Origin of the sequence: Kocuria salsicia, from assembly GCF_039532055.1 — a bacterium.
GTDB lineage: Bacteria > Actinomycetota > Actinomycetes > Actinomycetales > Micrococcaceae > Kocuria > Kocuria salsicia.
This window is the reverse complement of the sequence record NZ_BAAARF010000012.1, coordinates 1-115,343: the sequence shown is the minus strand read 5'-3', so window position 1 is coordinate 115,343 and position 115,343 is coordinate 1. Positions and strand designations below refer to the sequence as shown.

Sequence of the window (115,343 nt, the reverse complement as noted above, 5' to 3'; positions counted from 1 at the left end):
ATGCAGTACTTCGACCAGGCCTCCGGCGAGCGCTACACCCCGTACGTGATCGAGCCGTCCTTCGGGCTGACCCGCTCCATGATGGCGTTCCTGGTGGACGCCTACCTCGAGGACGAGGCGCCGAACACCAAGGGCGGCGTGGACACCCGCACCGTGCTGCGCCTGGACCCGCGCCTGGCGCCGGTGAAGGCCGCGGTGCTGCCGCTGTCCAAGAAGGAGGATCTGCGCCCCGCCGCCCAGAACCTGGACGCCGAGCTGCGCCGCCGCTGGAACATCGACTACGACGACGCGGGGGCGATCGGGCGCCGCTACCGCCGCCAGGACGAGATCGGCACGCCGTTCTGCATCACCGTGGACTTCGACACCCTCGAGGACCAGGCGGTGACCATCCGCTCGCGTGATGAGATGACCCAGGAGCGCGTGGGCCTGGACCGCGTGCAGCAGTACCTGGCCGAGCGCCTGGAGAAGTAGGAACCGCATGAGCATCGACTACCGCCCCTGGCGCGAGGACGACGACCTGCGCCTGCTCGAGCTGTGGCCGGACGCCGAGTCCGCACCGGTCCAGGCGTTCCGCGCCCGGCTGGGTGCGCAGGACCAGAGCGGGTTCTCCGTCACGCTCGTGGCCACCGACGACGGCGTCCCGGTCGCGGCCGGGGTCTGCTACGCCTCCGCGTGGCACCCGCAGCGGCTGTGGCTGTCCGTCGAGGTGGCCCCGGACCACCGGCGCGAGGGCATCGGCCGGGAACTGGTGTCCCGGTTGCGGGCCGCTGCCGCCGCCGGCGGGGTGGACGTCAGCGCCCTGCGCACCCGGGTGGCACCCGAGTCCACGGGGGAGGGCTTCGCCCGCTCACTGGGCTTCACGGGCGCCATGCGCTCGCGGGTGGTCCGCGTGGACGCCGGTGCCCTGCCGCTGCCCACGCTGGACAGCACCCCGGAAGGCGCGGCCACCGAGTCCGTGGAAGACCTGGCCACGGGCTCCGTGGAGCTCACACGCGCCGTCGAGGCGTTCTACCGAGCGGTCCACGAGTGGGACCCGGTGGGGGATGTGAGCATCGGCGCCGTCAACAAGCAGTTCCTCTCGGACACCGCCGGGGCCTACGGGGCCGTTGTGCTGCGCCGCGGCATCTCGCCGGAGGATGAGCGGGGCCAGATCGCGGCCTTCGCCGTGAGCTACCGCCCGTTCGACCCGGCCAACCCGCACGACGAGCCGCAGCCCAACGAGATCGCGGATGTGCTGCTCGGGTACGTGCCCGGCGCCGCCGGTGCCACGGAGGCGCAGACGGGTGCCGCGCTGGAGAAGCTGCTTGCGCTGCTCGTGAGCGACTACCCGGTGGAGGTCGAGGTGGACGACGCCATGGGCCCACTCGTGGCCGTGGTGGACAACCTCCTGGACGCCGGGGTGGCCCGCGTGATCACGGAGACGGAGACACTTGTCCTCGACTGAGGACCGGCCCCAGCCGATCCGTTGAACGTTGCAGCCCTCCCGTCGTGTTCGTGCTCGCCACGATCGGCTGCGCGGCCGCACCGTCCATCCCGGTCCTGGTGGCCGCACGGGCAGTGCTGGGACTCGCGGTGGGTGCCTCGTCCGTCGTCGTCCCGGTGTTTCTCGCGGAGCTTGCCCCCGTCCACCTGCGCGGGCGACTGGTGGCCCAGAACGAGCTGATGCTCGTGGGTGGGCAGGCGCTCGCGTTCGTGTTCAACGCGGGGCTGGCGACGGCCTTCGGCCACGTTGCGCACGTGTGGCGCTACATGCTCGTGCTCGCCACCGTTCCCGCCCTGGCGCTGTGGATCGGGATGACCGTGGTCCTGGAGTCCCCGCGCTGGCTGGCCGGACAGGGGCGGGCCGAGGAGGCGCGCCGGGCGCTGCACCGGATCCGAGAAGACGCCTACAGTCCACGGGAGGCCGAGCAGGTCCTGGAGCTCGCCGCGCGGGACGGAGACCGGGATCGTGACCGGCCACGCGCCGGGCTGCTGGACCTGGTGCGCATCCCGTGGATCCGCAGGGTCTTCGTGCTGGGTTTGTCCATGGCCGTGATCAACGAGATCTCCGGCATCAACGCCGTCCAGCACTACGGGGTGAGCGTGCTCCAGGACTCCGGATTCGGAGGCAACGGTGCGTTCTACGCGAACATCGTCCCCCGGCCTCGTGGGGGTCGCGGCAGTGGCGCTGTCCATGGTGCTGCTGCGGCGCGTGGGCATGGGCGTGTGCGCGTGGCTGCTGTGGATGATGACCTTCGTGGTGGGGCTGACGCTCCCGCCGCTCACGAACGCCCTGGGCGTGGGGTGGACGGTGCTGGTTTTCGTGGCACTGCAGCTCGTGGCCCTGGTGTGGGTGCACCGGGTGGTTCCGGAGACCAGGGACCGGAGTCTGGAAGAACTCGGACAGCACTTTCGCGCGGTGTGGGCGTGTAGTGGACAATGGGGTCTCGCGCACCCCACCCGGGCCGTACCCTGCCCGGCAGTGGGCTGCCCGCTGAGACGGCACGGTGCGCCACCGCCGTCCGTCCCCGTCCGCCCGCACCAGGAGGAACCCGTCCGTGTCCTGTGAACTCAGCGTCGCCACCGTCCCGGAGGAGGGCGACTGCCCGCAGTGGGTGGCCCAGCCGGACGTCGCACGGCGGGCCCGGGCGCTGGGGGAACACTTCGAACAGGCCTTCGGACGCCCCCCGGTGGGCGTGTGGGCGGCACCGGGGCGGGCGAACCTCATGGGCGAGTACACCGACTTCTCCGGCGGCACGTGCCTGCCCTTCGCCCACCAGTACGTCACTCTCACAGCCGCGGCTCCGCGCACGGACGGGCTGCTGCGCGCGCGCTCGCTGCAGGACGCAGACGAGTCCGTGGCGGACGAGCGGCTGCGCGAGGTGCGCGTGGCGGACGTGGCCCCCGGCTCCGTCGGCGGCTGGTTCGGCTATGCGGCCGGCGTGGCGTGGGGCATGGACCGCGTGGCCACAGGCCGTTCGGCCCACCCCGTCGCGGTTCCCGAGCTCGCACTGGCCCCCGGCTTCGGGGCGGACCTCATGGTGGACTCCACCGTGCCGATCGGTGCTGGCCTTGCGTCCTCCGCGGCGCTCGAGTGCTCCGTGGCCCTCGCCCTGTTCTCGCTGAGCACGGGCAACGACGATCCGGACGAGGCCCCGCGCCGCGCCCTGGCCCGCGCGTGCATGGACGCGGAGAACTACATCGTGGGCGCCAACACGGGCGGTCTGGACCAGACGGCGTCCCTGCGCTCGCATGCGGGGGAGACACTGGCGCTGGACTGCCGGGACTTCGACGTGGCGAGCCTGCCCGCGGAGCCCGCCGCCGCCGGACTCACCTGGCTCGCGGTGGACACCCGCGCACCCCACCGGCTCGCGGACGGGCAGTACAGCTCCCGCCGCGCCGAGTGCGAGGCGGCCGCCGCGGTCCTCGGCGTGGGCCGGCTGCGGGACGCGCTGCCGGAGCACCCCTCGGAGGACGACGCCGCCGCGGCGCTCGCCCGCTTCGACGCCGTCCTCGCGGACGGTGCGCCCCTGGACGGCGACCCCGAGGGCGTGCGGCTGCGGCTGCGGCACTCGCTCACCGAGATGGTCCGCTCCGTGCGGATTGCGGACGAGCTCGCGACGCCGGACGCGGACTGGTCGCTCGTGGGCCGCCTGCTCGTGGCCGGCCACGAGTCCATGCGACTGGACTGCCAGGTCTCCGTCCCGGAGCTCGACGCCGCCGTGGCCGCGTGCGTCGACGCCGGCGCCCTGGGTGCCAAGGTGGTGGGCGGTGGCTTCGGCGGCTCCGTGCTGGCACTCGCCCCGGTGCACGCCGTTGACTCCCTGGCGCGCTCCGTGTGCTCCACCTTTGCCGAGCGCGGTTTCCGCGATCCTCTTTTTCTGACCCTGCAGCCGTCCCCTGCCGGCCGCCGGATCCTCTGAGCACACAGCCCCTGCCCGGCAGACTCGCTCTGCCACCCGCCCGGATTCTCCACCGCCCGTGTTCTTCACCCGTCCCCTCCGACCGTCTCAGACCGGGAGCCCCCAGTGTTCGCAGCACAGACCTCCGCCCGTCGCCTCAAACGGGGCACCGCCGCCGTGCAGCGCGGGGACGTCCCCGGAGCCCGGGAGGCGTTCTCGGACGCGCTGCGGACCGCGCGCCTGGGCGAGGCGTGGTGCCAGGCCGGCGACGCGGCCTCGTCGTTGGGAGACCTGGAGCGCGACGCCGGGAACCTCGCGGCCGCCGAGCACCACTACCGGATCGGGGCGGTGCAGTACCGCCGTGCGCCGCGCAGCGCTCGCACCGTGGGCGGGCGGGTGCGCTGCCTGGAGGAACTTGGGGACGTGCTGCTCGCGCAGGCCCGTCCGTGGGACGCGTACCGCGTGTTTCAGGAGGGGGCCGACGCCGCGGGGGTGGTGGATCCCGCGCGGCCCGCCGGGGAGGCAGACGGCCCGGTGTTCGTCACGCGCGAGGACCTGCGCTGGACCTCCCACCTGGCCACGGCGGCACAGGCGGCGGGACGGCGTCGGCTGGCCGCGGAGCACTACGAGACCGTGCTTGCGGGCTGCGAGCGGCGCCGGGACGTGGCCGGGCAGATTCTGTGCTGGCAGGGCCTGGCGCACCTGGCCGCTGCGGACATGGCCTGGCCCGAGGCGGCGCACGCGCTCACGAGCGCGTCCTCGCTGTACTCCTCGCTGCCGGATCCGGAGGTCCACACGGACGAGTGGGTGGCGTGCCTGCGGGAGCTCGGGCGGGTGTGCAAGATGTTGGGTCGCCGCGACGAGCAGATCCGGGTGTTCAAGCTGGCGGTGCGCATCGAGCAGATCGGGGCCGGGGTCGCACCCGGGAGTGAGACAATGGCGGGCGATGAACACCGAGACCACTGAGACCACGGACCGTGAACCGGCCGTGCTGAACCTGAAGCCGCTGCACCTGGGACCCCTGACCGTGGACGTCCCCGTGGTGCTGGCACCCATGGCCGGGGTGACCAACAAGTCCTTCCGAAAGCTGTGCCGCGAGTACGGTGGGGGGCTGTACGTGACCGAGATGGTCACCGCACGTGCCCTGGTGGAGCGCAGGCCGGAGTCCCTGCGGATCATCCACCACGACCCGGACGAGACCCCGCGCTCCATCCAGATCTACGGGGTGGACGCCGTGAACGTGGGCAAGGCCGTGCGGATGGTTGCGCAGGAGGACCGCGCGGACCACATCGACCTCAACTTCGGCTGCCCCGTCCCCAAGGTCACCAAGCGCGGTGGCGGCTCCGCCCTGCCGTGGAAGACGGACCTTTTCCGGGCCATTGTGGGCACTGCCGTGCGCGAGGCCTCCGCGGCGGACATCCCCGTGACCGTAAAGATGCGCATCGGCATCGACGACGAGCACCAGACCTACCTGGACGCCGGACGCATGGCCCGCGACGAGGGCGTGGCTGCCGTCGCGCTGCACGGACGCACGATGGAGCAGCACTACTCGGGCACCGCGAACTGGGACGCCATCGCCCGCCTGCGCGAGGCACTGCCGGACATTCCCGTGCTCGGCAACGGGGACATCTTCTCCGCGGAGGACGCGGTGCGGATGGTCGAGCACACGGGGGTGGACGGCGTCGTCGTAGGGCGTGGCTGCCAGGGGCGGCCGTGGCTCTTTGGGGACCTGCAGGCCGCGTTCGAGGGCAGCCCCCGCCGCTACCGGCCGGGCGTGCGGAAGGTCGCGGACACCGTGTACCGCCACGCGGAGCTGCTCACCGAGGAGTTCGGGGACGAGGCCAAGGGCTGCCGCGAGATCCGCAAGCACGTGTCCTGGTACTTCAAGGGCTATCCGGTGGGAGGGGAGCTTCGCGCGAAGATGGCGCAGGTGCCCACCCTCGCCGCGCTGCGCGAGCTGCTGGACCAGCTGGACCTGGACCAGCCCTACCCGGGGGCGGACGTCGAGGGGCCCCGCGGCCGTGCTGGCTCGCCCAAGAAGCCGCACCTGCCGGACGGCTGGCTGGACTCGCGCATCCTGGGCGACGCCGAGCGCCTGGGCCTGTCGGCCGCCGAGCTCGACGTCTCGGGAGGCTGAGCACCGTGCACACCCCGGACCGTCTGGGCATCCTGGCCCCCGGTTACGAGCCCTCGGACGTCGAGCGCTTCGTCACCGAGGACCACCACAACCGGCACCGCAGCCACTTCGAGCGGGACCGCGCCCGCGTGCTCCACAGCTCCGCGCTGCGCCGGCTCGCCGCGAAGACGCAGGTGGTGGCGCCGCAGAGCGACGACTTCGTGCGCAACAGGCTGACCCACTCCCTGGAGGTCGCGCAGATCGGGCGCGAACTGGGCAAGGCGCTGGGCTGCGACCCGGACGTCGTCGACGCCGCGTGCCTGTCCCACGACCTCGGGCACCCGCCCTTCGGGCACAACGGCGAGACGGTGCTCGCGCAGCTGACACGGGAGATCGGCGGTTTCGAGGGCAACGCGCAGACGCTGCGGCTGCTCGTTCGGCTGGAGCCCAAGATCATGACTCCCACAGGGGAGCCCGCGGGACTGAACCTCACGCGGGCCACGCTGGACGCCACGTGCAAGTACCCGTGGTCCGCCACGGATGCCCCGCCTCGCGCGGACGGGCGGCCCAACCGGAAGTTCGGCGCGTACGAGGACGACCTCCCCGTGTTCGAGTGGTTCCGCGAGGGCGCGGTGGAGGGCCGCAAGTGTCTGGAGGCTCAAGTCATGGACCTCGCGGACGACATCTCCTACAGCGTGCACGACGTCGAGGACGCCGTGGCCGCCCATGCCCTGCAGCTCGAGGCGCTCGCGGATCAGCATCAGCGCGCCCGGGTGGTCGAGTGCGCGCGCAGCTGGTACGTGCCCACCGCCACAGGATCCGAGCTCGATGCCGCGCTCGCCCGTTTGGAGGCCACCTCCGCCTGGGTGCCGCGCATGGACGGCACCCGCGGGGACCTCGCCCGGCTGAAGAACATGACGAGCCAGCTGATCGGGCGCTTCGCGATGTCCGCGGTGGAGGCCACGCGGGAGGTCGCGGGAGATGAGCCACTGACCCGCTACCGGGCGTCCCTCGTGGTGCCGTGGGAGACGGAGCTGGAGATCGCCGTTCTCAAGGGGATCGCCACCGCGTTCGTGATGACCGTGCGGGACGCGATGCCTCTCTACGACAACCAGCACGAGATCCTCACCATCCTGGTGGGGGCCCTCATGGAGACCGACGGGCGGTTCCTCGCGCCCGACTTCGCGGCGGACTGGCGCGCGCTGAGCGACGGCCCGGGGGTGGAGGCCGCGCGGCTGCGGCTCGTCGTGGACCAGATCGCGTGTCTCACGGACCACTCCGCCGTGGCGCTGCACGACAGGATTCGCGGCACCAACTGGCGCACGGGGGACAAGCCGCTCTGGTGAGGGCAGGGCGCTGGGTGCGGGCCCGACCGTGCGGCGCCTGTCGCGGTGCGTCCTGAGGCCGGTGCGGGAGCAGGACGGGGACCGGAATCGTTCCGCGCTCGCGGGGATTCCGTTCAACGGAACCAGTGATGTGGACCATACGCACCTGAGATTAGGATCACGGTGTTCTTCGCTCACTGCCCCCTCACCCCACCGGAAGTGAATCCCGTGCGTTCCGTGCCTCCCACAGCCTCCCGCGGCGTCGTCCTGAGATCTCCGGCCTGGGTCGCACCCCTGTGCTGGGTCGCGGTGCTGCTCGACGGCTTCGACGCCGTGGTCCTCGGTGCCGTGATGCCCAGCCTCCTGGCCGATCCGGAGTGGTCAATGACGACCGGTCAGGGCACCGTGGTGGCCACCGCCGGGTTGTTCGGAATGATGCTGGGTGCGCTCGGCATGGGGTACCTCACGGACCGCTGGGGCCGGCGCAAGCTGCTCATAGGAGCGGTGATCGTGTTCTCGGTGCTCACCTTTGCCGCGGCCTTCGCGCCCACGATCCTCGCCTTCGGCGTACTGCGTTTCCTGGCCGGCCTCGGCCTCGGGGGCTGCCTGCCCACGGGCATCTCCATGGTCACGGAGTTCTCCCGTCCCGGTCGTGGATCCAACGCCACGACCGTGATGATGACCGGCTACCACGTGGGTGCCGTGCTCACGGCGGCGCTCGCCATCTGGGTGCTGGGGCACCTCTCGTGGCACGCCATGTTCGTCGTCGGCGCGCTGCCAGCGCTGGTCCTCGTGCCGCTCATGCTCGTCTTCCTGCCCGAGTCGCCGTCGTACCTCGCCTCACAGGGCCGTTACCAGGACGCCCGCCGGGTCGCAGACCACTACGGCATCCACCTGGAGCTGCCCACCGCCCACGGTGCGGGGGCCGTCCACAGCGACCCCCCGGTGTCGTCCTCCGTGCAGGCACAGCAGGCCGAGAAGAAGGGCGCCGCACTGCTGCTCTCCGGCACCTACGCCCGCAACTCGGTGGTCATCTGGATCGCATCCTTCATGGGCCTGCTGCTGGTGTACGGGTTGAACACGTGGCTGCCGCAGATCATGCGAGCGGCGGACTACGACCTCGGCAACTCCCTCGGTTTCCTGGTGATCCTCAACGTGGGTGCCGTGGTGGGGCTGTGGATCGGCGGCCGCGTGGCGGACCGGATCACGCCGCGCGTGGCGAGCATCCTGTGGTTCGCAGCCTCCGCCGTGCTGCTCGCCGCGCTGGTCATCAGGCTGCCGCTGGCCGGGATCTACGTGATGGTCTTCCTCACCGGCTGCTTCGTGTTCTCCTCGCAGGTCCTCGTCTACGCGTTCACCGCGGCCAACCACCCGCCGCAGGTCCGGGCGACGGCGCTCGGGATGTCTGCCGGGGTGGGGCGGCTGGGAGCCATCAGCGGACCCATCCTCGGAGGCTCGCTGCTGGGCGCCGGGCTGGCCTACCCGTGGGGGTTCTTCGCCTTCGCGGCGGTGGGCGCCCTCGGCGGGGTGGCAATGCTCGGGTCGAAGACCGTGGGGGCGCCGGACCGGGTCACACCGGATCGCGGCGCACCGGACCGGGGAGCGCCGCGCGCGGACGACGTGCCGGCATCCGATTCCTGAGAGGGCCCGCGCGGGTGGCCTCGCCGCCGCTGACGGCCCCGGCCTTCGCAGGCGGGGCGCGCAAGGGTGACCGGCAGGGGGTGGGCGTCGTCGTCCTCACCGGAGACGACGCTCGGATCGCGGCCCTGACGCCCCGTGCGGGGCGGTCTGCACATGCCGCGGGCGCGGTGCTCGGCCGGTTTGACGGGGTGCCTAAACTGGCCCAGTGGCCGGACTGATCAAGCGCGAAGACATCGACGAGGTACGGGCGCGCACGGACATCCGCGAGGTCGTCGAGCAGTACGTGACGCTCAAGCCCGCGGGCATCGGATCGTACAAGGGGCTGTGCCCGTTCCACGACGAGCGCTCGCCGTCTTTCCACGTCCGCCCGCAGATGGGCACGTACCACTGCTTCGGCTGCGACGAGTCCGGGGACGTGATCGCGTTCCTCATGGAGATGGACCACACCCCCTTCACGGAGACCGTGGAGCGGCTGGCCGCGCGCATTGGCTACGAGCTGCACTACGAGCAGGGTGGGGCGCCCAACCGCGAGGAAGTCGGCCGTCGCCAGCGCCTGCTGGACGCCCACAAGGTGGCCGCCGAGTTCTTCCAGCGCAACCTCTACACACGCCAGGCCGCCGCGGCCCAGAAGTTCCTGGGGGAGCGGGGCTTCGACCAGGAGGCCGCCCGCACGTACGGCGTGGGCTACGCGCCGCAGGGCTGGTCCCACCTGCTGCAGCACCTGCGCAACCACGGCTTCACGGACCAGGAGCTCAAGCTCACCGGCATGTTCTCCGAGGGCAACCGCGGGCTCTACGACCGTTTCCGCGGCCGGCTGATCTGGCCCATCCGCGCGGTGGCCGGGGAGGTCATCGGCTTCGGCGCGCGCAAGCTCTACGAGGACGACCAGGGGCCCAAGTACCTCAACACCCCGGAGACGCAGCTCTACAAGAAGTCCCAGGTGCTCTACGGCATCGACCTGGCCAAACGGCCCATCGCCAAGTCCAAGCAGGTGGTGGTGGTGGAGGGCTACACGGACGTCATGGCCTGCCACCTGGCCGGGGTCACCACGGCGGTCGCCACGTGCGGGACGGCGTTCGGGGCGGAGCACATCAAGATCGTGCGCCGCTTCCTCTCGGACGACTCCGCGGGTGGCGAGGTGGTCTTCACGTTCGACGGCGACGCCGCCGGGCAGAAGGCCGCGCTGCGCGCGTTCCAGGAGGACCAGCGGTTCGTGGCCCAGACCTACGTGGCTGTGGAGCCGAACGGCATGGACCCGTGCGACCTGCGCCTGGCGCGCGGGGACGTGGCCGTCCGCGACCTCGTTGACACCCGCACCCCGCTGTTCGAGTTTGCGCTGAGGGCCACCATCAAGGAGTACGACGTCAACAGCCTCGAGGGGCGACTGCGTGCCATGCGCGCGTGCGCACCCATCGTCGCGCAGATCCGCGATCCCTCCCTCCGCCCGGCGTACGCGCGGGAGCTCTCGGGCTGGCTCGGCATCGAGACGGACGAGGTGATGCGGGCAGTGGCCGCGGCGTCGGCGCAGCGCAGTGGTCCCGGCAATGACGGCGCCCGCTCCGGGCAGCGCGGCCAGGAACCCAGCCGCCTCGCCGGTGCCTCCCCGCAGGACGGCCGCGCACGGCCGGGCGACGTGGCACCCGGTTCCGGGTCCGACGACGATCAGGGTTCGCGGCCCGTGGAGCTGCCGGATCCCCGGGAGCCGGTGTCCCGCATGGAGCGGGAGGCACTGGAAGTGGTGCTGCAAGTCCCGGACCTCGTGCCCACGACCTACTGGGGGCACTTCGAGTCCGCGGGCATGACGTACCGCGTGCACCAGGTCATGCACGACGCCCTTGTCACTGCCCGCTCGGAGATCGGCGAGCAGGTCCAGGGCGGAAGGGTCTGGCTGGAAGCCGTCCGCAGCCACCTGCCCGATCAGCTGCACGGCTACCTGGCACAGCTGTCGGTCACACCGTTGCCGGCGGCCACGGAGCAGCAGATGCGTAACTACGCCGTGGGGGTGCTCACCTCGCTCGTGGAGATGCACATCAACCGGGAGAAGTCGGACAAGCTCGCGCACCTCAACCGGCTCAACGCCCAGCGCGAGCCGGACCTCTACCAGCAGCTCAACCGTGAGCTGCTGGAACTGGAGCTGCAGCGCCGCAGTCTTATGGGGGTGTGAGCCTCGGCATCTCGGCATCTCGGCAGCGGCGGGGAGGGGCGCTGCCCTGAGGCCCGGGCACTCAGGCAAGTTGAGGATGCCCGCCACGGGAGGTAGAGTATCGTCTCGTCGCGCGGAAACGTGCACGTTCCCCCGTAGCTCAATTGGCAGAGCATTCGACTGTTAATCGAAGGGTTACTGGTTCGAGTCCAGTCGGGGGAGCCACCGCGGAGGCCTCCTCCCCGGAAGGGGAGGGGGCCTTTTTCGTGCCCTCTTCCGCCCGGACCGGTTCGGCCGTGCCAGATCCCCTGTGGCCTCGTGGCCCTGTGACGGAGCGGTGGTGTGCGTCCGCCCTCCCGCGTCTAGGGTGTGAGTGCGCGACCGCGGGAGGTTCCGGTCATATGCAACGGATCCTGCGCCGTCACACCACCCCTGATCTCCTGGCCCAAGGACTTCCGCGATGACCGACTTCGAGTCAACCTCTTCACCACAGGCCGCCGCCTCCGGATGCGGCGCCACCGCCGTGCAGCAGAGCCCGGAACCACAGTCCCCAGCGCCGCAGGCACCGGCCCCCGCTCCCACGCCGCGGCAGATGTGGCACGACCCCTACGGCCGGTCCGCCATCCGGGCGCTGCAGACGCTGATCCTGGCAGTGGCGATCGGGCTGGTCGTGTGGCTGGCCGCAACGCTGAAGATCGTGGTGCTGCCGCTGCTCCTGGCCGTCATCATCGCGTCGGCCATGCACCCGATCATGCGGTTCCTCCGTAGGCGGGCCGGTTTCAACCGCATCTGGTCGGCGATCACCGGTCTGCTGGGCATCCTGGTGGGACTGGGCGCCGTGCTGTTCGGCATCGCGCTGACGGTGCGCAACGAGTGGTCCGACCTCGCGCAGAAGACCCAGGAGGGCGTGAACAAGCTGGTGGAGATCCTCACCGGCTGGGGCATCCCGCTGGACAGCACCCACCTGAACGAGTACTTCACCCAGGCCACCGAGTTCCTCAAGAACAGTGGTGCAGAGTCCAGCGCACTGTCCGGTGTCTCCGTGGTCACGGAGATCCTCACCGGTGCGCTGCTGATGATTGTGATGCTGTTCTTCTTCCTGCTGGACGGAGAACGCATGGCCGGTTTCCTGGTGGGGTTCCTGCCGGAGCGGCTGAGGGAGCGGGCCAACCAGGCCGGGCGCGCCTCCGTGCACGTGCTGGGCAGGTACATCCGGGGCACCGTGGTCATCGCGGCTTTCGCAGCTGTGTGCGACCTGATCACGATGCTCGTCATGCGGGTGCCGCTGGCCTTCCCCCTGGCTGCCCTGATCTTCCTGGGCGCCTTCATCCCCATCGTCGGAGCCCTGGTCACCGGGCTGGCGGCCGCACTGGTGGCGCTGGTGGCGGCCGGGCCGGTCGCCTCGATCGTGCTGGTCGTCGTGGTGATCCTCGTGAACCAGGTCGAGCACCACATCCTCCAGCCCAAGGTCATGGGCACCGCACTGGGCCTGCACGGCATCGTGATCATCGCGGCCCTGGCCATCGGCGCACACGAGGGCGGGGTGGCCGGCGCGCTGCTGGCGGTTCCCCTCACAGCGGTGGTCTGGGCCAGCTTCAAGACCTTCCGGGACATGCGCGACGGCGCCCCGGGCAAGTTGCCCGCAGAGGATGACGAGGCGGCACCGGCCGTGCGGGCCTGACCCAGCACCGTCGTCCCTCCCACCGCATGGCCGCGCGCCGGGGCGCGCGATCACCCCACTCATCTCACCTGGTGAACCGCTTGCCTGTGAAGATGCCCGGAATTTCCCCACCCCCTAGTGTTGAGACCCGCATCACAGGTAGTGGAGGAGGATCACCGTGACGGAACAGACCCCGGCCGAAGGAGTGGGTATCGTGCCCCCGCAGGTCAGCGGCACGCCCGGCGGGCAGGGCGCCGAGCGGCTGAGGCGCGTCAAGCAGGGCATCCGTGAGGCCGCGGAGCAGGTGCGCGACGACGTCGTGGACCTGAGCCACGCGGTGCACGCGGACCCGGAGATCGCCTTCGAAGAGACTCGCACTGCCGCGAAGCTCACCACGGTCCTTGAACGGCACGGTTTCAGTGTGGAGACCGGGGTGGCGAACCTGGACACAGCGTTCGTGGCGTCCTACGGGACGGGACCGTTCGTCGTCGGCATCTGCGCGGAGATGGACGCGCTGCCCGGCGTGGGGCACGCGTGCGGACACAACATCATTGCCGCCTCAGGCGTGCTGGCGGGGATCAGCCTGGCCCCGGTCGCGGACGAGCTGGACCTCACCGTGAAGGTCTTCGGCACCCCCGCCGAGGAGTACGGCGGCGGCAAGGTCCTCATGCTGAACCAAGGGGTCTTCGACGGCGTCCACGCGGCCATGATGCTGCACCCCGGGCGAGGAGGAGAACGCGGACCACGTGACGCGAGCTGTCGTGGACCTGGAGATCGAGTACACGGGCAAGCCCGCCCACTCCGCCGAGGCGCCACACCAGGGCGTCAACGCGGGGGACGCCGCCACCGTGGCGCAGGTGGCCATCGGGCTGCTGCGCCAGCACCTGCAGCCCGGTGAGCTGGTGCACGGCATCGTGCGCAGTGCAGGGGACGCCCCCAATGTGGTCCCGCACCGCGCGCGCCTTGCCTACGACGCCCGCGCGGACACCCTCGCCGAGCTCGAGGGCCCCGGCGGCGCCAAGGAACGACTGCTGCGCTGCTTCGAGGCCGGTGCCCTGGCCACCGGCTGCACGCTGGAGGTCCACGACGACTGGCCCGCGTTCTCCGAGTTCCCCAACGACGACCCCATGGTCGCCGCGTACCGGGCCAACGCCGAGTCCCTCGGCCGGGCGTTCACGGATGCGCCCATGAGCCGACGACGCCGCCTGGCCGGCTCCACGGACATGGCCAACGTCTCGCTGCGGATCCCCGCGATCCACCCCACCATCCTGGTGGAGGCCGGGGGTGCCACGTGCCACGAACCCGAGTTCGAGCGCTACTGCGCGCTGCCCGCGGCAGATACCGCGATGTGGGAGGGCGGTCTGAGCCTGGCCTGGACCGCCGCGGACATGGCCGCGGACCCCGCCCAGCGCGAACGCCTGGCCCGTACCGCGGAGGAGCTGGCGTCCCGTGACTGATCCCCACACCCACGGCAGCACCCCGGGCCCCGCGGCGTCGTCGCCCGGCGGTGCGGCCCCGGAGAGCAACCGGAGCCTCGCTGACCGGGCGCGGGAGTCCACGCCCACAGCGGCGCAGACCATCGTGCCGCGCCGCCAGAGCATCCCCGCCGGGCGCAGGGCGCTGTGGTGGGCGGTGTGCCTGTTCCCGTTCCTGGCCGCCTTCGTCCTGCAGTGGCTGTCCCCGCTGAACGGACCCCACCTGATCCTGGGCATCCCCGTGATCATGTGGTGGACCTGCATCCCGTGCAGCCTGCTGATCTGCCTGTTCCTGTGCATCGTGGAGTTCACGCGCACGGACCAGGACCGCGAGGAGGTCCTGGACCTGCTGGCCTCCCGGGTGGGGGACGAGCGCCGCGCGGCCGCCCGCGCCGACTCCGGCACCAGGGACCCGCTGGCCGCGACCGGCACGCACCCCGCACCCAGCGGCCCCGAAGAGACCCCGTGAGCACCATTGTCGTCGTCACTCTGGGAGGCATCCTCCTCATCGCGGCGCTGGGCTTCATGGGCCGGCGCAGCCCGGACCGGGACCTCGCCGAGTGGACCGTGGGCGGGCACAACTTCGGCACCACCACCACGTGGCTGCTCCAGGCCGGGGAGGTCTTCACCACCTTCACGTTCCTGGGCACCGCGGGCCTGGTGGTCTCCGGCGGAGCGGCGTCCTTCTACTCCATGCCTTACGTGCCCCTGGGCTACATCGCCATGCACTTCATCGGCCCCAAGATCTGGCGCCTGGCCCGAGCCCGCGGGCACCTCACCCAGGCGGACTTCCTCCAGGACGTCTACAACTCCCGGTTCCTGGGCATCCTGGTGGCCGTGGCCGGCGTCGTGTTCCTGCTGCCGTACCTGCAGCTGCAGATCACCGGGCTGGGACTGATCGTGGAGCTCGTGACCGGCAACGGCTCCCTGGGCAACTGGTCCATGGTGATCGCCTTCGTGCTGGTGGTGGCCTTCGTCCTGTGGTCCGGGCTGCGCGGGGTGGCCACCACCGCGTACTTCAAGGACGTGCTGATGATCCTCATGCTGTTCGTGGTGTGCGTATCCGTGCCGATCCACTACACGGGCGGTTTCACGAACGTGTTCCACACTGTGCAGGAGCAGATGCCGCAGATGCTCTCGGTGCACGGCACGGGGGAGTACGGCATTCCGTGGTACGTGTCCAACATGGCCATCAGCGCCATCGGGTGCGCCTTCATCACCATGCCCAACGACTGGCCGCCTGTGCTCTCCGCCCGCAGCTCCACCGTGCTGCGTCGCAACTACCTGTTCCTGCCGTTCTACAACACGCTGATCGTGATGCCCCTGGTGGTGGGCTACGTGGCTCTGGTGGTCCTGGGCACCGGCGCGGACCCGGACAGCTCCCTGCTGACGCTGGCCTCCGGGGTGTTCCCGGGGTGGCTGATGGGTGTGCTGGCGGTGGCTGGCATCGCCACCGCCATGGTGCCCTCCGCGTCCCTGCTGATCGCCACCGGCACCCTGGTGTCCCGCAACCTGATCCGCGCCCGCACGGAGAAGGCGCAGTTCGCCACGACGCAGGTCACGGTGGTGGTCGCCACCGCCGCGGCTCTCGGACTGGCCGTGGCCATGCCGGACCTGCTGGCCAACCTGCTCCTGCTCACGTTCTCCGGCATGGACCAGCTGGCCCCGGCCATCGCGGCGGCCCTGCTGCTGCGGCGCCGGATCGCGGCGTCGTCCATCCTGGCCGGTGCGCTGACGGGACTCGCGCTGGTGATCGGCTACACGTTCTGGTGGCACCTTCCGTGGGCCATCAGCGAGGGCATCATCGGGCTGGCCGCCAACATCGCTGTGGTCGCCCTGTGCGAGGCGTTCCGCCGCGTGCGCACCGGGCAGCGGGCCCCCGTGGGCTCCGAAGAGGAGCGGGAGCTGCTGCGCGCCTGAGTTCTGGAAGCGGCGGCCTGCGAGCCGCCCCTCCGAACGGTGCAACCGCACTGGGCGGAGGGGCGCTCTCCTCCACCACCGCTGCGAGGCCTGCCACGCCCCCGAGCACTCGAGCCCGCGCAGTGCCCTACTAAAGTGAGCGGTGCTGCGCTCGTGCAGTTCCACGACGACAGGTGGGTGATTCGGCTCCATGACCCTCGCGTCCCGTCGCCTCAGTCTGGTGGTGGCGCTGCTGTACTTGACGTGGCTCGCAGCCCCGCTGCTGAACCCGCAGCTGCATCCGTGGACGTCCTACGCCTCGGAGTACGTCGTGGCGGACCACCCCGCGGGCACGATGCCGCGCACCACGGACGGGATCTTCGGGATGCTGCTGATCATGATGGCCGTTCTGTCCCACTCTCGGGCCCGCACACCACGGCGCGGGCTGCCAGACGGCCTCGGTGCACCGAAGGCCGCCCCGACCCCGCGGCGTCGTGGGCGCTTCGCTGTCCGGGATCGACGTGCTGATCACCAGGATCCCCACCGAGGGGATCACGCAGCGGGCGTCGATGGTGGTGATCGTCGTGTGGCTCGTTGCCGTGTCCGGTCTTCCCGTGGTCGAACGGGTGCGGACGTCGCTCGAAACGACCCCGGCATGGGCACCCCCACGGGAGCGCTGTGGCGGGAGCACCTGCGGGAGCTCGTCGTCATGGGCGAGCCGACCCGCGTGCTGGACATCGGCTCCGGACCCGTTGTTGCGTGCTGCTCGGGCGTGGCCTCCGTGCTGTGGGACTGGGCCCCCGTGGTCGAGCTGCTGCGAGGGGAGCACCGTGTGATCGTGCTGGACCGCCCCGGATACGCGCCGGGCCAGCAGGTCTCCGAGACACTCCCGACCCTCGATACCGAGGCGGCCCGACTGCTCGCGGTCCTCACCGCGCTGGGAGCCACTGGCCTGGTGACGGCAGTGGGCCACTCCTTCGGCGCGGCGGTCGTGGAGGCGGCGGCCCGCCTCCATCCCGGCAGGCTGGGGTCCCTGGTGTTCCTGGACGGCTCTGTCCCCGAGGCCGAGGGCGCGGACTGGGCGCACGACGGGGCCCGCGCCGCTGGCCGCTTCCGTCACGGCACCCACCCCGCGGTTCGATCCACGTCCGTGCGGGTGCTCTGGCAACTGGTGGGGCCCGCCGTCTCGGTGGCGCTAGTCCCAGGACGGCGGGGCGTGGCGCGGGCGATGGGCGGACTGCGCGCCGAGGGCTCCTCCTCGAACATCCTGCTGGCCTCGCTGCGCGACCTCGCGGGCTACGTGGCCTGCATGAACCGGCTCCACGAACTGCGCGGTCGCATGCCCCTGGAATCCGGGGTGCCCCTCACGGTCGTGGCCGCCAACGGCCGCGTACCCCGCCCGGGGCTCAGCCGGTGGGCTCGCCACGTCCTGGCCCAGGCCGCCCGGCTTGCGCAGGAGACCTCCGTGCGCCGCGTGGTGGTGTCCCGCAGCGGCCACTTCGTGATGCTTGACCAGCCCCGTCGCACCGCCGAGCTGATCGCCGAGGCCGCTCGCTGACCCCCGGGCCACCCGCGGACACCGCTCGGTACGTCTGGGCAGCTCTCACCAGCGGGGCCTGAGCGACGGCGGGATCGCCTTGCGGATTTGGCCCCTGCGGGGGGCCGCAGCCCTGGGGCTCGTGCCGTTCACGGCGTCATCGAACGTCCTGGGCGGTCACGGCACGGCGGCGCGAGCTCAATGCTCATGGGCTGGCGGTGGGGGACCTGTGGGGCCGTCCAGCAGCGGTCCAGCGAAGATCGTTGCGTTCTCATGGTCTACCCCGACACCGGCCACCGCTACGCCGGGGTGGTCCGCTCAGTGTTCGAACACGTGCGGCCCGTCACCGACTACACGCCGCACCGCCTGGTCTCCCGGGGGCAGGCCCAGCGGCTGCCCTGGTACTGCGTTCACTGGGGCGGCTCGGTGCCCGGTCAGGGTCTCAGATGACGTGCTCCTCCCGGGCGCGGCTGACCGCTGCGGTGCGGTTGTCCACGCCGAGCTTGTCGTAGATGTGCACCAGGTGCGTCTTCACAGTGGCCTCGGAGATGAAAAGGGACTTCGCCAGCGCCCGGTTGGACGCGCCCGTGGCGAGCCCGCGGAGGATGTCGATCTCGCGCGCGCTCAGGGTGGCCCCCGGCGCGCGCACGCGGCTCACCAGGTGGGCGGTCACTGACGGCGAAAGCACCGGACGCCCCGCCGCGGCGTCGTGCACCGCCTGCCCGATGGTCGCGGGCTGGGCGTCCTTGAGCAGGTAGCCGGTGGCGCCGGCCTCGAGGGCAGCGACGACGTCCGCCTGGGTGTCGTACGTGGTCAGGATCAGCACGGGCGGTCCACCGGACGCGACGATCCGCCGGGTGGCCTCCAGCCCGCCCATGCCCTGCCCCATCTGCAGGTCCATGACCACCACGTCCACCCCGTGCGCCGGGCGCGCGAGCACGTCCAGCGCGCCGCGCCCGTCCTGCGCCTCCGCACACACGGTGATGTCCCCGAGGGACTCGAGCACGGCGCGCAACCCGGCGCGCACCACGGGGTGGTCGTCCACCAGCAGCACCTGGGTGGTCATGAGGGACTCCTGTCTCCGGGGGTGTGGTGGGGCGGTGCGGGCAACGACGACGCCGCGTCCGCGAGCGGCAGCCGCACGTTCACCACGGTGCCGCCGTGCGGTTCGGACTCCACCGTCAGCTCGGCGCCCAGCTCCTCCGTGCGGCGTCGGAGGTGGGAGAGGCCGTAGGAGTCGTCGCGCCCCCGGCGAGCCGCTGCGCGGGGGTCGAAGCCCACGCCGTCGTCCACGACGTCCAGGGTCACGGCGTCCTCCCACCCCGCGAGCGTGACCACCGCGCGGGAGGCGTGCGCGTGGGAGGTCACGTTCGCCAGGGTGGACTGTGCCGCACGGATGAACAGGGTCCGCTGGGGACCCGTGAGCTCGGGGAGCTCGCCCTGCACCGAGAACTCGCACGTGAGCCCGGTGCCCGCGGCACGCGCGCCCTCCTCGGTGCGGTGGCAGACCTCCGAGAGCGCACCGGGCAGGGACTCGTCCAGGGCGGGGGAGGCGAGGTCCCGCACGAACCGGCGGGCCTCGGCGAGGTTCGCGGCCGCGGTTCCCTCGATGGTGGCCAGGCGAGCGGCAGCGACATCCTGCTGGCCGTCCGCGAGGGACTGCTGGCCCGCACGGGAGACCAGCACGATGGACGTGAGCCCCTGGGCGAGCGTGTCGTGGATCTCCCGGGACAGTCGCTCCCGCTCGGCCATGGTGCCTGCCGCGCGCTCCTGGCGTGCGAGCTCCTCGCGTGTGGACTCGAGCTGACGGATGACCCGCACGTGGCGCTGGGCGTCCCGGTAGAGGGCGCGGTAGCCGTAGCTCACGAGCAGCGCGACCACGGCACCGATCGCCGGGCCGATCACCATGGGTGCGGTGAAGGACCCGCTGGGCGTGTGGAGGTACTGCGAAACCCCCACCACACCCACGAGCAGCGCCACGCACACCAGGGCCACCGGGGGGCTCAGCAGCACCGGGTAGAGGAAGAAGAGGGGGAAGACCACCCAGGAGAAGTCCGCGCTCTGCAGCGCGAGCAGCGCCCACAGCAGGGTGACGACGAACAGCCACGCCGGTGCCAGGCGCATGGTGGCGCGGTCCGCGCGGCCGCGCGCCACGCGGTTCTCCGCAATGGTTCCCGCCAGGTAGAACGCGGCGAGCACCAGCGCACCGCACAGCAGCGTCACCAGCGGGGCCGTGTGGCCCCGTGGCCAGCTCAGCAGCGCGCGCACGAGCGCGAGCGCGAGCAGCCCGGCGAAGCTCACGTGCAGCGTGACCCGCATGGTGCGCAGCAGCACGGGGGTGGACAGCTCGTGGCGCACGGTGTGCCTCCCTCGACGGTGCTCTGCGGACGGCGACGGGTGCCGGACGGGCAGCCGAGGTCCGTGGTCATGGTATGCACGGGCCACCCGGTGGACATCAACCGAACGGTTGATCCGCGGTTCAACCGCTCGCGCCCCGACCTTCAACCGGGGTGGCGATCCCCGCGTGCCGCCGCCGCCGGAGACTGGAGGCAGTTGTCCACCACACCTTCGTCACGGGAGCCACCCCATGTTCTTGTCCCTGAGGGACATCACCTTCGCCAAGGGCCGCTTCGCGCTGCTCGCCACGGTCGTGGCGCTCATCACCCTGCTGCTGGTCCTGCTGACCGGTCTGACCAACGGACTCGGTCACCAGAACACGTCAGCGCTCGAGCGCCTGGCTGCCCAGCACCTCGTGCTGAGCGCGCCCCCGGGGGATTCCGGCACGTCCTCGTTCACCACGTCGCAGATCACGGACGGCGAGCTGCAGAGGTGGCGCGACGGCGTGGGCAAGGACAGCGTGGAGCGCCTGGGGATCACCCAGGCCAGCGCCCGCAGCGGTGCCGAGACCCAGGACGCGAGCACCACGACGTCGCGCGCGGGCACCACCGCGGCCGCCGCCATCGCCCTGGAGCCGAGCTCGAAGCTCGCCCCGGACCTGAAGGCGTCCTCCGGCCAGACCCATCCGGACGAGGGCCAGGTGGTGCTGAGCAGCACTCTGGCCGACGACATGCACGTCTCCGTGGGGGACACCGTCTCCATGGGCGGCAAGGCCCTGAAGACCACCGGCGTGGTCGAGGACGAGTACTACAGCCACGTTCCGGTGGTGTGGATGAGCATGGCCGACTTCCCGGCGGTGGCCCACACCACGAGTGACGAGCAGGCCACTGCGCTGGCCCTGACCACGCAGGACTACCCGCAGGAGCTGCCTGGTGACACCGACACCGTGGCCATGAGCACCAAGGAGGCGTTCGCAGCACTTCCCGCCTATGAGTCCGAGCGCGGTTCGCTGCTGATGATGCAGGGCTTCCTGTACGGGATTTCTGCACTGGTCGTGGTCTCCTTCCTGACCGTGTGGACCATTCAGCGCACCCGTGACATCGCGGTGCTGCGCGCCCTGGGTGCCGACCGTGGCTACGTGGTGCGGGACTCGATCGTGCAGGCGGCCGTGGTCCTGACGCTGGGCGTGCTCGTGGGCGGCGCACTCGGACTGCTGGGCGGGCTGCTCGCGGGATCCGCCGTGCCGTTCCAGCTGAGCCTGGCCAGCGTGGGACTGCCCGTGCTGGGTGTGCTCGTCCTGGGCCTGCTCGGCTCCCTGCTCGCGGTGCGCCGCGTTTCCACCGTCGACCCGATGATTGCCCTGGGAGGTAACTGACCATGCACGCTTCCGACACCAAGCCCCGCCACCGCGCCGATGCCCACGGCCCCGCCGAGTTCGTGGGCCAGCACGACCACCGGCCCGAGCACCTCGCCGGCGACGAGCTCGAGTCCCGTCATGGGGGCCCCTGCGGCACCCGCCACGCGGATGCCGACGCCGCCGCGCTGGATGTGCGCGACGTGTGCCTCGAGTACCCGGACGGCACTGCGCGCACCGTCACCGCCCTGGACCACGTGCACCTGACGCTGCACCGCGGCACGATGACGGCGCTGATCGGGCCCTCGGGCTCCGGCAAGTCCTCGCTGCTCGCCGTGGCGGCCGCCCTGATCCGCCCGACCTCCGGAACCGTCACCGTGGCGGGGGAGTCCCTCACGAGGCTGCCCGAGAAGGAGCTCGCGAGGATCCGCCGAGGGCACACCGGCATGGTCTTCCAGCAGCCCAACTTGCTGGCGGCCCTGACGTCGCGCGAGCAGCTCGTGCTCGCCGCCCACATCGCAGGGGCCCGCGGCAAGGAGCTGAAGACCGCCGGTAAGCGCGCGGACGAGTTGCTCGAGCAGGTGGGCCTGACGGACTGTGGGGACCGCCGCCCCCACCAGCTCTCCGGCGGGCAGCGCCAGCGCGTGAACATTGCCCGGGCGCTCATGAACGACCCCCAGCTGCTGCTCGTGGACGAGCCCACCGCGGCACTGGACCAGGAGCGCTCACGCAGCATCATGGAGCTGCTCGCCAGCCTCACCCACGAGTTCTCCCTCGCATCCCTCGTGGTCACCCACGACACCGAGTTCGTGCCGCTCGCCGACGAGTGCGTGACCATGGAGGACGGCCGCCTGCGGTGACCGCACGGGGCCCGTGTGCCGGGCTCCGGCGGGGCCGGAGGCCTCCCGGGCGGATGGTAGTTTGATACCAGATCGTTCCATCACCACCACCACGCACTCACCGGAGGCGGCATGAGCCATGCAGTGGGCCCCAACAGCGGCCACTCACCCACCACAGGAACCCGCACCACCAAGAGGCCGGGGGCGGCGCCCATCACGGACGTCGTCAAGGTCTTCGTGCGCCTGCTCCCCAAGCAGCTCAAGGACGAGGCCCAGCTGGCCGTCCTCGAGCTCAAGGACAAGGGCATCAAGGTGGGTGTGGGCGCTGCGTTCGTCGTCGTCGGCCTGCTCTTCCTGGGTCTCGCGGTGATCGCCTTGGTCGGCGCGGCGATTGCCGGGCTCTCCCACGTGATGCCCGCGTGGCTCGCGGCCCTGCTGCTCGCCGTCGTGTTCATCGTGGTCCTCGCCGTCCTGGCTCTGATCGGTGTCTCCAAGATCAAGAACGCCATGCCGCTCGTGCCGGAGAAGACGATCTTCGGGCTGCGCTACGACCTCGGCGTCCTCAAGGAGGGCTCCGCGTACAACGAGGGCCGCGTCCAGCGCGAGATCAACGAGGCCGAGCAGAAGAAGCAGCGCGAGAAGGAGGAGGCCGCGAACGATCCGAACCGCGTCAAGCCGGTCAAGCCCACCGAGGAGCAGTTGCGCTCCCGACTGAAGCTGCGCCGCGAGCACCTCAAAAGCCTGCGCGACGACGCCCAGAACCGCGCGGACTCCGTGCAGGCCGCCACCAAGGGCTTCGTCAACCGCACCTCGCGCACCGTGAAGGCCACCCAGGCCTCCGTGAAGAGCATGTTCGCCTCCAAGGGCGGCACGCAGGGCGTGCGCGCGGAGGGCTCCACCTCTGCGGCGGACGTGCTCAGCGAACGCTGGCAGCCGCTGGCCGTCGCCGCTGCGGCAGGAACCGCGTTCCTCGTGTTCCTGCGGAAGCTACTGCGCAAGTAGTTCGAGCAGCCCACGGGCGGCTCTGTCGAGCTGTTTCCCGAGGCACCGGGCCGGGTCCTCTTCGGAGGGCCCGGCCCGCGGCATCTCCGGAGTCCGGCGGGATGAGGTGCGGAGCGCGGTGGCAGCGGTGCCCCTACGATGAGTCCGTGGACCAGCAGAAGACGGGACGATGAGCCAGTGGATCGCGGTGGCGCTGGCGATCGCCTCCGCCGTGTGCCTCGCGGTGGGCACTCAGACGCAGTCGGCGGCCGTCAGGGGCGAGACCTCCGGGGCCCTGAGACCCCGCAATCTGGGGGCCCTGCTGCGCAACGGCCGCTGGCTGCTCGGCACGGGCCTGCTGGGGCTGGGGATGGCGCTGAACGTCTCCGCGCTGACGCTGGCCACCGTGACCGTGGTGCAGCCCATCGGTGTGGTCGCGCTGGCGATCACGACACTGCTGCACGCGCGCCACCAGCACCTCACGATCAACCGCCGAACCTGGCTCGCCGTGGTGCTGTGCACGGTCGGCGGCGCCGGATTCGTCGCGTGCGCCGTCTCGGCCACGGACCCGTCACGCAGGCCGGGCGCGGCCGCGGAGAACACCGTGGTGCTCATGCTGCTCGGTCTCGTGGTGCTGCTCGGCATCGCGGAGGTGGTGTTTCGCCGTCGCCGGATCAGCATGTTCTACGTGCTCGGCGCCGGGGTGCTCTACGGGTTCGTGGCGGTGCTCGTGCGCCTGAGCATGACCGCTCTCACAGCGGGCGGGCTCGGGGCGTCCAACTGGCTGGCCGTGCTGATGCTGCTGGTCACGGCCGTTCTGGGCGGCTGGATGGTGCAGTGCGCCTACTCGAGCGGGCCTCCGGACCTCGTGATCGCCGGGCTCACCGTGGTGGACCCCATGGTGGGGGTGGCCCTGGGGCTGCTCGTCCTCGATGAGGCCGGAGAGGGGCTCACCGGGTGGCTCGCCGCGGGCATGGGGCTTGCAGGTGTCGTTGCTATAGTCGGCGTGGTCCTGCTCTCCCGGTTCCACCCAGAGGTCATCCAGCGCCGAGCGGCCGCACGCGCCCGCTCGAGGACGCAGGATGGCGGCACCGGCCAGCAGGCGGCGTCGTCCCGGAAGGTCGCGCGCCCCGACCGATGACTCACGTACGGAACACAAGGCATTGAAGATTCTGATCACCGCAGAGACCTATCCGCCCGACGTCAACGGTTCCGCCCAGTTCGCCCGCCGTCTGGCGCACGGCATGCTCGATCGCGGTCACGAGGTCCACGTGATGGCACCCATGCCCACCAGCGGGGCGTCCCGGACCATGGACGACAGCGGCGTGACGGAGCACCGCATCCGCTCCCACCACGCGTTCACCCACCCGTACTTCCGGCTGTGCTTCCCCTGGGAGGTGGCCCGCGAGATCACCCGCCTGTTCGACGAGCTGCAGCCGGACGTGGTCCACATCCAGTGCCACTACATCCTGGGGCGGCTGGTCGCCAGGGAGGCGTCCCGCCGCGGGATCCGGCTGATCGGCACCAACCACTTCATCCCCGAGAACATCGAACCGTTCCTGCCGTTCCCCGAGTGGTTCATCAAGGGGTACCGCAAGGTCTCCTGGTGGGACCTCGCGAAGATCTACGACCGGTGCGACGTCATCACCGCGCCCACTCCGCTCGCCGTGCGGACCATGGTGGACAACGGCGTGGCGGACCGTGCGGTGGCTGTCTCCAACGGGATCGAGGCAGGGCACTACGAGGCCCGTGAGGGGGAGGACGTCGGACACCAGGACCATCCCGTGGTGCTGTTCTGCGGGCGGCTCGCGGTGGAGAAGAACGTCAACGAGCTGATCGAGGCCATCGCCCTGATCCCGCGGGAGAAGAACGTGCACGCGGAGATCGTGGGGGAGGGGGAGCAGCGGGACGGGCTCATTGCCCTCGCGCACGAGAAGGGGGTTGCGGATCGAGTGCACTTCCTGGGGTTCCTCACGGACGAGGAGCTGCGCCGTGCGTATCTGCGTGCGGACGTCTTCTGCCAGCCGGGCACCGCGGAGCTGCAGTCCCTCGTGACGCTCGAGGCCATGAGCGCCTCGAAGCCCGTGGTGCTCGCCAACGCCCGTGCGCTGCCGCACCTGGCTGACGAGGGCCGCAACGGCTACCTGTTCTCGCCGGGCGACTCCGGAGACCTGGCGCGCAAGCTGCAGCTGGTGCTCGACGCCACGCAGGAGCAGCGGCGGGCCATGGGGGAGCACAGCCACCACATGGTGTCCCAGCACTCCTTCACCCGCACGCTGGACCGATTCGAGTCCCTCTACAGCGGTGCCTCCCGCTGAGCAGCCACGGTTCGTTGCACCGGGGACGACGACGTCGCACGGGCACCGCACCCGAGCCCGGCCCCGTGGCGCACCACCGGAGGTCACGGTGGGGTACCGTGGTGCGGCGGCCTTCGGGTCGTCACGAGGGGCGGTAGCTCAGCTGGTCAGAGCAGAGGACTCATAATCCTTGGGTCGTGGGTTCAAGCCCCACCCGCCCTACGCGCACCGCCCTCCCGCCAGGTATCTCGCCCGGCGGGAGGGCGATTTCTTTGACCCCGTCCGAGCGGCGTCTCCGCCCGGTTGGCGAAGACGCCAGCCGCTTCCCGCAGGATCCATTTCCCGCAGGACCCGTCCCCACCCCTCCGGCTCGAACTGGCCGGACCTATTCCTCCCGCTCACTGCCGCTGCGGCACGGGCAGCAGGACCGAGGGTCGCAGATCGACGACGAACTGCAACGGATTGACGTACTCCCGGTCCTCTCGCACGCCCCAGTGGACGGCCGTACCTCCGGGACCGTGACCGGGCTCCGCCACCTTCCCGATCACCTGACCCCTGGTCACCCGGTCGCCACCGCCCACCGTGGCCAGGACGGGCTCGAATGAGGACTTGTGGCCGTCCCCGTGGTCGATCGTGAGCACCTCCCGGTCCACCACCACACCCGTGAAGCTCACCGTCCCCGCCTGCGGGGCGTGCACCTCCGTGCCCGGTGGAGCGTGCAGATCCACACCGCGGTGGCCCGGCAACCACTTCTTCGCCGGGGCTTCGAAGTGCCGTTCCACGGCGGGACGCGGGGACACGGGCCACGCCCAGCCCGCAGGTGCCGCCGCGGCGGGGGAGAGCGCCCCGGGGTGCACGAGAACCAGGAGCAGCAGCAGCGCCAGCGCCGTGGCACCCGGCAGCCCCGGTGCGCGAGGCTGCGGCACGGGCGCTCCGGAGGAAGGGACAGGAGGATCTGAGGGAGTCATGCCGCCAGGCTGGCGCCGCGGCGTCGTCGTGCGGCGACGTACCGCGGGATGTGGAGCGGGCACACCGCGCGATGCGCTAGACTGGACGGTGCAGTTGCCCTGCCATCGGTTCCTCATGCCCGCTCGCGGGTGGGAACAACGGCGGGCAGCTGACTTCGCGCGCGAGGGAACCCACCACGAACACGCTTCGTGCGGGTGCGTGCCCCTCGGTCCGAGACCCCCGTTCCACGGGAACTCGGTACGGGGCACGTGCGAGCACCTTCTGAGAAGGAGTGGCCCGCCGCATCGCGCCAGGGACCGGCACCGCCGGTCGAGAACCGTCAACCCATGACGGCCCCCGGGCCGTCAGATACTCACAGGAGACGACATGCCCGTCGTAACCATGCGCCAGATGCTCGACAACGGCGTCCACTTCGGCCACCAGACCCGTCGCTGGAACCCGAAGATGAAGCGCTTCATCTTCACCGAGCGCAACGGCATCTACATCATCGACCTGCAGCAGTCGCTGGGCTTCATCGACAAGGCCTACGAGGCCGTCAAGTCGACCGTCGCCCACGGCGGCACCATCCTCTTCGTCGGCACCAAGAAGCAGGCGCAGGAAGCGATCGCCGAGCAGGCGACCCGCGTGGGCATGCCCTACGTGAACCACCGCTGGCTCGGTGGCATGCTCACCAACTTCCAGACGGTCTCCAAGCGGATCGACCGCATGAAGGAACTGGAAGAGGTCGACTTCGACGACGTCGCCGGCTCGCAGTACACCAAGAAGGAACTGCTGCTGCTGCGCCGCGAGAAGGAGAAGCTGGAGCGCACGCTCGGCGGCATCCGCAACCTCACCAAGACCCCGTCCCTGATCTGGATCGTGGACACCAAGAAGGAGCACCTCGCGGTCGACGAGGCCCAGAAGCTCGGTGTGCCGATCGTCGCGATCCTCGACACCAACTGTGATCCGGACGAGGTCGCGTTCCCCATCCCGGGCAACGACGACTCCATCCGCTCCGTCTCCCTGCTGACCCGCGTGGTCGCGGACGCCGTGGCCGAGGGCCTCATGGAGCGCCACAACGGCAAGTCCAACGCCGCCGAGGAGCCCATGGCCGAGTGGGAGCGCGAGCTGCTCGAGCAGCACGAGGAGCAGAAGTCCGAGCAGGCCGCCCCGGCCGAGGAGTCCGCTCCCGCCGCCGAGCAGCCGGCCGAGACCGCTGAGCAGAAGGACGCCCCCGCCGCCGAGTGAGGCCGCGGGAGGTGTTCACCTCCCATTCTTCCCGGTGACCCACAGTGGTGACCGGAACCGCACCGGGCGTCCGAGGACGCCCGGTGCGGACACAACCGACAACAGAGGAGTTCACATGGCGAACTACACCGCTGCTGACATCAAGGCCCTGCGCGAGCGCACCGGCGCCGGCATGCTGGACGTCAAGAAGGCCCTGGACGAGGCCGACGGCGACACCCAGAAGGCCCTGGAGATCATCCGCGTGAAGGGCCTCAAGGGCGTCACCAAGCGCGAGGGCCGTTCCACCGCCGAGGGCATCATCGTCGCCCGCGCGGAGAACAACGTGGGCTACATGGTCGAGGTCAACTCCGAGACCGACTTCGTGGCCAAGTCCGCGCCGTTCGTGGAGTTCGGCAACAAGGTGCTCGACGCCGCCGTGGCCGCTGACGCCGCGGACCTCGAGTCCCTGCTGGCCACCGAGGTGGACGGCAAGACCGTCTCCGAGCTCGTCACCGAGACCGGTGCGCTGCTGGGCGAGAAGGTCGTCGTGCGTCGTGTGGCCCGCGTGGCCGGCGACTACGTGGCCGTGTACCTGCACAAGACCTCCAAGGACCTCCCCGCCCAGGTGGGTGTCCTGCTGGCCGTGTCCGGTGCCGACGCCGAGGCCGCCGCGCACGACGTCGCCGTGCACATCGCCGCGATGTCCCCGACCTTCCTCTCGGAGGAGGACGTTCCCGCCGAGACGGTCGAGAACGAGAAGCGCGTGGCCGAGGAGACCGCCCGCAACGAGGGCAAGCCGGACAAGATCATCCCGAACATCGTCCAGGGTCGCCTGAAGGGCTACTACAAGGACGTCGTGCTCGTGGACCAGGACTTCGCGAAGGACTCCAAGAAGTCCGTGGGCCAGGTGCTCTCCGAGGCCGGCGCCACCGCCACCGCGTTCGCGCGGTTCCGCGTGGGAGCCTGATCTCACCACCGCGTCCGCCGCGTGCACCACCGAGGTGACGTGCGCGGCGGACGTAGCGGCGTCGTGAACGGGAGACCGTCCGCGCACCGCACCCCGCGACGGCGGGGCCCTGCCGGAAGACCGGTGGGGCCCCGCCGTTTCTGTATGCTGGTGGGCGGTCTGCCACGCGCCGGCCGCTCTCACGGGCACCCCGTCACGACACACGGGGGTGGTGCCCGGGGAAGCACCCTGACGACACACCGGCCCCGGGAGGTTCCATGCCCACCACCAACGAATCCGAGCCCCAGGACGAGGCCATCCGCATGAGCCGGGAGGTGCGTCCGGGAGCGCCGGCACGTCGTCGCGTGCTGCTGAAGCTCTCGGGCGAGGTCTTCGGCGGCGGCAGCGTGGGTGTGGACACCACCGTGGTGCGCCAGATCGCGGAGCAGATCGCCGCGACGGTGGGCCGCGTGGAGACCTCGATCGTGGTGGGCGGCGGCAACTTCTTCCGCGGCGCCGAGCTCTCGCAGGCCGGGATGGACCGTTCCCGCGCGGACTACATGGGCATGCTCGGCACCGTGATGAACTGCCTCGCCCTGCAGGACTTCCTGGAGCAGTGCGGCGTGGACACCCGTGTGCAGTCCGCGATCAAGATGGAGCAGGTTGCCGAGACCTACATCCCGCGCCGCGCCATCCGGCACATGGAGAAGGACCGCGTGGTCATCTTCGGTGCCGGCGCCGGGCTGCCCTACTTCTCCACGGACACCGTGGCCGCACAGCGCGCACTGGAGGTGCACGCCACGGAGGTCCTGATGGCCAAGAACGGTGTGGACGGCGTGTACACCGCCGATCCTCGCAAGGACCCCGCCGCCGAGCGCCTGGCGAGCCTGACCTACAACGAAGCCCTTGCCCGAGACATCCGCGTGATGGACCAGACCGCGTTCGCGCTGTGCCGTGACAACAACGTCACCATGCGGGTCTTCGGCATGGAGGGGGCGGGGAACGTGACCCGCGCGGTGCTGGGCGAGGAGATCGGCACGCTGGTCACCCCGTGACCCGCTGACGCCGCGACATTGTGCGGTGACGTCGCTGGCCGCCGTGCCGTCGACGTCGCCGCCAACGGTGGTTCCCCGGACGGTGCCGCGAGCGGCGCGGGGGTCCAGCCCGTTAGAGTGGAGACAACGAACCGACGCCACCGGTCGCGCTCCCGCGGGCCGGCCATGCCAAAGGAGAACCAGCCGTGATTTCAGACGTCCTCTCGGATGCCACCACCAAGATGGACAAGGCGGTGGACGCCGCCAAGACCGACTTCTCCAGCGTGCGCACCGGCCGCGCCAACCCGGCGCTGTTCTCCGGCCTGCTCGTGTCCTACTACGGCACGCCCACCCCGCTGCAGCAGCTCGCCTCCTTCCAGACCCCCGAGGCGCGCACCCTGCTCATCACCCCGTACGACCGCTCGGCGCTCAACGACATCGAGAAGGCCCTGCGGGACTCGGACATCGGCGCGAACCCCGCCAATGACGGCAACGTGATCCGCGTGGTCATGCCCGAGCTCACCGAGGAGCGCCGCAAGGAGTACGTGAAGATCGTCTCCACCAAGGCGGAGGAGGGCCGCGTGTCCGTGCGCAACATCCGCCGTCACGCCAAGGAGGCCATCGAGAAGCTCGTCAAGGACGGCGAGGTCGGCGAGGACGACGGCAAGCGGGGGGAGAAGGACCTCGACGCCGTCACCAAGAAGCACATCGACCAGATCGACGAGCTGCTCAAGAACAAGGAAGCCGAACTCCTCGGCGCCTGATGCCCTCAGCCGACTCTCCGCTCTCCCCGCCACCCCCTGACCAGGGTGACGCCGCGAACCGTGCCGCGTCCCCGTCCGGCGGGGGCTCGGACGCCCACTCCTCCCAGCGCGAGCCGCTCGTGTCCACGGGGCTGCTGCGACAGGTTCTCACGCGCCCGTTCCAGCGCAGCACCGAGCACAGGGCGCCCTCCCGTGCCGGGCGCAACCTCCCGGCCGCCATCGCGGTGGCGGTGGTGCTCATCGGGGCGCTCGTCACGGGGCTGTTCTTCGTGCCCCTCGTGCTCGCGCTGCTCGCTGGCGCCGCCGCCGGCATCGGTGTGTGGGAGATCGCACGGTCGCTGACCTACAAGGGGGTGCAGATCCCCAAGGTCCCGGCCGTGCTGGCCGCCGTGGCCATGCCGCTCGCCGCGTTCTTCGGGGGCGCCGAGTGGCTGTCCATGGCCCTCGTGCTCTCCGTGACCCTGGTGGTGGTGTGGCGCGCCTTCGGCTCCCGCGACGGCATGATGCTGTCCATGATGGGCTCCATCTTCGCCCTCGTGTGGGCGTCCTTCCTGCTCAGCACCGCGGTGCTGCTGTACCACTCGCCGGACGGGCCCCAGAAGGTGCTCACGGTGATCCTGCTGGCCATCAGCTCCGACACCTTCGGCTACGCCGTGGGCGTGGTGTGGGGCAAGCACCCCATGGCCCCCAAGATCTCCCCCAAGAAGTCCTGGGAGGGCTTCGCGGGATCGCTCGGCGGTGCCGTGGTGGTGGGCGTGCTGTGCGCGGTGCTACTGCTCGGAATTCCCTGGTGGCAGGGCGCCGTGCTGGCCGTGGCGGTCGTGGCCGTGGCCACCGTGGGGGACTTCTCCGAGTCCATGGTCAAGCGCGAGATCGGCATCAAGGACATGGGAACGCTGCTGCCCGGGCACGGCGGCGTGATGGACCGGATCGACTCCATCCTCTTCGCCGTGATCACCGGCTACGTCATCTTCGAACTGTTCAGCGTCCTGGGATGAGCCGTGGGCGGACGGCGGCGACGGCCGCCACCCGCCCGCGCACGGACGGAAAGGGCCCCACATGACCACGCAGCAGCCCCGCTTCGAGCGGGTGGCGGACCACGCCTGGGGGTACGACCCCGCGCAGGTGGACGACTTCCTGGCCCGTGTGCGCGCCCTGCGGGCCGCGGAGGACGGGTCCCGGGAGTACCGGGAGACCGCCGGGGACGGGGTGCCCGACGCCGACGGCGTGCGGCACGTGGGCAGCCGACAGATCCGGGAGCGCGTCTTCGACAGGGTCCGCGGCGGCTACGATCCCGCCGTGGTGGATCCCCACCTGGACGAGCTCGAGGACGCGATCTTCGCCGAGGAGCAGCGCGCCTTCGTGGCGGAGCACGGGGTGGCCCGCTGGGACGAGCACGTGGAGCTGCTGGGGGAGCTGCTGCTCGGCCGGCTGAACCGGCCCCGGACGCAGCGCTTCCGGCGCCCCGCCACGCACCGCACGCCCGGCTACGCCGTGGCGGACGTGGACGTGCTGTGCGACCGGCTCGTGGAGCAGCTGCGCAGCGCGCCGGAGGTGGACCCCCGGATGCTGCGGGAGGCGGTCTTCCGCTCCGCGCAGGGGCAGCGCTGCTACGAGGAGCAGCAGGTGGACGCGTTCCTGGACCGCGCGGTGGAGTTCGTGCTGGCCCTGCGCACCCGCGCGTGACCGGACGCCCCCGGCATCTGTGTATACACAGATGTTAGTGATTTAGTGAGGTCCCCTAACTAATCCGCGTCATATCGCGGATTTTTTGCATCATTGACCGGCGCCACTGTGTCTTTGGATACACAGACCGTACTGTGTTCCTCATCACACAAGGAGGCACACCATGGCGTCCACGCCCCCTGTCGATCCGAACGGCTCCGTCGCCACGACCGGCATCGACTTCCCCGCAGCGCAGCGCTCGACAGAGTTCCAGCGGCTGCGCTCCACCCACCGTTCGTTCGTCTTCCCCCTCGCGGTGGCGTTCCTGGTCTGGTACCTGCTCTACGTGGTGCTGGCCATCTACGCCCCGGGCTTCATGTCCACGCGAGTGGCCGGGAACATCAACCTCGGACTCGTCCTGGGCCTGCTGCAGTTCGTGACCACGTTCGGCATCACCGCCGCCTACGTGCGCTTCGCGAACCGCACGCTCGACCCGCAGGCCACCGCGCTGCGCGAGGACCTCGAATCCCAGCAGTCCCACCGGGCTGAGACCACCCAGGAGGCCCGGCCATGATCGCCGTCCCCGCACTGTCCCTGCCGCTCGTCCCGCTCGCGGACACGCCCACCTCCACCGTGGGCAACCCGGCGATCAACATCTCCATCTTCGTCTCGTTCGTACTCGTGACGCTCGTGGTGGTGATCCGGGCCTCGAAGTCCACGGCCACCGCGGCGGACTACTACGCCGGCGGCCGCTCGTTCTCGGGAACGCAGAACGGGCTGGCCATCGCGGGCGACTACCTCTCCGCCGCCTCGTTCCTGGGCATCGTGGGAGCGATCGCCCTGCAGGGCTACGACGGCTTCCTCTACTCGATCGGCTTCTTCGTCGCGTGGCTCGTGGCGCTGCTGCTGATCGCCGAGCCCCTGCGCAACACCGGCAAGTTCACCATGGCGGACGTGCTCTCGTTCCGGCTGCGCCAGCGCCCGGTGCGCGTGGCGGCCTCCATCTCCACGCTGGCCGTGACGTTCTTCTACCTGCTGGCCCAGATGGCTGGAGCGGGCGCGCTCGTCTCCCTGCTGCTGGGCATCGGCTCCAAGGCCGGGCAGTCGCTCGTGATCGTGATCGTGGGCGTCATCATGATCGTCTACGTGCTCGTGGGCGGCATGAAGGGCACCACGTGGGTGCAGATCATCAAGGCGTGCCTGCTCGTGACCGGCGTGGCCGTGATGACCGTGTGGATCCTGGCCATGTTCGGCTTCAACTTCTCCTCGATCCTCGGGGCGGCGGTGGAGACCAACAACAACCCGGCGATGCTCGAGCCCGGGCTGAAGTACGGCGTGAGCGAGATCTCCAAGCTCGACTTCATCTCCCTGGGCCTCGCCCTGGTGCTCGGAGCCGCGGGTCTGCCGCACGTGCTGATGCGCTTCTACACGGTGCCCACCGCCAAGGAAGCCCGCAAGTCCGTGGTCTGGGCGATTTCGCTGATCGGCCTGTTCTACCTCTTCACCCTGGTGCTCGGCTTCGGTGCGGCTGCGCTGATCGGTTCGGACCGGATCAAGTCGGCACCGGGTGGTGTGAACTCGGCAGCCCCGCTGCTCGCCTACGAACTGGGCGGTTCCGTGCTCATGGGTCTCATCGCGGCGGTGGCGTTCGCCACCATCCTGGCCGTGGTCGCGGGCCTGGCCATCACGGCGTCGGCGTCGTTCGCGCACGACATCTACACCTCCGTGATCAAGAAGGGGAACTCGGACCCCCGGCAGGAGCTGCGCGTGGCCAAGACCACCGTGGTGATCATCGGCGTGATATCGATCCTCGGCGGCATCGGCGCCCAGGGGCAGAACGTGGCGTTCCTCGTGGCCCTCGCCTTCGCCGTTGCGGCCTCCGCGAACCTGCCGACGATCCTCTACTCCCTGTACTGGAAGCGCTTCACCACCCGCGGGGCGGTGCTGTCCATGTACGGAGGTCTGATCCTCTCCGTGGTGCTGATCGTCTTCTCGCCGGTGATGTCCGGCTCGGAGACCTCGATGCTCCCGGACGCTGATTTCGCCATCTACCCGCTGTCCAACCCGGGCATCATCTCCATCCCGGCGTCCTTCCTGCTCGGGTTCATCGGCTCGATCACGGAGCGCCGCAGGGAGGATCCGGTGAAGCAGGCGGAGATGGAGGTTCGCTCCCTCACCGGCGTGGGCGCGGAGAAGGCCGTCAACCACTGACCGGGGGCGCTGCCTCCAGGCTCCGCGGCTGTCGTCCGCAGGGCGGGAGCGTGTGCTACACCACCCTGTGACCTGTGTCCTTACGCCGGAAACAAGTAGTAGAATGATGGTGGTTCCCTGAATACGATCACAGCGGACACCCGCATGTGTGACAAACGTAACTAGAGGTGGAGACATGGGCATTTTCAGCTGGATCATCCTCGGTCTGATCGCGGGCGCTCTCGCCAAGCTGATCCTTCCGGGCAAGCAGGGTGGCGGGATCATCGTCACCATCATCCTCGGCATCGTGGGCGCGTTCCTCGGTGGCTGGATCGGGTCCATCATTCCCGGTCTGCACGCCGGTATCGACGAAATCAGCTTCGGCACCATCATCACGTCCGTGATCGGCGCGATCATCGTGCTGCTGATCTACGGCTTCGTGGCCGGCCGTCGCCGCTGAGTCCACAGCGGTCGCACTGACCCAGCGAACAAGGGCGTCACCTCCGGGTGGCGCCCTTGTTCCGTACCCGGGTCCGTATCCGTGCCCCAGGCCGTGTCCGCACCCGGGCGGGTCCGCGTGCGTGCCAGGGGCCGAGCACGCGGGATACTGGGGGCATGACTGAGACCCGCGCCATGACCCCCGACCTCGACGCCGCCACCAGGGATGCCCCCCGCCGCCTGGTGATCCTGGGGTCCACGGGCTCCATCGGCACGCAGGCCCTGGACGTCGTCGCGGAGGCCGCCGGGCTGCGCAGGCCGGGGGAGGGTGTAGGTCACTCGCCGTTCGAAGTCGTCGCCCTCGCTGCAGGCAGGTCCAACCTGGATCTGCTGGCCCGCCAGGCCGTCGCCTTCCGGGTGCGGGCCGTGGGTACGAGCGGTTCCGCGGACGACGCCGCCCGCCTGCGCGAGGCGCTCACGGCCGCCGCCCGCGCGTCGTCGTCGCCCGTGCCCGAGATCCTGCACGGCTCGGACGCCGCGGAGCGGATCGCGGCGTGGGAGGGCGCGGACCTCGTGCTCAACGGGATCACCGGCAGCATCGGACTCGCTCCCACGCTCGCCGCCCTCGGGGCGGGTCGGCGGGTGGCGCTGGCCAACAAGGAGTCGCTGATCGCCGGCGGCCCGCTCGTGAAACGCGCAGCCGCGGCCACAGGACTCGAGGACGCCCTGATCCCGGTGGACTCGGAACACTCCGCGATCGCCCAGGCGCTGCGCTCCGGCACGGCCGCGGAGGTGGACCGCCTGGTGCTGACGGCCTCCGGCGGTCCGTTCCGCGGGATGACGCGCGCGCAGCTGGCGGAGGTGACCCCCGAGCAGGCGCTGCGCCACCCCACGTGGGACATGGGCGTGATGGTGACCACCAACTCCGCGACCATGGTGAACAAGGCCCTGGAGGTGCTGGAGGCGAGCCTGCTCTTTGACGTGCCGCTGGAGCGGATCGACGTCACCGTCCACCCGCAGTCCGTGGTGCACTCCATGGTCCAGTTCGTGGACGGCTCCACCCTCGCGCAGGTCTCGCCGCCGGACATGCGCCTTCCCATCGCGCTCGGCCTCGGCTGGCCCCACCGTGTGCCGGGCGCGGCCGCCGCGTGCGACTGGACGCGGGCGGCCGAGTGGACCTTCGAGCCGCTGGACCCGGTGGCGTTCCCCGCCGTGGAGCTCATGAAGAGCGCGGGAACCACCGGCGGCACGGCACCGGCGGTGTTCAACGCGGCCAACGAGCAGGCCGTCCACGCCTTCCACCGCTCGCAGCTGGGTTTCACGGAGATCGTGGACATGGTCGAGTGGGTGCTGGGGGAGCACGACGTCGTCGCGCAGCCGGGTCTCGAGGACGTCCTGGCCGCCGAGCAGTGGGCCCGCCGTGTCGCGGACGAGCGCATTGCGGGGCGCCGTTGAGGTCCCGGGGCGTCACGGTTCGTCACACGTCGCGTGCTACGATTCTGTGCGGATGACGAGATCCGGCGCGTAGCTCTGGCTGGCCGGACGGCAACCCTCTCCCGTAGCGGGGTGCCCCAGATGACCATCCGGCCGCGATTCGATGCGATCACGGCAAGTGCGGTTTTTCTCTGAAATGGCACATGCCTGATCTGCACCCTCCGTCCAGTGCGGGACCGTTTGCGCGGCGCAACCACTCCCGACCCTGGAAAGGCACGATCATGCGAACCAAGCGTCTGATTCCCCTCGTTCTGGCCACCACCCTGGGCCTCTCCCTGACCGCGTGCGGTGGCGGGTCCGACAACACGGACCCGGCCGCGGACGGCAAGATCACCATCGGCATCGTGGGGGCCACGCCGGTGCAGGACGCCCTCAAGGAAGTGGCCGCCGAGAACGACGTCACCGTGGAGTTCGTGGACTTCAGCGACTACAGCCAGCCGAACCCCGCGCTGAAGAGCGGCGACATCGACATGAACTGGTTCCAGCACATCGCGTACCTCGCGGACTACAACAACAACTCCGGGGACACCATCACCCCGGTGGGCTCCACCTCCATCTTCCCGCTGGGGCTGTACTCCAAGACGCTGAAGTCCGTTGACGACTTCAAGCAGGGGGACGAGATCGCGGTTCCCAACGACTCGATCAACCTCTCCCGCTCGCTGAACCTGCTCAAGCAGCAGGGTCTGGTGAGCTTCACGAAGGACACGATCGCCCCCACCGAGCAGGACGTGGATACGGACAAGTCCAAGATCAAGGTGCGCCCGGTCTCTGCGGAGCAGACCGTGCTCTCGATGGACTCCGTGGCCGCCTCCGTGGTGAACAACGACTTCCTCGACCGTGCCAATCTCGAGCCCAAGTCCGCGCTGGCCCAGGACGACCCCACGGCGGACAGCGCCAAGGTGTACGACAACATCTTCGCGTCCACCGAGGCCAACGCGGACGACGAGACCCTGAAGAAGGTCGCCGGGTTCTACTACGACGACAAGGTCCAGGAGGCCGAGAAGAAGGAGACCAAGGGCACCGCGGTCCCCACCAAGGTGGACCAGCAGGAGCTCAAGGACCTCCTCACGCGCTACTCCCAGGACCTGAAGGACCAGACCAAGTGAGTGCAGCCCCCGCCGCCGGGGACACCCTGGTCAGCTTCCGCGACGTCAGCAAGGTCTTCACCACCGGGCCCAAGCGACGCCCCCGTGAGGTCACCGCCGTGGACGGTGTGACCCTGGACGTCAAGCGCGGGGAGATCTTCGCCGTGATCGGCTACTCGGGCGCGGGAAAGTCCACCCTGGTGCGGCTGATCAACGGTTTGGAGACCACCACGTCCGGCACCCTGGAGGTCGGTGGCCAGCAGGTCAGCGGCCGGTCGGAGACCCAGCTCGCCTCCGTGCGCCACAACATCGGGATGATCTTCCAGCAGTTCAACCTGTTCACCTCGCGCACCGTGGCCGGGAACATCGAGTACCCGCTGCGCCGGGCGGGGTGGAAGCCCGAGGAGCGCCGGGCACGTGTCACGGAGCTGCTCGAGTTCGTGGGGCTCACCGAGCGGGCCCGCAACTACCCGGAGCAGCTCTCGGGCGGGCAGAAGCAGCGCGTGGGCATTGCCCGGGCGCTCGCGTCCAACCCCGAGCTGCTGCTCGCGGACGAGTCCACCTCCGCGCTGGACCCCGAGACCACGCAGGAGGTTCTCGCGCTGCTGCGCCGGGTGAACCGCGAACTGGGGATCACCGTGGTGCTCATCACCCACGAGATGGACGTGGTGCGTGCCATCGCAGACCGCGTGGCCGTGATGGACAGCGGTCGCGTGGTCGAGGTGGGGACCACCGCAGACGTCTTCGCGCACCCGCAGGCCGAGACCACCCGCAAGTTCGTGGGTTCCGTGATGCACACGGTGCCCAACGCCGCGGAGGTCGAGAAGCTGCGCCGCGAGCACCCGGGACGGCTGGTCATGGTGGACGTGCGCGACCAGAACCGGATCGGCGAGGTGCTCTCGGACGCAGCACGCACGGACGTGCGCTTCAACATCGCCTTCGGAGGGATCTCCATCCTGCAGTCCAGGTCCTTCGGGACGCTCACGCTGTCCCTCACGGGCCCGCCGGACGCCGTCGAACGGACCGTCGATGCCCTCCGGGCGGTCACCAAGGTTGAGGAGGTGGCTGAGTGATGGAGTGGTCCACACTGGCACCGCAGCTGCTGAGCGCCACGGGGCTCACGCTCTACATGGTCACCGTGACCCTCGTGCTGGCCGGGTTCATCGGCCTGGCCGTGGGCATGGGGCTCTACGTGACCCGGCGAGGAAGCATCATGGAGAACGGGGCGGTCTTCACCGTCCTGAACCTCCTGGTGAACTTCGTGCGCCCGATCCCGTTCATCATCCTGCTGGCCGCCCTCGGCAAGCTCACGGAGAGCGTGGTGGGGACCCGGCTGGGCCCCAACGCCGCGATCTTCGCCATGACCATCGGGGCCACCTTCGCGGTGGCGCGGATCGTGGAGCAGAACCTCATGACGGTGGATCCCGGCGTGATCGAGGCGGCCCGCTCCATGGGCGTCTCGCGCTGGAAGATCATCACCACGGTGATCCTGCCCGAGGCACTGGGCCCGCTGGTCCTGGGCTACACGTTCCTGGTCATCGGCATCACGGACATGTCCGCGATGGCGGGCGCGATCGGCGCCGGCGGCCTGGGTGACTTCGCCCTGCGCCTGGGCTACCAGCGCTTCAACGACCAGGTGACGTGGGCCGCGGTGATCGTGATCATCATCCTGGTCCAGCTGGTGCAGTTCTTCGGCAACTGGCTCGCGCGCAGGATCATGCGCCGCTGAGGCGCCCCCGCGAGTTCCCGACGCCGCCCCGGCAGCCTGTGCGCTGCCGGGGCGTCGTGGTGTTCGGCGGGTCACGCGCGGCTGCCGCGTGTCGGACGAGTGGGGCACAATGGGGGAAGTCTTTCCCACGGGGCGCGTGTCGCGGGCCCCGCACGCCAAATTCCCTGGAGGAAATTCGTGACCTCGGTCAACCTCGGCATGCCGGCGGCACCCCAGCCGGTCCTCTCACCCAGGCGCCCGACCCGCCAGATCCGCGTGGGCTCGGTGGGTGTCGGCTCGCAGAGCCCCATCAGCGTCCAGTCGATGACCACCACTCCCACGACGAACATCAACGCCACGCTGCAGCAGATCGCGGAGCTCAACGCCGCGGGCTGCGACATCGTGCGCGTGGCGTGCCCGTCCCAGGACGACGCGGACGCCCTGCCGATCATCGCCATGAAGTCCCCGATCCCGGTGATCGCGGACATCCACTTCCAGCCGAAGTACGTCTACGCGGCCATCGACGCCGGGTGCGCGGGAGTTCGCGTGAACCCGGGCAACATCCGCAAGTTCGACGACCAGATCGAGGGCATCTCCCGCGCCGCGGAGGCGGCGGGGGTCTCCATCCGCATCGGCGTCAACGCCGGTTCCCTGGACAAGCGGCTGCTGCAGAAGTACGGCAAGGCCACCCCGGAGGCGCTCATGGAGTCCGCCGTGTGGGAGGCCTCGCTGTTCGAGCAGCACGACTTCCACGACTTCAAGATCTCCGTGAAGCACAACGACCCCGTGACCATGGTCCGCGCCTACCAGCTGCTGGCCGAGCGGGGGGACTGGCCCCTGCACCTCGGCGTGACCGAGGCCGGGCCGGCGCTGCAGGGAACGGTGAAGTCCGCCACCGCGTTCGGCATCCTGCTCTCCCAGGGCATCGGTGACACCATCCGCGTCTCCCTCTCCGCGCCGCCGGTGGAGGAGGTCAAGGTGGGCAACCAGATCCTGCAGTCCCTGGGGCTGCGCCCCCGCAAGCTGGAGATCGTCTCCTGCCCCTCGTGCGGGCGCGCCCAGGTGGACGTCTACAAGCTCGCCGAAGAGGTCAACGAGGGTCTCGCCCACCTCACGGTGCCGCTGCGCGTGGCCGTGATGGGCTGCGTCGTCAACGGACCGGGGGAGGCCCGTGAGGCGGACCTCGGCGTGGCCTCCGGCAACGGCAAGGGCCAGATCTTCGTCCGCGGCGAGGTCATCAAGACCGTTCCCGAGGACCAGATCGTGGAGACCTTGCTCGCCCAGGCCAACGAGATGGCCGAGGAGATGGGCGTGGACGAGAACGGCCAGCCCGTCGAGGGTGCCCCGGTCGTGACCGCCGGGTGATCCGACGCCGCGACCCGAGGCTGCTCCCGCCCGCCGCCGTGGGCCGGGGGGAGTTGGACCGGCTGCTCGACGAGCACGCCGTGTCCTCGGTGTTCGTGGCCGCCCACGTGGAGCGCATCCGTGACGGCGGCAGTGCGACGCCGCCCGTCTACGGCGTGCGGGGCCCGGACGGCCGGCTCGAGGGGGCGTGCTGGGTGGGCACGAACGTCGTCCCGATCGCCCTCGACGAGCGGGGAACGGACCTCGTCGCGGACCTCCTGCTGCGCGGCGGGCCCCGCTTCGCCTCCGTCTTCGGCCCGGCCGAGCCCGTGCTGGGGCTGTGGGACCGGGTGCGGGAGAACTGGCCCGCACCGTTCGACGTCCGCGCCCACCAGCCCCTGCTCGTGATGGATCGGGACCCCGCCCCGGCTCTGCTCGGTGGCACGGCCTCGCGCGTGCGCTGGGCGGGACCCGAGGAGTTCGACCGGGTGCTTCCCGCCGCCGTGGCGATGTTCACCGAGGAGGTGGGCTACTCGCCGCTGACCAGCGGGGCCGAGGGCTACCGACGACGCGTGCGCTCGCTGCTCGCGGAGGGTCGCACCGCGGTGCTGTGCGACGAGGACGGCACCGTGGTGTTCAAGGCGGACGTCGGCTCCCGGCACGGGCGCGTCTGCCAGATCCAGGGCGTGTGGATCCACCCCCGGTACCGCGGCCGCGGTCTGGCCGTGCCGTGCATGGCGGCCACCGTGGCCCTCGCCCGTGTCCGCACCCCGGTGGTGAGCCTCTACGTGAACTCCTTCAACGCCCCGGCCCTGGCCACCTACCGCCACGTGGGCTTCGAGCAGACCGGGGAGTTCGCAACCGTCCTGCTGTGAGGGACGGTCCTGCTGCCAGTGGCGCCGCCCGGCGAGCGGTGCCGTGCTGCGAGCGGCGTCGTGCGGCATGCGACGCCGTGCCGCCGTGAGCATCCCCGGGGCACAGCGATAGACTCCCAGGAGACATCCATTGCCCAGATCGGCCCGTTCCCCGGGCGGTTAGGACCTTTTCGTGCCGCTTCGCCTGAGCTCCCTTTTCCTGCGCACCCTGCGCGAAGACCCCGTGGACGCGGACGTCGACAGCCACAAGCTGCTCGTGCGTGCGGGCTACATCCGCCGCGCGGCGCCCGGGATCTACACGTGGCTGCCCCTCGGACTCGCGGTGCTGCGCCGTGTGGAGGGAATCGTGCGCGAGGAGATGAACGCGATCGGCGCGCAGGAGGTGCACTTCCCGGCGCTGCTGCCGCGTGAGCCCTACGAGACCACCAACCGGTGGACCGAGTACGGCGAGAACCTCTTCCGGCTGCAGGACCGCAAGGGCGCGGACTACCTGCTCGCGCCCACGCACGAGGAGATGTTCACCCTGCTGGTCAAGGACATGTACTCGTCCTACAAGGACCTGCCCGTGTCCCTCTACCAGATCCAGACGAAGTACCGGGACGAGGCCCGCCCCCGCGCCGGGCTGCTGCGCGGGCGCGAGTTCATCATGAAGGACTCCTACTCCTTCGACGTCGACGACGCCGGGCTGGACGAGTCCTACGCCAAGCACCGCGCCGCGTACGTGCGGATCTTCGAGCGGCTGGGTCTGCCGGTGGTGGCGGTCGCCGCGACCTCCGGTGCCATGGGCGGCTCCCGCTCCGAGGAGTTCATGCACCCCTCACTGGTGGGGGAGGACACGTTCGTGCGCACCGCGGGCGGCTTCGCGGCGAACGTCGAGGCCGTGACCACCGTGGCACCGGAGCCGCTCGACTACTCGCAGGCCCCGGCCGCGCAGGTGCACCGCACGCCGTCGAGCCCCACGATCGACACGCTCGTGGAGCGCTCCAACGAGCTGCACCCCCGCGAGGGCGAGCCCTGGACCGCCGCGGACACCCTGAAGAACGTGGTGCTGTCGGTGACGCTGCCGGACGGCACGAAGCAGCTCGTGGCCGTGGGCGTCCCCGGGGACCGGGAGATCGACCTCAAGCGCGTGGAGGCCGGCATCGGCACCGCCCTGGGACAGGGCGGTGAGCTCGAGGTGGCCGCCGCGAGCGAGGAGCAGCTGCGGGCCGTCCCCCAGCTCGTGAAGGGCTACATCGGTCCGGGGCTGAGCACGGACGAGCCCCTGCTGGGCGAGAAGTCCGCCACCGGCATCCCGTTCTTCGTGGACCCCCGCGTGGTTCCCGGAACCGCCTGGATCACGGGCGCGAACCTGGCGGAGAGCCACGTGTACGGGCTCGTGGCGGAGCGCGACTTCACGTGGGACGGCACGCTGGAAGCCTGCGCGGTGCGCGAGGGCGACGCCGCCCCGGACGGCTCCGGACCGCTGGAGATCGCGCGCGGCATCGAGATGGGCCACGTCTTCCAGCTCGGCCGCAAGTACGCGGAGTCCCTGGGGCTGAAGGTCCTCGACAGCAACGGCAAGCTCGTGACCGTGACCATGGGCTCGTACGGCATCGGCGTGACCCGCGCGCTCGCGGCCATCGCGGAGCACTACCACGACGACAAGGGCCTAGTGTGGCCCCGCAACATCAGCCCCGCCGACGTCCACGTGGTGGCCACGGGCAAGGGCGCGGAGATCCTGGAGGCCGCAGAGGAAATCGTTGCGGAGCTGGAGTCCGCCGGGATCACGGTCGTGTTCGACGACCGTCCCAAGGTCTCCCCGGGCGTGAAGTTCCGGGATGCAGAGCTGCTGGGCGTGCCCACCGTGCTCGTGGTGGGTCGCGGTCTGCAGGACGGTGTGCTGGAGCTCAAGGACCGCGGCACCGGCACCAGCCGCGACATCGCACGCGACGACGTGGTCGGAGAGATCACTGCCGAGGTCCGGGGCGACGCCCCGGGCGTCGGTCGCTGAGTCCGCTCGGAACGGGCGGGGTGGTGGATCTCTCCTTCCTCGCGGGCTCGGGGCTGGACACCGCGACCCCCGGTCTCCTGCTGCTGCTCGTGCTCACCGGCCTCGCCGCGGGGTTCATCGACGCCGTGGTGGGTGGCGGTGGACTCCTGCAGCTGCCCGTGACGCTGATGCTCCCGGGGCTCACCCCGGTGCAGGCACTGGCCACGAACAAGATGGGCTCGGTCTTCGGAACGGCCACCTCCGCCGTGACGTTCCACCGCCGCATCCATCCGGACCTGCTCACGGCGCTGCCCATGGCGGCGGCGGCCTTCGTGGCCGCAGGGGCGGGCGCGGCCGTGGCGGCGGCGCTGCCAGCCGGGGTGTTCAAGCCGATCATCGTGGTGGCGCTCGTCGCGGTTCTGGCGTTCACGGTGGCGAAGCCGTCGATGGGCCGGTTCACCGACCTGCGGCACAGCGGCGCCCGGCACTACGGCCTGGCCGTCCTGCTGGGCGCCGTGATCGGCTTCTACGACGGCGTCATGGGACCGGGCACCGGCTCGTTCCTCATCATCGGCCTCGTCTCGCTGCTCGGCTACAGCTTCATGCAAGCCAGTGCGAAGGCAAAGATCGCGAACCTGGCGACGAACCTCGGTGCTCTCCTGGTGTTCGGGGCCCACGGGTCGATCCTGTGGGGACTGGGGCTGGTGCTGGGGCTGAGCAACATGGCGGGCGGGTACATCGGCGCGCGCACGGCGGTGGCCCGGGGCAACTCGTTCCTCCGCGTGGTGTTCTTCGCTGTGGTCTCGGTGCTGATCGTGAAGCTCGGCTGGGACGTGCTCACCGGCCACTGATCCGGGTTCCCGCCTGGTGGACGGCGACGTCGCGCCGGATCGGATGCGCGGGCGCCCCCGGGGTCAGCCGCGACCGGGCAGCGCGGCCACGGGTTTCTGGGGGTCCAGCCGCTGCGCGCCGTGCGCAGTGTCCTGCAGGATGCCCAGCCACCAGGAGCGCTGCCCGGCGGTGCTGGTGGCCACGGCCCGTACAACCGCCTCGCTCGCCTCCCGCTCTGCCGTGCCCGTCGCACGGACGGGATCCGCGGTGAACCCCTCGGGGAGGTCGTACCACGCTGCCACCGGGCCGGGATCGCAGCCGAGCAGGCCCGCGGCACGCCCGTCCTCGAGCGCGTGGTGGAGCCGTGCGACGGTGGCGTCCACATCTGCCCGCGCGGCGTCCCCGGTGGAGATCCGCGCCTGGGCGGCCTCGGCAACGAACTGCGCGCGGTCCACGGCGGTCACGGCCGCGAGCTGCTCGGGCTCGCAGCCCTCCGGCCCAGCGGGTGTCGCCGAAGCCGAGGGTGAGCCGCTGCCCGCGGCCTCTCCGGCCGCACCCTCACCATCCGAAGCTCCACCGGCCGCACCCTTGCCGGTCGTAGCTCCATCGTCCGTCGCCTCGCTGGTCTCCGACCCGCCGGTTGAGGAGGAGGCGTCCGCGGCCCACCACGATGCCGCGACGGCCGAGAGCGACGCCGCGAGGTCGCCGTCGTGCACATCGTCCGCGGCCTCGGCGAGCCGTCCCGCGGCGTCCGAGAGACTCTCCACCGCGGGGGCGTGCTCGCCGCGCTCCGCCATGCGCCGGGTCTGCGACGGCGTGGCCGGGGGTCCGAGCTCGTCGAGCTGACGGTCGAGGACCGCGTCCGGAAGCAGGGAGCCGTCCGCGAGCAGGGCCGTGTCCGGACGGGGGGAATCGTCCGCGGGTGCGGTGCTGTCCGAGGGCTTCGCACTGCCCGCCTGCGCGGAGGACGCGGAGGACCCCGGGTGCAGCTGGGCGCGCACGGACTCGGCGGTGGCTCGGGCTGCGAGCCGGGCGGCGTCGTCGTCCGACAGCGGCCGCCAGTGCGCCCAGAGACCGGCGGCCACCACGAGCAGCAGGAGGACGGCGAGAACCGCGGCCGCGGTGCGCCAGCTCCGCTCGCGGGGCATGGACGGGTGAGAACTCACGAATTCCTCCGGGGGACGGGTCTGCTCCATGATAGGGAGAAGCGCCGCCCGGCAGAGGCCGCCCGTGCGGCGGACGACACGAACCACAGGAGACGAGAACCCATGACGTCGCACGAGAATGCCACCATCCGCAAGACCGTGGCCCCGGTGGTCGAGGCCGCGGGGCTCTTCCTCGAGGAGTGCGAGCTCACGGGGGAGGGCGGCACGCGCACGCTGCGAGTGCTCGTTGACGTGACCGAGGGCACGGAATCCCTGGACCTCGACGGCGTGGCGGCCGTCGCGCGCGAGATCTCCGACGCTCTGGACCGTGAGGACCCGGTGCCCGGCCCGCCCTATGAGCTCGAGGTCTCCACCCCCGGTGCCACGCGCTCGCTCGAGACCCCGCGGCACTGGCGCCGCAACGTGGGCCGGCTGGTGCGGGTCCGCCCGCTCGAGGGCGAGCGCTACACGGCCCGGCTGCTCGAGGCGCACGAGGACCACGCCGTGCTGCAGCGCTGGCACCAGCCCAAGAAGGGGATGCCCGTGAAGTACCTGGACCCGGAGGACGTGGCCTACGACGAGGTGCGCTCGGCGAAGGTGGAGGTCGAGATCTGACGTCCCCGCGGGGATGTACGATTACCGCAACAGAACACGACGAACACCACGCCGCAGCGCACCGCACGACACGTGCGGCGCGCTGTTTGGTTCCCGGCCCCACCCGGAACGGAACCCGGCGCGGTGCGAGGGAAGGCGGGACACATGGACATCGACATGAGCACACTGCGGCTGCTGGAGCGCGAACGCGACATCCCGGTGGACGTGCTGATCCCCACCATAGAGCAGGCGCTGCTGCTCGCCTACATGCGTTCCCCCGGTGCCATCAACGGCGCTCGGGCAGAGGTGGAGCGCCGCTCCGGGCACGTGACCATCTGGGCGCCGGAGCTGGACGACGAGGACCACCGGATCGGTGAGTTCGACGACACCCCGGCCGGCTTCGGACGCATCGCCGCGGCTACGGCCCGGCAGGTCATCCTGCAGAAGCTGCGGGACGTCGAGGACGACAACGTGCTGGGCCACTTCAAGGGCCGCGAGGGCGAGCTCGTCTCCGGCCAGATCCAGCAGGGCAACAACCCCAAAATGGTGCAGGTGAACCTGGGCACCGTCGAGGCGCTGCTGCCGCCGCACGAGCAGGTCCCCGGGGAGACCTACAAGCACGGCGACCGCATCCGCGCCCTCGTGGTTGAGGCGAAGCGCGGCTTCAAGGGCCCGTCTATCACCCTGTCCCGGTCGCACCCGGACCTCGTTCGCCGACTCTTCGAGATGGAGGTCCCGGAGATCGCGGACGGCTCCGTGGAGATCGTGACCCTGGCTCGCGAGGCCGGTCACCGCACCAAGATGGCGGTAGTCGCCACCCGCCCAGGAGCCAACGCCAAGGGCGCCTGCATCGGTGACATGGGCTCCCGTGTGCGCGCGGTGATGAACGAGCTCGGGGAGGAGAAGATCGACATCATCGACTACTCGCAGGACCCCGCCACGTTCATCGCGAACGCCCTGTCCCCCTCCCGCGTGAGCCGTGTGGAGGTCCTGGACGAGGCGGGGCGCTCGGCGCGCGCCGTCGTCCCGGACTCGCAGCTCTCGCTGGCGATCGGCAAGGAGGGGCAGAACGCCCGTCTCGCCGCACGCCTGACCGGTTGGGGGATCGATATCGTCGCGGAGTCCAAGGCCCAGTGAGCCTCGCGGCGCGGTGATTCGGGCGATTCCCCGGCGGCGCGCTAGACTGTGGTCTGATCAGGCAGACCATCTCTCGTGATCCTGCACGTCCGCGTGCTCGGGGGAGCGGGTTGTGGATCATGAGGAGCGTGGATGAGCACTGCGAGTCTGCGCACCTGCGTGGGATGCCGAATCGTCGCACCACCTGATCAACTCGTCCGCGTGACGATGGAGGAAACCCCTCACGGCCCCCGGGCCGTGGCGGACCCCCACCGCCGACTGGGAGGTCGAGGAGCCTGGGTGCACGCCACCCGGCAGTGCGTCGAGCAGGCGATCCGGAGGCGGGCGCTGAACCGTTCGTTCCGGGCGGCCGTCTCGACGGACGACCTCGCGGAGCGGCTCCGCGTCCTCCTGCCGGCGCAGGAGGACGAACACAAGGAAAGCGAGTCAGAAGACCATGGAAAACCGATGAGTGCCGGCCGATGAGTACTCATACGTACTCACCCCGCCGCCACGCGGGACGCGTGAGCACCATGCCCGTGTCCGGTGGTTGCGTCAACGGAAGATAAACGGTTCGTACCTGTTTCGGTGCGAGCTGAGACAGGAGAACAGTGGCCAAGCCCCGTGTCCACGAGCTCGCGAAAGAGCTCGGAATCACGTCCAAGGAAGCAATTTCCAAACTTCAAGAACTCGGCGAATTCGTTCGCGGCGCCTCCTCCACGGTAGAGCCGCCCGTCGCCAAGAAGCTGCGTTCCGCCTTCCCCACTGGCGGGGAGAGCGCGAACCAGTCCAAGCCCGCCGCAGGTCGTGGCAACTCCGCGCAGGCGGCACCTTCGCAGGGTGCCCGCAAGCCGGCGGCGGCCGGACCCAAGCCCGGCGGCCGGACCCACTCCAAGCCGGAGTCCGGCGCGGCGAAGCCCGCGCCGTCCGCTCCGGGCTCCCCGAACCCTGCGGCGAAAGCGGCACCCGCCTCCGAGCAGGCAGCACCCGCGCAGACCTCCGGTTCCCAGGAGCCCACCGACTCCTCGGCGTCCGCCACGCCGCGTTCGAGCGCCGCACCCGCACCCCGCTCTGACGCACCCAAGCCGGGTGGCGCCAAGCCGGGCCAGTCCGCGCCGCGTCCGGGCAACAACCCGTACGCATCGCAGCAGGGCATGGGCCGCAGCGGCGAGGGCGGCCAGCGTGGCGGGGCTTCCCGTCCCGGTCAGCAGCGCTCGGCCAAGCCCGGTGCCCCGCGCCCCGGCAACAACCCGTTCGCACCCCAGCAGGGCATGCGCTCGAGCGGCTCCGGCCAGGGCGGTCCCCGCCCCGGTGGTCCCCGCCCGGGTGGGCCCCGTCCCGCTCAGGCGGGTCAGGGTGGCCCGCGTCCCGGCGCTCCCCGCACGGGTGCGCCTCGCCAGGGTCAGGGCGGTCCTCGCCCCGGTGGTCCCCGCCCCTCGCCGAACATGATGCCCGGCCACACGACCGGTGTCGCCCCGATCGGTAGCCGTCCGGCTCCCGGCTCGGGTCCGCGCCGCGGTGGGGGCGGACCCGGCGGCACGGGTGGTCCCGGCGGCGGTTTCCGCGGTCGTGGTGGTCGTGGTGGCACGCAGGGTGCATTCGGCCGCGGTGGAGCCCGTGGCAAGCACCGCAAGTCGAAGCGGGCGAAGCGCCAGGAGCTCGAGCAGATGTCGGCACCCGCCGTCGGCGGTGTGTCGGTTCCCCACGGCGACGGCAGCACCGTGGTGCGCCTGCGCCGCGGCGCGTCCCTCATGGACTTCGCGGAGAAGATCAACGCGAACCCGGCGTCGCTGGTGACCGTGCTCATCCACCTGGGTGAGATGGCCACGCAGACGCAGTCCCTCGACGAGGAGACGTTCCAGCTGCTGGGTGCCGAGCTCGGCTACCAGATCCAGGTGGTCTCGCCGGAGGACGAGGAGCGCGAGCTGCTCGAGTCCTTCGACATCGACCTCGACGCCGAGCTGGAGGCGGAGGGCGAGGACGTCCTCGCGCCGCGGCCCCCGGTCGTCACGGTCATGGGCCACGTGGACCACGGCAAGACCCGTCTGCTGGACGCGATCCGCAACACCAAGGTGATCGAGGGCGAGGCCGGCGGCATCACCCAGCACATCGGTGCGTACCAGATCGCCACGGAGGTGGAGGGCCAGCAACGGCTCATCACGTTCATCGACACCCCGGGTCACGAGGCGTTCACCGCCATGCGTGCCCGTGGTGCCCAGGTCACGGACATCGCCGTGCTGGTGGTCGCCGCGGACGACGGCGTCATGCCGCAGACCGTGGAGGCGCTGAACCATGCCCAGGCGGCGAACGTGCCGATCGTCGTCGCGGTCAACAAGGTGGACAAGCCTGACGCCAACCCGGAGAAGATCCGCGGCCAGCTCACCGAGTACGGTCTCGTGCCCGAGGAGTACGGCGGAGACACCATGTTCGTGGACGTCTCCGCCCGCGAGAGCCTCAACATCGAGGAACTCCTGGACGCGATCGTGCTTACCGCGGACGGTGCCCTGGAGCTGCAGGCCAACCCGAACAAGAACGCCCGCGGTGTGGCCATCGAGGCCAACCTGGACAAGGGCCGCGGCGCGGTCTGCACGGTGCTGGTCCAGTCCGGCACGCTGAAGGTGGGCGACTCGATCGTCGCCGGTGCGGCCTACGGCCGCGTTCGTGCGATGTTCGACGACACGGGAAACACGGTCGAGGCGGCGCTGCCGTCCAGCCCGGTGCAGGTCCTGGGTCTGTCCACCGTGCCGCGAGCCGGTGACACCTTCCTGTCCACGCAGGAGGAGCGCACCGCCCGTCAGATCGCCGAAAAGCGTGAGGCCGCGGACCGCAACGCCGCACTGGCGAAGCGCCGCAAGCGCATCACCCTCGAGTCCTTCGACGAGGCCGTGGCGGAGGGCAAGATCGACACCCTCAACCTCATCATCAAGGGCGACGTGTCCGGTGCCGTGGAGGCGCTCGAGGACTCACTCCTCAAGATCGACGTGGGGGATGAGGTCCAGTTGCGCGTGATCCACCGCGGTGTGGGCGCCATCACGCAGAACGACGTGAACCTGGCCACGGTGGACAACGCCGTGATCATCGGCTTCAACGTCCGTCCCGCGGAGCGCGTCACGGACCTCGCCGAGCGCGAAGGCGTGGAGATGAAGTTCTACTCCGTCATCTACAACGCGATCGACGACGTCGAAAGCGCGCTGAAGGGCATGCTGAAGCCGGAGTACGAGGAGGTGGAGCTCGGCACCGCCGAGGTCCGCGAGGTGTTCCGCTCCTCCAAGTGGGGCAACATCGCCGGTGCCTACGTCACCAAGGGTGTTGTGCGCCGCAACGGCAAGGCCCGCCTGGTGCGCGACGGCAACGTGGTGCAGGACAACCTCACCATCGACTCGCTGCGCCGTTTCAAGGATGACGCCACCGAGGTGCGTGAGGGCTACGAGTGCGGTATCGGACTCGGCTCCTTCAACGACATCCACGAGGGTGACATCATCGAGACCTGGGAGATGCGCGAGAAGCCGCGCGACTGACAGGTCGTCCCTCCCGTCCCCGACCTGCCGGTCCGGGGGCGGGCGGAACCGCGCGGCCGGGTGCCCGGGTGACCGGGTGCCCGGCCGCGTCCCGCGGTCCGTGCCTCACGGGCGGACCGTTCCGGGTGGGCCCCGCCCTGGCGAGGCCACCCCACGACTGTGCGACGCCGCGGCGTCGCCCGAGGACGAGGAGCACCACCATGGCCGACGCCGCACGCGCCGCCCGCCTGGCCGATCGCATCAAGGTGATCGTGGCCCAGGCACTCGAACGCCGCATCAAGGACCCGCGGGTCGGTTTCGTGACGGTCACGGACGCCCGCGTCACCAGCGACCTGCAGCACGCCACCGTCTACTACACCGTGTACGGGGACGAGACGCAGCGCGAGGAGACCGCCCGCGCCCTGGAGTCCGCGAAGGGCATCCTGCGCTCTGAGGTGGGCAAGAACATCACAGCTCGCCTGACCCCCACGCTGACCTTCGTGGCGGACGAGATCCCTGCCGACGCCGAGCGGCTGGAGTCGCTGCTGCGCACCGCCCGCGAGCAGGACGCCCGCGTGGCCGAGCAGGCCGAGGGCGCGCAGTACGCCGCGGGGGAGGACGCCTACCGCACCTCCGAGGACGAGGCGCAGGGCGACGTCGCCCCCGAGAGCCGGTCGCAGGACTGAACCCGGTGACCGCGCGAGAAGACGTTCCGAGCCCGGCACCCTCTCTCCCGAGGGTGGCCGGGCTCGTCGTCGTGGACAAGCCGCTCGGCTGGACCTCCCACGACGTGGTCTCACGGATGCGCCGCCTGGCGGGCACGCGGAAGGTGGGCCACGCGGGCACGCTGGACCCCGCGGCGTCGGGCGTACTCGTGCTCGGGGTCGAGAGGGCCACCAAGCTGCTCACCTACGTCACGGGCGCGGACAAGACCTACGAGACCACCATCCGCCTGGGGGCGGCCACGGTCACCGACGACGCCGAGGGTGACGTCATGCGCCAGGCCCCGCCAGAGCGGCTCGAGGCCCTCACGGAGGAGCAGGTCCGCGCTGCGGTGGGGAAGCTGACCGGTGAGATCCAGCAGGTCCCCTCGTCTGTGAGCGCCATCAAGGTCAACGGCGAGCGCTCCTACGCCCGGGTCCGCAGGGGCGAGGACGTGGAGCTCGCGGCGCGTCCCGTCACCGTGCGGGAGTTCACGGTGCACACCGTCACCCGGTCCACGGACGCCGCGGCGGTGGACCTCACTGCCACGGTGACCTGCACCTCCGGCACGTACATCCGCGCCCTGGCACGGGACCTGGGCGAGGCGCTCGGGGTGGGTGGGCACCTCATGGCGCTGCGCCGCACGCGCGTGGGCTCCTTCACGCTCGAGCAGGCCCACACCCTCGAGGAGCTCGCCGAGCAGGTCCGCTCCGGGGGCACGGTGAGCACGGTGCCCCTGGACATCGCGGCACGCGGCCTCTTCCCCGTGCGCGAGCTGAGCGCGGTACAGGCCACCGACCTCTCACACGGGCGCAGGATCGCCGCCGAGGGGAAAACCCTGGCCGTCTCCGGGGACTCGGGTGACGGTGTCGTCGCCTGCTTTGCCCCGGACGGAACCCTGGTGGCGCTGGCCGAGGAGCGGGGCCGGGGCGAGAAGCGCTACGCGACGTCGGTGCTCGGCATCGCAGCGGGCGTGACCTTCACGGATCCCGCCGAGGTCTCCACAAACAACGAACCCGGCTCAGAGGGGAAGTCCTGATGCTGTGGGGCTACGACGGCTGGTTCTGGGCCTCCGCGGTGCTCGGCGCGCTCTCGTGCCTGGTGTGCGTGGTGCAGGCCCTGCGCGGACGCGTACCGGACGACTACTCGCAGGGCTCCGTGCTGCTCCTCGAGGGTTTCCTGCTCGCCTACGCGATCGGTTCCTTGCTGCTTCCCGTGCTCGGCCCGCCCGCCTCCGGCAGCGTGCTCGAGTACTGGGGCTACCTGCTCACCGCGCTGCTCATCCCGGCGGGAACCTTCGTGTGGTCTCTCGTGGAGCGCTCCCGGTGGTCCACGCTGATCCTGGGGGCCGCGGGGCCCGTGGTGGTCGTGATGGTCTACCGCATGAACTTCATCTGGTACTACCAGTGACCCCATCGACCCCACTGACCCCACTGACCCCACTGACCCCGGTGGCGCCGGCCGGCGCCCGCGTGACGAAAGGACGGCCATGGACCCCGAGTCCTCCCACTCCACGCTGCAGAAGCGTTTCGGCGGTTCGATGCACACCCGGCGCACCGACCGCAAGAGTTCCGGCTTCGGGCGCGTACTGATTGTCGTGTACGGGATCTTCTCGCTCTCCGCCGGTGTGCGATCGCTGTACCAGCTGGCCACCGAGTTCAGCATGGCACCCGTGGCCATCCTGCTCTCCACACTGTCCGCGGCGATCTACGTTCTCGCCACCGTGGCGCTGACGAAGACCGGTCCCGGCTGGCACGCAGTGGCCACGTGGGCCGTGGGTGCGGAGCTCCTGGGTGTCCTGGGCGTGGGAGCGCTCAGCATGTTCGAACCGCAGCTGTTCCCCAAGGCAAGCGTGTGGTCCGAATTCGGAGCGGGGTACGGCTACGTGCCGCTCGTGCTGCCCGTGGTGGGCCTCGCGTGGCTGTGGATGACGCGGCCCTCCCGCGGTGAGCGGTAGGCTCTAGACGGTGCGCCCCGCACTCGACGAACGACGAGGAGAACTGTGATTCGCTGGAGAAGCCTGGACGAAGTCACCCCCGGTTTCGGTCCCTCCGTGGTGACGATCGGGAACTTCGACGGTGTCCACCGCGGACACCAGCGAGTCTTCGCGCGCCTGCTCGACGTCGCCCGGTCCCACCACGCGCGCTCGGTGGTCGTGACCTTCGATCCTCACCCGGCCCTCGTGCACAGGCCCGATTCGCACCCCGGTCTGATCATGGGCCCGGAGGACAAGCTGGACGCCCTCGAGGAGACCGGTGTGGACGCCGTCCTCGTGCTGCCCTACAGCCTCGAGTTTTCCGAGCTGACCCCGCAGCAGTTCGTGGTCGACTACCTCGTCAAGCCCCTGGGTGCGGTGTGCCTGGTCATCGGCTCGGACGTTCGGCTTGGGCGGGACAACACCGGAGATCTCAGGGCGATCACCGAGCTCGGCCGGGAACACGGCTTCGAGGTCGTGGTCGTGGACGACGTCCGTGGCACCGTGCCGGACGAGGAGGATCCGCAGGAGCAGCCAGCGGACCGCCGCGCCGAGCGCCGCTGCTCCTCCACCTGGGTGCGCTCATGCCTTGACGCCGGTGACGTGCGTGGGGCCGCGCAGCTGCTCGGACGACCCCACCGCATGCGCGGGGAAGTGGTCCACGGCGCCGCGAGGGGACGCGAACTCGGTTTCCCCACCGCCAACCTTGCGCCCGACGCGTCGGGGTTCATCCCGGCGGACGGTGTCTACGCCGGCTGGCTCGTGGACGAGGAGGGCACCCGGTGGCCCACGGCCATCTCGGTCGGCTCCAACCCCACGTTCGACGGTGTCTCCCGCCAGGTGGAGGCCCACGTAATCGACCGCCCGGAGGAGACGGTGGAGGACTTCAACCTCTACGGCTCCACGGTGGTCGTCGAGTTCGTGGAACGTCTTCGCGGCATGGTGGCCTACCGGGGCGTCGACGCCCTCGTCGCGCAGATGCGCGAGGACGTCAGCCGCTCGCGGGAGATCCTGCGCGCAGAGGGCCGCGGAACGGACTGAGTCCCGCGGCCCCGCTCACGACCGGGTCACATCTCCTCGTGCACCGAGGGATCGAAGCCTGACCCGCTGATCCCGGTGTGCATCATGCGCAGCCGCTCCATCTGCGCGTCGGTGAGCTCCCAGTCGAACACGTCGATGTTCTCCGCCATGCGCTGCGTGTTCGAGGACTTGGGGATCGGCACGATGCCGGACTGCACGTGCCAGCGCAGCACCACCTGGGCGGGGCTGCGACCGTGCTTGCGGGCGATCTCCTCGAGCCACTCGCTCTGCAAGAGGTCCGTCTTGCGGCCCAGCGGGGACCACGCCTCGGTGAGGATCCGGTGCTCCTCGTGGAAGCGGCGCAGCGCCTCCTGCTGGTACTGGGGGTGCAGCTCCACCTGGTTCACCACGGGCATCTCACCGGACTCGCGCTCGAGGCGCTGCAGGTGCTCGGGCAGGAAGTTGGACACGCCCACGGAACGCACCAGTCCCTCCTCACGCGCCTCGAGCATGGTCTGCCACGTCTGCACGTATCGGTCCTGGACCGGGTTGGGCCAGTGGATGAGGTAGAGGTCCAGGTAGTCGGTTCCGAGCCGCTCGAGGGTGCCCTCCAGCGACCGGCGCACGGAGTCCGTGCCGTGGTCCCGGCCCGGCAGCTTGGACGTGAGGAAGAGCTCCTCCCTGGGCATGTGGCTGTAGCGGACGCCCTGGCCCACTCCGCGTTCGTTGCCGTAGTTCACGGCGGTGTCGATCAGCCGGTACCCGCGCCAGACAGCCTCCGGGATCAGCGTCTCCGCCTCGGCGTCGTCCATCGGGTAGGTGCCGAAACCCAGCTGGGGGATCCGCTTGCCGTCCCGAAGCACGTGCCAGGGGACGTCCGGGGCGGCGTCCTTGAGGTCCTTGGTCTTCTCGTCGCTCATCTCTTCCTCGTTCTCCTTGACATCACAGTGGGCCCTCACCGCAGGGTATCCCGCGGGGCTGGTCACGCTCCCATCGCACACTCCGGCGCACCTCGCGCCGTCCCAACCGACGGGACCTGCTGACGGGCCTCGCGGTCTCACGCGGTGGGCAGGCTCCGCAGCAGGTGCAGGACGGCGTCCGCGCTGGTGCGCGCCACGACGTCGAGTTCCATGTGGAACTGCTGCCCGGCGGCCGGACCGCACAGGTCCGACACGCTGCGCAGCGCCGTAAACTCACGGCCCCGCGTGTGGCACACCTGTGCGAGCGCGGTGGTTTCCATGTCCGTGCTCAGCGCCGCGGGGAACGTCTCGCGGGCGGCGCCCACGTTCTGCGCCGTCACGAAGGACCCCCCGGAGAGCATCTCGCCGCGCCACAGAACGCGTCCCTCGGGTGCGGGCAGCGCGCTCGCGGCGGCCACGAGTTCCTCAGACGCCGGGTACGACGCCGGCATGCCCGGAACCTGGCCCGGCGCGTAGCCGAAGGCGGTGGCGTCCGCGTCCGTGTAACGGAACCCGGTGCCGAGCACGAGGTCGCCCACGTTCACGTCCGAGCGCAGCCCGCCGCACGAACCGGCGGAGACCACCACGGCGGGGTCGAAGAGCTCGAGCACCGCGCTGAGGGCCGACGCCGCGTTGACCAGCCCGATCCCGGTGCGCACCAGGAGCACCGGGCGCCCGTCGAGCTCCAGCGCGTACGTCTCGGCCGTGCCGATCGGCTGGGGCGCGGTGCACCTGGCAGTCGCGGCGTCCAGGAACGGGGCGGCCTCCTCGGGCATGGCGACGAACACCGCGGGGGCGCCGACGCACGCGGCGAAGGATGCGGCGTCGTCGCTCACCGCGTGACCTCGTCCCAGTGGGCGCGCTCGGCCAGGAAGCCTCGCACAGCGTCCTGTGCCCCGCTCAGGCTGTGGTTCTGACCCCATCCGCACTGCACCTCGTTCGCGGCGGGGACTTCCGTGGCATCCATGATGTCCCGGAAGGTGAGCTCCAGCAGCCGCTCGAACTCCTCGGTCTCTACACCAAGCATCAGCGCGTAGAAACCGGTCTGGCAGCCCATGGGGGAGAAGTCGATCAGGGCGTCCGTGTGGTTGCGCATGTGCTCCGCCGTGAGGTGCTCGATGGAGTGCACGGTGGGCATCTCCAGGTGACCCCGGTTGGGCTGGGTGAAACGGACGTCGTACTTCACGAGCGTGTCACCGCCCGGCAGCTGCTTGCGGTCGGCCACCCGCACGTAGGGTGCCGCCACCGTGCGGTGGTCCAGGTTGAATGATTCGACGTTCATCTTCTGCATGCGGCCATTCTTCCAGCTCCGGCGGACACGCACAGCGAGCGCACCGGGGCGGACGCGCCGGCTTGACTCGTCCGCTAAACTAGAAAATGGTCTGACTGCGGTCCGTGGTGGTCGGGCCCCGGGGCGAGCCCCGGACCCCGGGCGGGAATCTCACGCACCGGGCGGACACGGTACTAACTCGAGGAGTTACCCATGGCACTTGATGCCGCAATCAAGAACCAGATCATCACCGAGTACGCAACGCACGAGGGTGACACCGGTTCGCCGGAGGTGCAGGTTGCCGTGCTGTCTCGCCGGATCTCCGATCTGACCGAGCACCTGAAGACGCACAAGCACGACCACCACACCCGTCGTGGCCTCATGGGCCTCGTGGGTCGCCGCCGTCGCATGCTCGATTACCTGCGTCGCACCGACATCGCCCGCTACCGTGCGCTCATTGAGCGCCTCGGCCTGCGCAAGTGATGTGACCCGGAGGTTCCCCGCGCTCCCCGAGGGCGGGGAACCACCACCCCCGGCTCTGCTCGTGACGAGCACTGCCACGGGCCACCTCACGGTGGCCCCCACTGGGGCGCACCCGGAACCCCGGGACCGCACCCGCACCACGAAAACTCCCTCGCGTCCGCGCAGCATGTCGCGGTCCTCGACAGTGGCCTTCGCAACGCACCGCGCTGCGAGCGCCTCGATCGAAGACCGGTGTGTCGCGCGGGGCGCGTACCACCTAGGAAACAGGAGGTGACCCTTGGAGGGTCCCGAGATCCAGAGTGCAGAAGCCGTGATCGACAACGGCTCCTACGGAAAGCGCGTCGTGCGCTTCGAAACCGGGCGTCTCGCCCGTCAGGCCGCCGGCTCCGCCATGGTCTACATCGACGAGGAGACCTCGATGCTCTCGGCCACGGCCGTGGGCAAGCACCCCCGGGAGGGCTTCGACTTCTTCCCGCTGACCGTGGACGTGGAGGAGCGGATGTACGCCGCCGGCCGCATCCCCGGTTCCTTCTTCCGCCGCGAGGGCCGTCCGTCCACGGACGCGATCCTCACGTGCCGTCTGATCGACCGCCCGCTGCGCCCCGCGTTCGGCAAGGGCCTGCGCAACGAGGTGCAGGTTGTCGTCACGGTCATGTCCATCGCGCCGGACGAGATCTACGACACCGTGGCGATCAACGCCGCGTCCATGTCCACCACGCTGTCCGGCATGCCCTTCCAGGGTCCGGTGGGCGGTGTGCGCATGGCACTGATGGCCGAGGAGAACGGCGGCCACCAGTGGATCGCGTTCCCCAAGCACTCCCAGCTGGAGAACGCCGTGTTCGACATGGCGGTCGCCGGCCGCGTGGTGACCACCAAGGACGGCGGTGAGGACGTCGCGATCATGATGGTCGAGGCGGAGGCCACCGACAACGCGTGGGAGCTCGTCAAGGGCCAGGGGGCCGTCGCCCCCACCGAGGAGCTCGTGGCCGAGGGTCTTGAGGCCTCCAAGCCGTTCATCAAGGCCCTGTGCGACGCGCAGGCGGACCTCGCGGCCCGCAACAAGAAGCCCGAGATGGAGCTGCCGCGCTTCGGGGGCTTCGGCGACGACGCCGCCGAGGCTGTGAAGAACTTCGTGGGCGAGCGCATGGCGCAGGTCTACTCGATCGCCGGCAAGCAGGAGCGCGAGGCCGCCACCGACGAGCTGCACCGGGACACCCTGGCGGAGCTCGCCGGCGAGGGCAAGGCCTTCGAGGGCCGCGCGGACGAGATCAACGGCGCCTACCAGGCGCTCACCAAGCAGACCGTGCGCCAGCGGATCCTGAAGGACGGCGTGCGCATCGACGGCCGCGGCCTCACGGACATCCGTGAGCTCAGCGCCGAGGTGGACGTGCTGCCGCGAGTGCACGGCTCCGCACTGTTCGAGCGCGGCGAGACCCAGATCCTGGGTGTCACCACGCTGAACATGCTCAAGCTGGAGCAGCAGATCGACTCGCTGTCCCCGGTGAAGCACAAGCGCTACATCCACCACTACAACTTCCCGCCGTACTCCACGGGCGAGACCGGTCGAGTGGGTTCGCCCAAGCGCCGCGAGATCGGCCACGGCGCCCTCGCCGAGCGCGCGATCACCCCCGTGCTGCCCACGCGCGAGGAGTTCCCGTACGCGATCCGCCAGGTCTCGGAGGCGCTGGGCTCCAACGGCTCCACCTCCATGGGCTCGGTCTGCGCCGCCACGCTGTCGCTGTTCAACGCCGGTGTGCCGCTGCGCGCCCCGGTGGCGGGCATCGCCATGGGTCTGGTCTCCGACACCGTGGACGGCGAAGTCCAGTACGCGGCCCTGACCGACATCCTGGGTGCGGAGGACGCGCTCGGCGACATGGACTTCAAGGTGGCTGGCACCTCGGAGTTCGTCACGGCCATCCAGCTGGACACCAAGCTCGACGGCATCCCCGCCTCCGTGCTCGCGTCCGCGCTGACCCAGGCCCGTGAGGCCCGGCTGTACATCCTGGACGTGCTGACGTCCGCGATCGACGCCCCGGACGAGATGAGTGAGTTCGCGCCGCGCGTGATCTCGGTGACGGTCCCCGTCTCCAAGATCGGCGAGGTCATCGGCCCCAAGGGCAAGATGATCAACCAGATCCAGGAGGACACCGGCACGGACATCTCCATCGAGGACGACGGCACGGTGTACATCGGGGCCACCGATGGTCCGTCCGCGGAGGCCGCGCGTTCCGCGATCAACGCGATCGCTAACCCGCAGGTCCCCGAGGTGGGGGAGCGCTACCTGGGCACGGTCGTGAAGACCACCACCTTCGGTGCGTTTATCTCCCTGACCCCGGGCAAGGACGGTCTGCTGCACATCTCCGAGATGCGCAAGCTCAACGACGACAAGCGCGTCAACGAGGTGGACGACGTCCTGGCCGTGGGCCAGAAGGTCCAGGTGGAGATCACCAAGGTGGACGACCGCGGCAAGCTCTCGCTCTCGCCCGTCGTCGCCGGTTCCGACGCACCGGCCGACACCGACGACGAGAACTGAGCGGGGGGCCTCCGGTACTCGATGACTGTCGTCGACCTACCCCTGAAGGCGGGCGACCCGTCGGAGCTCGACTCCGGCGCGGACGCCCGCCTTCGGGCATCCCCAACCCCGGACCCCGGCCGCGGCTTCACGCACGTGGTGCACGACGACGCCGAGGGTGACGTGATCACCCGTACGGTTCTGCCGTGCGGCACCCGTGTGCTGACGGAGCGGATGCCCGGGCAGCGCTCGGTGTCCGTGGGCTTCTGGGTGAGCCTGGGCTCGCGGGACGAGGCCCCGGGCATGCTCGGCTCCACCCACTTCCTGGAGCACCTGCTGTTCAAGGGCACGTCCCGACGCAGCGCCCTGGAGATCGCGGAGGCGTTCGACCGGGTGGGTGGGGAGTCCAACGCATTCACATCCCACGAGCACACGTGCTACCACGCACGGGTGCTGTCCGACCAGCTGCCCATGGCGGTGGACGTCCTGGCAGACATGTTCACCGGGGCGGTGCTCGACCCCGAGGAGTTCGACCGCGAGCGCGGTGTGATCCTCGAGGAGATCGCCATGGACCGCGACGACCCCATGGACTTCGCGTTCGAGCAGTTCAACGCCGAGGTGCTCCACGGCTCCGCGCTCGCGCGGCCGATCGCCGGCACGCCGGAGGAGATCCGCAGTGTCACGCGCGACGCCGTGTGGCGCCACTACCGCGGGGCCTACCGTCCTGAGAACCTCGTGGTCACGGTGGCAGGCGGGCTGGAGCACGAGAACGTGGTGCGGCTGGTGCGGGAGTCGCTGGTGCGTGCGGGCTGGGACCCGGACGAGCCCGCGGCGGCCGGTGCGCGGCGTCGCACCCTGGTGGCGCAGCCCAGGCCCCTGGTGGGCACGCACACGTTCGAACGACCGGTGGAGCAGGCGCACGTGGTCCTGGGCGGCTCCGGGCTGCCCGTGGGGGACGGGCGCCGCTTCACCATGACCGTGCTCAACGCGGCGCTGGGAGGGGGAATGTCCTCACGGCTGTTCCACACGATCCGCGAGCAGAAGGGCCTGGCGTACTCCACGTTCTCGTTCTCCGGCTCGTACTCGGACGCCGGGTTCTTCGGCATGTACGCCGGGTGCACGCGGGAGCGGGTGGAGCAGGTGAGCCGGCTCATGCGGGAAGAGCTGGACCGTCTGGCGCAGGACGGCATGGACGCCGCGGAGCTCGCGAAGGTCGAGGGCCAGGTCAGCGGGGCCACGGTGCTCGCGCTGGAGGACACAGGTTCCCGGATGTCCCGGCTGGGTTCGGCGGAGCTGAAGACCGGGTACTTCATGGACGTGGACGAGTCGCTGCGCCGGATCCGCGCTGTCACGTCCCAGGACGTGCAGCAGCTCGCGGCGCAGCTGGGGCAGGACGCCACGGTGCGCACCGTGGTCGGCCCGGGCGCGTCGGAATCGCAGGACTGAGAAAGGTGGTAGGGACATGAACGACCGGATCAAGGTTGCCGTACTGGGCCGAAACGGGCGCATGGGCTCCGAGGCGGTGCGCGCCGTCGAGGATGCACCGGACCTGGAGCTCGTGGCTGCGCTCGGCCGCGGGGACGACCTCCAGGAGATCGTGGACGCCGGGGCACAGGTGGTCGTGGACCTCACGGTTCCGAGCGCCACGCGGGAGAACGTGCGCTTCGCCGTGGCCCATGGTCTCCACGCCGTCGTGGGCACCACGGGTTGGGACGACGATGCCTTGGCGCAGCTGCGGGAGCAGCTCGCGGAGGCGTCGGGCACAGGTGTGCTGATCGCCCCGAACTTCGCCGTGGGTGCGGTGCTCGCCATGAAGTTCTCCGAGCTGGCAGCGGCGTTCTTCGAGTCCGTGGAAATCGTGGAGCTGCACCACCCGCGCAAGCTCGACGCGCCGTCGGGCACCGCAAGCCGAACGGCCGAACTCGTCGCCCGCTCCCGCGAGCGCGCGGGGCGAGGATCGTCCCCGGACGCGACGGAGTCGGATCCGTTCGGTGCGCGCGGTGCGGACGTGGCAGGCGTGCACGTCCACTCCGTGCGACTGCAGGGACTTGTGGCGCACCAGGAGACCCTGCTCGGCAACACCGGTGAGCAGCTGACGCTGCGCCACGACTCGTTCGACCGCGTCTCGTTCATGACCGGCGTGCTCCTGGGCGTGCGCTCGGTCGCGGAGCACCCCGGTCTCACCGTGGGCCTCGACGGCTACATGGACCTGGGCCTGTGAACTCCGCGGGCCGCCGGGGAGGGTTGCGCTGGTGGAGCGCCGCCGTGATTGCGCTGCTCGTGCTCACGGTGCTGCTGCTTCCCGTCTCCGCGGGGTCCAAGACGTGGCTGATCGCGATGCTCGCCCTCGCGGGAGTCTTCACAGTGCTCGAGGTCGGGTCCAGGGGCCGGATCCTCGCGGCGCTGATGGTGGCACTGCTCACCCTCTACCTGGGGCTCTCCTTTCATCGGGCCGTGCTGCTGCTCGACAGCGACGGGTGGATCGCAAAGCTGCTCGGGGTGGCCATGCTCGTGATCCCCGCGGTGGGGGCGTGGGCGATGGTGCGCGAGATCGTCTTTGGCGCCCGCACGCAGCGCCTCGGACGCGAGCTCGCGGCCAGGGGTGAGCTTCCCGCGGACGACCTGCCGCGAACACCCTCGGGGCGCTACGTGCGCGAGGCCGCGGACGAGCGGTTCGACGTCGTCCGCCGTGAGGTTGAGGCACGTCCCCAGGACTGGGGCGGCTGGTACCGACTGAGCCTGGCCTACTCGGCCAGCGGCGACGGTCGTCGCGCGCGCGGTGCGATGCGCACAGCCATCGCCCTGCACGGCGGGGCAGACCCCGAGGCGGTGCTCGTCGGCTCTGGGCGGTAACCTGTGACCATGACTGAACACAGCACCCCTGTGCCGACCGACCGCCCCGCGCCCATGTTCGGGACCCTGCTCACCGCAATGATCACCGTCTTCCACGAGGACGGCGCCGTAGACCTCGAGAGCACGGCGCGCCTGGCGGAGGAGCTCGTGGACGGCGGCTGCGACGGTCTGGTGGTCTGCGGCACCACCGGCGAGTACTCCACGATGACCGACGAGGAGAACCTCTCGGTCTTCCGGGCCGTCAAGGAAGCCGTGGGATCGCGCGTTCCCCTGCTCGGGGGCACCGGTTCCAACGACACCGAGCACTCCCGGTACCTGTGCCTGGAGGCCCAGAAGATCGGGATGGACGGGCTGCTCGTGGTCACCCCGTACTACAACAAGCCCACGCAGGCCGGGATCGAGGCCCACTTCCGCTCCCTCGCGGACTCGGTGGACACGCCGATCATGATCTACGACATCCCGGGCCGCTCCGGTGTGCCGATCGAGCCCGAGACCATGATCGCGCTCGCCTCGCACCCCAACATCGTCGCCGTCAAGGACGCCAAGGCGGACTTCATGGCCGCCGCGCGCGTAATGGCGGAGACGGACCTCGTCTTCTACTCGGGCGACGACGGTCTCACCCTGCCGTGGATCGCGCTCGGTGCCGCCGGGCTCGTCGGCGTGACCACTCACGTGGACACCCCCCGCTACCGACGCCTGGTGGACGCGGCCCTGGGATCGGACCTCGAAACCGCTCGGCAGATCAACGAAGAGCTGCTCCCGCTCGTGCGCGCCACGATGACCCGCGTGCCGGGTGCGGTGGCCGCCAAGACCATTCTTCAGTGGCAGGGTCGCCTGCCGAACAACACGGTGCGGCTTCCGCACGTGGCACCCACGCAGGCCGAGCTGGAGCAGATCCGTGCGGATCTGAGCACGTCGGTGGCTGCGAACACTTTGACCGACTGAGACGAAAGGGGTCTCATGACCCAATGGAACACCGCTGACCTTGTCAAGCCCCCCGCACTGGCGAAGGACACCCTGCGTGTCATTCCGCTGGGCGGGCTCGGCGAGGTCGGCCGGAACATGACCGTGTTCGAGATCAACGGGCAGCTGCTCGTGGTCGACTGCGGCGTGCTCTTCCCCGAGGAGACGCAGCCCGGTGTTGACCTGATCCTGCCGGACATCAACTACCTCCGGGACCGCCTGGACGACATCGTGGCGATCGTGCTCACGCACGGCCACGAGGACCACATCGGCGCCGTCCCGTACCTGCTCAAGCGGCGCCCGGACATTCCCATCCTGGGCTCGCAGCTGACTCTCGCGCTGATCGAGGCCAAGCTGCAGGAGCACCGCATCAAGCCCTTCACCATGGCCGTGCGCGAGGGGCAGGTGGAGAAGCTGGGCGAGTTCGAGTGCGAGTTCGTCGCGGTGAACCACTCCATCCCGGACGCCTTGGCCGTGTTCCTGCGCACCAAGGCCGGGACGGTGCTGCACACGGGCGACTTCAAGATGGACCAGCTGCCCCTCGACGGGCGCATCACGGACCTGCGGCACTTCGCGCGGCTCGGCGAGGAGGGTGTGGACCTGTTCCTCACCGACTCGACCAACGCTGAGGTCCCCGGATTCATCGCGTCGGAGAAGGCCATCGGCCCCGTCCTCACGGACGTGGTCTCCCGCGCCAAGCAGCGAGTGATCGTGGCTTCCTTCTCCTCGCACGTGCACCGTGTCCAGCAGGTGCTCGACGCCGCGGTGGCCAACGGTCGCAAGGTGGTCCTGATGGGCCGCTCCATGATCCGCAACATGACGATCGCAGAGAAGCTCGGCTACCTGGACGTCCCGCCGAACGTGCTCGTGGACCAGAAGAAGGTCGCGGACTACCCGGACGACAAGCTGGTCATCATGTGCACGGGTTCCCAGGGCGAGCCCATGGCCGCGCTGTCCCGCATGGCCAACGGGGACCACAAGGTACAGGTCAACGAGGGCGACACCGTCATCCTGGCCTCGTCCCTGATCCCGGGCAACGAGAACTCTGTGTTCCGCGTGATCAACGGGCTCATGCGCCTGGGGGCCCACGTGGTGCACAAGGGCAACGCGAAGGTGCACGTCTCAGGCCACGCCGGGGCGGGCGAGCTGCTGTACTGCTACAACATCGTGGAGCCCGAGTACGTCATGCCCGTTCACGGTGAGGTCCGCCACCTGATTGCCAACGGTGACCTCGCCAAGGAGACCGGTGTCCCGGAGGACCGCGTGATCCTCGCGGAGAACGGCACCGTGGTGGACATGCACAACGGGGCCTCCAAGATCACCGGTCAGGTGGAGTGCGGGTTCATCTACGTGGACGGCTCCTCGGTGGGAGAGATCACCGAGGCCGACCTCAAGGACCGCATGACGCTGGGTGAAGAGGGCTTCATCTCTGTGGTCACGGTGGTGAACCGGGACACCGGCAAGATTGTCTCCGGCCCGGACATCCACGCCCGCGGCGTCGCGGAGGAGGACAAGGTCTTCAACGAGATCCGTCCGAAGATCGCCGCCGCGCTGGAGGAGGCATTGGGGGAGAGCGGGAAGAACCACACCTCCCACCAGCTGCAGCAGATCGTGCGCCGAACGGTGGGCTCCTGGGTCTCGCGAAAGCTGCGCCGCAAGCCCATGATCGTCCCGGTGGTCGTCGAGGCCTGAGCCCACGGCCCCACCACCCAGCTCCAGCGGCCCGCCCGACATGCACTCCGGGCGGGCCGCTGTCCGTCCGGGTACCCTGGAAGCATGGCGTCACGAACTTCCCCCGCGCGCTCCGCGAAGACCGCCACCCGGTCCGCGAAGTCCTCGGGATCCCCCAAGAATGGCAGGAAGACCCCGGCCCGCGACACGGCCAAGACCTCCTCGGCAGCCCCGGGTGCCCTGCGGGGGATTGTGAACGCGTGGTCGGGCGTCGGACACGTGGTGGGTGCCGCGGTACGTCGCGTAGGCACCCTGCGCACGGACATCGCCCCCGAGCAGCGCCGTGACGGTGGGGCCCTTGTGTGGCTCGTGCTCGCAGTGCTGATCGCCGCGCTCGAATGGTGGAACCTGCGCGGCGTGGACTTCGCCGCCGTGGCTGTTCCCTCGTCCTGGGCACACGCCGTGGTGGGCGGGACTTTCGGGTTCATGGCCCTGGTGCTGCCCATCTTCTGCTTCTGCTTCGCCGTGCGGATCTTCCGCCACCCCGAGGCCACCCAGGCCAACAACCGCATCGCCATCGGACTGCTCGCGCTGACGGTCGCCGGAGCGGGAACCGCCCACATTGCGGGCGGCTCGCCCTCCCTGGGAGACGGCTTCGAGGCGGTATGGAGCGCCGGGGGCTTCGTGGGCTTCCTCGCGGCGGACCCGCTGTCATCTCTCATCACCCCGTGGGGCGCGCTCGTGGTCCTCGTGGCGCTCGCCGTGCTGGCACTGCTCGTCATGACCGCGACGCCCGTGGGGGAGATCGGGCCCCGGCTGCACCTGCTCTACCGCAGGCTCACGGGCCAGACGGAGCCGCGCAGCACGGACCTCTCCGCCCCGCAGCATGACCGCTCCTACCTGGACCCCGCGAGCACGGCGCGTTCCGCCCGCACGGCGCGCTCGCGGCGTCGTCGGGAGCGCGAGGAGCTGGACCGCTACGACGGGGACGAGGCCTTTGAACGCGCTGTGGTCGACGAGGCCAACCGCCGCGAGGCGAAGGGAGCACACGCCACGAGCGTGTTCGACCTGGGCTCGAGCGCTCCCCGCAAGGGCGGCTCTTCGAGCGCCCGCGCCGCCGCCACGAAGGCCAAGACCGCGGACGCCTCGGACCTCCAGTCCACCGACTCGGTGCCGAGCCCCGAGCCCGCGCTGCGTCCCGGTGAGAAGCGGCCCACCCGCTCCCAGCGCGCGGCCCAGAAGCTGCGCGAGGAGCAGGGCATCGCGCCGGCCGGGGACACCGCCGCGGCGTCGGACGCCCCGGCCCTCGCCGCGCTGGACGACACCACGGACGTCCACGAGCCCGGAGGCTCCCACGACGTCGCGACCCGCACCCACACGCCCAGCACTCCGATCCCCGCCCGCTCCGAGCAGCTGAAGCTGCAGGGCGACGTCGCCTACAGCCTGCCTCCGGTCGCGGACCTCGTGCAGGGGCCCCCGGCGAAGGAGCGCTCCGAGGCAAACGACCAGGTGGTCGCCGCGCTGACCAACGTGCTGCAGCAGTTCAAGGTGGACGCCGAGGTCACGGGCTTCTCCCGCGGCCCCACGGTCACCCGCTACGAGATCGAGCTGGGATCCGGCACCAAGGTGGAGCGCGTCACCGCCCTGTCCAAGAACATCGCCTACGCCGTGGCCTCGGCGGACGTCCGCATCCTCTCGCCCATCCCGGGCAAGTCCGCGATCGGTATCGAGATCCCGAACACGGACCGCGAGACCGTGGCGTTGGGCGATGTGCTGCGCTCGCAGAAGGCCCGCACGTCCGATCACCCCATGATCATGGGTGTGGGCAAGGACGTCGAGGGCGGCTTCGTGCTCGCGAACCTGGCCAAGATGCCGCACATGCTCGTGGCTGGTGCCACAGGGGCGGGCAAGTCCTCGTTCGTGAACTCGATGATCGTCTCCATCCTGATGCGCTCCACCCCGGACGAGGTGCGCCTGGTCATGGTGGATCCCAAGCGCGTTGAGCTCACCGCGTACGAGGGCGTGCCGCACCTGATCACCCCGATCATCACGAACCCCAAAAAGGCCGCCGAGGCCCTGCAGTGGGTCGTGCGGGAGATGGATGCGCGCTACGACGACCTCTCCCACTTCGGGTACAAGCACATCGACGACTTCAACAAGGCCGTGCGCAACGGCAAGGTCCAACCGGAGCCCGGCTCCAAGCGGACCATCCGGCCCTACCCGTACCTGCTGGTGATCGTGGACGAGCTCGCGGACCTCATGATGGTCGCCCCACGGGACGTCGAGGATGCCATCGTGCGCATCACCCAGCTCGCCCGTGCCGCGGGCATCCACCTGGTGCTCGCCACCCAGCGCCCCTCGGTGGACGTGGTCACGGGCCTGATCAAGGCGAACGTGCCCTCCCGCATGGCCTTCGCGACGTCATCGGTCACGGATTCGCGCGTGGTTCTGGACCAGCCCGGTGCGGAGAAGCTCATCGGCCAGGGAGACGCCCTCTTCCTGCCCATGGGCGCCTCGAAGCCCATGCGCGTGCAGGGCGCGTGGGTCTCCGAGTCCGAAATCCACAAGGTCGTGGAGCACGTGAAGTCCCAGATGTCCGCGCACTACCGGGACGACGTCGTGCAGGAGGCACCCAAGAAGGCCATTGACGAGGACATCGGGGACGATCTCGACGTCCTGCTGCAGGCCGCGGAACTGATCATCACCACGCAGTTCGGCTCCACATCCATGCTGCAGCGCAAGCTGCGCGTGGGCTTCGCCAAGGCCGGGCGGCTCATGGATTTGCTGGAGTCCCGCGGCGTCGTCGGCGCCTCCGAGGGCTCCAAGGCCCGGGACGTGCTGGTCAAGCCGGACGACCTCGCGGCCACCCTGGCACTGATCCGCGGGGAGGAGCCGCCGGCCGGTGGCGGGACAGCGCAGGAGGCCGCGGGAACCGCGGGAGCCGGTGCGGTGAATGGCTCGGTCGACTACGGTGAGGACCCGGTCGAGGCCTCGCTTGCCGATGTTGCACACGACTACCACGACGGGTCCGATGAATCCGAGGACGCATGGGAGCTGACGGGACGATGACCACAAACCACGACGTAACGCCCCAGGGTGACCCCGCCCCCAGGGCTTCGAACTGGAACCTGCCGAACGCACTGACCGCGCTGCGCATCGTGATGGTGCCGTTCTTCGTGTGGTTCCTGGTGGCCGGGGGCACACACGGCGAGGACTCCATGGCCATGCGGTGGGCCGCGGTCGTGACCTTCGGGCTGGCGATGCTCACCGACAAGCTGGACGGGGACATCGCGCGTGCCCGCAACCTCATTACGAGCTTCGGCAAGATCGCGGACCCCATCGCGGACAAGCTGCTCACGGGAGCGGCGTTCGTGGTGCTCTCGATGCTCGGGGAGCTGTGGTGGTGGGTGACCATCGTCATCCTGGTGCGCGAGTGGGGCATTACCGTCATGCGCTTTGTCGTGATTCGCTACGGGGTCATGGCGGCGTCCAAGGGTGGCAAGACCAAGACCGTGCTGCAGACCGCGGCCCTGATCGCGCTGCTGCTTCCCCTCGCCCCGTTCGTGGGCCAGTGGTGGCTGTGGCTCGCGTGGCTGCTGACGGCTCTGGCACTGCTCGCCACCGTGGTCACCGGTGTGGACTACGTCGTAAAGGCCGTGCAGCTGCGCAACCGCGCGGTCAGGGGAGAGGGCGAGTGAGCGGCTCGGTGCCGTCCGCCCCGGGCAACGACGCCGCTGCGGCTGGTGACAACACTGTCCTGTCCGGGCGGGACAGCAGTGTCTGCGGGCACGACGCCGCGGGGCTGGTCACGCTCGCCACGCGCCTCGGTATCACGGTGGGCACGGCAGAGTCCCTCACGGGAGGTGCGGTGGCGTCGGAGATCGTCACGGTCGCCGGGGCGTCGTCGTGCTTCGAGGGCGCCGTGGTGAGCTACTCGCACGCCGTCAAGGAGCATGTGCTGGGGGTGTCCCGCGAGCTGCTGGAGCGTGTGGGGGCGGTGGACGCGGACGTCGCTGCCGCCATGGCGCGCGGGGCGCGCGAGGCCCTCGGTGTGGACTGGGCGGTGTCGACCACCGGCGTCGCCGGGCCGGAACCACACGACGGCCACCCCGTGGGCACGGTGTTCGTGGGCGTCAGCGGTCCCACGGGCGACTCCTCGCACCGCCTCGCCCTCACGGGTGACCGAACGGGTATCCGGGCCGCCACCGTGGCACGTGCGATCGACATACTGACGACTCAAATTGCTTTCACAGCCAACGCATAGTGCTTTTCGGGCGGCCGCAGGGAACAATTGAACATGCAAGCACGTTATGACAGTCGGAGTATTGAGCCAGTCGGGCTCAAGTTCTCTGGAATCCACCGCAGCCGGGATGGTGCGGAGAGGCCCCGTTCGTTCGTACGAGGAGTAGGCAATTCACATGACGAAGCAACCCGTGTCTGTCAATGGTGTCGTCCGTTGGAAGGACGTGGGTGTGGCCGATGAAACTCACGCGGAGACCCACGAGATGAAGGTGGGCGTTCTGCGCCAGGAGATCGGAGAGGTGTTGCGCAACGTCCGCCAGCGCCAGGGGCGCACGCTGCGCGAGGTCTCGCACAGCGCCCGCGTCTCCCTGGGATACCTCAGCGAGGTGGAGCGCGGCCAGAAGGAAGCGTCCTCGGAGTTGCTGGCCTCGATCTGCACGGCCCTGGAGATCCCCATGTCCCAGATGCTGCGCGAGGTCGCTGACCGGCTCGCCTACGCGGAGGGCAACTTCATCCCGGACACCGTGCCGTCGGAGATGACGGAGGAGTTCACCCGGGAGATGCGCCAGCTGCGCGGCGGCAGCGCCGCGAGCGCGCGTTGAGAGAACCCCTGGCGCGGGAGGTGCACACCTCTGGCCAGGGGACTTGGAAGCACACGAACGGACCCGCCCTCGGGCGGGTCCGTTTCGTGTGCGGGTCCGGCCCGTGGAATCGTGCCGTGCGATTCGGGAGGGTCAGCCGACCGAGGGCACGTGCCCGGGTGGTTCGCGGGGAAGAGACCACGACGAGGAGGAGGTGACGAGCATGCGAGTGAGTGCGTTCTGGGAACTCATGGCCCACGAGTTCGGGGCAGCCTACTGCAGGGTGCTGGCGCGGGACCTCGTGCTGTCCGAGCTGGGGGACCGCACGGCGAGCGAGGCGCTCGAGGCGGGGGAGGACCCCAAGACCGTGTGGTTCGCGGTGTGCCGCGCGCAGGAGGTGCCGCAGTCCCGGTGGTGGGGGCCGGACCAGCCTCCGCGGCGGTGAGGGCGGGCCGACGTGCGCTGCACCGGATTCGAAGGTATATTCGAACCCGGTCGCGCGTACTCCACACCCGGCACCGGTCTCTTATGGGTGTCGGACCCCCGCTATACCGTGGACTGCGAAGACATCATCAGGGCCACACCGGCCCCCGAGAACCAGAGGTGAAACATGGCAGCCAAGTCCAAGGGTGCACCCGCACCCTCTCAGGTGGCCGGCTCTGATCGTGAGAAGGCACTGGACACCGTGCTCTCCCAGATCGACAAGAACTACGGTAAGGGCTCGGTCATGCGGCTGGGTGACCGTCCCGCTACGAAGATCGAAACCATCCCCACCGGATCCATCGCACTGGACGTCGCGCTGGGCATTGGCGGGTTCCCCCGGGGCCGCGTCGTGGAGATCTACGGCCCGGAATCCTCCGGTAAGACCACCGTGGCCCTGCACGCGGTCGCCAGCGTTCAGAAGGCTGGCGGCATCGCCGCGTTCATCGACGCCGAGCACGCCCTGGATCCCGCCTACGCGGAGAAGCTCGGCGTGGACACGGACAACCTGCTGGTCTCCCAGCCGGACACCGGCGAGCAGGCGCTCGAGATCATGGACATGCTGGTGGGCTCCGGTTCCATCGACATCATCGTGATCGACTCCGTGGCGGCCCTCGTGCCCAAGGCGGAGATCGAGGGCGAGATGGGTGACAGCCACGTCGGTCTGCAGGCCCGCCTCATGTCCCAGGCGCTGCGCAAGATCACGGGGCGGCTGTCCCACACCAACACCACGGCCATCTTCATCAACCAGCTGCGCGAGAAGATCGGCGTCTTCTTCGGCTCGCCGGAGACCACCACGGGTGGCAAGGCGCTGAAGTTCTACGCGTCCGTACGCGTGGACGTCCGCCGCATCGAGACGCTCAAGGATGGTGCCAACCCCGTGGGCAACCGCACGCGCGCCAAGATCGTCAAGAATAAGATGGCCCCGCCGTTCAAGCAGGCCGAGTTCGACATCCTCTACGGCCAGGGGATCTCCATCGAGGGCGGTCTGATCGACATGGGGGTGGAGCACGGGATCGTCAAGAAGTCCGGTGCGTGGTTCACCTACGAGGGCGACCAGCTGGGGCAGGGCAAGGAGAACTCCCGCCGATTCCTCAAGGACAACCCGGAGCTCGCCCAGGAGATCGAGCGCAAGATCCTGGTGAAGCTTGGCATCACCGAGGATCCGGACGAGGCGTCACAGGATGCGGACGCACTGGAGGACGTCGGCCAGGACCTGGACCCTGGCGCGCCCTTCGCTCCCCAAAAGGACGACACGGAGCTTCCCGCCTTCTGAGGTGAGGGACCGCACCCATGAGTGACTCGTCACGCTACGACGCCCGGCACCGCCGGGCCGCGGCATCTCGCCGTGGCCCGGCGGCGGCGTCCGCGTCGCGGTCCGCGGCCGACTCCACCCCGTCGGGGAACGCGCTGTTCGCGGTTCCTCCCGTGGCGCAGCACCACGCCGAGCCGGGGGAGGGGCCGGCGCTGGTCCCTGAGGGCGGATCAGAAACCTCCACCGGTGAAGCACACGGCGGGGAAGACCTCGGGGTGCGCGAGCGCGCCCGGTCGATCGTGCTGCGTCAGCTGACGGCATCGGCGAAGTCACGGCGCCAGCTGGAGGACAAACTGGCGGACAAGGACATCCCGGACGACGTCGCCGGGGAGGTGCTGGACCGCCTCGAAGAGGTCAACCTCGTGGACGACCGCGCTTTTGCGGCGATGTTCGTCCGTTCGCGGGCTGAGACCCGGCGCCTGTCCCGGTCAGCGCTGCGCCGTGAACTCTCGCACCGGGGGATCATCGGTGAGATCGCGGAGCAGGCCCTGGACCAGCGCTCGGACGAGGACGAGCTCCGGGACGCCCACGAACTCGTCCGCAAGAAGCTCCCCGCTACCCTGGATCCGAGCGACCGCAAAGAGTACGAGAAGCTCACCCGCAGGCTGGTGAGCATGCTCGGCCGGAAGGGGTACGCACCGGGGCTCGCGTTCGCCGTTGTGAAGGAGGAGCTGGCGGACCTCGGATCGGCGGGAGCCGGGGAAGAACGGCCGGACCTGGACGGCGCGGACGTGTGGGACACCCCCTGAGCCGCTAAGGTGCCGAGGTGCTGAGGGCACGCCCGGTGCAGTTACTGGCCCGCATCTCGCCACCGCCGGAACTGACTGACGCCACCGGGGGAGAATTTGACCCGATCCCTAAAATGAGGGGGTGACTCAGATGCCCCGGTCGGTTCAGCCGCAACCCCTCCAGCCCTCCGCCCCGTACAAAGCGTTCGACGCCCGCCAGGCTGCACCGGCCTACGAGGTGCGCACCCTGGGGTGCCAGATGAACGCCCACGACTCCGAGCGCATCACCGGTCTGCTGGAGACCGCCGGCTACGTTCCGGCCGTGGGCCGGGAGCCGGACCTGGTCGTCTTCAACACGTGCGCGGTGCGGGAGAACGCGGACAACAAGCTCTATGGCCAGCTCGGTCAGCTCGCACCGGTGAAGCGTCGCAACGACCGGCTGCAGATCGCCGTGGGCGGTTGTCTGGCCCAGAAGGACCGCGCCACGATCGTGGAGAAGGCACCGTGGGTGGACGTGGTCTTCGGCACGCACAACATCGGCTCTCTGCCGGTGCTGCTGCAACGGGCCCGTCACAACGAGCAGGCCCAGGTGGAGATCCTCGAGTCTCTGGAGACGTTCCCCTCTGCGCTTCCCACCAAGCGCGAGCAGGCCTACGCCGGATGGGTGTCGATCTCCGTGGGGTGCAACAACACGTGCACGTTCTGCATCGTCCCGCAGCTGCGCGGCAAGGAGAAGGACCGCCGTCCCGGGGACATCCTTGCCGAGGTGCAGGCCCTGGTGGACTCCGGTGCGGTGGAGGTGACGCTGCTCGGGCAGAACGTGAACTCCTACGGCGTCGAGTTCGGAGACCGCGGCGCGTTCGCCAAGCTGCTGCGCGCGTGCGGGGAGATCGACGGGCTGGAACGCGTGCGGTTCACGAGTCCGCACCCGGCGGCGTTCACGGATGACGTGATCGACGCCATGGTCGAGACTCCCAACGTGATGCCGCAGCTGCACATGCCGCTGCAGTCCGGTTCGGACCGCATCCTGAAAAACATGCGCCGCTCCTACCGCTCGAAGAAGTTCCTGGGGATCCTGGAACGTGTCCGCGCGAGCATCCCTGGCGCGGCCATCACCACGGACATCATCGTGGGCTTCCCCGGGGAGACGGAGCAGGACTTCCAGGACACGCTGGACGTGGTGGCCGCCTCCGAGTTCTCCTCGGCATTCACGTTCCAGTACTCGGTGCGCCCCGGCACCCCCGCGGCAGAGATGACCGACCAGGTGCCCGCGGCCGTTGTGCAGGAGCGCTTCGAGCGTCTCACGGCGCTGCAGGACGAGATCAGTGCCCGCCTGAACCGTGAGCTGGTCGGTTCCCGCGCGGAGGTCCTCGTGAGCGCACAGTCGGGCCGCAAGGCGCAGAGCACCCACCGGCTCTCGGGCAGGGGCCGTGACCAGCGCCTGGTCCACTTCAGTGTGCCGGAGGGCGCACCCCAGCCGAGGCCGGGGGACGTCGTGAGCGTCCCCGTGACGAGCGCAGCGGCCTACCACCTGCTCGCGGATCCCCGTGACGCCTCCGAGTACGAGCTGCGCCGCACCCGCGGTGGGGACGCCTGGGAGGCGGCGCAGGCCGAGTCCTGCGCCGCGCCTTCGTCGTCCGGGGCACCGGGGCCAGTGGGCCTCGGCATGCCGTCCCTGCGGAGACCCTGAGCCGTGCCGGCAGTGGACGGACAGGCGGGCCCCGACGTCGTGAAGCAGCCGGATGCGCCAGGACGAGGCCCGGACGGCCCGCCGCTCGTAGCCGTCGTGGGTCCCACCGGCACAGGGAAGTCGGACCTCGGCATTGCCCTGGCCCACCGGCTGGACGGGGAGGTCGTCAATGCGGACGCCCTGCAGCTCTACCGGGGAATGGACATCGGCACGGCCAAGCTCCCGCCCGAGGAACGGGGCGGGGTGCCGCACCATCTGCTGGACGTCCTGGAGATCCACGAGGAGGCCTCCGTCGCCGCGTTCCAGCGTGAGGCCCGCCGTGCCATCACGGAGATTGTCGGCCGGGGCCGCGTGCCGGTCCTCGTGGGAGGTTCCGGTCTCTACGTCCGCGCGGTGCTCGACGACATCGAGTTCCCCGGCACTGACGCCGGCATCCGTGCGCGTCTCGAGGCGGAGCTGGCCCGGCACGGGCGGGCACCCCTGCTGGAACGGCTGGCCGCCGTGGACCCGGAGTCTGCCGCTCGGGTCAAGGACGAGCGGCGGCTGGTCCGGGCGCTCGAGGTCCACGAGCTCACGGGCCGACCGTTCACGTCCTTCATGCCGCGTCGGCACTACGTGCGGCCCACCGTCCAGGTGGGCCTGGGCATGGACCGGGAGGTGCTCGCCGAGCGCCTGGCCCGCCGTGTGGACGTCATGCTCGAGCGCGGCTGGCTGGAGGAGGTGCGTGCCCTGGAGGCACGGGGGCTGCGGGAGAGCCCTACAGCGGGCAGGGCCCTGGGGTATCCGCAGCTGCTGGCCGTGCTGGACGGCACCCTCGACCTCGAGCAGGCGCGCGAGCAGACCGTGGTGGCGACGCGCCGGTTCACCAAGCGGCAGCGCACGTGGTTCGGCGCCGACTCGCGGGTCCACTGGCTCGACGCCGCCACCCCCGGCGGGGTGGACGAGCTCGCGGACCGCGCGGGCCGTGCTGCACGGTCAGTAGGATGACGGGCATGACGGAAACAAGTGAGGCAACGGGCGGCGCCGCGCACTGGCGGGAACTGGCGGGAGTGCGCGTCAGCAAGGCGCACGGCACGGGCAACGACTTCGTGGTCTTCACGGACCTGGACGGCTCGCTGGACGTCTCTGCGGACACGGTGGCCGCGGTGTGCGACCGGCACCTGGGACTCGGCGGGGACGGCCTCATCCGTGCCGTGCGTGCCGAGCACGTGCCGGAGGGCCGTCGGCTCGCCGAGCGGCCGCCGAACGTCGAGTGGTTCATGGACTACCGCAACGGGGACGGCTCGGTCGCGCAGATGTGCGGCAACGGCGTGCGCGTCTTCGTGGACCATCTGGTGCGGGAGGGCCTCGTCACCCTGCCACGCGGAGCCCGGCTTCGGATCGGCACCCGGGCGGGCGTCCGCAGCGTCGCGCGCACCGCGGACGGGTACGCGGTGGACATGGGTCCCTGGAGCTTCGAGCACGGTGACGCCGCTCGTGAGCGTGGTTCCGACTGTCTGGTCTCGGTCTCGGGCCTCACAGTCCAGCGCCCGGGGATCTCGCTGAGCATGGGCAACCCGCACACGGTCGTCGCGCTGTCCGAGGGAGAGAAGCTGGACGCCCTGGACCTGCACACTGCGCCGGTCGTGGACCCGGCGCCGGGAGACGGCACGAACGTGGAGTTCGTGGTGCCCCTGGAGCACGACGACGACGCCGTGGGCCGCATCGAGATGCGCGTGCACGAGCGCGGGGTCGGGGAGACCTATTCGTGCGGCACGGGTGCGTGCGCCGCCGCGGCCGCCACGCGCTTCTGGGGCGGGCAGGACTCACCGGACCGCTGGTTCGTGCGGGTTCCCGGGGGAGTGCTCTCGGTCACCTTCGTCCCGGCCCCGGACGGCACGGAGCACGTGGTGCTGGCCGGCCCGGTGCGAGTGGTGGCCACCGCCGAACTTGTGTGAGGCGCGGGGTGGCCGCGCGGCGTCGCCGGGCGTTCCTTGGCCGTGCGTGCCGCGGTCCGGTGGGTGGCTGTACTTGCTGCCCACCCACCCACCTGCCCGCACGGGACCACGCCAGGGCCCGGACGCACCGCGCGCCATCGCCTGCTCCTGACCGCACACGTGGGGCCAGGCCGCGCGGGGTCAGTCCCTTTCCACCGCAATGATCCGGAAGCCCTTGTCCGTGGCCGCGCGGCGCACGTGGAAATCCTCCGGCAGGGTTTCCCGCAACCAGCGCTGGAGAGTGTCCCCGCCGAGGTTCTTCTGCACCACGAGCCACGCGGTGCCGCCGGGAGCGAGCCGGGGCAGCCACTGGGAGAGGATCTGGTGCAGGGCATCCTTGCCCACCCGGATGGGCGGGTTGGACCAGATGGTGTCGAAGGTCAGCTCTGCGGGGACGTCCTCGGGAAGGAAGGTCTGCACGCCCGTGAGGCCCAGTCCCTGCGCGTTGGCCGCGGTCAGGGCGAGGCTACGCTCGTTGACGTCCACGGCCGTGACGCTCGCCTCCGGGTCGGCCTGGGCCAGCGCGATGGTCAGTGGGCCCCAGCCGCAACCGATGTCGAGGAAGGATCGCCCCTGGGGATCCGGGACGTTGCGCAGCAGCGCCGCCGTTCCCTTGTCCAGCGCCCCGGGGGAGAAGACTCCCGCGTCGGTGCCTACCTCCACGGTGCGTCCCCTCAGCTCCGCTGTGATCCGGCGCGGCTTCTGCGCCACGGCCGGGTCGGAAACGAAGTAGTGCTGCGCGGCGGGCTCGGGGGTCATGGCTCCATATGGTAGTGCCCGCCCGGGGTGTGTCGGTGCCCGGCGCTAGACTGTCAGCACTGACCACCCCTTCCGAACACAGGAATACATGACTGAATCTCACACCCACCGGGACGCCGCGCCGCAGGACTCCGCGCAGCCCGGTGACCTGACCGGCCCGCAGCTCGAGGACGTCGTCTCGAGGGTTCTGGCCCGCGCACGCAGCCGCGCCGAGGCCCCCCTGGCCGCAGCCGGCTCCCATCCGGCCGACGGTGACGTCGCCGTGACAGAGAGCGGGGCCCGCACCAGCCGCGAGCACCTGGGGCGCGCCCGAGAGCTGGCCGCGGAGAACGAGCACCACGGCGTCGGCGACGGCGAGCAGCAGGACCTCGCGGAGCGTCACGCCCTGCGCCGCGTCGCGGGGTTGTCCACGGAGCTCGAGGACGTCACCGAGGTCGAGTACCGCCAGCTGCGCCTGGAGCGCGTGGTTCTTGCCGGCGTTTTCTCGAGCGGCACCCTGGCGGACGCCGAGAACTCCCTGCGGGAACTCGCCGCCCTGGCGGAGACCGCCGGCTCCGAGGTCATGGACGGCCTGCTGCAGCGCCGCGTGAACCCTGACCCCGGCACGTACCTCGGCTCGGGCAAGGCACTCGAGCTCAAGGATGTCGTGGCCGCCACGGGAGCGGATACCGTGGTCGTGGACGCTGAGCTCGCCCCGTCCCAGCGCCGTGCTCTGGAGGACGTGGTCAAGGTCAAGGTCATCGACCGCACCGGACTCATCCTGGACATCTTCGCGCAGCACGCGAAGTCCAAGGAGGGCAAGGCGCAGGTCGAGCTCGCGCAGCTCGAGTACATGCTTCCCCGCCTGCGCGGCTGGGGCGACTCCCTCTCGCGCCAGGCCGGTGGCCGTGCCGCGTCCGGCGAGGGCATCGGCAGCCGCGGCCCCGGTGAGACCAAGATCGAGCTGGACCGCCGTCGCATCCGTCAGCGCATGGCCAAGTTGCGCCGCGAGATCGCGGGAATGAAGCCGGCCCGCGAGACCAAGCGGTTGAACCGTAAGCGCAATTCCGTTCCTTCCGTGGCCATCGCCGGCTACACCAACGCGGGGAAGTCCTCCCTCCTGAACCGGCTCACGGACGCCGGGGTACTCGTGGAGAACGCGCTGTTCGCCACGCTGGACCCCACCGTGCGCAAGGCCGAGACCCCTGACGGTATCGGCTACACCCTCGCGGACACGGTGGGCTTCGTGCGCTCGCTGCCCACGCAGCTGGTCGAGGCGTTCCGCTCCACACTGGAGGAGGTAGCGGATGCGGACGTGATCGTGCACGTGGTGGACGCCTCTCACCCGGACCCCGAGGGCCAGCTCAAGGCAGTGCGTGACGTTCTCACGGACGTGGGGGCGAACAGCATCCCCGAGATCGTGGCGCTGAACAAGGCGGACGTCGCGGATCCCGTGGTCCTCGCGCGTCTGCGCAACCACGAGAACCCCTCGGTGGCCGTCTCCGCTCGCACGGGAGAGGGGGTCGAGGAGCTGCAGCGCCTGATCGCGGCCGCCATCCCGCGCCCGGACCACGAGCTGGAGCTGATGGTGCCCTACGTTCACGGGGAGGTCGTCTCACGGCTGCACGCCCAGGACGCCGAGATCCTGCGCACCGAGCACACGGAGGACGGCACCCGGCTGCACGTGCGGGTGCGCGAGGACCTCGTGGCGGACCTCGAGCCCTACCTGGTCCCGGGCGCGGAGGATCCTGCCGGCGCATGACCTCCGTGTTCATCGACGAGACCGGGGCGGACATCTCGGACGTCCGCCCGGAGTCCCTGCCCGGGGGTGCGGACGCCCTCGAATTGCTGGACGCCGCCGTCGCCGCCCTGGGAGGCCAGCGGCGGGAAGGGCAGCGCTTCATGGCCGCGAAGGTCGCCGAGGCGCTGGAGACCCGCAGGCACCTGCTGGTGCAGGCCGGCACGGGCACGGGCAAGTCCCTCGCGTACCTCGTGCCGGCGTTGCGCCACGCCCGGAACGCGGACAAGCCCGTAGTCGTTGCCACCGCCACGCTCGCCCTCCAGTCCCAGATCACCGGCCGCGACGTCCCCCGTCTGCTGGACGCCCTCGAGCACGAGCTCGACGAACGCCCGACCGTGGCCCTGCTCAAGGGTCGTTCCAACTACGCGTGCTTGCACAAGGTGGAGGGCGGCTACCCGGAGGATGACGACGCCGCGCTGTTCTCCGTGCCCGGCACGGCCACCGGCGGTGCCGGCTCCGGGGCGGAGCGTCCCCTTGGTGGGCTCGCCCAGCAGGTGGTGCGGCTGCGGGAGTGGGTCGGGTCCACCGAGACCGGTGACCGGGACGATGTCCAGCCCGGTGTCTCGGACGCCGCGTGGCGCCAGGTCTCGGTCACCGCGAAGGAGTGCCTGGGGCGCAAGTGCCCCCTGGTGGAGGAGTGCTTTGCCGAGCGGGCGCGGGCCCAGGCGGGAGAGGCGGACGTGGTGATCACCAACCACGCGCTGCTCGCGATCAACGCCTTCGAGGGACTCGCGGTGCTGCCCGAGCACGACGTCGTGATCGTGGACGAGGCGCACGAGCTGCGCGACCGTGTCACGGGAGCCGTGACGGCGTCGTTGTCCGCGGCGGCCGTGCGCGCGGCGGGAACCGGTGTGCGCAAGCACACGGCCGCCTCCGGCGAAGCGCTTGAGCGCGCCGCCGAGGCCTTCGACCGTGCCTTCGAGGACGAGCAGTCCGGGCTGCTGCCCCGCGGTTTCACCGAGGAGCAGGTCTACGCGGTGCGGGGAGTCCAGGACGCCGCCCGCACGGGGCTGAGCGAGACCAAGGGGGAGAGCAAGGGAGAGGACGCCGGGCGGCACGCCGCGCGATCGCGGCTCTCCGAGCTGCTCGACACCGCCGAGCGGATGCTGGGCGCGGACACCACCAGGGACGTCCTGTGGATCTCCAGGGTGGGCAGGTGGAGTCCCGGAGCCGGCTACGAAGGGGCCGGCCCGGGGGAGCCCGCCACCCTCAACATTGCACCCCTCAGCGTGGCCGGGCCCCTGCGGGAGGGGCTGTTCGACGGTCGCACAGTGGTCCTGACTTCCGCCACGCTGGCCGTGGGCTCCTCCTTCGCCTCCGTCGCCGGATCTCTCGGGCTGCAGGGCCCCGGGGCACCGAAGTGGCGCGGCGTGGACGTCGGCAGCCCCTTCGACTACCGCAGCCAGGGCATCCTCTACGTGGCGAAGCACCTGGCGAAACCGGGGCGCGGAGTATCGGACGAGCAGCTCGACGAGCTGCTGGAACTCCTCGAGGCGTCCGGCGGAGGGGCGCTCGGACTCTTCTCCTCCCGCCGCGCCGCTGAGGACGCTGCCGAGGCGCTGCGAGAACGCACGGAGCTGCCCATCCTGTGCCAGGGGGACGCCTCCCTGCCCTCGCTCGTCAAGGAGTTCACGGACGACCCCGCGGCAAGTCTCTTCGGCACCATGAGCTTGTGGCAGGGGGTCGACGTTCCCGGGCACTCCTGTCGGCTCGTGGTGATCGACCGGATCCCGTTTCCCCGCCCCGATGATCCGCTGGGCACCGCGCGCACGCGTGCCACGGAGCGGGCGGGAGGTAACGGGTTCATGACGGTCTCCGCGTCCCACGCCGCGGTGCGGCTCGCCCAGGGTGCCGGTCGGCTGATCCGCTCGAGCGGGGACCGCGGCGTCGTCGCCGTGCTGGACTCCCGCCTGGCCACGGCCCGGTACGGATCCTTCCTGACCCGTTCGCTGCCTCCCCTGTGGCGCACGACGGACCGGCAGATGGTGCTCGGCGCGCTGAAGCGCCTCGATGCCTCCTGACGGAGCCCCCGGGCTGGACCTGGCTGTGTGGCGGGTCGAGGCGGGTACCGGCAACGCCGACGCTGCCTCGCCCTGACGGAACCACTGGAGGGCACGCGGGTGCCACCGCGGTCTGGGTGACGACGACGCAGGGTGGCTGCGCGCCGATGCTGCTGCGATCCCACGTGTGGGTGGGTGCCCCCGTGGCGGTGACGCGGTGGGGTGGCTGGTCCCGGGCCGGACTACAGGGCGCGGAAGACGGAGACGACCTTGCCCATCACTGTGGCGTGGTCGCCGAGGATCGGCTCGTAGCGCGTGTTCTGCGGCAGCAGCCAGGTGTGCCCGTCGCGCTGGCGGAATGTCTTGACAGTGGCCTCGTCGTCGAGCAGGGCAGCCACGACGTCGCCGTTCTCCGCCGAGTTCTGCTGGCGGACGACCACCCAGTCGCCGTCGCAGATGGCGGCGTCGATCATGGAGTCGCCGGAGACCTTCAGCATGAACAGCTGGCCGTGACCCACGAACTGACGCGGGAGGGAGAAGACGTCCTCGACCGACTGCTCGGCCGTGATGGGCCCACCGGCGGCGATGCGTCCCACGAGGGGTACGGAGACCATGGCGGAGGACTCGTCCGCGGAGGGGAGGTCTCCGATCGTGTGGACGGACGGGGACGGAAGACGGCCGGCCATCTCCCCGCGGGCCTCGGGAGCATCCTGCTCGGCCCCCAGGTGGCGGTTCAGCTCCTCGGCGCTGAGCGGACGGAGCACCTCCATGGCGCGCGGGCGGCGCGGATCGCGGCGGAGGTACCCCCACTTCTCGAGCTGGCCGAGCTGGTGCGTGACGCTGGAGAGGGAGGCCAGACCCACGATGTCCCCGATCTCCCTCATGGACGGCGGGTAGCCCCGTGAGGCGATGGAGCGCTGGACGGCGGCCAGGATCCTGGCCTGCCGCGGGGTGAGCGAACGCGCGCGGGTCTCTGCCGCGCGGCGATCCGGGGAAGAAGTGCTCACGTGCGGGTCCTTTCGCCGTGTCACGCGGTGCGGTGGTGTCCCAGGGGGACGGCGCGGCGCTGGGGCGCTTATGCGTGTCGGAGATGTGGGGTCGACTGACTGCTGTGTGACCTCGAGCTTAACCCGCGAAAGGCCGCCGATTCAAATATGTGTTCGAAAACAGCCTCGACAGTGTTCGTACATCCGTGCTAGAACTGAAACCTGTCATTCGAAGGTGTGTTCTACGAACGCAGTACAGGATTCGAACACCGCCGCCGGGAGGTGGCGCCGCCCCGATCACCAGGAGGTTGTCGTGACCGCACTCATCATGCCGAGGTCCCTACGTCGCGGTGCCGCCGCACCCGTGTCCCGCCTCTCCCGCGCCGCCCGTCGCGCGGCCACGGTCGCCGCTCCGGCGGCCACCCGCGGGGCGAGCACCGTGCGCGCAGCCGGAGCGAGTGCCCGCGGGCGCCGCCCGGAGGGGGCGAGCGGGAGTGCCGGGTCCGGCGTTCACCTCACCCGCCGAGGGCGCTTCCTGCTGATGGGGCTCCCGTTCGTCACCGGTGCCGCGGCGCTTCTCGTGGTGGCTGCGGTGTTCCTCCTCCCGGCCACCGTCAAGGCCTCCACTGACAGCGTGGCGGAACCCGTCACCCGCAGCGTCACCGTGCAGGCGAACCAGACGCTGTGGGAGATCGCTGCCTCCTCGGAGCCCCAGCGCGACACCCGCGAGGTCATGAGTGACATCGCGGAGCTCAACGGGCTCTCCTCGCCCTCGCTCATGGCCGGACAGGTCCTCGAGGTGCCGGCCCGCTGATGCCCTCCGGGGCCCGGGGACCCGGATCGGAGCAGTTGCCGCCGGTTTGCCCCGGTGGCCGGCAACTCGTAACCGCATGGAGAACGTCCTCGAAGAACTTCCCCGGAGAAGTTCATAGACTGGGGCGGTGAACAATCCCGCCGCACCCCTCGACTCCCTTCCGCTGCGCGACGACCTGCGCGGAATGTCCCCGTACGGGGCTCCCCAGCTGCAGGTCGCGGTCGCGCTGAACACGAACGAGAACACGCATCCCGTGCCGGACGACGTCGTGGAGGCCATCACGAGGCGCGTGCACGAGACGGCCGTGTCCCTGAACCGGTATCCGGACCGCGACTTCACGGACCTGCGCCGCGCACTCGCAAACTACCTGGGCCACGGTCTCACCGAGGACAACCTCTGGGCGGCCAACGGCTCGAACGAGATCCTGCAGCAGATCCTCCAGGCGTTCGGGGGCCAGGGCCGCTCCGTGTTGAGCTTCGTCCCCACGTACTCCATGTACCCCCTGCTGGCCCTCGGTACCGGCACGGAGTTCACCGCGGGGAGTCGCGCCGAGGACTTCTCGCTCTCTGCAGAGTCGGCCGCGCAGCAGGTGCGGACCCACGCACCGGACGTCGTCTTCCTGTGCTCGCCGAACAACCCCACGGGTACCGCCCTGGGCCTGGACGTGGTCCGTGCCGTGTACGAGGCGGGGGAGGACGCCAACACCGTGGTGGTCGTGGACGAGGCGTACGCAGAGTTCGCACGCTTCGGCACGCCGTCCGCCCTGACCCTGCTGGAGGGCCGGCCCCGACTGATCGTGACCCGCACCATGAGCAAGGCCTTTGCGCTGGCCGGCGCCAGGCTGGGGTACTTCGCAGCGGCCCGCGAGGTCGCTGATGCCATGCGGCTCGTGCGCCTGCCCTACCACCTCTCGAGCGTCACCCAGGCGACGGCACTGGCGGCGCTGGCTCACCACGAGACGCTCCTGGCCACGGTGGAGGACGTCAAGATGCAGCGGGACCGGATCGTGGACGAGCTCAAGCGCATGGGCCTGACCCCGGCGGAGTCGGACTCCAACTTCGTCTTTTTCGCGTGCCACGGGGACGCCCACGACATGTGGCAGGCGCTCTTGGACCGGGGCGTCCTGGTGCGCGACGTCGGCATTCCCGGCCACCTGCGCGTCACGGCCGGCACGGAGGCAGAGACTACCGCGTTCCTCGAGGCCGTGGAGGACTACCTGTCCGTCCACTGACGAGGCGCCCGGGCCGGGCGGCACGAGGCCAGCAGTCACCTGGGGCTGACCTGGCGCGACTGGCCCGGTGCTGGACGAGGGGACGGTGTCCATCCGGCCCACGACGCAGTACCGTCGGCGCGGTTCAGCCGGTCGGGGGCCCGCCTAGAATGGAACGGTCCCGTGAAGGGTCGCGGGACACGAACACCAAGGAGTCAACGCAGCACATGAGCGCAGCCGAGAAGCAGCGAACCGCCAGCGTGGAGCGCGTGACGAGTGAGTCCACGGTGCGCGTGAGCGTCAACCTGGACGGCACGGGGACGTCGCGGATCGAGACGACCGTCCCGTTCTACGACCACATGCTCACCGCCCTGTCCAAGCACTCCCTGATCGACCTGGACGTCCAGGCGCACGGTGACACGGACATCGACGTCCACCACACGGTGGAGGACACGGCGATCGTGCTCGGAGAGGCGCTGCGCGAGGCTCTCGGGAACAAGCGCGGGATCCGCCGCTACGGGCAGGCCACCGTGCCGCTGGACGAGGCCCTGGCCTCCGCGGTGGTGGACGTCTCCGGGCGTCCATACACGGTGCACCTCGGGGAGCCGGAGGGGCAGCAGTACCACCTGATCGGCGGGCACTTCACCGGGTCCATGACCCGTCACGTCTTCGAGTCGCTGGCCCACCACGCACAGCTGTGCCTGCACGTGGAGCTCCTCCGCGGCCGGGACCCGCACCACATCGTCGAGGCCCAGTTCAAGGCCCTGGCGCGGGCGCTGCGCGAGGCTGTGGAGCTGGATCCGCGCATGGCAGGCTCCATCCCATCCACGAAGGGGTCACTGTGAGCGGGGTGGACACCGGGGTGCGTGACGCCCCCGACGTCGTCGTGCTGGACTACGGGGCGGGCAACGTCCGCTCCGCGGTCCGGGCGCTCGAGGCGGCCGGGGCGCGCGTGAAGCTCAGCGCGGACCCGCGCGACGTCGCGGACGCGGACGGTCTGCTCGTCCCGGGCGTGGGTGCCTTCGAGGCGGTCATGTCCGGGCTGCGCGCCGTGGACGCGCCGCGTCTGATCGACCGCCGTCTCAGCGGGGGCCGCCCGGTCCTGGGCATCTGCGTGGGGCTGCAGGTCATGTTCGAACGCGGTGTGGAGCATGGACGCGAGTCCGAGGGGCTGGGCCAGTGGCCGGGCACGGTCGAGCGGCTGGCTGCTCCCGTCGTTCCCCACATGGGCTGGAACACGGTGCAGCCCCCGGAGGGTTCCGTGCTGTTCCGCGGCCTGGAGGACGAGAGGTTCTACTTCGTGCACTCCTACGGGGTGCAGGACTGGGCGTTCGACCAGAGCATCGAGCAGATGTCCCCGCCGGCCGTCACGTGGGCCAAGCACGGAACCCCATTCGTGGCCGCGGTGGAGAACGGTCCGCTGAGCGCCACCCAGTTCCACCCCGAGAAGTCCTCTCGCGCGGGCCTCGCGCTGCTGCGCAACTGGCTCGCCACGCTCCCGCGCACCGGCCGCATGCAGGGGCGCATGCCCGCCACCGGAGCGGAGGTCACCCCGTGACACCCTCACTCCTGGTGCTCGTGGCGGGGGCGTTCTTCGTGGGAGGCGCCATCTCGTTCCACCAGCAGCGCAAACCCCTGTGGTCGGTGATCCTGATCGCGGTCATCGCCGCGGCGCTCATCGGCTACGGAGCGTACTCGTGGTCCGTGAGCGTGTGAGGCCCCACGGCCCAGACGCCCCCGGACACCCACCGACACCCTGAGCGCGCCACCCGGCGCTGACGCGAGGAGAGACATGACCGAGACCACCGAACCCCGCCTCGAGCTGCTGCCGGCGGTGGACGTCCAGGGAGGGCAGGCCGTACGCCTCGTCCAGGGCGAAGCCGGTTCCGAGACGGGATACGGAGATCCGCTGGAGGCGGCGCGCTCGTGGCAGGATGCCGGGGCCGAATGGCTTCACCTGGTGGACCTGGACGCCGCGTTCGGTCGCGGCGACAACATCGAGGTGCTACGGCGCGTCGCGGAGAACCTGCACCTGAAGATCGAGATGTCCGGCGGCATCCGGGACGACGAGTCCCTCGAGCGGGTCCTCTCCCTGCGGCCTGCGCGCATCAACCTCGGCACCGCGGCCCTGGAGAACCCGGAGTGGACCCGCCGGGTGATCGCGGAGCACGGGGACCTGATCGCCGTGGGTCTGGACGTTCGCGGCAGCACGCTCGCGGCCCGTGGCTGGACCCGTGACGGTGGGGACCTCTGGGAGGTCCTGGACCGGCTCGAGGCGGACGGCTGCGCTCGCTACGTGGTCACGGATGTCACCAAGGACGGCACCCTGCGGGGCCCGAACACCGAGCTGCTCGCGGAGGTGGCGCGGCGCACCGACAAGCCCGTGGTGGCCTCCGGCGGCATCTCCTCGCTCGAGGACATCGCGGCCCTGCGCGAGCTCGTGGCCACGGGAGTCGAGGGAGCCATCGTGGGCAAGGCCCTCTACGCGGGAAGGTTCACGCTCTCCGAGGCCCTCGCAGTCGCCGGTCGCCCCGGTGCCTGAGACCCCGGAGGCCCGCCCCCTGCCTCCGCACATCGCCGCCCAGCTGCGGTCGGCGGGCGGTGCCACGGACACCGGTGGACAGATCTGGGAGGGTCGGAACCTGGGGGAGGGGACCAGCCACACCCACCAGTTCTCCGAGGATCCCGGTACCGCGGACCTGAGGCTGGAGCGCGCACTCTCCGCCTGGCGCGAGGGGCGGCTGGGTGAGCAGGACCTCGTGGCGGCCCTCGGATCCGCGCGCGTCTTCGTACCCATCGTGGCGCGGGTCTCGCAGTCCCACATCACCGAGGGCGGGCTGGTCTCCGACAAGGAGGCGGACATGGCCCTCGTGAGCCTCACGGCCTCGGACGGCCGCGCCGCGCTGCCCGTCTTCACCTCGACGGCGGCGCTGCAGGCCTGGAACGCGCAGGCCCGTCCCGTGGCCGTGGAGATCCGCCGCGCAGCACTGTCCGCGGTGCAGGACGGTTCCTCGATGCTCGTGATCGATCCCGGAACGGATCCGGCGTTCGTCGTGCGCCGACCGGCACTGTGGGCTGTCGCACAGGGCCAGGAATGGACGCCGTCCTACCGTGACTTCGCGGTGGACGACGCCGTGGTGCGCGCCGGCCTTGGCATCGACGGTGTGCAGGCCGCCCTCGCCGGGCCGGGGCGCGGTGTCGCCGCGCTCCGCGCGGACGGCACCCCTCTCACGGGCGGGGGCGAGGGCCCGGAACTGACCGTGACCCTGCAGCTGCGTGCGGGCATGTCCCAGCACGAGGTTCGGGCCGCTGTGGAGCGCTACCAGCAGCGGCTCGCCGCGGAGCAGGTCATGGCGGACGCCGTGGACTCGGTGGAGCTTCGTCTCATCTCCTGATGTGCTGCCCGCACGGCAAGAACGGCCCACGACCGGCGTGGTCGTGGGCCGTTCGCGTGCAGGGTGTGCCCGGCGTTGCGACCGCAGCAGTTGTCAGCTGTAGACGGGGCCGGTGAACTTCTCGCCCGGGCCCGCGCCCGGCGCGTCCGGGAACGGGGAGGCCTCGCGGAAGGCCAGCTGCAGGGACTTCAGTCCGTCACGCAGGGGTCCCGCGTGCTGCGAGCCGATCTCCGGAGCGGCGGCCGTGACGAAGCCGGCCAGCGCCGTGATGAGCTTGCGCGCCTCGTCGAGGTCTTTGAGCTCCTCGGCGTGCTCGTCCGCGGCCAGGCCGCACTTCACGGCGGCGGCACTCATGAGGTGCACTGCGGCGGTGGTGATGACCTCCACCGCGGGAACCTCCGCAATGTCGCGCATCTGCCCCTGGACCGCGTCCACCGTGTCATCGGGGAGGCCGAGGGTCTCGGCGGGGGGGTGCTTGTGGTCGGCGGGAGGGGTGCCGGGGTTGTCGGTGAATTCGTAGCGCTCGGAGCGCGGTGCGTCGGACATGCGTCCCACTGTAGAACAGCGCCGCCGTGGAGACAGGGGGCGGCGACGGCGCACGGCCCGCCCGACGTCGACCACGGGCCCTCCTCCGCCTCCGCGTCCAGCCAGGCCCGCTCCCGGCACCCCTCTCGGCCCAGGCTGGCCGAGAGGGGTGCCGGTGCGCTATCATGGACGACAGTGTGCAAGCGGAGACGACTCCCACCCGTCACCGACTGCTCCACGAGAGATCGAGGAGCGACAGGTGCTCGGGTTCGTGACCGAACGAGCACTTCCCGGTAAGTCCGGGAAGAGTGCCCGACTCATCGGTCCACAGTGTGGTTTTTACCTCCGCTCGCGCGTGCCGCAGCGGAGGTTTTTTCGTTGCGGTCGAGGACCCGACAGCGGGACAACCCACAATCCTAGGAGCTTGGCATTAGCGATCCACGTATCAATGACAGAATCCGTGTCCCGGAAGTCCGTCTGGTCGGACCTGGCGGCGAGCAGGTCGGCATTGTGCGCGTCCAGGACGCCCTGCGGCTGGCCCGTGAATCGGATCTCGATCTGGTCGAGGTCGCCCCGAATGCCAAGCCCCCGGTGGCCAAGCTCATGGACTTCGGCAAGTACAAGTACGAAGCCGCGGTCAAGGCCCGTGAGTCCCGCAAGAACCAGGCCAACACGGTGCTCAAGGAAGTGCGTTTCCGTCTGAAGATCGACACGCACGACTACGAGACCAAGGTGGGCCACGCCAAGCGCTTCCTCTCCGCGGGGGACAAGGTCAAGGCCATGATCCAGTTCCGCGGCCGTGAGCAGCAGCGCCCCGAGATGGGTGTCCGCTTGCTGCAGCGTCTCGCGGACGACGTCGCGGACGTCGGCGCGGTGGAGACCACGCCCCGCGTGGACGGCCGCAACATGGTCATGGTGATCGGCCCGCTGAAGAACAAGGCGGAGGCCCGTGCCGAGGCCCGCAAGCAGCAGCAGCGTGAGAAGTCCAAGGCGGACAACGAGCGCGAGCAGCGTGTGGACACCTCCTCCGCGGAGTCGGTGACCCAGTCCATCGGGGACGCATTCCCCGAGGAACTGCGCCGGGCGGCGTCGGCCCCTGCCGAGGAGAAGCCTGCCGCGCAGACCGAGGCTCCCCAGACGGCTGCCCACGAGGCACCCGTGGAGTCCGCCCCCGTGGCGGCCGAGGACGAGGTCAAGGCCACCGTGGCGCCGGCGAGCGAGACGACGGAGACCGTCGTGGAGCCCGCGGCCGAGGAGAAGGCTGCCAAGCCGGCGGCTGAGGCCAAGACCGAGCCCGCTGCGAGCAAGCCTGCGGCGTCGGCGAAGCCTGCCGCCGCTGCAAAGCCCGCCGCGTCGGCCAAGCCGGCGGCGAGCAAGCCGAGCGCTGCTGCGAAGCCCGCGGCCCCGAAGCCGGGTGCTCCCAAGCCGGGTGCCGGCAAGCCCGGTCCGGCCAAGAAGTAGCGCCGCACAAGGATTGACAGCGTCGGGCGTGTGATCGCCCGGCATCAGCATGGCCGCGGCCCCGTGCCGCGGCCCGCCGGTGTGTGACACCGGCCGATGGAGAAGGAGACGGCCACCATGCCGAAGATGAAGACCCACAGCGGGACCAAGAAGCGTTTCAAGCTGACCGGTTCGGGCAAGGTCAAGCGCCAGCAGGCGAACCGCCGCCACTACCTGGAGCACAAGTCCTCCCGCCTGACCCGCCGTCTCGCGAGCGACCAGATCGTCTCCACCCCGGGCGAGGCCAAGGTCATCAAGCGGATGCTGGGCAAATAGGCCCTCTTTCGTCCCCTCAGCAGTTCGCCGCGGCAGCGCGGCGGGTAGACATGTTCCGGCTCGGGCCGGAACCGAACCGTTAGGAGTACACACGTGGCACGTGTGAAGCGGGCAGTCAATGCTCACAAGAAGCGTCGGGAAGTCCTCGAGAAGGCGTCGGGCTACCGCGGACAGCGTTCGCGCCTGTACCGCAAGGCCAAGGAGCAGATGCTCCACTCGTACACCTACTCGTACAACGACCGCCGGAAGAAGAAGGGTGACTTCCGCCGGCTGTGGATCCAGCGCATCAACGCCGCGTCCCGCGCCAACGGCCTGACCTACAACCGCCTCATCCAGGGCCTGAAGGCCGCTGAGGTCGAGGTGGACCGCCGCATGCTGGCCGAGCTGGCCGTCAACGACGAGACCGCCTTCGCGGCCCTGGTCCAGGTGGCCAAGGACGCCCTGCCGGAGGACACCTCCGCGCCGCGCGCCGCCGCCTGAGCACTCTCGTGACGTTCGTCGAGCGCCTGGACAACCGGCTGCTGTCCAATCCCCGAGCCGATCGGGTGAAGGACGTGGCCGCGCTGACCAGGCGCTCGACGCGTTCCAGGCGCGGCCTTTTCCGGGCTGAGGGCCCGCAGAACGTGCGTGAGGCCGTGCGTCTCGCGCTCGTGGCGAGCAATGATGCGGTTCCGGGCCACGAAGCTGCGTTCCACTCGCCGTCGGGCTCTCAGGAGACGGGCGGGTCTGGGCCTGCGCTTCCCGCCCTCGATGCTGTCTACGTGACCCTCGAGGAGCTGTCCCGGCACCCGGGGATTGCCGCAGACCTCGAGCAGCTCGACTCCCGCGGTGGCGTGTTCGTTCGCGCGGTGACGCCGGAGGTGCTCTCCGCGATGACCGACGCGGTCACGCCCCAGGGCATGCTGGCCGTGTGCCGGCTTCCGGAGGGGACGACGACGCCGTACCCCGCCTTCCCCGATCTCACGTGCGTCCTCGTGCGCGTCCAGGACCCCGGCAACGCCGGCACGGTGGTGCGGGCCGCGGATGCCGCCGGGGCGCAGATCGTGGCGTTCACCACGGGTAGCGTGGATCCGTTCAACCCCAAGGCCGTCCGCTCCAGCGCGGGCTCCCTCTTCCACGTCCCGGTGCTCACGGGACTGGACCTCGACTCCTTCACCGCCGCGGCGCACACCGCCGGAGTGACCGTTCTGGCCGCGGACGGCCGCGCGGACACGACCGTCGACGAGCTGGCGGACGCCGCGCTGCTGCGCCACGCCGGCTTCGAGACCTCGTCCGCCTCACCCGTCCAGCTGGAGCAGCCGACCGCCTGGCTCTTCGGCAACGAGGCGCAGGGCCTGGGCGCGCACGAGCGCGGCCTGGCCGACGCCGCCGTCGCCGTGCCGCTGCACGGGCGCGCGGAGTCCCTCAACGTGGGCACCGCCGCCACCGTCTGCCTCTACGCCTCGGCCCGTGCACAGCGCCGAGCCGCGGCTGGGCCCTTCCCGGGGGCCGCAGCGTGAGTGGCACCCCGGATCCAGAGGACCCGGACGCCACGGCAGTATGGCCGGCGGCGGCGGCCGGCCGTGGCACACGCGTCGTGGGCGCAGCCCTCCTCGACGCGGCCCGTCGGCCGACCCACGTGCTCGCGGCGCAACGCGCCTATCCGGCCGAGCTGCGCGGCCTGTGGGAGTTCCCCGGGGGCAAGCAGGAACCGGGTGAGTCCGCCCTCGACGCTCTCGTGAGGGAATGTCGCGAAGAGCTCGACCTGCGGATCCGCCTCCTGGACGAGGTCACGCCTCCCGCACCGGACGGCTGGCCACTCGCCGGAACGGCCGTGATGCGCGTCTTCACCGCCGTCGTGGACAACGGCGGGAGCTTGGGGTCTGCGGTTCCGGACCCCGTCGGCGCGCCCACGGACCAGGATGAGCCCACGAGTCAGGACGTGCACGCGGGCCCCGGAACCCCCGTGTTCCCGAGTGGGGACCACCTGGAGGTGCGATGGCTGCCCCTCGCGGACCCCGCGCAGATTCTCGGACTACCGTGGATCCCCGCAGACCTGCCCATCGTGGCAGCGCTGCTGGAGATGCTGCGAACGGAGTGAGCATGACAGACCCCTCGTCCGACCGTGCCGAGGACCGGGGGCACCGGCCGCGGGGCCGGCACCGCGCGGAACGGAACGGCGTCAGGCAGAACGCCACCGGTCCCGAGGCCGTTGGTGGGACCGTCGCCGCCGAGAACCGGCCCGGGGACACCGGAACCACCGGGGGTCTCGGTGCGGGCAACACGGTGGCAAGTGCGGCGTCGTCGACCCCCACGGGTGGTGGCGCGGACGGATCCGCGTCGACCTCCCCGGAGGCCGACCACCGGGCGTGGGGTGCCCTGTGGGCCATGGTGCTCGGCTTCTTCATGATCCTGGTGGACGCGACGATCGTCTCCACTGCCATACCCGCCATCACCGCCGGGCTGGGCACCGACATCTCCGGGGTCCTGTGGGTCACGAGCGGGTACCTGCTCGCCTACGCCGTGCCGCTACTGATCACCGGGCGGCTGGGGGACCGGGTGGGCCCGCGCACCGTGTACCTGTGGGGCCTCGGCATCTTCACGGCCGCGTCCCTGTGGTGCGGCCTGTCGCAGGACATCTCAGGGCTCGTGCTCGCGCGCGTGGTGCAGGGCCTCGGAGCGGCGCTGATGACGCCGCAGACCATGACGATCATCACGCGGATGTTCCCAGCGCGCAGCCGCGGTGCTGCCCTTGGGATCTGGGGTGCCACCGCGGGCGTGGCCACGCTGGTGGGGCCACTGCTCGGCGGGGTGCTCGTGGACCTCGCGGGGTGGCGCTGGATCTTCTGGGTCAACGTGCCCGTGGGGATCTTCGCCCTGTGGCGCGCGTGGACACGCCTGCCGAAGCTGCCGGTGCGCTCCCACTCGTTCGACGTCCCCGGGGTGCTGCTCTCCGGAACGGGCCTGTTCCTGGTGGTCTTCGGCATCCAGGAGGGGGAGACCTACGACTGGGGAACCGTGGTGGGTCCCATCACGGTGTGGCTGCTCATCGGCTCGGGGCTCGCCGTGCTGGGGGCGTTCGTGGTGTGGCAGCGGTTCACCCCCGCCGAGCCTCTGGTGCCGCTGGGCCTGTTCCGGGACCGCAACTTCTCGCTGGCGAACATCGCGATGGCGGCGGTGAGCCTGACCGTGAACTCCATGATCATCCCGGCGATGCTGTACCTGCAGGTGGTGCGCGGACTGAACCCCACCGTGGCGGCACTGAGCTACGCGCCCATGTCGCTGCTCTCGGCGTTCCTGGCCCCGGTCGTGGGCCGCGCCCTGACGCGGGTGGCCCCCCGCAGTCTCGCCCTGCCCGGGATGCTCGTGATGGCGGCCGGCTTGGCGGTCTACGCGTTCGCGCTGCGCCCCGGGACCCCGGTGCCGCTGCTCGCGGCGCTGACGCTCGTGATCGGGCTGGGCAGCGCCATGATCTGGTCCCCGGTGTCCCTGACCGCCACGGCGGATCTGGGCCCGGAGGTGGCAGGTGCCGGTTCAGGTGTCTTCAACGCCACCCGACAGGTGGCTGCGGCGATCGGCTCGGCCGTGGTGGCCGTGCTGATGCAGTCCCGGCTTGCGGCGAACCTCCCGGCCGGCGCGGGAGCCGGCGAGCTCGGAGCGGCCAGCACCGCGGGCGGTCTTCCGGCACCGCTGCAGGATGCGTTCTCCCTCGCCATGACGCAGTCGCTGCTGCTGCCGGTGGCCGTGCTGCTCCTGGGCGGGCTCGCCGCGGCGTTCTTCCACCCGCCGCACTGGCACACCGGGCACGTCTCCCGGAGGGGCTCCGGGGACAGCTCCCGGCAGGGCTCCGCGCACGCCACTCCGCAGGGCCCTGGACGCAGCGTCGAGCAGGGCTGAGCCCGGCGGGCGGCCCGGACGGCGACGTCGTCGGGCCCGTGGGCCTCGCGGGCGGCGGTGCCCGCATCCACTAGACTGACCGTGCCCGTCCGCCGAGGCGGCGGGCCCCACCCGTACCCCGCGGCTGCCGAGCACCCGGGAACGGGCCCACCCCGTCCGCGAGAGCAGGAACGCGAGAAGCCATGTCCGAGACCACACCGTCCGCCGCGGTGGACCCCACCGACGAGGCCGGGGTCGCCGCCGCCGTCGAGCAGGCGCTGAGCGAGATCCAGACCGCCGCCGACCTCGCAGAGCTCAAGACCGTCCGGCTGCGCCACGCGGGGGAGAAGTCCCCGCTGGCGCTCGCCAACCGTGCCATCGGCGGGCTCGACAAGTCGGCGAAGGCCGCCGCGGGCAAGCTCGTGGGCCAGGCCCGCGGCCGCGTCAACAAGGCGGTCGCCGCGCGCACCACGGAACTCGAGGAGGAGCGGGACGCCCGGATCCTCGTGGAGGAGGCGGTGGACGTCACCGCGGCCACGCGACGTCGTCGGCTTGGCGGGCGCCACCCCCTGAACACGCTCATGGAGCACATCGGGGACATCTTCGTGGGCATGGGCTGGGAGGTCGCGGAGGGCCCGGAACTCGAGCACGAGTGGTTCAACTTCGACTCCCTGAACTTCAAACCGGACCACCCCGCACGTCAGCTGCAGGACACGTTCTTCGTGGATCCGCCGTCCTCGCACCTCGTGCTGCGCACCCACACCTCGCCGGTACAGATGCGCTCCCTGCTGGAGCGCGAGCTGCCGGTGTACGTGGTGTGCCCGGGCAAGACCTACCGCACGGACGAGCTGGACGCCACGCACACCCCGGTCTTCCACCAGGTGGAGGGCATCGCGGTGGACGAGGGGCTGTCGATGGCGGACCTGAAGGGCACCCTCACCCACTTCGCGCGCACCATGTTCGGCCCGGAGGCAGCGATCCGGCTGCGCCCCAACTACTTCCCCTTCACGGAGCCCTCCGCGGAGCTGGACGTGTGGCACCCCACCGCCAAGGGCGGACCGCGGTGGATCGAGTGGGGTGGCTGCGGCATGATGCACCCCAACGTGCTGCGGGCCGCGGGGATCGACCCCGAGCGCTACTCAGGATTCGCGTTCGGCATGGGCATCGAGCGGACCCTGATGTTCCGCAACAACGTCCCGGACATGCACGACATGGTCGAGGGCGACGTCCGTTTCAGCGAACACTTCGGGATGGAGATCTAGAGCAATGCGAGTTCCTTTGTCATGGCTGCGCGAGTACGCGCCCGTTCCCGAGGACGCGACCGCGGAGGACGTCCTGGCCACCCTCGTGAAGGTGGGTCTTGAGGAGGAGGACGTCCACCGTCCCTCCGACTCCCTCTCCGGTCCGATCGTGGTGGGCCAGGTGCTCTCCATGGAGCCGGAGACCCACTCCAACGGCAAGACCGTGAACTGGTGCTCCGTGCGCGTGGTGCCGGAGGGCCATGAGCAGACGCTGACGGGCAAGGGCATCGACCCCTCGGGCGTCCAGGGAATCATCTGCGGTGCCCACAACTTCTCGGTGGGTGACAAGGTGGTCGTCGCCCTTCCTGGTGCGGTGCTGCCGGGCGACTTCCGGATCTCCGCGCGTAAGACCTACGGCCACATCTCGGCAGGCATGATCGCCTCCGTGCGCGAGCTCGGCATTGGCGACGACCACGACGGCATCCTGGTGCTCTCGCGGATCGGGCTGGACCCCGAGATCGGCTCCGACGCCCTGGAGCTGCTGGGTCTCTACGACTCGGCGGCGGAGGTCAACGTGACCCCGGACCGCGGGTACGCGTTCTCGATCCGCGGGATCGCCCGCGAGTACTGCCATGCGGTGCGCGCACCGTTCACGGATCCCGTGGCGGAGCTCGCGCCGAGCGTGCCGAAGCCCACCGCGGACGGCTTCCCCGTGACGATTGCCGACGACGCTCCCATCCACGGCCGCGCCGGCTGCAACCGTTTCGCGGTCCGGGTGGTCGAGGGCATCGACCCGACCGTCCCCACGCCGCCGTGGCTCGTCTCGCGCCTGCGGCTTGCGGGCGTCCGCTCCGTGAGCTTGCCGGTGGATGTGTCCAACTACGTGATGCTCGAGTACGGCCAGCCCATCCACACCTACGACGCGGACACGCTGCAAGGCGGGATCACCGTCCGCCGCGCCAGTGCGGGGGAGAGGCTCACCACGCTGGACGGGAAGGCGCGCGAGCTCGACGCCGGTGACCTCGTGATCACGGACGAGTCCGGGCCCGTGGGACTCGCCGGGGTCATGGGCGGCGCGAGCACTGAAGTGGGGGACTCCACCACCCGAGTGCTCGTCGAGGCTGCCCGCTTCGACGAGGTCTCGGTGGCCCGCACCGCCCGCCGCCACAAGCTGCCCTCGGAGGCGTCCAAGCGCTACGAGCGCGGCGTGGACCCGCAGCTTGCTCCGGTGGCCGCCCAGCGCGTCGTCGACCTCCTCGTGGAGCTGGCCGGCGGCACCGACACCGGGCGGGTCACGGACGTGGACCACACGGACCGCCCCGCCGCGATCGAGCTGCCCGCGGGCTACCCTGCGGCGCGCGTTGGAGTGGACTACTCTCCGGAGGTCGTCGAGCGCAGCCTCGTGGCCATCGGCGCCGAGGTCACGGAGACCGCGGACGGCTGGACCGTGGTCCCTCCGTCGTGGCGCCCGGATCTGCTCGATAAGGAGGACCTCGTCGAGGAGGTCGCGCGCCTGGACGGCTACGACCGGATCCCGGAACGCCTCCCGGTGGCTCCTCCCGGCCGCGGCTTCACGCGCTCGCAGGCCGCCCGACGACGCGTGGCCACCACGCTCGCTGCCGCTGGGCTCACCGAGGTGCTGAGCTACCCGTTCGTCTCGCAGGCGGACAACGACCTGTGGGCCAGCCCCACGGGCGAGCACGTGCCCTCCGTGAAGCTCGCGAACCCCATCAGCGAGGCCCAGCCCATGCTGCGGGCGAGCGTCCTGCCCGGGCTCGTGGAGGTCCTCAAGCGCAACCATTCCCGGGGCTTCCGTGACCTTGCGCTGTACGAGATTGGCCACGTGTTCCTGGCCGACGGCGTCGTCGCGGACACCCAGCCCGTGCCCCCGCTGGGCGTGCGTCCCGGGGACCAGGAGCTGGAACGCCTCAATGCGGCCGTGCCCGACCAGCCGCGCAAGCTCGCGGCCGTGCTGGCCGGCAACGACGCGCCCGCCGGTCCGTGGGTCACCCCCCGCGCACTGGACTGGCAGGACGCCCTGGACGTCGCCGAGCTCGCGGCGCGTGCCGTGGGCGTGGAGCTGACGGTCGCGCAGGGCTCCCACCACGCGTTCCACCCGGGGCGCACGGCGCGGCTGAGCACCTCCGACGGTGTGGACATCGGTGTGGCCGGTGAGCTGCACCCCCAGCTCGTGGCCGCCCAGGGCCTGCCTGAGCGAACGTGCGCCGTGGAGCTGGACCTCTCGGCCCTGCTCGACCACGAGTCCGCGGCCGTCACGGCGGAGACCATCTCGGGCTATCCCGCGGCCACCCAGGACGTGGCCCTCGTGGTGGACGCGGACGTCCCCGCCGCGGAGCTGCTGGCCACAGTGCGCCGCGGTGCCGGCGAGCTGCTCGAGACCGCCGAGGTCTTCGACGTGTACGCGGGCACCGGGATCCCCCAGGGGAAGAAGTCTGTGGCCGTCGCGCTGCGCTTCCGTGCCCCAGACCGTACTCTCACCGCGGACGAGGCTTCCCAGGCCCGTGAGAACGCGGTGGCTGCGGCCCGCAGGGAGCACGGAGCCGAGATCCGCAGCTGACCCCCACCCCCGCAGCAACGCCAAGGCGCAAGGAGCACCGTGTCCCCCGATTCCCCCGAACTCATCGACTTCCACGAGCAGGAGGAGGAGCGAACGCGCGGCTCGCGCGGATGGCTGATCGTGCTCATCGTCCTCGCGGGGGCGGTGCTGACCCTGGTCCTGGGGATCTGCTCCGCACTGTCGTTCGAGAAGGCTTCCCGGCTGGACGACTGGGCAGGCCGGTCCATGGTGGTCTCCGGGACGTACCAGACCCTCACGAACGACCTCGTGACCAAGGAGTACAACGGGATCTACACCGGGGTCATGCCGAAGAACGAGCTGGTGGATGAGTATCCGTTCGACAACCAGCTCAACGACCCGGTGAAGAAGTCCGAGGGTGACCAGATCACGTTCCGTGGCACCCAGACGGGTGTGCAGGACTCCGACTTTCCGCGGGAAGTGGACGCACTGCTCGCGGAGCAGAACGGTCACTTGACGGTTGTGGAGACGGGCGAGCCCGGCTCCTACGGGGACAGCGGCGTGACGGACTCGATGGTCACCGGCCAGCGGGTCCGAGCCGCGGCGCTCGGGGTGGGCGCGCTGTTCTGCGTCGGCCTCACGGTCTGGGGTGCGCGACGCGTGCACCGCGGGGTGCGGGAAGGCATCTAGATCTCTGCTCCGGCACAAACCGGTGGTGCACCGCCCCGTGGGTTCCCGGGCCCACGGGGCGGTGTCGTCTCACGGCAGCAGCAGGAGCTTCCCCTGCGTGCCGCGGGATTCGAGGTCGCGGTGCGCGGCGGCGGCGTCGTCGAGCGGGTAGGTGGCACCCACCCGGACCTCGAGGCCCCCGGAGGTCACGGCGTCCATGAGCTCGCCCCAGCGCCACGTGCGCTCGTCCCGGTCCCGCGTGTAGTAAGCCAGGGACGGGCGGGTCACGTAGAGCGCCCCGGAGCTGTTGAGCCGCTGCAGGTCCAGCGGGGGCACCTGGCCGGAGGAGCCCCCGAAGAGCACGGTGGTCCCGCGCACGCGGGTGGCCGCGAGGGATTCGTCGAAGGTCGTACGGCCCACCGAGTCGTAGACCACGTCCGCGCCCAGGCCGTCCGTGAGCTCGCGCACGTGCTCGGCGAAGCCTTCGTAGCCGAGCACGTGGTCCGCGCCGAGGCGCTTGGCCGTCTCGGCCTTATCCCGGGTGGAGGTCAGCGCGATCACGGTGGCGCCGATGCGCTTGAGCAGCTGGATCGTCAGTCCGCCCACCCCGCCGGAGGCAGCTGTGACCACCGCGGTCTGCCCGGGCTGCACGGGAAACGTGGACCGCACCAGGTAGTGCGCCGTGAGTCCCTGCAGGGGCAGGGCACCGGCGGTCTGAGGATCCATGCCGTCCGGCACGGGTAGCGCCTTGTCCTCCTCCACCGTGAAGAACTGCGCGTAGGTGCGGGTCGCCTCGGAGGTTGCCACGCGCTGACCGGTCCGCACGGTGGTGACCCCTGAGCCCACAGCCACGACCTCACCGGTGCCCTCAGAGCCTGCCGTGAACGGGAAGTCCACGGGGTACACACCGGAGCGCTGGTAGGTCTCGATGAAGTTCACACCGGTGGCCTCGGTCCGCACGAGGACCTCCCGGGGGCCGGGCTCGGGGAGGGGCACCTCGGCCGGGCGCAGCACCTCCGGGCCACCGGGCTCCTGCGCGACGATCGCCTGCATCGTGGTCTCGCTCATTATCAGTTCCTCCTCGCAGCGGGGTGCCGTGCTCGCAGAGGGGCACGACGGCGTCCCCGCCAGTCTCGCGCTGCGGCACCTCCCGGCACAAGGCAGTCCACGTCGGGGCGGGCGGCGGGGAGGACGGTCACCCGCGCAGAGACTTGGAACGCGTTATGCATAAATATTGAGTGGAGTGCATAGGAATACGGTATGGTGGAGCCCATGACCTACACCGTTGCAGTCTCAGGCGCCACCGGCTACGCGGGGGGAGAGGTGCTCCGTCTGCTGTGCGGGCACCCGGACATTGAGATCGCCACCGTGGCGGCCCACTCCTCCGCGGGGCAGAAGCTCGGGGCGCTCCAGCCGCACCTGCACGCGCTCGCGGACAGGGACGTCGTCGAGACCACCGCGCACAACCTCACGGGCCACGACGCCGTGTTCCTGGCTCTGCCCCACGGCCAGTCCGCGGCGCTGGCCGAGCAGCTGCCCGCAGGCACGGTCGTGATCGACGCCGGGGCGGACCACCGGCTCGAGTCCGCCGAGGCGTGGGGAACGTTCTACGGCTCGGAGCACGCCGGCACGTGGCCCTACGGGCTGCCCGAGTTGCTCGTGGACCCCAACGGCCGCAAGCAGCGAGAGAACCTGCCCGGCGCCACCCGGATCGCCGTCCCTGGCTGCTACCCCACGGGATCGCTGCTCGCGCTGGCACCCGCGCTGGCGGCGGGACTGGTGTCTCCCCAGGACATCGTGATCGTGTCCGCGTCCGGGACCTCGGGCGCGGGCAAGGCCCTGAAACCTCACCTGCTCGGTGCCGAGACGATGGGGGGGATGTCCCCGTACGGCGTCGGCGGCGGGCACCGGCACACCCCGGAGATCGAACAGGGGCTGGGATGGGCTGCCGGCGAGGGCGTGCGGATCTCGTTCACCCCCACCCTGGCCCCCATGCCCCGCGGCATCCTCACCACGGCCACCGCCGCGCTGCGCCCGGGCACGACCGAGGAAGCTGTGCGCGAGGCCTACCGCGCCGCGTACGACGGCGAGCCGTTCGTCCACCTGTTGCCCGAGGGGCAGTGGCCCACCACCAAGTCGGTGCAGGCCTCGAACCACGTGGCGCTGCAGCTGGCCGTGGACCCGCACGCCGGGCGGCTCGTGGTGAGCGCGGCCATCGACAACCTGACCAAGGGGACGGCGGGAGCCGCCGTGCAGTCCCTGAACCTGGCCCTCGGCCTCCCCGAGACCTCGGGCCTCGCCGCGCAGGGCGTGGCACCGTGAGTCCCGGGTCCGCGCCCGACCGCCCGTCCGAACCAGGAGCTGCCATGTCCTCGCACAACCCCGTTCCCGACGTCCCCGTGAGCACCGACTCCGGCGTGTGCGCCGCGGCCGGTTTCAGCGCCGCTGGCGTGGTGGCCGGCTTCAAGAAGTCGGGTGGCCGTGACCTCGCCCTGGTGTTCAACACCGGGCCCGACGACGCCGCGGCCGCCCAATTCACCAGCAATCGCGTGGCCGCCGCCCCCGTCCACTGGTCCCGCGAGGTGATCCGGCAGGGCCGTGCGCGCGCGGTGGTGCTCAACTCGGGCGGGGCGAACGCGTGCACCGGCCCGCAGGGCTTCCAGAACACGCACGAGACCGCCGAGCTGGTGGGTGAGCAGCTGGGCATCGGCGCAGGGGACGTTGTGGTGTGCTCCACCGGGCTGATCGGGGAGCAGCTGCCGATGGACGTCGTGCGCGGCGGGGTCCCGGCCGTGGCGGCCGCGCTCGCACCCGGGCAGCGTGCCGCGGCGGAGGCCGCGGAGGCCATCATGACCACGGACACCGTCCCCAAGCAGGCCTGCGTGAGCGGCGCAGGGTGGAGCTTGGGCGGCATGGCGAAGGGCGCGGGGATGCTCGCCCCGGGGCTGGCCACCATGCTCGTGGTGCTCACCACGGACGCCGTCCTGGGCGCGGAGGAGCTCTCGCTCGCCCTGAAGGAGGCGTGCCGTGTCACGTTCAACCGCACGGACTCTGACGGCTGCATGTCCACCAACGACACCGTGGTCCTGATGTCCTCCGGCGCGTCGGCGCAGCGCCCGGACCAGGTGGAGTTCACCCGCGCGCTCACGGCCGTGTGCCACAGCCTCGCGCAGCAGCTGATCACGGACGCGGAGGGCGCCTCCCATGACATCGCGGTGACTACCGTGGGTGCCGCCACCGAGACCGAGGCGGAGGATGTCTCCCGCACGGTGTGCCGCTCGAACCTGCTCAAGACCGCGGTCTTCGGCAACGACCCCAACTGGGGGCGCGTGCTCTCCGCCGTGGGCACCACGCAGGCCCAGTTCGACCCGGACCGCATCGACGTCTCCATCAACGGCGTGACCGTGTGCCGCAACGGCGGCATCGGCGAGCCGCGCGAGGGTGTGGACCTCGCGGCCGCGCGCGCCGTGGATATCGTGGTCGACCTCAAGAGCGGGGACCAGCAGGCCACGGTGTGGACCAACGACCTCACCCACGACTACGTCGAGGAGAACAGCGCCTACTCGAGCTAGTGCGCCCCACCATGTCACGTCTCAGCGATAACACCAGGTATGAAACGGCCCGCTCCAAGGCGGAGACCCTCATGGAGGCTCTGCCGTGGATCCAGCGCTACGCGGGCTCCACCATGGTCTTCAAGTACGGCGGCAACGCCATGGTCAACGATGAACTGCGCCGCGCGTTCGCGGAGGACATCGTCTTCCTGCGCCACGTGGGGATCCGCCCGGTCGTGGTCCACGGCGGCGGCCCCCAGATCAGCGCGATGCTCGACTCGTTGAACATCGCCTCGGAGTTCCGGGACGGGCTGCGCGTCACCTCCGAGGAGGCCATGAACGTGATCCGCATGGTCCTCACGGGCCAGGTGGGCCGGGAGCTCGTGGGCCTCGTCAACGCCCACGGTCCCTACGCGGTGGGGATGTCCGGGGAGGACGCCGGGCTGCTGCAGGCCCGCAGGGTGCGCACCGGCTCGGACGGCGCACCGCTGGACCTGGGTCTGGTGGGCACGGTCACGCGCGTGAACACCGCCGCCGTGGAGCAGCTGCTGGACATCGGCAAGATCCCGGTGATCGCCTCGATCGCCCCGGAGCTCGCGGACTCCGACGACGACGCCGCGGGCCTCGGCTCCCTGACGGGCCAGGTCCTCAACGTGAACGCGGACACGGCTGCCGCGGAGGTCGCGGTGGCGCTGGGCGCGGAGAAGTTCGTGGCCCTCACGGACGTGGAGGGGCTGTACGCGGACTGGCCGGACAGGTCCTCGCTGATCTCCTCGCTCACGGCCTCGGAGCTGCGGGAGATGCTGCCCACGCTGGAGTCGGGGATGATCCCGAAGATGCGTGCGGCGCTGCGCGCCGTGGAGGGCGGGGTGCCGCGGGCGAGCATCGTGGACGGGCGCTCGGAGCACTCGTCGCTGCTGGAGATCTTCACGGACACGGGCATCGGCACCGAGGTCACACCGGACGGGACGGAGAACGCATGAGCGCGCGGCAGGACGAGCTGCTGGAGCAGTACAGGGACAACCTCCTGGGGGTGTTCGGGGATCCCTCCCTCGTGCTCGTCTCGGGCGAGGGGGTTCACGTCACGGACGCGAACGGCAAGCGCTACATGGACCTGCTGGCCGGGATCGCCGTGAACGCGCTGGGACACGCGCACCCGGCGTGGGTGCGGGCCGTCAGCGAGCAGGCGGGCACGCTCGCCCACATCTCCAACCTCTTCACCTCCCCGGGCAGCATTGCGCTGGCGCACAAGCTGCTGGAGGTCACCGGGGCGCCGGAGGGCTCGCACGTGTTCTTCGCCAACTCCGGCTCCGAGGCGAACGAGGCGGCGTTCAAGCTGGCCCGCCGCCACGGCGCGGTCCACCCCGATGCGCAGGGGCGGCCCCGGCAGCGGGTGATCGCCCTGGAGCACTCGTTCCACGGCCGCACCATGGGCGCGCTCGCACTGACCGCCAAGGAGGCCTACCGCGCTCCCTTCGAGCCGCTGCCCGCCGGGGTGGAGCACGTTCCGGCCACGGTCGAGGCGCTCGAGTCCGCGCTGGACGACACCGTGTCCGCCGTGATCGTGGAGCCCGTGCAGGGCGAGGCCGGGGTGCTCGGCCTGCCCGAGGGCTTCCTGGCGCGAGCCCGGGAGCTGACCCGCGAGCACGGTGCGCTGCTCGTGGTGGACGAGGTGCAGTCCGGGATCGGTCGCACCGGTGCGTGGCTCGCCTCCAGCGCGCAGCTGCCCGCGGGAGAGTTCCCGGACGCCGTGACGTTCGCCAAGGGTCTCGGCGGGGGCTTCCCCGTGGGGGCGCTACTCACCGCGGGCCCGGAGGTCTCCGGGCTGCTGGGCGCCGGGCAGCACGGCACCACGTTCGGCGGCAACCCGCTGGCCATGGCCGCGGGTCTCGCGACCCTCACCGTGATCGAGGACGAGGACCTGCTCGCCAACGCCCGCCGGGTGGGGGAGCACCTCGCCCGGGGCCTGCGCGCCGTCGACGGCGTGGTGGGCGTCCGCCAGTACGGTCTCCTGCTCGGCGTGGACCTCGTGCAGGAGGGCCCCGAGGACCCGGTGGCGCAGCGCGTCGTCGCCGCGGCCCGGGACGCCGGGTTCATCCTCAACGCCACGGGCCCGGCCACCCTGCGCCTGGCCCCGCCCCTGATCATCACCGAGCGGGACGTGGACGAGTTCGTGGCCGCCCTGCCGCGGCTGCTCGCCGCCCGCGAGCACTGAACCGCCCCCCCCGCCCCTCACCCGCTCCCCAAGGAGGATGCCCCGTGCTCCGTCACTTCCTGATCGACACCGACCTCACGCCCGAGGAGCAGACCCGGGTCCTGGACCTCGCGCTCGCGCTGAAGGCGGACCGCTTCTCGCGCCGCCCGCTTGCGGGCCCGCAGACCGTGGGGGTGGTCTTCGACAAGACCTCCACCCGCACGCGGGTCTCCTTCGCCACGGGCGTCAGCGACCTCGGCGGCAGCCCCCTGATCATCAACCCCGGGGAGTCGCAGCTGGGGCACAAGGAGAGCGTGGCGGACAGCGCGCGCGTGTTCTCGCGGATGCTCGCCGCGGTCGTCTGGCGGACCTACGCGCAGTCCGGGCTCGAGGAGATGGCCGAGCACAGCACCGTCCCGGTGGTCAACGCCCTGTCCGACGACTACCACCCGTGCCAGATCCTCGCGGACCTGCTGACCCTGCGTGAGCACCTCGGGGACCTGCCGGGCCGCACCCTGGCCTACGTGGGGGATGCCGCGAACAACATGGCCAACTCGTACCTGCTCGGCTGCGCCACCGCCGGGATGCACGTGCGGGTGGCCGGACCCCAGCAGCACCTGCCGCGCCAGGTCGTCGTCGACGCCGCACGGGAGCGGGCCGAGCAGACCGGTGGCTCCGTGCTCGTGACCACGGACCCGGCCGAGGCGCTGCGGGGCGCGGACGCCGTCGTCACCGACACCTGGGTCTCCATGGGCCAGGAGGACGAGAAGGCGGAGCGCACGCGGATCTTCCAGCCGTACGCCGTGACGCGCGAGGCCATGGCGCTCGCCGGCGAGGAGGCCGTCTTCCTGCACTGCCTGCCCGCGTACCGCGGCTTCGAGGTCGAGGCGGAGGTCATCGACGGGCCCGCGTCGCTCGTGTGGGACGAGGCGGAGAACCGGCTCCACGCGCAGAAGGCGCTGCTGACCTTCCTGCTCGACTCCTCGGGACTCTCGGCGGACCTGCCGGCAGCCCTGCGACGGGAGGAGATCCGGTGAGCATGCCCACCACCAAGACGGCGCGACAGGCCCGGATCCTGGAGCTCGTCACCGGAGGGGAGATCCACTCCCAGGCGGAGCTCGCGGAGCTGCTCGCCGCGGACGGCATCCAGGTCACGCAGGCCACCCTGTCCCGCGACCTCGTGGAGCTCGAGGCGGTGCGGGTGCGTTCCGCCAACGGGGGCATGGTCTACGCGATGCCCCGCGCGGGCGCGGACCGCTCCCCGGCCACCGGGATCACCCGTGAGAGTGCCGAGGCGAAGCTTGCCTCGCTGTGCCGGGAGCTGCTCGTCACCGCGGAGGGCAGCGCGAACCTCGCGATGCTGCGCACCCCGCCCGGAGCCGCCCAGTACTTCGCCTCGGCCATCGACCACTCGGTGATGCCCGAAATCCTGGGGACCATCGCCGGGGACGACACCATCATGGTCGTGGCGCGGGACCCCGCGGGCGGCGCGGACCTCGCACGCACCTTCCTCGACCTCGCCCGCTGAGCGACGACGCCGCGGTGCCGCCCTCCTGCGCCCGGCAACCACGGCGCTCGTGGCACCAGGGACGCGGAGTCCACGGCGCTCAGGCCTCGGGGGTCTCGTACTGCGTGAGCAGCGGCAGCAGCTGCTCCTGGCCGAAGACCCTGGCGACGTCCTGCGCGTGCTGGTGCCCGGTGGCCTGCCCGGCTCCGGCTTCCAGGAGCATGCGGGTGATGGCTTCGTTCCCGCGGAACACGGCGCACACCAGCGCGGTGAAGCCCATGTCGCTCACGCGCTCGGTGTCCGCGCCCTTCTCCAGGAGCATGGCCACGGTGTCCTCGCGCTCGAGGTAGGCGGCGAGGTTCAGCAGGGTGTCACCCTTGCCGTTGGTGAGGTTGACCGGCACGCCCGCGTCCAGGGCGGCATGCAGGGTGTCCGTGTCGCCGTTGCGGGCGGCGTCGAAGAGCGAGGTGGCGTACGCCAGCTCGGCCTCGGTGAGCTGCGGGGGCTGGGGTGCGGATTCCGGCTGGGTCACGGGAGGTCCTCCTGCGGACGGGTGCTCCGACTCGGCGGGGCACGGGTGGGGATCGCGGGGGCGATCCGGGCTTGCTCCCAGTCTCGCACGCGCTCCCGGACCCGTGGCGTGGGCGTTTGACTCAGGTACCCGATACTGGCAGTCTCACGTGTTAGATCTCACACACGTTCCCTGGAGGACCCATGACCAACCTGGCCACGCTGCTCACCACCTCGGCCGCGAAGTACACGTCCGATCCCGCCGTGATCCTGGATGACCTGCACCTGAGCTACGGGCAGCTGGACGACCTCTCCGCCCGCGGCGCCGCCCTGCTCACCGCCAACGGCATCCGCCCCGGGGACCGCGTGGCGCTCGTGCTGCCCAACGTGCCCCACATGGCGGTGCTGTACTACGCGATCCTGCGCGCCGGCGGCATCGTGGTCCCGCTGAACCCGCTGCTCACCCCTCGCGAGCTGACCTACCACTTCCAGGACGCGGGCGTGAGCTTCGTGCTCGCGTGGGAGGACATGGCCCAGGCCAGCCAGAAGGCGGTCGAGGAGCTCGACGGCGTGGCCGTGCTGCCGATCAGCGCCCAGGGCACCGTGGGGCACCTGATGTCGGTTGAGCCGGCGGCCGAGGTCGTCGAGCGCGAGGACGAGGACACGGCGGTGCTGCTGTACACGTCCGGCACCACCGGGCGCCCCAAGGGTGCGGAGCTGACCCACCACAACCTGCACTCGAACGCCGAGATTGCCGGGGAGCTGTTCGACCTGCGCAACGGGGACGTGATGTTCGGAGGGCTGCCCTTCTTCCACGTCTTCGGCCAGACGGTTGCCCTCAACGGGGTGGTGGCCCGCGGCGCCGCGGTCTCCCTGCTGCCGCGCTTCCACCCGGTCAAGGCCCTGGAGATCCTGCGCCGGGACCACGTCAACATCTTCGTGGGCGTGCCCACCATGTACGTGGCGCTGCTGCACGAGCTGGGCAAGGGCGAGCTCACCACGGAGGGGATCGACCTGCGCGCCGGCGTCTCCGGCGGCTCCGCCATGCCCGTGGAGGTCATGGCCAAGTTCGAGAAGGTCTTCGACACCAGCGTGTACGAGGGCTACGGCCTCTCGGAGACCTCCCCGATCGTGTGCTTCAACCAGCCGGGCAACGTCCGCAAGCCCGGGTCCATCGGCACGGTCGTGCGCGGGGCGGAGATCCGGATCGTGGACGGGGACGACAACGAGGTCCCCACCAACGAGGTCGGGGAGATCGCGGTGCGCGGGCAGTACGTGATGAAGCGCTACTGGAACAAGCCCGAGGCCACCGAGGAGGCCATGCGCAACGGCTGGTTCCACACCGGGGACATGGGCCGCAAGGACGAGGACGGCGCCATCTTCATCGTGGACCGCAAGAAGGACATGATCCTGCGCGGCGGCTACAACGTGTACCCCCGCGAGATCGAAGAGGTCGTCTACCAGTTCCCGGGTGTCGTGGAGGCCGCGGTCGTGGGCGTGCCCAGCGAGAAGCACGGCGAGGAGGTCGGCGCCGTCGTCGTCTTCGAGTCCGGTGTGCTCGAGTCCAAGGGCCGGGAGGCGCTGAGCCAGGAGCTGGACGCGTTCGTGCAGGAGCGGGTGGCCAAGTACAAGTACCCCCGCATGTACCGCATCACGGACGAGCTGCCCAAGGGCCCCACGGGTAAGATCCTCAAGCGCGAGCTCTCGCTCGATGCATAAATAACGACAGTTGTGTATAGTCATGCACGGAGCGCGGGTCGTCCCGCGCAGTCAGTGTCGTCGTTGAGCAGTGTGTGAGGAGAACGCCGTGAGTGATCGCGTGGTATTGGCCTACTCGGGTGGACTGGACACGTCCGTGGCCATCGGGTGGATCGGTGAGGCGACCGGTGCCGAGGTGATCGCCGTGGCCGTGGACGTCGGACAGGGCGGCGAGGACCTCGAGACCATCCGGCAGCGCGCCCTGGACTGCGGTGCCGTGGAGGCCTACGTCGCGGACGCCCGGGACGAGTTCGCGAGCGAGTACTGCATGCCGGCGCTGAAGGCCAACGGCCTCTACATGGACTCCTACCCGCTGGTCTCGGCGGTCTCCCGCCCGGTGATCGTCAAGCACCTGGTGGCCGCGGCCAAGCAGTTCGGGGCCACCACCGTGGCCCACGGCTGCACGGGCAAGGGCAACGACCAGGTCCGCTTCGAGGTGGGCATCCAGACGCTCGGCCCCGAGCTCAAGTGCATCGCCCCGGTGCGGGACCTCGCGCTGACCCGTGAGAAGGCCATCGCCTACGCGGAGAAGAACGAGCTCCCCATCGTGACCACCAAGAAGAACCCGTTCTCCATCGACCAGAACGTGTGGGGTCGAGCCGTGGAGACGGGCTTCCTGGAGAACATCTGGAACGGTCCCACCAAGGACGTCTACGAGTACACCGACGATCCCACGTTCCCGCCCGCTGCTGACGAGGTCGTGATCTCGTTCGAGCGCGGTGTGCCGGTCGCCCTGGACGGCAAGCCCGTGACCCCGCTGCAGGCCATCCAGGAGATGAACCGTCGGGCGGGCGCACAGGGCGTGGGCCGGATCGACATCGTCGAGGACCGCCTGGTGGGCATCAAGTCCCGCGAGATCTACGAGGCCCCGGGTGCCATGGCGCTGATCACCGCGCACAAGGAGCTCGAGAACGTCACGGTCGAGCGCGAGCAGGCCCGCTTCAAGAAGACCGTGGGCCAGCGCTGGACCGAGCTGGTCTACGACGGCCAGTGGTTCTCCCCGCTGAAGAAGTCCCTGGACGTGTTCATCGACGACACGCAGAAGTACGTCAACGGCGACATCCGCATGGAGCTGCACGCTGGCCGGGCCACCGTGACCGGGCGGCGCTCGGACACGGGTCTCTACGACTTCAACCTCGCCACCTACGACGAGGGCGACTCATTCGACCAGTCCAACGCCCGCGGCTTCATCGAGCTGTTCGGGATGTCCTCCAAGGTCGCGTCCCGGCGCGAGCAGAACCTGGACGAGGACTGACCCCACCCGCCGCGCGCACGGCGTGCCCGCGGCGGACCCCGCTGACGCGGTGCCGGACGGCCGGGCTCCTAGACTGGAGCCCGGCCGTTCGACGCGCCCGGGACTCCGCCGCGCGTCGTCGCGTCCGCACCGCCGTCCCCACCGCGTCACGTCGTCACGGCAGAATGCCCCGTCGTGCCGCCCCCGCGCCACTGGCGCACACCGCCGGGGGCGCACCGATCCACCACCGTCCACGAGGAGCACCATGGCCCAGCACGAGCAGCACGGAACCAACGAGGGCGCCCTGTGGGGCGGCCGTTTCGCCGGGGGACCGGCGGACGCGCTGGCCGCGCTGAGCAAGTCCACCCAGTTCGACTGGCGTCTCGCGCCCTACGACATCGCGGGTTCGCGCGCCCACGCCCGGGTGCTGCACACCGCGGGTCTGCTCAGCGCCGAGGAGCTGACCGGGATGATCGACGCGCTGGACCGACTCGAGGCGGACGTGCGCAGCGGCGCGTACGTCCCGGCGGAGTCGGACGAGGACGTCCACGGCTGCCTGGAGCGCGGACTGATCGAGCGCGCCGGCCCCGCGCTGGGCGGCAAGCTGCGGGCGGGGCGCTCGCGCAACGACCAGATCGCCACGCTGGGACGCATGTACCTGCGGGACCACGCCTCGATCATCGCGGGCAACCTGCTGGACGTGGTGCGCGCCCTCGTGGAGCAGGCGCGGCGTCACCCCTACGCGCCCATGCCCGGACGCACCCACCTGCAGCACGCCCAGCCGGTGCTGCTCTCGCACCACCTGCTGGCCCACGCGTGGGCGGTGCTGCGCGACGTCGAGCGGCTGGTGGACTGGGACGCCCGCGCGGCGGTCTCCCCGTACGGCTCCGGTGCGCTCGCGGGCTCCTCGCTGGGCCTGGACCCCAACGCCGTCGCCGCGGAGCTCGGCTTCGACTCCGCTGTCTTCAACTCGATCGACGGCACCGCGTCCCGGGACGTCTACGCCGAGTTCGCGTGGGTCTGCGCCATGGCCGCGGTGGACGTCTCCCGCATGAGCGAGGAGGTGACCACCTGGGCCACCAAGGAGTTCTCGTTCGTCACGCTGGACGACGCCTACTCCACCGGCTCCTCGATCATGCCGCAGAAGAAGAACCCGGACGTCGCGGAGCTCGCGCGCGGCAAGGCCGGGCGGCTGATCGGTGACCTCGCCGGGCTGCTCGCCACGCTGAAGGGCCTGCCGCTCGCCTACAACCGTGACCTGCAGGAGGACAAGGAGCCGGTCTTCGACGCGATCGACCAGCTCGAGGTGCTGCTGCCCGCCGTGGCGGGGATGATGGGCACCCTCTCGTTCCACACCGAGCGCCTGGCCGAGCTCGCGCCGCAGGGCTTCGCACTCGCCACGGACGTGGCAGAGTGGCTCGTGCGCCAGGGGGTCCCCTTCCGCGAGGCGCACGAGATCTCCGGCGACGCCGTACGCGTGTGCGAGGAGCACGGCATCGAGCTGTGGGACCTCACCGACGAGCAGTTCGCTCAGATCTCCGAGCACCTCACCCCGGGCGTGCGCGAGGTGCTCACGGTCGAGGGCTCGCTCGCCTCCCGCAGCTCCCAGGGCGGCACCGCCCCGGACGCGGTGGCGCAGCAGCTCGCCGAGCTCGAATGGCGGATGGCCGCGCTCGCGGACTTCGAGGCGCGCGAGCCCGTGGTCTCGTGACGCAGGGACTGCACGAGCTGCTGCTGGGCCGCGCGCCCGACGTCGCCCCGAGACTTCTCGGCTCGGTCTTCGTCTGCGCGCTGCCCGGCGGCACGGTGGCGCTCCGGCTGACCGAGCTCGAGGCCTACGGCGGACCCCACGACTCGGACCTGCCGGACCCGGGTGCGCACACCTACCGCGGGCGCACCGCGCGCAACGCCTCCATGTTCGAGGCGCCGGGGCGGATCTACGTGTACTTCACGTACGGGCTGCACCACGCCGTGAACTTCGTGTGCCGGGACGAGGGCACCGGCGGCGGGATCCTCGTGCGCTCCGGGGAGGTGGTGCTGGGTCAGGACGTCGCCGCGCGTCGCCGGCTCGCCAACCGCAGCTCCGAGCCGCCGTTCGTGGCACTCGCGCGCGGTCCGGGCAACGTGGCGCAGGCACTCAGCCTCTCGCGGGAGGACGACGGCGCCGCGCTGGTGGATCTCGGCCGTTCCGACGACCCCGCGGCGCTCGCGGAGGAGGCCGTGCTCCGCACGCCCGAACCGTCGTGGACGGGACTCGCGCTGCGGCAGGAACCGGTGGGCGACGTCGTCGTGACACCCCGGACGGGGGTCTCCGGCGAGGGCGGCATGGACACCTACCCGTGGCGCTTCGCGATCGCGGGGGACCCGACCGTGTCCCCCTACCGCAAGGCCGCGGTCAAGCGTCGGCGCACCCGGTGAGCCGCGCGGCGGCGAGTGGGGGCGTGCCCGGCGGATACCATGGGCGGGTGACTGAATCCGTTGAACAGATGATCGACCGGCTGTGCGAGAAGATCCCGGACCACCCCGAACCGGGGGTGCTCTTCCGCGACCTCACGCCGCTGTTCGCGGACGGGGAGGGCTTCCACCGCACGGTGGACGCGCTCGTGGACGCCTTCCGGGGACAGTACGACTGCGTGGCGGGTGTCGAGGCGCGGGGGTTCATGATCGCCGCCGCCGTCGCCTACGCCTCCGGGGCCGGCATCATCCCAGTGCGCAAGGCGGGCAAGCTGCCCCGCGAGACCCTGTCCCAGTCCTACGACCTCGAGTACGGCACGGGAACGCTGGAGATCCACACCGACGACGCCCCACGGGGCTCGCGCGTGCTCGTGCTCGACGACGTCCTCGCGACCGGCGGCACTCTCGGCGCGGCGTCCGCGCTGCTGACCCGCGGCGGCTACAACGTGGCGGGCTTCGGCGTGATCATGGAGCTCACGGCACTGCGCGGACGCACCCAGCTGGGCGGGCACCGGGTCCGGGCGCTGCTGCGCGTCTGACCCGCGGAGGCGCACCCGGTGGGCGGTAGGATGGTCGATCGCCGGTTGAGCGACCGGTTCCGTCGGCAGGGTGCGTGAGGTGAAGTTCGTGGAGGATTCCGCAGCGGTGGATGTGTCCCGGCAGCTCGAGGACGAGCGCCGGTACGTGGCAGGGGCCTATGCCCGGCTGGACGAGCTGCGGGAGCTCAGCGACCGCGAGCTGCGCAGGGTCCGGACGACCCACTTCGGCGGTGGCCACCAGGCCCGCTCCGAGCGGGACGCCTTTGCCACCTACTACGAGGACCGTCTCGCTCAGCTGAACTCCGTGGACGAGCGCCTGGTCTTCGGGCGCCTCGACACCACGGGCGGCGAACGCCACTACGTGGGCCGCCTGGGGCTGGCGACGGAGGACCACCAGCGGCTCGTGCTGGACTGGCGCGCCCGGGAGGCCGGGGCGTTCTACCAGGCCACGGCCGCGAACCCCATGGACCTCGTGCGCCGTCGCCACCTCATCATGGACGGCCGGGAGGTCACCGCACTGGAGGACGACGTCTTCGATCCCGAGGCCGTCTCCGGAGACGACGTGGTCCACGGCGAGGGCGCGCTCATCGCCGCCCTCAATTCCGAGCGCACCGGGCGCATGACGGACATCGTCGCCACCATCCAGGCAGAGCAGGACCGCATCATCCGCGCACCGCTGTCCGGGGTGCGGGTGGTGCAGGGCGGGCCGGGCACCGGCAAGACGGCTGTGGCCCTGCACCGCGCGGCGTACCTGCTCTACGAGCACCGTGAGCGCCTCGCGAAGTCCGGCGTGCTGATCGTGGGGCCGTCCTCCTCCTTCCTCTGGTACATCGAGCGGGTGCTGCCGGCGCTGGGGGAGACGGGCGTGGTGATGTCCTCGCTGGCGGACCTCTACCCGGGGGTGCACGGCACGGTCGAGGAGGACCCCTGGGTGGCGCGCTGGAAGTCCGGGCTGCACATGGTGGACGTCGTCAGGCGCGCCGTCGCGGACCGGCAGAAGCTTCCCGAGAGGACGCAGTGGCTCTCGGTGGACGGCCACACCGTCAAGCTCGACCGCGCACTCGTGCGCCGTGCCCGGGAGCGGGCCCGCGCCACCGGCAAGCCGCACAACGAGGCTCGCGAGACCTTCGTGAAGGTGGTCGTCAAGGAGCTCGCAGACACGCTGGGGGCGGAGCTCAACGAGAAGTCCGGCTCCACGATGGACCGCTCCTACCTGCGGGAGGACCTGAGGCAGAGCCGGGAGGTGCGCATCGCGCTCAACCTCCTGTGGTTGCCCCTGACTCCCCAGCAGCTCGTCTCCCAGCTCTTCGGGAAGGAGCGCTACCTGCGCTCCGCGGCCCCCGAGCTGACCGACGAGCAGGTGGCTCGGCTGCTGCGTCCCGTGGACGCGCCCCTCACCGTGGCGGACGTCGCGCTGCTCGACGAGGCGGCGGAGCTGCTCGGGGACTTCGACACGGCCGGGATCAAGGTGCGCGGGGACCGCGCCGTCGAGGAGCGCAAGGCCCAAGAGTCCGCGCAGAAGGCGCTGGAGACCATGGCGGAGGGCTTCGAGGACATCGGGGCGCAGGGCGTGGTGACCGTGGAGCAGCTCACGGCGTTCAACGCGGAGGCGCCGCACCGCGTCACGGCGGCCGAGGCGGCGTCGTCGGACCGCACCTGGGCCTACGGCCACGTGGTCGTGGACGAGGCCCAGGAGCTCTCGCCCATGCAGTGGCGCGTGCTCATGCGGCGCTGCCCGCTGAAGTCGTTCACCGTGGTGGGGGACATCGCCCAGGCGGGCAACGCGGCCGCGGCGACCACCTGGCAGGGTGCACTGGAGCCGTTCGTGGGGGAGCGCTTCACGCTCGAGGAGCTCACGGTGAACTACCGCACGCCCCAGCCGATCGCAGACGCCGCGGTCCGGGTGGCCCGCGCCGCGGGGCTCACGGTGTCGCACCCCACGGCCGTGCGGGACGGGGACCCTCCCGTGCTGGTGCCCGCCGCCTCGGACGACGCCGTGACCGAGGAGGTCGTGGCGTCCGTGGGCCGGGAGCTGGAGCTGCTCTCCGGAGGGCTGGTGGGGGTGGTGTGTCCCGGTCGACGGATCGCGGCGGTCGGCTCTGCCCTCGAGCGTGCGTTCCCGGGACTCGTGGCCGCCGGGATGCGCAGTCTCGACCGGCGCATCATGGTCCTCACGCCCTGGGACGCCAAGGGTCTGGAGTTTGACTCCGTGGTGGTCGTGGAACCCGCCGAGATCGAGGCGGACCCGTCCGGCGGACCGGGCAACCTGTACGTGGCGATGACCCGGCCCACCCAGCGGCTCTACCTCGTGGCCGCCCACGGCATGCCCGACGGGGTGGCGCCGGTGGAGCCCGGCGCGGTGGCGGACGGAGGCGCGCGCGCCGCTTCCCGCGAAGCCACGGTGGGGGCCCAGGGCGCAGCACCGGGCGGGGACGACGGCGCTGCGAGGGCCTGATAACTTAGTCCCCGTGTCGACCACCGATCTCACCTCGCAGCACAACGACCCCTCCTTCACGTCCCTGTGGGACGAGCTGAACTGGCGCGGGCTCATCCAGGTCTCCACCGATCCGGAGGCGTTGCGCGAAGTGGTGGACGGCGCTCCGATCACGTACTACTGCGGCTTCGACCCCACCGCCTCGTCGCTGCACCTGGGCCACCTCGTCCAGCTGCTCCTGCTGCGCCGGCTGCAGCTCGCCGGCCACCACCCCCTGGGGCTGGTGGGAGGTTCCACCGGTCTGATCGGTGATCCGCGGCTGACCTCGGAGCGGATCCTCAACTCCCGTGAGACGGTGGCGGAGTGGGTGGACCTGCTGCGTGAGCAGGTGCAGCGCTTCCTCTCGTTCGAGGGGGAGAACCCGGCGAGGATGGTCAACAACCTGGACTGGACCGCGCCGCTGTCCGCCATCGACTTCCTGCGGGACATTGGCAAGTACTTCCGCGTGGGCACCATGATCAAGAAGGACATCGTGGCCAAGCGCCTGAACTCGGAGGAAGGGATCTCCTACACCGAGTTCAGCTACCAGATCCTGCAGGGCCTGGACTTCCTGAACCTCTACCGCCAGTACGACTGCGTGCTTCAGACCGGCGGTTCCGACCAGTGGGGCAACCTCACCTCCGGAACGGAGCTGGTGCGCAAGACGGAGGGCGCCACGGTCCACGCCATCGGCACGCCGCTGATCACCAACTCGGACGGCACCAAGTTCGGCAAGTCCGAGGGCAACGCGATCTGGCTCAACCCTGAGCTCACCTCTCCGTACGCCTTCTACCAGTTCTGGCTCAACACCGCTGACACGGACGTCGTGGACCGCCTCAAGGTCTTCACCTTCCGCACCAGGCAGGAAATTGAAGAGCTCGGCCGGTTGACCGGGGAGGAGCCGCACCGTCGGGAGGCGCAGCGCGTGCTCGCCGCGGACGTCAGCACACTCGTCCACGGGGAGGACGCCACGCGCAAGGCGATCGAGGCGTCCGCCGCCGTGTTCGGCCGTGGCTCCTTCGAGGACCTGGACAAGGAAACCCTCGCCTCGGTGGCCGCAGCACTTCCCCACGCGGAAGTCGGGGCAGGAGAGCACCTGGTCTCGGACCTGCTCGTTGCCACCGGCCTCTCGGACTCCAAATCGGCAGCGCGGCGGGTCCTGAAGGAGGGCGGCGCCTCGGTGAACAACCACAAGGTCACGGGGGAGGACGCCGTGATCGGAGAGTCGGACCTGCTGCACGGCCGATTCGCCCTGCTGCGGCGCGGGAAGAAAAACCTTGCGGCGGTGACGTTCAGCGCCTGAGCGGGGCGCTACCGACACCCCCACCGACCAGGACTTCTGCACGGGACCGGCGTTTTGCGCCGGTCCCGTGTCGTGTGTAATGTATTCCGAGTCGTCGCGACGAGGACCCGGAAGGGACCGAGCAGCGGCGGGTGGCCAGCAAAGATCAGCCCGAAAAATTCGGACCTTGTTCATGCTATGGTTACGGAGCTTCGGAACGAGCGGAGCGGATCGTCTTGAGCAGTCAAGTTGACACGCCGAGCAAGCCGAACTAAGCTGTACAAGCCGCTTCAAGGAGGGCCTTCCGGCCTGGCGAAGCGGAGAACAAATTTGATCGGCTGCGAGCCGGTCGTCAACCGAACGTTGTGAACCTGCAAAGAGCAGTCGATCTCGTTGTGGTGTGTTGTTTGTCAACTCAATAGTGTGTCTAGTTTGTTGATACCAAATTTTTTGTTTTTGGTTGATGGCCTGATGTCCTCTGGGTGTTTTCCCGTTTCCTGGGGGTGTTGGGTGTCAG

106 protein-coding genes, 2 tRNA genes, 1 pseudogene and 1 riboswitch (1 of these 110 running past the window's edge) are annotated in these 115,343 nt (G+C 70.5%); of the genes and pseudogenes, 97 read left to right on the top strand and 12 right to left on the bottom strand.

Going from position 1 to position 115,343, the window contains the following annotated elements:
• The 17 genes and pseudogenes from ABD264_RS10455 to ABD264_RS10375 all read left to right on the top strand — a co-directional run.
• Positions 1-471 carry the 3' end of a glycine--tRNA ligase gene (locus tag ABD264_RS10455; protein ID WP_303106068.1) on the top strand. The gene continues 912 nt to the left of window position 1, outside the view, so only the last 471 of its 1,383 coding nucleotides appear in the window; its start codon lies beyond the left edge, outside the window; its stop codon occupies positions 469-471.
• A 7-nt stretch (positions 472-478) separates the two neighbouring features.
• Complete coding sequence (locus ABD264_RS10450) at positions 479-1,444, top strand: GNAT family N-acetyltransferase (RefSeq protein ID WP_144942297.1); 966 nt, start codon at positions 479-481, stop codon at positions 1,442-1,444.
• 44 nt (positions 1,445-1,488) lie between these two features.
• Positions 1,489-2,076, top strand: a pseudogene (locus ABD264_RS10445) (MFS transporter); the annotation flags it as partial.
• Between the two features lie 97 nt (positions 2,077-2,173).
• The gene (locus ABD264_RS10440) at positions 2,174-2,548 is read left to right on the top strand and encodes an MFS transporter (RefSeq protein WP_344205940.1); all 375 of its coding nucleotides are present in this window, start codon (positions 2,174-2,176) and stop codon (positions 2,546-2,548) included.
• Complete coding sequence (locus ABD264_RS10435) at positions 2,538-3,902, top strand: galactokinase (protein WP_244944764.1); 1,365 nt, start codon at positions 2,538-2,540, stop codon at positions 3,900-3,902. The genes ABD264_RS10440 and ABD264_RS10435 overlap by 11 nt, the downstream gene beginning before the upstream one ends.
• Before the next feature lie 105 nt (positions 3,903-4,007).
• Positions 4,008-4,847: a hypothetical protein gene (locus ABD264_RS10430; RefSeq protein WP_303106072.1), complete on the top strand. Its 840-nt coding sequence runs from the start codon at positions 4,008-4,010 to the stop codon at positions 4,845-4,847.
• Complete coding sequence (gene dusB, locus ABD264_RS10425; RefSeq protein WP_303106073.1) at positions 4,828-6,018, top strand: tRNA dihydrouridine synthase DusB; 1,191 nt, start codon at positions 4,828-4,830, stop codon at positions 6,016-6,018. Before ABD264_RS10430 ends, dusB begins: the two co-directional genes overlap by 20 nt.
• A 5-nt stretch (positions 6,019-6,023) precedes the next feature.
• Complete coding sequence (locus ABD264_RS10420) at positions 6,024-7,343, top strand: deoxyguanosinetriphosphate triphosphohydrolase (RefSeq protein WP_303106074.1); 1,320 nt, start codon at positions 6,024-6,026, stop codon at positions 7,341-7,343.
• Positions 7,344-7,559: 216 nt separating this feature from the next.
• Positions 7,560-8,963 (top strand): MFS transporter, encoded by a 1,404-nt coding sequence (locus tag ABD264_RS10415; protein ID WP_303106075.1) that lies wholly within the window; start codon positions 7,560-7,562, stop codon positions 8,961-8,963.
• Between the two features lie 205 nt (positions 8,964-9,168).
• Positions 9,169-11,127, top strand: a complete 1,959-nt coding sequence (gene dnaG, locus ABD264_RS10410; RefSeq protein ID WP_303106076.1) for a DNA primase — start codon at positions 9,169-9,171, stop codon at positions 11,125-11,127.
• Between the two features lie 128 nt (positions 11,128-11,255).
• A tRNA-Asn gene (locus ABD264_RS10405) sits at positions 11,256-11,331 on the top strand.
• A gap of 235 nt (positions 11,332-11,566) precedes the next feature.
• A complete protein-coding gene (locus ABD264_RS10400; protein ID WP_303106077.1) occupies positions 11,567-12,787 on the top strand; it encodes an AI-2E family transporter in 1,221 nt (406 codons plus the stop codon).
• Positions 12,788-13,512: 725 nt separating this feature from the next.
• Complete coding sequence (locus ABD264_RS10395) at positions 13,513-14,223, top strand: peptidase dimerization domain-containing protein (protein ID WP_344205935.1); 711 nt, start codon at positions 13,513-13,515, stop codon at positions 14,221-14,223.
• Positions 14,216-14,710, top strand: coding sequence for a hypothetical protein (locus ABD264_RS10390; protein WP_290498555.1), 495 nt, complete (start codon positions 14,216-14,218; stop codon positions 14,708-14,710). The genes ABD264_RS10395 and ABD264_RS10390 overlap by 8 nt, the downstream gene beginning before the upstream one ends.
• Positions 14,707-16,161, top strand: a complete 1,455-nt coding sequence (locus ABD264_RS10385; protein WP_344205932.1) for a sodium:solute symporter family protein — start codon at positions 14,707-14,709, stop codon at positions 16,159-16,161. The genes ABD264_RS10390 and ABD264_RS10385 overlap by 4 nt, the downstream gene beginning before the upstream one ends.
• A 190-nt stretch (positions 16,162-16,351) precedes the next feature.
• Positions 16,352-17,698, top strand: a complete 1,347-nt coding sequence (locus ABD264_RS10380) for an alpha/beta fold hydrolase (protein ID WP_344205930.1) — start codon at positions 16,352-16,354, stop codon at positions 17,696-17,698.
• A 252-nt stretch (positions 17,699-17,950) separates the two neighbouring features.
• Positions 17,951-18,127 (top strand): hypothetical protein, encoded by a 177-nt coding sequence (locus ABD264_RS10375; RefSeq protein WP_186366702.1) that lies wholly within the window; start codon positions 17,951-17,953, stop codon positions 18,125-18,127.
• Here the strand turns inward: ABD264_RS10375 and ABD264_RS10370 are convergent.
• Both ABD264_RS10370 and ABD264_RS10365 read right to left on the bottom strand, forming a co-directional pair.
• Positions 18,120-18,743, bottom strand: coding sequence for a response regulator (locus ABD264_RS10370; protein WP_145010468.1), 624 nt, complete (start codon positions 18,741-18,743; stop codon positions 18,120-18,122). The genes ABD264_RS10375 and ABD264_RS10370 overlap by 8 nt on opposite strands.
• On the bottom strand, positions 18,740-20,035 hold the full coding sequence (locus tag ABD264_RS10365; RefSeq protein WP_344205927.1) for a sensor histidine kinase: 1,296 nt from the start codon (positions 20,033-20,035) through the stop codon (positions 18,740-18,742). Before ABD264_RS10365 ends, ABD264_RS10370 begins: the two co-directional genes overlap by 4 nt.
• Positions 20,036-20,264: 229 nt before the next feature.
• On the opposite strand from ABD264_RS10365, the gene ABD264_RS10360 reads away from it, so the two are divergent.
• The 6 genes from ABD264_RS10360 (at position 20,265) to ABD264_RS10335 (ending at position 25,707) form a co-directional block, all read left to right on the top strand.
• Positions 20,265-21,389: an ABC transporter permease gene (locus tag ABD264_RS10360; protein WP_145010462.1), complete on the top strand. Its 1,125-nt coding sequence runs from the start codon at positions 20,265-20,267 to the stop codon at positions 21,387-21,389.
• A 2-nt stretch (positions 21,390-21,391) separates the two neighbouring features.
• A complete protein-coding gene (locus ABD264_RS10355) occupies positions 21,392-22,228 on the top strand; it encodes an ABC transporter ATP-binding protein (protein WP_145010459.1) in 837 nt (278 codons plus the stop codon).
• Between the two features lie 111 nt (positions 22,229-22,339).
• Complete coding sequence (locus ABD264_RS10350; RefSeq protein ID WP_144942284.1) at positions 22,340-23,209, top strand: phage holin family protein; 870 nt, start codon at positions 22,340-22,342, stop codon at positions 23,207-23,209.
• A gap of 169 nt (positions 23,210-23,378) precedes the next feature.
• Positions 23,379-24,329: a DMT family transporter gene (locus ABD264_RS10345; protein WP_055083993.1), complete on the top strand. Its 951-nt coding sequence runs from the start codon at positions 23,379-23,381 to the stop codon at positions 24,327-24,329.
• Positions 24,330-24,351: 22 nt separating this feature from the next.
• Positions 24,352-25,506 (top strand): glycosyltransferase, encoded by a 1,155-nt coding sequence (locus ABD264_RS10340; protein WP_244944763.1) that lies wholly within the window; start codon positions 24,352-24,354, stop codon positions 25,504-25,506.
• Between the two features lie 127 nt (positions 25,507-25,633).
• Positions 25,634-25,707, top strand: a tRNA-Ile gene (locus tag ABD264_RS10335).
• Positions 25,708-25,883: 176 nt separating this feature from the next.
• Here the strand turns inward: ABD264_RS10335 and ABD264_RS10330 are convergent.
• On the bottom strand, positions 25,884-26,411 hold the full coding sequence (locus ABD264_RS10330) for a murein hydrolase activator EnvC family protein (protein ID WP_238694052.1): 528 nt from the start codon (positions 26,409-26,411) through the stop codon (positions 25,884-25,886).
• 409 nt (positions 26,412-26,820) lie between these two features.
• Here ABD264_RS10330 and rpsB point away from each other — a divergent pair, with 409 nt between their 5' ends.
• The 17 genes from rpsB to ABD264_RS10245 all read left to right on the top strand — a co-directional run bounded on the left by rpsB (position 26,821) and on the right by ABD264_RS10245 (position 44,026).
• Positions 26,821-27,681, top strand: coding sequence for a 30S ribosomal protein S2 (gene rpsB / locus ABD264_RS10325; RefSeq protein ID WP_144942282.1), 861 nt, complete (start codon positions 26,821-26,823; stop codon positions 27,679-27,681).
• 115 nt (positions 27,682-27,796) lie between these two features.
• The gene (gene tsf, locus ABD264_RS10320) at positions 27,797-28,627 is read left to right on the top strand and encodes a translation elongation factor Ts (RefSeq protein WP_344205920.1); all 831 of its coding nucleotides are present in this window, start codon (positions 27,797-27,799) and stop codon (positions 28,625-28,627) included.
• A gap of 302 nt (positions 28,628-28,929) precedes the next feature.
• On the top strand, positions 28,930-29,661 hold the full coding sequence (gene pyrH / locus ABD264_RS10315) for a UMP kinase (protein ID WP_144942448.1): 732 nt from the start codon (positions 28,930-28,932) through the stop codon (positions 29,659-29,661).
• A 185-nt stretch (positions 29,662-29,846) separates the two neighbouring features.
• Positions 29,847-30,404, top strand: a complete 558-nt coding sequence (frr, locus tag ABD264_RS10310) for a ribosome recycling factor (RefSeq protein WP_144942281.1) — start codon at positions 29,847-29,849, stop codon at positions 30,402-30,404.
• Positions 30,404-31,402 (top strand): phosphatidate cytidylyltransferase, encoded by a 999-nt coding sequence (locus ABD264_RS10305; RefSeq protein WP_344205917.1) that lies wholly within the window; start codon positions 30,404-30,406, stop codon positions 31,400-31,402. The genes frr and ABD264_RS10305 overlap by 1 nt, the downstream gene beginning before the upstream one ends.
• A gap of 61 nt (positions 31,403-31,463) precedes the next feature.
• The gene (locus ABD264_RS10300; protein ID WP_145010450.1) at positions 31,464-32,090 is read left to right on the top strand and encodes a hypothetical protein; all 627 of its coding nucleotides are present in this window, start codon (positions 31,464-31,466) and stop codon (positions 32,088-32,090) included.
• 163 nt (positions 32,091-32,253) lie between these two features.
• Positions 32,254-32,643: a DUF485 domain-containing protein gene (locus ABD264_RS10295; RefSeq protein ID WP_055083981.1), complete on the top strand. Its 390-nt coding sequence runs from the start codon at positions 32,254-32,256 to the stop codon at positions 32,641-32,643.
• Positions 32,640-34,280 carry a solute symporter family protein gene (locus ABD264_RS10290; RefSeq protein ID WP_126875041.1) on the top strand — a complete coding sequence of 547 codons (1,641 nt, stop codon included), beginning with the start codon at positions 32,640-32,642 and terminating at the stop codon, positions 34,278-34,280. Before ABD264_RS10295 ends, ABD264_RS10290 begins: the two co-directional genes overlap by 4 nt.
• Before the next feature lie 175 nt (positions 34,281-34,455).
• Positions 34,456-34,719 carry a GlsB/YeaQ/YmgE family stress response membrane protein gene (locus ABD264_RS10285; protein WP_055083977.1) on the top strand — a complete coding sequence of 88 codons (264 nt, stop codon included), beginning with the start codon at positions 34,456-34,458 and terminating at the stop codon, positions 34,717-34,719.
• 173 nt (positions 34,720-34,892) lie between these two features.
• Positions 34,893-36,152 (top strand): 1-deoxy-D-xylulose-5-phosphate reductoisomerase, encoded by a 1,260-nt coding sequence (gene dxr, locus ABD264_RS10280; protein ID WP_425554328.1) that lies wholly within the window; start codon positions 34,893-34,895, stop codon positions 36,150-36,152.
• Positions 36,153-36,203: 51 nt separating this feature from the next.
• Positions 36,204-36,318: riboswitch (SAM riboswitch) on the top strand.
• 94 nt (positions 36,319-36,412) lie between these two features.
• Positions 36,413-37,297, top strand: coding sequence for a MetQ/NlpA family ABC transporter substrate-binding protein (locus ABD264_RS10275; protein ID WP_303106083.1), 885 nt, complete (start codon positions 36,413-36,415; stop codon positions 37,295-37,297).
• On the top strand, positions 37,294-38,349 hold the full coding sequence (locus tag ABD264_RS10270) for a methionine ABC transporter ATP-binding protein (RefSeq protein WP_094393641.1): 1,056 nt from the start codon (positions 37,294-37,296) through the stop codon (positions 38,347-38,349). The genes ABD264_RS10275 and ABD264_RS10270 overlap by 4 nt, the downstream gene beginning before the upstream one ends.
• Positions 38,349-39,005 (top strand): methionine ABC transporter permease, encoded by a 657-nt coding sequence (locus ABD264_RS10265; protein ID WP_094394726.1) that lies wholly within the window; start codon positions 38,349-38,351, stop codon positions 39,003-39,005. The genes ABD264_RS10270 and ABD264_RS10265 overlap by 1 nt, the downstream gene beginning before the upstream one ends.
• Before the next feature lie 177 nt (positions 39,006-39,182).
• Positions 39,183-40,349 carry a flavodoxin-dependent (E)-4-hydroxy-3-methylbut-2-enyl-diphosphate synthase gene (gene ispG, locus ABD264_RS10260; protein ID WP_055083969.1) on the top strand — a complete coding sequence of 389 codons (1,167 nt, stop codon included), beginning with the start codon at positions 39,183-39,185 and terminating at the stop codon, positions 40,347-40,349.
• Positions 40,346-41,203, top strand: a complete 858-nt coding sequence (locus tag ABD264_RS10255; RefSeq protein WP_303106084.1) for a GNAT family N-acetyltransferase — start codon at positions 40,346-40,348, stop codon at positions 41,201-41,203. The genes ispG and ABD264_RS10255 overlap by 4 nt, the downstream gene beginning before the upstream one ends.
• 172 nt (positions 41,204-41,375) lie before the next feature.
• A complete protein-coding gene (locus tag ABD264_RS10250; protein ID WP_303106085.1) occupies positions 41,376-43,196 on the top strand; it encodes a proline--tRNA ligase in 1,821 nt (606 codons plus the stop codon).
• Between the two features lie 23 nt (positions 43,197-43,219).
• Positions 43,220-44,026 carry a sulfite exporter TauE/SafE family protein gene (locus ABD264_RS10245; RefSeq protein ID WP_303106115.1) on the top strand — a complete coding sequence of 269 codons (807 nt, stop codon included), beginning with the start codon at positions 43,220-43,222 and terminating at the stop codon, positions 44,024-44,026.
• A gap of 63 nt (positions 44,027-44,089) precedes the next feature.
• Here the strand turns inward: ABD264_RS10245 and ABD264_RS10240 are convergent, their stop codons facing one another.
• Complete coding sequence (locus ABD264_RS10240) at positions 44,090-45,172, bottom strand: hypothetical protein (protein ID WP_303106086.1); 1,083 nt, start codon at positions 45,170-45,172, stop codon at positions 44,090-44,092.
• A 102-nt stretch (positions 45,173-45,274) separates the two neighbouring features.
• Between ABD264_RS10240 and ABD264_RS10235 the strand changes: the two genes are divergently transcribed.
• The 9 genes from ABD264_RS10235 to ABD264_RS10195 all read left to right on the top strand — a co-directional run bounded on the left by ABD264_RS10235 (position 45,275) and on the right by ABD264_RS10195 (position 54,076).
• A complete protein-coding gene (locus ABD264_RS10235; protein WP_144942272.1) occupies positions 45,275-45,766 on the top strand; it encodes a ribosome maturation factor RimP in 492 nt (163 codons plus the stop codon).
• Positions 45,767-45,910: 144 nt separating this feature from the next.
• Positions 45,911-46,882 (top strand): transcription termination factor NusA, encoded by a 972-nt coding sequence (nusA, locus tag ABD264_RS10230; RefSeq protein WP_303106087.1) that lies wholly within the window; start codon positions 45,911-45,913, stop codon positions 46,880-46,882.
• Positions 46,883-47,014: 132 nt separating this feature from the next.
• Complete coding sequence (locus ABD264_RS10225; protein ID WP_344205906.1) at positions 47,015-47,347, top strand: YlxR family protein; 333 nt, start codon at positions 47,015-47,017, stop codon at positions 47,345-47,347.
• Between the two features lie 125 nt (positions 47,348-47,472).
• A complete protein-coding gene (gene infB / locus ABD264_RS10220) occupies positions 47,473-50,379 on the top strand; it encodes a translation initiation factor IF-2 (protein WP_344205904.1) in 2,907 nt (968 codons plus the stop codon).
• A gap of 200 nt (positions 50,380-50,579) precedes the next feature.
• Positions 50,580-51,044, top strand: coding sequence for a 30S ribosome-binding factor RbfA (gene rbfA / locus ABD264_RS10215; protein WP_344205902.1), 465 nt, complete (start codon positions 50,580-50,582; stop codon positions 51,042-51,044).
• Positions 51,045-51,049: 5 nt separating this feature from the next.
• Entirely contained in the window at positions 51,050-52,099 is a 1,050-nt protein-coding gene (gene truB / locus ABD264_RS10210) for a tRNA pseudouridine(55) synthase TruB (RefSeq protein WP_344205901.1), read from the top strand.
• A complete protein-coding gene (locus ABD264_RS10205) occupies positions 52,099-52,470 on the top strand; it encodes a hypothetical protein (protein WP_144942266.1) in 372 nt (123 codons plus the stop codon). Before truB ends, ABD264_RS10205 begins: the two co-directional genes overlap by 1 nt.
• Positions 52,471-52,549: 79 nt before the next feature.
• Complete coding sequence (locus tag ABD264_RS10200; protein ID WP_144942265.1) at positions 52,550-53,017, top strand: hypothetical protein; 468 nt, start codon at positions 52,550-52,552, stop codon at positions 53,015-53,017.
• A 45-nt stretch (positions 53,018-53,062) separates the two neighbouring features.
• The gene (locus tag ABD264_RS10195) at positions 53,063-54,076 is read left to right on the top strand and encodes a bifunctional riboflavin kinase/FAD synthetase (RefSeq protein WP_144942264.1); all 1,014 of its coding nucleotides are present in this window, start codon (positions 53,063-53,065) and stop codon (positions 54,074-54,076) included.
• 26 nt (positions 54,077-54,102) lie between these two features.
• Here the strand turns inward: ABD264_RS10195 and ABD264_RS10190 are convergent, their stop codons facing one another.
• The 3 genes from ABD264_RS10190 to ABD264_RS10180 form a co-directional block, all read right to left on the bottom strand.
• A complete protein-coding gene (locus ABD264_RS10190) occupies positions 54,103-54,975 on the bottom strand; it encodes an aldo/keto reductase (protein WP_144942263.1) in 873 nt (290 codons plus the stop codon).
• Positions 54,976-55,112: 137 nt separating this feature from the next.
• Entirely contained in the window at positions 55,113-55,850 is a 738-nt protein-coding gene (mtnN, locus tag ABD264_RS10185) for a 5'-methylthioadenosine/S-adenosylhomocysteine nucleosidase (RefSeq protein WP_260983331.1), read from the bottom strand.
• Positions 55,847-56,305, bottom strand: coding sequence for an S-ribosylhomocysteine lyase (locus ABD264_RS10180; protein WP_144942261.1), 459 nt, complete (start codon positions 56,303-56,305; stop codon positions 55,847-55,849). The genes mtnN and ABD264_RS10180 overlap by 4 nt, the downstream gene beginning before the upstream one ends.
• A gap of 192 nt (positions 56,306-56,497) precedes the next feature.
• On the opposite strand from ABD264_RS10180, the gene rpsO reads away from it, so the two are divergent.
• The 17 genes from rpsO (at position 56,498) to dapF (ending at position 75,739) form a co-directional block, all read left to right on the top strand.
• On the top strand, positions 56,498-56,767 hold the full coding sequence (gene rpsO, locus ABD264_RS10175; protein ID WP_144942260.1) for a 30S ribosomal protein S15: 270 nt from the start codon (positions 56,498-56,500) through the stop codon (positions 56,765-56,767).
• A 277-nt stretch (positions 56,768-57,044) separates the two neighbouring features.
• Positions 57,045-59,300 (top strand): polyribonucleotide nucleotidyltransferase, encoded by a 2,256-nt coding sequence (locus ABD264_RS10170; RefSeq protein WP_126874825.1) that lies wholly within the window; start codon positions 57,045-57,047, stop codon positions 59,298-59,300.
• Between the two features lie 21 nt (positions 59,301-59,321).
• Positions 59,322-60,725, top strand: a complete 1,404-nt coding sequence (locus tag ABD264_RS10165; RefSeq protein WP_126874824.1) for a M16 family metallopeptidase — start codon at positions 59,322-59,324, stop codon at positions 60,723-60,725.
• 16 nt (positions 60,726-60,741) lie between these two features.
• Complete coding sequence (gene dapB, locus ABD264_RS10160) at positions 60,742-61,500, top strand: 4-hydroxy-tetrahydrodipicolinate reductase (RefSeq protein WP_144942258.1); 759 nt, start codon at positions 60,742-60,744, stop codon at positions 61,498-61,500.
• Complete coding sequence (locus tag ABD264_RS10155; protein WP_144942257.1) at positions 61,497-62,132, top strand: hypothetical protein; 636 nt, start codon at positions 61,497-61,499, stop codon at positions 62,130-62,132. Before dapB ends, ABD264_RS10155 begins: the two co-directional genes overlap by 4 nt.
• Positions 62,133-62,141: 9 nt before the next feature.
• On the top strand, positions 62,142-63,077 hold the full coding sequence (gene dapA / locus ABD264_RS10150; RefSeq protein ID WP_144942256.1) for a 4-hydroxy-tetrahydrodipicolinate synthase: 936 nt from the start codon (positions 62,142-62,144) through the stop codon (positions 63,075-63,077).
• 15 nt (positions 63,078-63,092) lie between these two features.
• Positions 63,093-64,787 (top strand): ribonuclease J, encoded by a 1,695-nt coding sequence (locus tag ABD264_RS10145; protein WP_145010430.1) that lies wholly within the window; start codon positions 63,093-63,095, stop codon positions 64,785-64,787.
• A gap of 84 nt (positions 64,788-64,871) precedes the next feature.
• On the top strand, positions 64,872-67,835 hold the full coding sequence (locus tag ABD264_RS10140; RefSeq protein ID WP_344205892.1) for an FtsK/SpoIIIE family DNA translocase: 2,964 nt from the start codon (positions 64,872-64,874) through the stop codon (positions 67,833-67,835).
• Complete coding sequence (gene pgsA / locus ABD264_RS10135; protein ID WP_144942253.1) at positions 67,832-68,464, top strand: CDP-diacylglycerol--glycerol-3-phosphate 3-phosphatidyltransferase; 633 nt, start codon at positions 67,832-67,834, stop codon at positions 68,462-68,464. Before ABD264_RS10140 ends, pgsA begins: the two co-directional genes overlap by 4 nt.
• On the top strand, positions 68,461-69,030 hold the full coding sequence (locus ABD264_RS10130; protein WP_303106095.1) for a CinA family protein: 570 nt from the start codon (positions 68,461-68,463) through the stop codon (positions 69,028-69,030). The genes pgsA and ABD264_RS10130 overlap by 4 nt, the downstream gene beginning before the upstream one ends.
• Positions 69,031-69,184: 154 nt before the next feature.
• A complete protein-coding gene (locus ABD264_RS10125) occupies positions 69,185-69,610 on the top strand; it encodes a helix-turn-helix domain-containing protein (protein ID WP_144942252.1) in 426 nt (141 codons plus the stop codon).
• Between the two features lie 202 nt (positions 69,611-69,812).
• Complete coding sequence (locus tag ABD264_RS10120; RefSeq protein WP_144942445.1) at positions 69,813-70,034, top strand: DUF3046 domain-containing protein; 222 nt, start codon at positions 69,813-69,815, stop codon at positions 70,032-70,034.
• A gap of 165 nt (positions 70,035-70,199) precedes the next feature.
• Positions 70,200-71,345, top strand: a complete 1,146-nt coding sequence (recA, locus tag ABD264_RS10115) for a recombinase RecA (RefSeq protein ID WP_144942251.1) — start codon at positions 70,200-70,202, stop codon at positions 71,343-71,345.
• A 17-nt stretch (positions 71,346-71,362) separates the two neighbouring features.
• The gene (locus ABD264_RS10110; protein ID WP_344205887.1) at positions 71,363-72,133 is read left to right on the top strand and encodes a regulatory protein RecX; all 771 of its coding nucleotides are present in this window, start codon (positions 71,363-71,365) and stop codon (positions 72,131-72,133) included.
• A gap of 130 nt (positions 72,134-72,263) precedes the next feature.
• Complete coding sequence (miaB, locus tag ABD264_RS10105; protein WP_344206049.1) at positions 72,264-73,802, top strand: tRNA (N6-isopentenyl adenosine(37)-C2)-methylthiotransferase MiaB; 1,539 nt, start codon at positions 72,264-72,266, stop codon at positions 73,800-73,802.
• 39 nt (positions 73,803-73,841) lie between these two features.
• The gene (gene miaA, locus ABD264_RS10100) at positions 73,842-74,789 is read left to right on the top strand and encodes a tRNA (adenosine(37)-N6)-dimethylallyltransferase MiaA (RefSeq protein ID WP_144942443.1); all 948 of its coding nucleotides are present in this window, start codon (positions 73,842-73,844) and stop codon (positions 74,787-74,789) included.
• 5 nt (positions 74,790-74,794) lie between these two features.
• A complete protein-coding gene (gene dapF / locus ABD264_RS10095; protein ID WP_344205885.1) occupies positions 74,795-75,739 on the top strand; it encodes a diaminopimelate epimerase in 945 nt (314 codons plus the stop codon).
• Between the two features lie 180 nt (positions 75,740-75,919).
• Here the strand turns inward: dapF and ABD264_RS10090 are convergent, their stop codons facing one another.
• Positions 75,920-76,537, bottom strand: coding sequence for a class I SAM-dependent methyltransferase (locus ABD264_RS10090; protein WP_144942249.1), 618 nt, complete (start codon positions 76,535-76,537; stop codon positions 75,920-75,922).
• Between the two features lie 88 nt (positions 76,538-76,625).
• Here ABD264_RS10090 and hflX point away from each other — a divergent pair, with 88 nt between their 5' ends.
• Positions 76,626-78,278: a GTPase HflX gene (hflX, locus tag ABD264_RS10085; RefSeq protein WP_144942248.1), complete on the top strand. Its 1,653-nt coding sequence runs from the start codon at positions 76,626-76,628 to the stop codon at positions 78,276-78,278.
• Complete coding sequence (locus ABD264_RS10080; protein WP_344205882.1) at positions 78,275-80,338, top strand: ATP-dependent DNA helicase; 2,064 nt, start codon at positions 78,275-78,277, stop codon at positions 80,336-80,338. The genes hflX and ABD264_RS10080 overlap by 4 nt, the downstream gene beginning before the upstream one ends.
• A gap of 221 nt (positions 80,339-80,559) precedes the next feature.
• Here the strand turns inward: ABD264_RS10080 and lexA are convergent, their stop codons facing one another.
• On the bottom strand, positions 80,560-81,324 hold the full coding sequence (gene lexA, locus ABD264_RS10075) for a transcriptional repressor LexA (RefSeq protein WP_144942246.1): 765 nt from the start codon (positions 81,322-81,324) through the stop codon (positions 80,560-80,562).
• Between the two features lie 292 nt (positions 81,325-81,616).
• Here lexA and ABD264_RS10070 point away from each other — a divergent pair, with 292 nt between their 5' ends.
• From ABD264_RS10070 to ABD264_RS10040, 7 genes are all read left to right on the top strand, one after another.
• Positions 81,617-82,117: a LysM peptidoglycan-binding domain-containing protein gene (locus tag ABD264_RS10070; protein ID WP_244944759.1), complete on the top strand. Its 501-nt coding sequence runs from the start codon at positions 81,617-81,619 to the stop codon at positions 82,115-82,117.
• 127 nt (positions 82,118-82,244) lie between these two features.
• Positions 82,245-83,348: a histidinol-phosphate transaminase gene (locus ABD264_RS10065; protein ID WP_344205879.1), complete on the top strand. Its 1,104-nt coding sequence runs from the start codon at positions 82,245-82,247 to the stop codon at positions 83,346-83,348.
• 206 nt (positions 83,349-83,554) lie between these two features.
• Complete coding sequence (hisB, locus tag ABD264_RS10060; protein ID WP_144942244.1) at positions 83,555-84,172, top strand: imidazoleglycerol-phosphate dehydratase HisB; 618 nt, start codon at positions 83,555-83,557, stop codon at positions 84,170-84,172.
• Complete coding sequence (hisH, locus tag ABD264_RS10055; protein WP_425554323.1) at positions 84,169-84,885, top strand: imidazole glycerol phosphate synthase subunit HisH; 717 nt, start codon at positions 84,169-84,171, stop codon at positions 84,883-84,885. Before hisB ends, hisH begins: the two co-directional genes overlap by 4 nt.
• Positions 84,882-85,043, top strand: a complete 162-nt coding sequence (locus tag ABD264_RS10050; protein ID WP_186366700.1) for a hypothetical protein — start codon at positions 84,882-84,884, stop codon at positions 85,041-85,043. Before hisH ends, ABD264_RS10050 begins: the two co-directional genes overlap by 4 nt.
• 76 nt (positions 85,044-85,119) lie before the next feature.
• The gene (gene priA / locus ABD264_RS10045; protein WP_144942242.1) at positions 85,120-85,869 is read left to right on the top strand and encodes a bifunctional 1-(5-phosphoribosyl)-5-((5-phosphoribosylamino)methylideneamino)imidazole-4-carboxamide isomerase/phosphoribosylanthranilate isomerase PriA; all 750 of its coding nucleotides are present in this window, start codon (positions 85,120-85,122) and stop codon (positions 85,867-85,869) included.
• Complete coding sequence (locus ABD264_RS10040) at positions 85,862-86,722, top strand: SseB family protein (protein WP_344205876.1); 861 nt, start codon at positions 85,862-85,864, stop codon at positions 86,720-86,722. Before priA ends, ABD264_RS10040 begins: the two co-directional genes overlap by 8 nt.
• A 93-nt stretch (positions 86,723-86,815) precedes the next feature.
• Here the strand turns inward: ABD264_RS10040 and ABD264_RS10035 are convergent, their stop codons facing one another.
• On the bottom strand, positions 86,816-87,268 hold the full coding sequence (locus ABD264_RS10035) for a DUF1844 domain-containing protein (RefSeq protein ID WP_144942240.1): 453 nt from the start codon (positions 87,266-87,268) through the stop codon (positions 86,816-86,818).
• 408 nt (positions 87,269-87,676) lie between these two features.
• Between ABD264_RS10035 and infC the strand changes: the two genes are divergently transcribed.
• From infC to ABD264_RS09990, 9 genes are all read left to right on the top strand, one after another.
• Complete coding sequence (infC, locus tag ABD264_RS10030) at positions 87,677-88,708, top strand: translation initiation factor IF-3 (protein WP_344206047.1); 1,032 nt, start codon at positions 87,677-87,679, stop codon at positions 88,706-88,708.
• Positions 88,709-88,825: 117 nt separating this feature from the next.
• On the top strand, positions 88,826-89,023 hold the full coding sequence (rpmI, locus tag ABD264_RS10025) for a 50S ribosomal protein L35 (RefSeq protein ID WP_055085669.1): 198 nt from the start codon (positions 88,826-88,828) through the stop codon (positions 89,021-89,023).
• A 93-nt stretch (positions 89,024-89,116) separates the two neighbouring features.
• The gene (gene rplT, locus ABD264_RS10020) at positions 89,117-89,503 is read left to right on the top strand and encodes a 50S ribosomal protein L20 (protein WP_055085659.1); all 387 of its coding nucleotides are present in this window, start codon (positions 89,117-89,119) and stop codon (positions 89,501-89,503) included.
• An 8-nt stretch (positions 89,504-89,511) separates the two neighbouring features.
• Positions 89,512-90,522: a TrmH family RNA methyltransferase gene (locus ABD264_RS10015; RefSeq protein ID WP_344205874.1), complete on the top strand. Its 1,011-nt coding sequence runs from the start codon at positions 89,512-89,514 to the stop codon at positions 90,520-90,522.
• A gap of 77 nt (positions 90,523-90,599) precedes the next feature.
• A complete protein-coding gene (locus ABD264_RS10010; RefSeq protein ID WP_344205873.1) occupies positions 90,600-91,103 on the top strand; it encodes a (deoxy)nucleoside triphosphate pyrophosphohydrolase in 504 nt (167 codons plus the stop codon).
• A gap of 287 nt (positions 91,104-91,390) precedes the next feature.
• Entirely contained in the window at positions 91,391-92,899 is a 1,509-nt protein-coding gene (locus ABD264_RS10005; protein WP_425554327.1) for an MDR family MFS transporter, read from the top strand.
• Positions 92,900-93,081: 182 nt separating this feature from the next.
• Positions 93,082-94,140: a phenylalanine--tRNA ligase subunit alpha gene (gene pheS, locus ABD264_RS10000; protein WP_144942235.1), complete on the top strand. Its 1,059-nt coding sequence runs from the start codon at positions 93,082-93,084 to the stop codon at positions 94,138-94,140.
• A 4-nt stretch (positions 94,141-94,144) separates the two neighbouring features.
• Complete coding sequence (gene pheT, locus ABD264_RS09995) at positions 94,145-96,697, top strand: phenylalanine--tRNA ligase subunit beta (protein ID WP_344205870.1); 2,553 nt, start codon at positions 94,145-94,147, stop codon at positions 96,695-96,697.
• 39 nt (positions 96,698-96,736) lie between these two features.
• Positions 96,737-97,345, top strand: a complete 609-nt coding sequence (locus ABD264_RS09990) for a hypothetical protein (protein WP_303106103.1) — start codon at positions 96,737-96,739, stop codon at positions 97,343-97,345.
• 69 nt (positions 97,346-97,414) lie between these two features.
• Here the strand turns inward: ABD264_RS09990 and ABD264_RS09985 are convergent, their stop codons facing one another.
• Positions 97,415-98,392: a quinone oxidoreductase family protein gene (locus ABD264_RS09985; RefSeq protein ID WP_144942232.1), complete on the bottom strand. Its 978-nt coding sequence runs from the start codon at positions 98,390-98,392 to the stop codon at positions 97,415-97,417.
• Between the two features lie 204 nt (positions 98,393-98,596).
• Here ABD264_RS09985 and argC point away from each other — a divergent pair, with 204 nt between their 5' ends.
• Genes argC through ABD264_RS09955 form a run of 6 tightly spaced genes read left to right on the top strand, consistent with a single transcriptional unit; the run spans position 98,597 to position 104,597 of the window.
• Entirely contained in the window at positions 98,597-99,646 is a 1,050-nt protein-coding gene (gene argC / locus ABD264_RS09980) for an N-acetyl-gamma-glutamyl-phosphate reductase (protein WP_344205867.1), read from the top strand.
• A gap of 44 nt (positions 99,647-99,690) precedes the next feature.
• The gene (argJ, locus tag ABD264_RS09975) at positions 99,691-100,896 is read left to right on the top strand and encodes a bifunctional glutamate N-acetyltransferase/amino-acid acetyltransferase ArgJ (RefSeq protein ID WP_344205865.1); all 1,206 of its coding nucleotides are present in this window, start codon (positions 99,691-99,693) and stop codon (positions 100,894-100,896) included.
• A gap of 11 nt (positions 100,897-100,907) precedes the next feature.
• Positions 100,908-101,858 carry an acetylglutamate kinase gene (argB, locus tag ABD264_RS09970; RefSeq protein ID WP_055085645.1) on the top strand — a complete coding sequence of 317 codons (951 nt, stop codon included), beginning with the start codon at positions 100,908-100,910 and terminating at the stop codon, positions 101,856-101,858.
• The gene (locus tag ABD264_RS09965; protein WP_344205862.1) at positions 101,855-103,090 is read left to right on the top strand and encodes an acetylornithine transaminase; all 1,236 of its coding nucleotides are present in this window, start codon (positions 101,855-101,857) and stop codon (positions 103,088-103,090) included. The genes argB and ABD264_RS09965 overlap by 4 nt, the downstream gene beginning before the upstream one ends.
• A gap of 44 nt (positions 103,091-103,134) precedes the next feature.
• On the top strand, positions 103,135-104,106 hold the full coding sequence (argF, locus tag ABD264_RS09960) for an ornithine carbamoyltransferase (RefSeq protein WP_144942228.1): 972 nt from the start codon (positions 103,135-103,137) through the stop codon (positions 104,104-104,106).
• A gap of 2 nt (positions 104,107-104,108) precedes the next feature.
• A complete protein-coding gene (locus ABD264_RS09955) occupies positions 104,109-104,597 on the top strand; it encodes an arginine repressor (RefSeq protein ID WP_186366699.1) in 489 nt (162 codons plus the stop codon).
• Positions 104,598-104,676: 79 nt separating this feature from the next.
• Here the strand turns inward: ABD264_RS09955 and ABD264_RS09950 are convergent, their stop codons facing one another.
• Complete coding sequence (locus ABD264_RS09950; RefSeq protein WP_144942226.1) at positions 104,677-105,108, bottom strand: ankyrin repeat domain-containing protein; 432 nt, start codon at positions 105,106-105,108, stop codon at positions 104,677-104,679.
• Between the two features lie 182 nt (positions 105,109-105,290).
• Between ABD264_RS09950 and ABD264_RS09945 the strand changes: the two genes are divergently transcribed.
• From ABD264_RS09945 to tyrS, 7 genes are all read left to right on the top strand, one after another.
• Complete coding sequence (locus tag ABD264_RS09945; protein WP_344205858.1) at positions 105,291-106,805, top strand: long-chain-fatty-acid--CoA ligase; 1,515 nt, start codon at positions 105,291-105,293, stop codon at positions 106,803-106,805.
• Positions 106,806-106,893: 88 nt separating this feature from the next.
• Positions 106,894-108,099, top strand: a complete 1,206-nt coding sequence (locus ABD264_RS09940) for an argininosuccinate synthase (RefSeq protein WP_290498985.1) — start codon at positions 106,894-106,896, stop codon at positions 108,097-108,099.
• A gap of 244 nt (positions 108,100-108,343) precedes the next feature.
• Positions 108,344-109,789, top strand: coding sequence for an argininosuccinate lyase (argH, locus tag ABD264_RS09935; protein ID WP_303106108.1), 1,446 nt, complete (start codon positions 108,344-108,346; stop codon positions 109,787-109,789).
• Entirely contained in the window at positions 109,786-110,496 is a 711-nt protein-coding gene (locus ABD264_RS09930) for a DNA-3-methyladenine glycosylase (protein ID WP_344205854.1), read from the top strand. The genes argH and ABD264_RS09930 overlap by 4 nt, the downstream gene beginning before the upstream one ends.
• Positions 110,497-110,543: 47 nt before the next feature.
• Positions 110,544-111,071 (top strand): adenine phosphoribosyltransferase, encoded by a 528-nt coding sequence (locus ABD264_RS09925; RefSeq protein ID WP_144942221.1) that lies wholly within the window; start codon positions 110,544-110,546, stop codon positions 111,069-111,071.
• An 88-nt stretch (positions 111,072-111,159) separates the two neighbouring features.
• Positions 111,160-113,526 (top strand): HelD family protein, encoded by a 2,367-nt coding sequence (locus ABD264_RS09920; RefSeq protein WP_344205851.1) that lies wholly within the window; start codon positions 111,160-111,162, stop codon positions 113,524-113,526.
• 13 nt (positions 113,527-113,539) lie between these two features.
• Positions 113,540-114,847 carry a tyrosine--tRNA ligase gene (gene tyrS / locus ABD264_RS09915; protein WP_144942219.1) on the top strand — a complete coding sequence of 436 codons (1,308 nt, stop codon included), beginning with the start codon at positions 113,540-113,542 and terminating at the stop codon, positions 114,845-114,847.
• Positions 114,848-115,343: the final 496 nt, after the last annotated feature.

Excerpts from the sequence above, each read along its gene's own strand:
- ABD264_RS10290 (WP_126875041.1), top strand. The coding sequence starts at position 32,640 with ATGATCGCCGTCCCCGCACTGTCCCTGCCGCTCGTCCCGCTCGCGGAC.
- dapA (WP_144942256.1), top strand. The coding sequence starts at position 62,142 with ATGACTGAACACAGCACCCCTGTGCCGACCGACCGCCCCGCGCCCATG.
- rpsO (WP_144942260.1), top strand. The coding sequence starts at position 56,498 with ATGGCACTTGATGCCGCAATCAAGAACCAGATCATCACCGAGTACGCA.
- ABD264_RS10205 (WP_144942266.1), top strand. The coding sequence starts at position 52,099 with ATGCTGTGGGGCTACGACGGCTGGTTCTGGGCCTCCGCGGTGCTCGGC.
- nusA (WP_303106087.1), top strand. The coding sequence starts at position 45,911 with ATGGACATCGACATGAGCACACTGCGGCTGCTGGAGCGCGAACGCGAC.
- ABD264_RS10125 (WP_144942252.1), top strand. The coding sequence starts at position 69,185 with ATGACGAAGCAACCCGTGTCTGTCAATGGTGTCGTCCGTTGGAAGGAC.
- ABD264_RS10375 (WP_186366702.1), top strand. The coding sequence starts at position 17,951 with ATGGTCTACCCCGACACCGGCCACCGCTACGCCGGGGTGGTCCGCTCA.
- ABD264_RS10165 (WP_126874824.1), top strand. The coding sequence starts at position 59,322 with ATGACTGTCGTCGACCTACCCCTGAAGGCGGGCGACCCGTCGGAGCTC.
- argH (WP_303106108.1), top strand. The coding sequence starts at position 108,344 with ATGGCCCAGCACGAGCAGCACGGAACCAACGAGGGCGCCCTGTGGGGC.
- rpsB (WP_144942282.1), top strand. The coding sequence starts at position 26,821 with ATGCCCGTCGTAACCATGCGCCAGATGCTCGACAACGGCGTCCACTTC.
- ABD264_RS10190 (WP_144942263.1), bottom strand. The coding sequence starts at position 54,975 with ATGAGCGACGAGAAGACCAAGGACCTCAAGGACGCCGCCCCGGACGTC.
- ABD264_RS10360 (WP_145010462.1), top strand. The coding sequence starts at position 20,265 with ATGTTCTTGTCCCTGAGGGACATCACCTTCGCCAAGGGCCGCTTCGCG.
- ABD264_RS10295 (WP_055083981.1), top strand. The coding sequence starts at position 32,254 with ATGGCGTCCACGCCCCCTGTCGATCCGAACGGCTCCGTCGCCACGACC.
- ABD264_RS09945 (WP_344205858.1), top strand. The coding sequence starts at position 105,291 with ATGACCAACCTGGCCACGCTGCTCACCACCTCGGCCGCGAAGTACACG.
- ABD264_RS10140 (WP_344205892.1), top strand. The coding sequence starts at position 64,872 with ATGGCGTCACGAACTTCCCCCGCGCGCTCCGCGAAGACCGCCACCCGG.
- rbfA (WP_344205902.1), top strand. The coding sequence starts at position 50,580 with ATGGCCGACGCCGCACGCGCCGCCCGCCTGGCCGATCGCATCAAGGTG.
- priA (WP_144942242.1), top strand. The coding sequence starts at position 85,120 with ATGACCGAGACCACCGAACCCCGCCTCGAGCTGCTGCCGGCGGTGGAC.
- ABD264_RS10355 (WP_145010459.1), top strand. The coding sequence starts at position 21,392 with ATGCACGCTTCCGACACCAAGCCCCGCCACCGCGCCGATGCCCACGGC.
- hisB (WP_144942244.1), top strand. The coding sequence starts at position 83,555 with ATGAGCGCAGCCGAGAAGCAGCGAACCGCCAGCGTGGAGCGCGTGACG.
- dapB (WP_144942258.1), top strand. The coding sequence starts at position 60,742 with ATGAACGACCGGATCAAGGTTGCCGTACTGGGCCGAAACGGGCGCATG.
- ABD264_RS10145 (WP_145010430.1), top strand. The coding sequence starts at position 63,093 with ATGACCCAATGGAACACCGCTGACCTTGTCAAGCCCCCCGCACTGGCG.
- ABD264_RS10005 (WP_425554327.1), top strand. The coding sequence starts at position 91,391 with ATGGTGCTCGGCTTCTTCATGATCCTGGTGGACGCGACGATCGTCTCC.
- ABD264_RS10035 (WP_144942240.1), bottom strand. The coding sequence starts at position 87,268 with ATGTCCGACGCACCGCGCTCCGAGCGCTACGAATTCACCGACAACCCC.
- argB (WP_055085645.1), top strand. The coding sequence starts at position 100,908 with ATGTCACGTCTCAGCGATAACACCAGGTATGAAACGGCCCGCTCCAAG.
- pyrH (WP_144942448.1), top strand. The coding sequence starts at position 28,930 with ATGAGCCGGGAGGTGCGTCCGGGAGCGCCGGCACGTCGTCGCGTGCTG.
- pheS (WP_144942235.1), top strand. The coding sequence starts at position 93,082 with ATGTCCGAGACCACACCGTCCGCCGCGGTGGACCCCACCGACGAGGCC.
- ABD264_RS10235 (WP_144942272.1), top strand. The coding sequence starts at position 45,275 with ATGACGTCGCACGAGAATGCCACCATCCGCAAGACCGTGGCCCCGGTG.
- ABD264_RS10300 (WP_145010450.1), top strand. The coding sequence starts at position 31,464 with ATGACCACGCAGCAGCCCCGCTTCGAGCGGGTGGCGGACCACGCCTGG.
- ABD264_RS10080 (WP_344205882.1), top strand. The coding sequence starts at position 78,275 with ATGACCTCCGTGTTCATCGACGAGACCGGGGCGGACATCTCGGACGTC.
- ABD264_RS10225 (WP_344205906.1), top strand. The coding sequence starts at position 47,015 with ATGAGCACTGCGAGTCTGCGCACCTGCGTGGGATGCCGAATCGTCGCA.
- ABD264_RS10200 (WP_144942265.1), top strand. The coding sequence starts at position 52,550 with ATGGACCCCGAGTCCTCCCACTCCACGCTGCAGAAGCGTTTCGGCGGT.
- ABD264_RS10285 (WP_055083977.1), top strand. The coding sequence starts at position 34,456 with ATGGGCATTTTCAGCTGGATCATCCTCGGTCTGATCGCGGGCGCTCTC.
- ABD264_RS10110 (WP_344205887.1), top strand. The coding sequence starts at position 71,363 with ATGAGTGACTCGTCACGCTACGACGCCCGGCACCGCCGGGCCGCGGCA.
- dapF (WP_344205885.1), top strand. The coding sequence starts at position 74,795 with ATGACGGAAACAAGTGAGGCAACGGGCGGCGCCGCGCACTGGCGGGAA.
- rpmI (WP_055085669.1), top strand. The coding sequence starts at position 88,826 with ATGCCGAAGATGAAGACCCACAGCGGGACCAAGAAGCGTTTCAAGCTG.
- ABD264_RS10090 (WP_144942249.1), bottom strand. The coding sequence starts at position 76,537 with ATGACCCCCGAGCCCGCCGCGCAGCACTACTTCGTTTCCGACCCGGCC.
- pgsA (WP_144942253.1), top strand. The coding sequence starts at position 67,832 with ATGACCACAAACCACGACGTAACGCCCCAGGGTGACCCCGCCCCCAGG.
- ABD264_RS09985 (WP_144942232.1), bottom strand. The coding sequence starts at position 98,392 with ATGAGCGAGACCACGATGCAGGCGATCGTCGCGCAGGAGCCCGGTGGC.
- argC (WP_344205867.1), top strand. The coding sequence starts at position 98,597 with ATGACCTACACCGTTGCAGTCTCAGGCGCCACCGGCTACGCGGGGGGA.
- ABD264_RS10370 (WP_145010468.1), bottom strand. The coding sequence starts at position 18,743 with ATGACCACCCAGGTGCTGCTGGTGGACGACCACCCCGTGGTGCGCGCC.
- pheT (WP_344205870.1), top strand. The coding sequence starts at position 94,145 with ATGCGAGTTCCTTTGTCATGGCTGCGCGAGTACGCGCCCGTTCCCGAG.
- ABD264_RS10440 (WP_344205940.1), top strand. The coding sequence starts at position 2,174 with ATGGTGCTGCTGCGGCGCGTGGGCATGGGCGTGTGCGCGTGGCTGCTG.
- ABD264_RS10345 (WP_055083993.1), top strand. The coding sequence starts at position 23,379 with ATGAGCCAGTGGATCGCGGTGGCGCTGGCGATCGCCTCCGCCGTGTGC.
- ABD264_RS10305 (WP_344205917.1), top strand. The coding sequence starts at position 30,404 with ATGCCCTCAGCCGACTCTCCGCTCTCCCCGCCACCCCCTGACCAGGGT.
- dxr (WP_425554328.1), top strand. The coding sequence starts at position 34,893 with ATGACCCCCGACCTCGACGCCGCCACCAGGGATGCCCCCCGCCGCCTG.
- tsf (WP_344205920.1), top strand. The coding sequence starts at position 27,797 with ATGGCGAACTACACCGCTGCTGACATCAAGGCCCTGCGCGAGCGCACC.
- miaB (WP_344206049.1), top strand. The coding sequence starts at position 72,264 with ATGCCCCGGTCGGTTCAGCCGCAACCCCTCCAGCCCTCCGCCCCGTAC.
- ABD264_RS10180 (WP_144942261.1), bottom strand. The coding sequence starts at position 56,305 with ATGCAGAAGATGAACGTCGAATCATTCAACCTGGACCACCGCACGGTG.
- ABD264_RS09955 (WP_186366699.1), top strand. The coding sequence starts at position 104,109 with ATGCCCACCACCAAGACGGCGCGACAGGCCCGGATCCTGGAGCTCGTC.
- ABD264_RS10350 (WP_144942284.1), top strand. The coding sequence starts at position 22,340 with ATGAGCCATGCAGTGGGCCCCAACAGCGGCCACTCACCCACCACAGGA.
- ABD264_RS10120 (WP_144942445.1), top strand. The coding sequence starts at position 69,813 with ATGCGAGTGAGTGCGTTCTGGGAACTCATGGCCCACGAGTTCGGGGCA.
- ABD264_RS10265 (WP_094394726.1), top strand. The coding sequence starts at position 38,349 with ATGGAGTGGTCCACACTGGCACCGCAGCTGCTGAGCGCCACGGGGCTC.
- ABD264_RS10400 (WP_303106077.1), top strand. The coding sequence starts at position 11,567 with ATGACCGACTTCGAGTCAACCTCTTCACCACAGGCCGCCGCCTCCGGA.
- hflX (WP_144942248.1), top strand. The coding sequence starts at position 76,626 with ATGACTGAATCTCACACCCACCGGGACGCCGCGCCGCAGGACTCCGCG.
- ABD264_RS09965 (WP_344205862.1), top strand. The coding sequence starts at position 101,855 with ATGAGCGCGCGGCAGGACGAGCTGCTGGAGCAGTACAGGGACAACCTC.
- recA (WP_144942251.1), top strand. The coding sequence starts at position 70,200 with ATGGCAGCCAAGTCCAAGGGTGCACCCGCACCCTCTCAGGTGGCCGGC.
- argJ (WP_344205865.1), top strand. The coding sequence starts at position 99,691 with ATGTCCTCGCACAACCCCGTTCCCGACGTCCCCGTGAGCACCGACTCC.
- ABD264_RS10450 (WP_144942297.1), top strand. The coding sequence starts at position 479 with ATGAGCATCGACTACCGCCCCTGGCGCGAGGACGACGACCTGCGCCTG.
- ABD264_RS10380 (WP_344205930.1), top strand. The coding sequence starts at position 16,352 with ATGACCCTCGCGTCCCGTCGCCTCAGTCTGGTGGTGGCGCTGCTGTAC.
- ABD264_RS10275 (WP_303106083.1), top strand. The coding sequence starts at position 36,413 with ATGCGAACCAAGCGTCTGATTCCCCTCGTTCTGGCCACCACCCTGGGC.
- dusB (WP_303106073.1), top strand. The coding sequence starts at position 4,828 with ATGAACACCGAGACCACTGAGACCACGGACCGTGAACCGGCCGTGCTG.